Raw genomic sequence first — 115,343 nt, forward strand, 5'->3', positions numbered from 1 at the left:
TTTGGATTACCTTGTGCAAAAGAATATGGCGAATAAATAGTTCTGAACGGATTCAATTGTCCCATAAAAGGACGTTCTATACGACGCCCTACATTGATACTGAACGAATGATTCTCTGATGCTTTATACATTAAATAAGCTGTCGGAAATAATCCATCATATTTATATTTATCGTGTTGGTTTTCTTGAGGTGAAAAACCTTTAGCATCAGTATTTTCGTAACGCAAACCAACTTTTGCAGACCATTTTTCTGAAAGATCTTTTTCTACAGAAGCATACAGCGCAAAAATATTTTCATCATAATAAAATCCATTACTTTGGTTTTCATCATAAATTGGTGCACCAGAACTTGTGTTAAAGAATTGATTATCGCTATCATTACTCGTCCAACTGTAACGTCCTCCATAATTTAATTTCCACTTATTTATAGGATGTTCCATGTCGACATTCAAGCTATAATTATTTGCTTTTTGATCAGATAAACTTTTATTCCCTTGAAAAGCCGATTTATCTTCAATATTTTTTGAATCAAAAAAACGGTTTGAAGTAACACTTGTATTACTGTTATTAAAATTTACCCAGTCAAAATCAAACGTTAACTTCTTACCAATTGTGTCCATTTTATAAATCACATGATAATTTAGCGTATTGTATTTCGTGTTACTTCTTGATCCGTTTCTATCATTTAAAATATAACTTAACAATTCGTTTTTATCTAAACTATTAACTGTAGTTTTTGTTCCGCCCGATCCTTTGCGATTACCTTCATATAAGTCTATTGTAAAACCTGTTGTTAACTTATCCGAAAGTTGATAATCTAATCCTAATTTTCCTCCTATATTTCTGTTTTTTCCACTATTTTTTTCTCTTTCGGTCCAAACTTCATTTGTTTTTGTAAAATAAATATCAGATTGACCAATACCATCATACTCTCCAAAACCTCCAAAAATATTTGACACAACAGTCCATTTATTTTTACGATAATTAAACGATGCACTATTGTTCCAATATGGTTTGATATAATGTTGTAACGATGACGATAAAGTACCATTCCAAGAATCTTTTTTTCCAGATTTTAGAACAATATTCAAAATACCGCTATTCCCTGCAACTTGATATTTTGCAGGAGGATTTGTAATAATCTCTATCTTTTCGATATCATCTGCTCGAAGCGTTTTTAAATAATTAATCAATTGTTCACCTGAGATTTCTAGCAAACGATCATCAACCATTACACGCAAATTACTTTTTCCGATAATTGAAACAACATCATTATCAACTTTTACACGTGGAGCAAGTTTCAGTAAATCAATCGCATCTCCTCCTCTTGCACCTTCAGCCATATCTGCATTGAAAATAATTCGATCTACTTTTTTCTCAACAAGCTTTTTCTGACTTTTTACTACAGTTTCTTTTAAAGTAATGTTTTCAGTTTTTGGAACAATAATAACGCCTAAATCTTGGTTCTGATCAATTACTAGTTCAACAGAATGAATCAATACACCAGCTTCTTCCATTCGGAAAGTATATTTTCCGTTTGCTAATGCTACCGAAAACATTCCGTTTTCATCTGTAGAAATTTCTTCAACAATTTGATTATCTTTTAAGATAATAATATCAGTTAACGCAACTGGTTTTTGATCCGAATAATGTAGAGCTCCTTTATATTGCTGTTGTGCAAAAATAGTTGTGGTGGCAAATAAAAGTATTGGAATAAATAATTTGTTCATATTAGGTGTCATTTCTTAAATGACGCATGATTTATAAAAAAGTTACACAAAAATTAAAACTATTATCAATTTCCTTAAGATTTGAAAATTCAATCCACAAAAAAAGAGCTTTAAATAAAGCTCTTTTTTTATATTTCTTTTCTTAAACGTGCAACCGGAATATTAAGTTGTTCGCGGTATTTTGCAATTGTTCTTCGTGCAATTGGATAACCTTTTTCTTTTAGAATTTCGGTTAGTTTTTCGTCTGTCAAAGGCTTTCGCTTATCTTCTTCAGCAATTACATCTTGTAAAATACGTTTAATTTCTCTTGTCGAAACCTCTTCTCCATCTTCGTTTGTCAACGATTCTGAGAATAAATCTTTAATCAAAAACGTACCATAAGGTGTTGATACATATTTAGAATTTGCTACACGAGATACTGTCGAAATATCCATTCCAATACGATCCGAAATATCTTTCAAAATCATTGGTTTAATTTTCGTTTCATCTCCCGTTAAAAAATACTCTTTCTGAAACTTCATAATTGCTTCCATCGTATATAAAAGCGTATTACGACGTTGTTGAACTGCATCTATAAACCATTTTGCAGAATCTAGCTTTTGTTTTACAAACATAACAGCTTCTTTCTGCTCATTTGATTTATTTTCCGTTTTCTTATAAGTATCAAGCATTTCTGCAAAAGCACTTGAGATTTTCAATTCAGGTACATTTCGTCCATTTAATGATAATTCTAAATCTCCATCATTGATATTAATCGAAAAATCTGGCGTTATTTGCTCAACAATTTTACTACTACTCGAAAATGATTTTCCTGGTTTTGGATTTAATCGTTCAATTTCAGAAATTGCATCACGTAACTCATCATCATCTACATCATATTTTGCCATGATTTTAGAATAATGCTTTTTTGTAAAAGCGTCAAATGATTCTGTAATTAATTTTTCTGCTAATTCTACTGCTTCAGTTTCTACTTTACTCTCTAATTGAATCAATAAACATTCTTGCAAATTACGTGCACCTACTCCAACTGGATCCATGTGCTGAATATAATTTACCAAAAGATTCTCTACCTCATCAGGAGAAGTATAAATATTTTGAGAGAAAGCTAAATCATCTACCAAAGATTTTACATCGCGACGCATATATCCATCATCGTCAATGTTTCCTAGTATAAATTCTGCAATTTTAAACTGATCTTCAGTTAATCTATAAGTGTACAATTGTCCTGTCAAAAACTCAATAAAACTCTCTCCTTGTGCATAAGGAACAGATTTATCTTCGTCATCGTCACTATAATTGTTTGTATACGTTTTGTAATTCGGAACATCATCATCGCTCAAATAATCATCAATATTGATATCACTTGTGTCGATTACTTGTTCGTCGTTATAATCATCATTCTGATTATCCCACTCATCTTGCTCTCCTCCATAATCTTCGTCATATTCAGAAGATTGATCATCCAAGGCAGGGTTCTCTTCCATCTCTTCTTTAACACGTTGCTCGAAAGCAACAGTAGGAAGCTGAACCAACTTCATCAACTGAATTTGTTGAGGAGAAAGTTTTTGTTGTAATTTGAGATTTAATTCCTGCTTTAACATATTGTGGATTTTGGCTAAAAAAACGGATTTCTCCTAAATATACGTTATTTAAGAGAAAATCCGAGTAAATATTTTAATTAAAATTCTGCGTTATTTGGTGTTCTTGGGAAAGGAATTACGTCGCGAATGTTCCCCATTCCTGTTACAAATAAGACTAAACGCTCTAATCCTAAACCGAAACCAGAATGTGGAACAGAACCGAAACGTCTTGTGTCGCGGTACCACCATAATTCTTCTTTATCGATTCCGAATTTATCCATTTTTTCGTCTAAAACTTCTAAACGCTCTTCACGTTGAGAACCTCCGATGATTTCTCCAATTCCTGGGAATAAAACGTCCATTGCTCTTACAGTTTTACCATCTTCGTTCATACGCATGTAAAATGCTTTGATTTCTGCTGGATAATCAAATAAGATAACTGGCGTTTTGAAGTGTTTTTCAACTAAATAACGCTCGTGCTCTGATTGTAAATCAGCTCCCCAACCTTCGATTGGATATTTGAATTTACCTTTTTTATTTGGTTTAGATTCTTTTAAAATCTCAACAGCTTCAGTATAGCTTAAACGAATAAATTTATTGTTTAACACATATTCTAAACGTTCAATTAAACCTAACTCTGATCGCTCTGCTTCTGGTTTTTGTTTTTGCTCTTTGTCAAAACGTTCTGCTAAAAAGTTTAAATCATCTTTACAGTTTTCCATCGCATAAGAAATCACGTATTTCATGAAATCTTCTGCTAAATCCATGTTTTGATCCAAATTAAAAAACGCAATTTCTGGTTCAATCATCCAAAACTCTGCTAAGTGACGAGAAGTATTTGAATTTTCTGCACGGAAAGTTGGTCCGAACGTATAAATCTTTCCTAATCCCATTGCCGCAGTTTCTCCTTCTAATTGTCCCGAAACCGTTAAATTAGTTGATTTACCAAAGAAATCTTGTGTATAATCTACTTTTCCTTCTTCGTTTTTAGGTAAATTCTCTAAATCTAAATTTGTAACGTGAAACATTTCACCAGCACCTTCTGCATCAGAACCTGTAATAACAGGCGTATTGATGTAAACAAAACCGTTTTCGTTGAAGTATTTGTGAATACCGAACATTAACGAGTTACGAACGCGCATAATTGCTCCAAACATATTTGTTCTGAAACGTAAATGAGCTTGCTCACGTAAAATCTCTAAACTGTGTTGTTTTGGTTGTAAAATTGTTCCTTTCAATTCTTCTGAAGGTGCAGTTCCTAAGATTTTGATTTCTTTTGCAATGATTTCAATTTCTTGTCCAGCTCCTTCACTTTCTACCACTTCTCCTTTAATTCTTAAAGAAGCAGCTGTAGAAATTTGTTTTATAATTGACTCGTCAAAATTTTCGAAATCTACTACTACCTGAATATTATTAATTGTAGAACCGTCATTTAAAGCGATGAAACGATTACTTCTGAATGATCTTACCCATCCGTTTACAACTACTTCTTGTAATAACAAATCTTTGCCTTTTTCTAATAAGGCCTTAATTCCGTACGATTGCATAATTTTTTAATTTATCCTTACAAATTTAGTTAATATTTGAAGTTATAAAAATTATAGGCATAATTTTTGCGAATAAATTTCACCCAACCTAAAAATCCTTTACAATTTCAATGAAAATGTAAAGGATTTTTGATTTTAGTTTATTTTTTGAAGTAAAATTACTGAGGCGAATATTTCACAATATCAATCCCAACTCCATTTGGATCTTGAATTGCAAAATGTCTGTCTCCCCAAGGTTCATCACGTAATTCTATCTCTATTTTTATCTTTTTCTCTTTCAATTTTCTATAAACTTCGTCTACATCATCAACTTCAATTGTAAAATAAACTCCTTTACCATCAAATTTTGGTTGAAAAAGAGGTTGTTGACTTGCATGATTAGGAAGTAAAAAACTTAACTCGCTACTTTTATCTGGTGTATGTAACAGAAGATAAAATTCATTCTCAAAAGTAATTCCAAAATCTAATACTTCGGTGTAAAACCTTTTCGTTTCTACTAGTTTATCTGTAATAATTCCTGCATTTAATTTCATCTTAATCAATTTAAATTAATCTATCTTTTAAAGATAACATTTCATATTAAATTATGAATACACATTAATTAAAAAAGCTCTTTAATTTGATTAAATTAAAGAGCTTTTAATATGATAATCTGTATTATAAGAAATTCAAATTAACCGTTAATTTTAAGTAAAAATTATCTTGAAACTTATCTTCTGTATAAGCACCTAATCTATAGAAAGCACCTAACCCAAAAGATTTGAACAATATATTATTCACCTCAATACCTGTTTCGTGATAATAATGATTCAATGTTTTAAACTTAATATTTTGATGATCTTCTCTATCTTTCATATCGCCCAAAACTCCACGATAGACGAATTGAGGAAAAATAATTTTGTTTCCGACTTTAACGCCAGCAAAAATATGTTTTACTTGAAAAGAAACAAATCTGTCCGAGTAAAACTCTCCTGGACGCATTGTTTCAAAGTTTGTAATACCCGCAACTCCAAAATTAAATACATCGTTACGTTTAGCATTTCCTTGTCCTTCGAACAAATTCATCAAAGGCATTTTTCCATTTACCCAACCAAAATTCGCATTAAAATTTGTTTTACCAATTCGCGTATCAAAAACATCGAAGTAAGAAACATTCAAACGAATTGGATCATAATCGGTATTGAAAATATCCCAGTATTTTGTCAAAGTTGCATAAATAACAGATTTTCCGCTATTCACTGTAACTTTTCCGTAAGGTGTACGAATGAATTTATCTTTTGGAGCAAAACGAACCGCTAATTGCGTGTTGAATAAATCGTACCAACCGTTTTCGTTTAGATACAAATAATCAAACTCAGCTTTTTGCTTTTCGATATTCGCTGATAAATTAAATGTTACATTTTTGAAAATATCTTGCTCATAACCAGCAGAGTATTTTTTGTAAGAGAAATATTCGCGATTATAAATATTACTAAAAGCGCCATTCACTAAACGTGTATAATTTGATTGTAAAATAATAGGTGTTTTACCAGAAGCCGAAACATCTTGTCTATATCTAGCAAAAATTTTTCCAGAATATGGTTTATTGACAAAATAATCTCCTCCAAAACCATATTTAAATGTTTCATCTTTAAAACCGTAAGCAGAATAAGCGTTTAAAGAATATTTCTCACTCCAATTCTCGTTGGTGTTAAATGCTCCACCTAAACGGAAACCTTCATAATCATTGAAAGCTAATATTTTAGTTAAATCCAAGTCTACTTTACCTAGTGATAATTTGCCTCCAGAATTAATAATTCTTGCCAATTTAGCTTGTTGATCTAACTTATATTTACCACTTATACTATCTATCTTTTCGTACGTATTTCTGTCTCTATTAGATAATGTTGAGTCGCGATAATCTTGCATTACATTATCCCATTTTTTATCATTCATGTTCTGGAAAGAAATTTCGTCCTCGTAGCCCAAAAATTCGTTTCGTTTAAAATGATAAGGATTCTTTATATCCTTAAAAGTTGTTTCTAGATTAACCCAAATTTTTTCTTTTTTATCCTGAAATTCTTCAGAAGGTAATTTATCAATTACTTTAAAATTACCCGCTTCCATTCGATATTTTTGTTGATTCGGAATCCAAGTTCCATTATTCAACATCCAATCGGCTTCTAATTCAGCAACATAATTTGCACTCGTATTTTCGGCTTCAATTTTGACTAAAGCATGCGTTTTATCGTCTATCCAAAGTGTTCCTTTAATTTGTCGTTTATCTGTTTTGATTGAAGGAAAAAAGCTAACCAAAGCTGTTTCTCTACCATTAAAAGTAATATCTTCTTTAAAACCGTAACGATAGTGTGATAAACCTTCTCTACTTACAGGATTCACAATTCCTTTAAAAAAGAAATTAATCTGATCTTGATCAAAATTAAAAGCTATTGGTTGCATTGCCAAATACTCGTACAATGGCGAGCGCATACCCGAAATACGCGAAGATTGAACGATGTTTTTTAAACCAAAACGTTTAGATATTTTGTGATCCATTGCACGTTCTCCCAAAAACAAATGACTATTATCTAATAACTTTTTCCATTGATTATTGACAGAATCCTGGTGATTTTGGGGTTGAATGATAAACGGAATTGAATCGTTATTTACTGTACTCCAAAATTTTGTGTATGATTTAAGGAATATACTTCCTCCTTTTCTTATTGTATTATTGGATTGATTTTGTATTGCTTTAATAATAATATTACGCCCAACAGAATCATTTGTTGTAAAAGTAACCTCATCAAGACTGATGTATGAAGGCTTCATCATTACTTCTACTAATTTTTTACCATCAACTTGAATTGTTTCAGAGAAATATCCATTTTTAATTATATCAATAAAATGAATAGAATCGCTAACATCCAACTCTCCTATTTCGTCTGTTTGTCCCAGAAATTGTTTTGTATCACTGTAAATATTAGCACCTGTTAAACGAAATTCATCTTGCGCATCAAAAACTCTAACTTTTATTTGAGCAAATAAGGCAAGTGAAATACAGAAATTTAGCAGGAATAAATAATTCTTCATTTTTGGTAATTAATTATGCAAATAAATAAAAAAAGCAGCGAATCGCTGCCTTAAAAAAGTTATTTTTTCTGAAAGATTAGACTTTCATGATTTCTGCTTCTTTTTTAGTTAAAGCTTCTTCTAATTTTTTAGAAAATTTGTCTGTCAAACCTTGAACACGTGTTTCATAGTCTTTTACCATATCTTCTGAAGCTTCTTTTACGTTTTTAAGTGCTTTGTTCGCATCTTGGCGTGCATTACGAAGAGAAATTTTTGCATGTTCCATATCCGCTTTTGCCATTTTTACTAACTCTTTACGACGTTCTTCTGTTACAGGAGGAATACTAATAATAATTGTATCTCCATTGTTAGAAGGTGCAAAACCTAAATTAGCATTGATAATTGCTTTTTCGATTTCGTTGATTAAATTTCTCTCGTATGGTTGAATGCTCAATGTCATTGCATCTGGCGTATTTACATTTGCAATTTGAGTTAACGGAGATAAACTTCCGTAGTAATCAACACGTACCGAACTTAACATTGCAGGAGTAGCTTTACCTGCTCTTAATTTGTCGAATGCAACCTCTAAGTGACTTACAGTTCCTTGCATTTGCTCCTTAGCCGTTTCTAAAATGATATCTAATTCTTCCATTTCGGGATTTATTTATTTGTTACTAGAGTACCTACGTTATCTCCTAAAATTAATTTTTTCAAGTTACCTGCCGTATTCATATCAAATACAATAATAGGTAAATTATTTTCTTCACTCAAAGTAAAAGCGGTCATATCCATTACTTTTAAGTTTTTATCGTAAACTTCTTGGTAAGAAATTGTTTCGAATTTTTCTGCTGTTGAATCTTTTTCTGGATCGGCAGTATAAATTCCGTCAACACGAGTTCCTTTCAAAATAACATCAGCTTGTGTTTCAATTGCTCTCAAAACTGCTGCTGTATCTGTTGTAAAATAAGGATTTCCTGTGCCAGCACCAAAAATTACTACACGACCTTTTTCTAAATGACGCGTAGCTCTTCTTTTAATAAATGGTTCTGCAATTTGCTCCATACGAATAGCCGTTTGTAAACGTGTGTTAACACCAGCATCTTCCAAAGCTCCTTGCAATGCCATACTGTTAATCACAGTTGCTAACATTCCCATATAATCTCCTTGCACACGATCCATACCAGAAGCAACACCTTGTACACCTCTAAAAATATTACCACCTCCGATTACGATTGCCACTTCGCAACCAAGTTCTGCAACTTCTTTGATTTGTTGCGCATATTGTTTCAGCATATTTGGATCAATACCATATTGTAAATCTCCCATTAATGCTTCACCACTTAATTTAAGTAATATTCTTTTGTATTTCATTTTGTAAAAGGTTTTCTTCTGCAAATATAATTTTTCTATTCTGATTTATCCTAACGTTCGAAAATGTCTAACGCATTTTTTGTCGTAATTTCTGCAATTTCTGATGGTGTTTTACGATAAACATCAACTAATTTATCACAAACATGTGTCAAATAACTACTTTCATTACGCTTTCCACGAAACGGAACTGGTGCCAAATAAGGCGAATCTGTTTCGAGAACGATATGTTTGATATCAAAATCACCTAAAAATTGATCTATTTTACCATTTTTGAAGGTTACAACTCCACCAATTCCTAATTTCAGATTGAAATCAATTGCGCGTTGTGCATCTTCTTTTGTTCCAGAAAAGCAATGAAAAATTCCGAATAATTTTTCATCTTTCACATCCTCTAACACTTCAAAAACTTCGTTGAAAGCATCACGGCAATGAATCACAATTGGTAAATTCTTTTCTTTCGCCCATTCAATTTGCGTTTTGAAAGCATCTTGTTGTGTTTGTAGAAATTCTTTTTCCCAATATAAATCAATTCCAATTTCTCCAATCGCTTTAAATGGACGTTTATCTATCCATTCGCGCACATGAGCCAATTCGTCTTCTATTGTATCTGGATGAACCGAACACGGATGCAAACCCATCATCGCAAACATCGAATCTTGGTTCTCAGCTTCTAATGCTAACATTCTGTCCGTATAACTTTTATCAATCGCAGGCAAATAAAATCGTTCTACTCCATTTTGCTTTGCTCGTGCAATTACTTCATTTATATCATTCTCAAATTGTTCTGAATATAAATGTGTATGTGTATCAATTAACATGATTTAATTTTGATTTGAAATGCTCAATCTCTTGCTTAAAATCTACACTCGGATTTTTACGCATTACATTGTACATTTGTTCTATGGTATTCGAAATAAATTTTTGATGCGCTTCAGAATCCTCATTAAAAGGTCGATGGTTTAGCGCAATAATTAATTTTTCGATTTGTTTATTTAATTGAATAGTTTCTTCTTCAAAGTACGTTTCTGAAAATTTTTCCCAAATATAATCTACAGCCTGTTTATTTGGATGCAATAAATCATCAGCGTAAAAACGATAATCACGCAAATCGTCCATCAACAACTCGTACGACGGAAAATATGTTACATTTTCATGCTGTACAGAAACTTCGTACAAAGCACTTAACAAACGCGCTTTACTTACATTGTTTTCTACAATTCCATCTTTGATATGACGAACAGGACTTGCCGTTACAATAACTTGTGCATTCGGCGCCATTTCTTCTATAACTTTGATCGAATTTTTGATAGATTCAATAATTTCAGCTTCAGTTAACAAAACTTTCTCGAAATGTTTTTGCGGAACTTTATGACAGTTTGCTACTACAAAATCTAACTCCTTTAATTTATAAATCCACGAAGTACCCAATGTAATGAACACAACATCTGCGTCTTCAAGAAAATTGTGAGCTTCTTCTAAAGATGAATTAATCTGTTCTAAAGTTGTTGTAGCGTCTGTAGAATTGAAACTTGAATGATGATCCCAGCTAAAAAAAAGTTCGTTTAAATTAAAAATTTCTTCTGCTTGATAAAAGGTATTGGACTGAATGCGTTGCAAAGCATTTTCTATCGCAAGTGGATGAAATAGAATTCCGAATGGATTTGCTAAAACATTAAACTTAAGATTAGAAAGACGACTCGCCATTTCGTCAGCAAAACAAGATCCAAAACTGATTATTTTTTGATCATGATTTATACAAAAATCGCTTTTGCTAATATTAACTTCAGTCCTAAAAATCATTATCCTTGACGATCAATTAAAACTTCGCTTAACTCTCTTAAATGTTTTTTACGTTCTTCTGGAACATCAATTTGATCTAAGAAACTATGTGCTTTGTTTGTATACTCTCTAATTAACATTGATAATTTACGGTTTACATTCAGTTTTCTGAATAATTTTTCTACCGCATATACTTTATCTATATTATCTGTATTAGAGCTATACCAGTATAACAATTCTTCTTTTTCTTCTTCGTTTGCAGCCTCTAAAGCAGAAATATATAAAATCGTTTTCTTATTCTCAAAAATATCTCCGGCATGTTTTTTACCTAAATGTTCTAAACTTCCAAAAACATCTAAATAATCATCTTTCAATTGGTAAGCAATTCCTAAGTTAAGTCCGTATTGATACAATTTTTCAGCATCTTCTGCAGAAGCATTTCCAATTAAAGCACCTAATTTTAGAGCTGCACCTAGCAAAACACTTGTTTTTAAAGAAATCATGTAAATGTAATCCTCATAAGAAACATTCAGTTTTGTTTCATAGTTTACATCTAATTGTTGACCTTCACAAACTTCTAAAGCTGTTGTTGAGAATAATTTTGTTGCAGTTTTAAACAATTCTGGCTCTAAGTCTTCTAAAAATTGATATGCTTTGATTAACATTGCATCACCAGACAAAATCGCATCATTCAAACCATATTTTTCGTGTACAGTAGGTTTACTTCTTCTTAGAGATGCATTATCCATAATGTCATCGTGCATCAACGAGAAATTATGAAAAAACTCAATTGCTAAAGAAGGTTTTAATGCTTTTTCGATGTCTCCATCAAATAAATCTGTTCCTAATAAAGTAAGAATCGGACGAATACGTTTTCCTCCTATATTTAAAATATAATCCATTGGTTCATACAACTCGATTGGAGATTTAGAAAAAGGATTATTATCAATTGTTTGGGAAACTAATTCGTGAAATTTATCAAATGAGTACATATTATTTTTTGTAAGATTTTATATTGACACAAAGATAAGTGTTTAGAGTTAATCAAAAAATTAATCCGAGATTGATTATTACTCAATCATATTAAATACTGATAACAAAAAATGTTTAGAACAAAAATTCTAAACATTTTCCGAGAAACAATATTCTATATTATTAATTACCAAATATTTCACTAATAATTTTATAATTTCTTCTTTTCGCTTTCTGATCAAAAATATTAGACGAAACCATTATCTCGTCTACATTTGATTGAAAAATAAACTCATCAAAACTTTGCGTTAATGTATTTTTACAACCAATAAAAGACAAAGCTGTCATTCCCTTTAACATATACTTTTGCTCAGGAGAAGCTAACTCTAAATTGGTATTCTCTGGCGCTACAATTGGTTGACGTTTATCTGTAATAATATTCAGAAAACCTTGATACATCGACATAGATAAGTAATGAGCTTGTTCGTCTGTATCTGCTGCAATAATATTGACACAGGCAATTGTATAAGGTTTTTCTAAGAACTGTGAAGGCTGAAATTGAGATCGATAAATCTCTACAGCATTATGAAATTGTTGTGGCGCAAAATGTCCAGCAAACGCATAAGGCAAGCCCAACTTAGCCGCTAAGAAAGCAGAATCTGTACTTGAACCTAGAATATAAATCGGCACATTTGCTCCTTCTCCAGGAATAGCGCGTACATTACTATCGCTATTCTCTATGCTAAAATAAGTTTGTAAATTTTTAATTTCTGCTTCAAAATCATAATTCATAAAGTTTTCTCCACGACGAAGAATAGAAGCAGTTAATTGATCCGTTCCTGGCGCTCTTCCTAAGCCTAAATCAATACGATTTGGATAAAGAGCTTCTAATGTCCCAAACTGTTCTGCAACTGATAATGCCGTATGATTAGGCAACATTATTCCACCAGAACCTACCTTTATATTTTTCGTTCCTCCTGCAACATAACCTATTAATAACGATGTTGCCGCACTTGCAACATTTTGCATATTATGGTGTTCTGATAACCAATATCTTGTATAATTTAATTCGTCTACAAATTTTGCAGACTCTAATGTATTTTTAAACGTTTGATTTAGCGTTTCTCCCTCTCTCACATAAGCTAAATCAAGTACCGAATAATTTATCTTTTTTAATCTTTCCATTCAAACGTAATATTAAACTAAGTTACGAAGATTATTTTTTTCAGAAATTTTTCAATAAAAAAATCCTCTAAAAGAATTTTCAGAGGATTAGATTAAATTGAGTAATTTAACTTATAAATAGGTTTAGATAGTTCGAGAGTATAATTTGTTGTTTAGTTATAAATTAGTAATCTGTTTTTTACTATATCAAAAGTAGTTTCAATTTATAAAAAAGTACAATTTTTGGGGTGGACAAATGGGTGGACATTTCAAAAATCGATGTTAATCAATGAATTACATTTATATCATATTTTAATTGATTATAAATATTTATTTAAAAAAGAATCAATATTTCAATTTATATTTGCAAAAAAATACATGCTTAAACCATTTATTTACTTTTTTATTGGCTTAATAGTCATTCACTTCGTAACTTCATTTACTAACAAAACTTCTGAAGAAGATTTGATTAAGCTAGACTATGTTATCAACCAAAATAAAGATATAAATGATAGTGTACTTTTAAAAAAGAACTTTGAGACTTTAAGCAATAGTTCTTCTTCCTACATCCAAAAGAATTTGAATGTTATCTACTCTATTTTATTGGCTGAAGCGCATTATAAATCGATTGATAAAATAAATTCAAAATCAGATCTACTTTTTAGACACGCAAAAGAAACTACAAAAGAATTAAACAATCCAGGATTAACTATTTGGGTAAATACAAAAATTGGCTTTTATTATTACAATTTTAGCGAATATCAGAAAGCATTTCCGTATTTTATGTTTGCTTCTCGCCTTTTAGACACAAATAAACCCTCAGATATTATTCAGAAAAGTTATGTTTACAAAACAAATGCTTACTTCTTTGGTAATGTTGGTGATGTCGAAAAAAGTAAAAATTATCTAAAATCTGCTTTATCATTTACTAATAAAACGAGTAACGAATATGCAAGTATATTAAATGCAATTGGTCAAATATATTATGACAAAAAAGATTTTGATTCTGCAGAACATTATTATCTTCTTGCTCAAAAAAATGCATTAAAAAATAATGACCAATTAAGATACGCAAAGGTTTTAGGTGATTTATCATTAATCTATAATCATAGAAAAGAATATGATAAAGCGATCGATTTATTGCAAAAAGACATTGAAATTTCTGAGAAATTGAATGAAGAAAGAAACTTAATGTTTGCAAATATTAGGTTGGGTAAAATTTACTTGGATCAAGGTAAATATACTGAAGCAAAAGAGACAATTAAAAATGCTGAAAAATATGCTTCTACGAAAGAATATCTTAGAAGTTTTGAATTAGAAATAAATACATCTCTTTTACAAATTGCAATTAAAGAAAAAAATCAAGAGGAGGAATTGCGATTAAGAAGAAAAATTAATGACATTCAGAATCTTCTAAAAAACAAAAATGGTGAAGATGTTATTGATCAAATCAACTGGAATATCCAAAAAAAGAATTTTGATTATCAATTAGAGGCTCAGAAAACTAAAGCTGACAAGGCAGATTTATTGCGAAATGCACTAATTATCATTTCTATTTTATTACTCTTAATTGCCGTTTTTATTTATTTATCCTTTTCAAGAAAAATAAAAATCCAAAATTCACTTTTCGAGAACAAAGTTTTACAATTGCGCCTACAAAAATTGGAGTCTGAAAATGCGCTAAATCATACCACAAAATCATTAGACGATTATAAAATTTTCTTGACTGAAAAAAACAGACAAATTGGAGTTTTGAAACAAGAAATTGAAACAATACAACAATCTAATCAAATTTTTGGTAGTGAAAAAAACAAAGGAAAATTAAATCAATTACTTCATTCACATTTAATGACTGAGGAAAATTGGACTAATTTTAAAACAATATTTAGTTACGAACAAAAAGATTTTTGCGAATATCTGAACGCTAATTTTCCGAATTTAACAGATTCTAATCTTCGTATTATTTTTTTACAAAAACTTGGGTTGAATAATGTTGAAACATCACAAATTCTTGGAATTACAACAGACGCAGTAAAAAAAGCAAAACAACGATTGAAGAAAAAATATGAAAACTTTGATACTGTTTTTTCTGATTTTACTGATCCTGAATAGTTTATTCGATTCTTAATTTTTTTAGATTATCTCGATAATGTTCTAACAAAAGACTCTCTGTCACATAACCTACAAATTTAGTTTGTTTGGTAAGCAACATATACTCTATTTTTTTGTTCTCCATCATCTTCATTACATTTGCAGCGTTCGCAAAAACCGATGTTGAGGGCGCTTCTGTTATACAATCTAAATAGCTCTTATTTTTTGAATCATCAGAAAAAATAAATGATCTAATATTATCTAACACAATAACGCCATGTAGAGTTTGATCTTCATTAAGTACAGGTATAAAATCTTGTGTTGTTGTAGAAAATATTTCTTTAATATCCTCAATCGAATTGTAAACAGTTAACGTCTTAATATTCTTAATGTATATTGAAAACAAATCAATTTTATTGAATAGATTACGATCTTTATCCGAAGTAAAAACAATTCCTTTTTCGGCAATTGCATAGATATCCATCGAATATTTATCATAACGTTTGGAAATTGCAAAACTAATTGACGATACTAACATCAATGGAATAATTAAACCATAACCACCGGTAATTTCTGCAATTAAGAATATTGATGTTAATGGTGCGTGAAACAAACCACTTAACATTGCTGCCATGCCCACAACTGTAAAATTACCCACAGGAACATCTTTGAAACCAATTAAATTAAAAAATTTAGCCACAACATAACCTAGATAAGAACCAACAAATAATGAAGGTGCAAAATTTCCTCCATTACCTCCACTACCCAGAGTTAACCCAGTTGCAATAGCTTTGATAAGAATTGTAACTGTAACAAAAGCTAAAATAACCCATTGGTTTGTTTTAAAATCTTCTAGCAATGTATTTTTTAAAATAAATCCCGCTTCATCATTTGCTAAATATTTAATTCCTTCATATCCTTCACCAAATAAAGTCGGCACAAAAAAGATCAAAATTGCTAATGTTCCTGAACCTATTAATGCACGCCAATAGACGTTGTCAGAATATCCTCCAATTAAGTGTTCTATTCTTCTGAACATACGTGCATGATAGATAGAAACAAAACCTGCTAGCACACCAAGAATAACATAAAAAATAGTATTGTGATAATCAAATCCGAGCGCATAACGAAACGAAAGTAGCATGTTTTCTTTCAAAGTTAAATTAGCAAACAATGCTCCAGTCGCCGATGATAACAATAACGGAATAAAAGCACTTACACTCATGTCAGCTAAAACGACTTCTATCGCAAACAAAACACCTGCAATAGGTGCATTAAAAGCTGCTGAAATACCTGCTGCAACACCGCAAGCAAGCAACAATGTTCTTTCTTTGTATTTGAAACGATAATACTGAGCATAATTAGACCCAAATGCGGCACCAGTTATCGTAATTGGAGATTCAAGACCAGCAGATCCTCCCATACCAACTGTTAACGAACTTGTTAATATCTGAGCGTACATCTGCTTTTTAGGCATTATTCCAGATTTTTTTGCTACTGCAATCATAATCTGTGAGGTTCCCTTTTCTATCGATCCATCTAAGAATTTTTGGACCACGAAAACAGTCAACAAAATACCTATAATAGGTAAAATACTATTCATATACGGAAGTTTTAGAATACTTCCGATATAAATTGTAAACTCAAAAACTCTATGCGCAAAAGTTTTAAGTACAATAACTGCTAAAGCAGACGAAATAGCAACAAGTATACAAGATAAATACAGAAACTGTCTTTCTGTTAAAACTAATTTTAACAAATTCAACAAATTCTGAAAAAAATTGATTCCTCGCTTTATATATTGTAATACCTTAAATTTAGTAGATAGTTGCATTTCGCAAAGTTAATTGTCAAAACTACAATACAACAATTATACCCTAACTTTTTTTTCGTTACAATTATACTATATTTCTTAAATTTTTAACTAATTTGCATATCAATAGATTATAAATACTTATCTATTTACAAAAAAAGAATAGAATCAAAGATTTTATCCTGTAAGCTGAAAATGTACAAGATTTAAAACTTAATTTAGCAAAGAAGAAATTCTCAATCTAATTAGAAATATCGATTAAACTTATCTTATACAAATGAAACAAATTATTTTTGGAATAGTAATGTTGATTAGTTTTAACGCTTGCCAATCAACTAAAGCAACCTCAACAAAAGGTCATGACTTTAATTTTTTGGTTGGAGAATGGATCAGAACAAATGAAAAAACTGATCGAAAAACGTACGAAAGTTGGAAAAAACTAAATAATACGACCTATTTAGGATGTGGATTTACTATAAAAAATAATGATACTATTTTTCAAGAACACACAACTTTAGTGAAAGAAAATGAGAAATGGATTTTTAAAGTAAAAATGAACAAAAAAGAGACTAAAACGACTGATTTTATTCTAACCTTTTCTGATAAGAGTAGTTTTATTGTAGAAAACACTCAAAATGATTTTCCAAAAATCATTAAATATTGGAAAAATGGAACTTTATTGAACGCAGAAATTTCTAACGACGAATCGAACAAAGTTCCTTTTATTTTTGAAAAAATGAAATAACTATACTGCAGGATTTGTTAGTACAGCATAAGTAAATGCCACAACAGATAATATTATTCCTACCATAAATATTGTATAGGTAATACTTAATAGACGGTATTTTCTTTCTAACACTTTTCCTAAAAAGTACAAGTCTCGTGTCATCGAATTATACAAATAATCGCGATCTTTCATCAATTCTTCCATTGCTTCAACGTAAGCATCCAACGACATTTGATAAAAATTACCGAAAAATAAAAGATTCACTTTTTTATTTCTTACATCTTCTTCGTTAAAACTCTCGTATGTTACTTTTGGTTTTGTTGCTAAAATAGCAAACACAATAGAAACTACACTTGATAGTAGCATAACGATTGAAGGCAACAACAAATATTCATTTTTTGGACTTCCTAATTTCGGAATCAATGTAGATAAAGCTATCGATATAATAATTGCGTTAACTGATAGTAATATATTTGCCTTACTATCTGCAATATCACTTAATCTTGTATGATTATTTAACGTAACACGGAAAAGTGTATCAACGCCTCTATCTGGCTGTTGTAACTTATCATTCTTCTTTTTCTTAAGATCAAATTTATTTGGGACTTCTCCGATTACTTCAATTTCCTTAATTTTATTCTGAATTGACAAATAATTGTCTTCTTTCCCTTTTTGCCACAAATCTTTAGCCGCATCAGTATAATAATGATGAACGTTTAAGAAAAAGTTACGATTCTCTACATTCCATTCGTAATCTGTGTACTCTTTACCACAAATTTTTGCAATTTCATCACGAAGTAATTCTGCAATTTTAGAATATTCTAATTGTCCTAAATGATAATTATCGGCGTCTTTTACAATCGCCTCACCAACATTTGTCGGTATATTATGTAAAATAGTAATCAGGATATAATTTTGTACCTCTGTAATATAATTTTCATCAAAATTTTGCGCCCTAAGGTATTCTCCTGCAATATTTGCACTCTCATTTTCGTGTCCTTGCACGATTTTTGTATAACCTGTATCATGAAACCATCCAGCAATCAATAATTTTTCTTGCAGTTCTGATGAAATTTGTTCTTCTTTGCACAAAGTTTTTATAGCTTCAACAACCTTTACAGTATGCATAAAATTATGGTACGTAAAATCCAAAGAAAGATTATCTTTGAACAGATTGAAAACGTAGTTTTCTATATTTAATAACGATTGGTTCATTACAAGTTTTTAATGCTTAAATGTATGAAATTATTACCAACCCTTAACAACAAAAAGTTGAATTATCCTTTTCTGGCTTTAGTCGGTTCATGTCTTTACTTTACCTCTTGCGCTACACAGCACCCACAATATGGTAAAAATATAAAGAATGAAAAAATACAAAAAGTTGATGGAAACAAAATTCAATCCATTTATCTACTAGGCGATGCAGGAAATTTAGATGATCCTAAAAACAAGCAAAATCTTAAGATATTAAAAACAGAATTAGCAAAAGCCGATTCTGCATCTTATTTATTCTTTTTAGGAGATAACATCTACGAAAACGGAATTGTAACAGACTCTACAAAAGCTGAATATACTACAAGTAGAGAGAAACTACAATTACAAATAGATTTAGCAAAATCTTTTAAAGGAAAAACACTCTTTATTCCTGGAAATCACGATTGGAGAAATGGTATTGCTGGACTAAAAGAACAAGAAAAAATTGTAAAAAAACAACTTAATAATAAGAAGGCTTTTTTACCTAAAGATGCTTGTCCGATAGATAAAATAAATGTAAATGATAGTATCGGAATTATCGCAATTGATTCTGAATGGTATTTACAAGATTGGGATAAACATCCTCAATTAAATGAAAAATGTGACATCAAAACACGCGAAGCATTTTTTGAAGAGTTAGAATCTCAATTAAATAAATACCAAAATAGAACGACTGTCCTTACAATGCATCATCCTTTGTACTCTAACGGTACGCATGGAGGTCAATTTGATTTTAAGAAACAGTTTTATCCTTTTGGTGATGATTTTAAAATTCCTTTGCCAGTAATTGGATCTTTCCTTAATTTATTAAGAAGTACAACAGGTCTTAGCCCTCAAGACGTTAACAATTTTAAGTACAGAGAATTAGCCTCTCGAATTGCCACTTTAATAGAAAATAGAAATAATGTAATCGTTGTTTCTGGGCATGATCATAATTTACAATACATTCAGAATGAAAATGTAAAGCAAATTATTAGTGGTTCTGGATCTAAAAACGAATCTGCAAAATCTGTTGGTAAAAATGATTTTTCTTACGGAGACAAAGGTTTCGCTATTTTAGATTTATATGATAATGGCGCGTCAAAAGTTAATTTCTATGGCTACAACGAAAACGGTGCTAATCTTTTATTGTCTAAACAAGTTACAGATAAAAAGAAAGAATATTTAGCACAAGTTTACGATGATAAAAAAATGCCTAAAACAAAGGAAACTTCTGTTTATCCTTTAAATGATACAAGAAAATCTGATCCATATAAGTTTATTTTCGGAAAACATTACCGACGAACTTTTGGCCAAACTATTACTGCAAATACTGTCAACTTAGGTGAATTATATGGTGGTTTAACGCCTATTCGCATGGGAGGCGGTCACCAAACAAAAAGCTTACGTTTAACAGATAGTAAAGGACAAGAATACAATATGCGTTCGGTTAAGAAAAGTGCAACGCAATTTATTCAGCAAGTCGCTTTCAAAGATAAATATGTAGCAGATGATTTTGAGGATTCTTTCACAGAAAAATTCTTAATGGATTTTTACACAACAAATCATCCTTATTATCCTTTGGCTGTAGCAAATTTGATGAATCCGATTGGTATCATGCACTCTACTCCAAAACTTTATTATGTTCCTAAGCAAGAAGCTTTGAAAGAATATAACGAAGATTTTGGTGACGAACTTTATATGATAGAAGAACGACCAATGTCTAGTTATCAAGATGGTATTTTTGGTAAGCCAAAAGACATTGTAAGTACTGATGATATGCTTGCTGCAATCCAAAAAAACAAAGATGTTGTAGTAGACAAAGAAGCTTACATTCGTGCTCGTTTATTCGATATGTTAATTGGAGATTGGGACAGACACTCAGACCAATGGCGTTGGGGAATTTATAAAGAAGGAGACAAAACTGTTTATAAACCAATTCCACGCGATCGTGACCAAGCTTTCCCTCGTTACGATGGTCTTTTATTCAAGACTGTAATGGGTATTCCGCCACTTCGCCATATGCAAGATTTCAAAGATGATATCAAAAATGTAAAATGGTTTAACCGCGAGCCTTATCCGTTAGATTTAGCAATTCTTGAATCTTCAAATCTTGATGAATGGAAAAAACAAGCAAAATATATTCAAGATAATTTATCAGACGAATACATTAAAAAATCTTTCGAATTAATCCCACAAGAAGTTAAGCAAGATTATGATAACGAAGTCATTAAAAACTTAATCGAGCGAAAAGAAAAACTAGTAAAATTTGCAGAAGAGTATGATAAAACACTTCGCAGATTAGTTATCTTAAAAGGAACCGATGAAAATGATGAATTTATTATAACTCGTTTACCAAAAGGAAAAACGAATATAAAAATTTACTCAGGAATTGATCGTACATTAATTCTTGACGAAGATTTTGATAAAAAGGCTACAAAAGAAATTAGATTATATGGTTTAAATGGTAAGGATCAATTTAAAGTTGATGGAAAACCAAGTCAAGCTATTTTAACTCGCATTATTGGTGGAGTTGATGATGATATTTACGAAGTAAAACGTTCGTCTAAAATAAAAGTATATGATTACGCAAATGGTAGCGATGCCAAACAATCTACATTTATGACATCGACAAACTTTATGAATGATTATGAAATAAATACTTACGACTATAAACAACCTAAATATAATTTCTTTTCAATGTTACCAAACATTGGATATAACCCAGATGATGGTTTAAAAATAGGTGTATCACCAACCTATACAGTAAATGGTTTTGATCGTAAACCTTATTCGCAACGCCATAATTTACAATTAAATTACTTTTTTGCAACAGGTGGTGTTGAAGCAAAATATAAAGGTACTTTTATTAAAGCGTTAGGAAAATGGAACATGGAGCTAAACGGAATGTACACCAGCCCAACGTTTAGTACAAACTATTTCGGATTAGGTAACGAAACACTTAATAATCAAGAGCAGTTAGGAATGGACTATAATCGTGTACGTTTAGAGAGTTATAGTTTTGGTCCTTCGATTTACAAAATCATGAACAACAATGGTCGTTTAGATTTTTCTGCAATTTATAGTTACAAAAAAATCGAAGAGAATTTAGATCGTATTGTTGCCGATGTTCCTGTGAATCGCGATGTTTTTAAAGGACAACATTTTGGTGAAATCGGTGCAAAATATGTTTTCAAAAACTATGATAACGAATCTCTTCCAAAATTAGGAATGACATTTTTAGCCAATGCAAAATGGATTTCTAATTTAACTGAATTCGAACGCAATAACTTTTACACAGAGCTTAATTTAGGTTTTACACATAAAATATCTGCTAATGGTAGATTAACAGTAGCGTCTATGCTGAAAGGTAAAGCTGTTTTTGGACATTTTATGGAATTTTATCAAATGGCTAATTTAGGTGGTGATCAAGATTTACGTGGTTATCGTTTAGGTAGATTTGCAGGAGATAAAGTTTTCTTACAAACATCTGATTTAAGATTTGATGCTTTAAAATTCAAAGCAGTTGTTCCTATGCGATTAGGTATGTTTGTTGGAGCAGATTACGGACGCGTTTGGTTAAACGGCGAAGATTCTAACAAATGGCACTCTTCTATGGGAGGTGGAGTTTGGATAAACGGAGCCGAAACTATCACAGCTAGTGTTTCTTACTTTAAAGGAGAAGACCCTGGACGTATCGTTTTCGGACTAAACTTCGGATTCTAAAATAGAAAATTTCAGAATAATTTAATAATAAAAAATAAGCTTCAATTTTATGAAGCTTATTTTTTTTGAACATATTTTTTAATCGATTGCATCATGTTAATCCAAGCGTTTTCTGAATGTGAGCGTTCAAACTCGTCAACAAAATCTTTTCCTTCAATCGATAAATAAGTAAAATTACCTGAAGGTTTAAGACTAAAAATTACTTCGATTTCATGATTAGCATTTTGTTTTTTGTAATTGTATCGCAAACGTTCGTTTTCTAAGATAGAAGTAATCAAAGCCTCGTCAACAATTGTTTCTTCATTTCGTTGTGTTACAAATTGTATTGCACCTCCTACTTTCCATTCATTGCACGTCATTTTTATGTTTTCAAAACAAGCTGAAAAAGCTTGTTCATCAGTCAAAACTTTCCAAATACTATCAGCAGAACTATCTATTGATATATTCAATAAAACTACCTCATTCATTTATTCTTTGTATTTTATATAATTATTCAATCCATTTTTATAATTAATCGAAACTCTTACTGCTAACAATCCATTAATTCCTTGTAAATCATCAATTTCTAAGTACTCAATATCGTTTTTCAAATAATTAAGTTCAATTAATTTCGAGAAGTATTCTGTATATTCATCTCTCAAAACATCTTCACTGTAAATTACACAGACTTTACCTGGTTGATTAACACGTTCGTCCGTATCCTTAATAAATGCTTTACTAATTCTTTTCTTTATGATTTCGTATTTTGCATTATTGTAACCATTTACATCAAAGCGCTTTTCATCCATTTTAAACAAAATATCTAATGTAGAATTCGTGGAAAAAATAAGCGAAGCTACATCAATTTTAAGTGGCATTTTTTTACGTTCTTCTTTGTAAGCTTGCTCCAAAGCAATAGTTGCTTGTAATTGCCAAAATCTTATTTCTTTAACTTTTAGATAATTAAACTTAATATGAGGCGATATACTACGACCTACATATAAATTATAATCAATTCCATCTGTTTTAAATCGTTCGTAATAATGTGGGAAAATTTGTTGTGCCTGAACTTGAAAAGCGTCTAATTTGGATGACAAAAGTGAATTTATCATCACAATTGAATGATCAAATTTTTTGCGTTCTACATAAAACAAACCAGTTGTAGTGTCTAATTTTCTCAAGTATTTTTCGATAATACTTTTATCGTCCTCTTTGGCGTATTTAGGAATTTCTGGATGAATGTTAAGCGAGATATAATCGAATAATTCTGATTCGAAATAAATTTTATCTACATTATCAATTCTATCCAAAAAATCTTGTAAATGATTAATATTATCTAAAAATTTCTCCTTACGAGTACGATTATATAATTCGCCACAAATTTTAATTAAATATTCAATTTGATTTTGATAATCAATTCGCATACATTGATTTCGAATTGTAGAAGAATTTCTTACATCAATCTCTCCATACATCGGATATACATTCTGAAATGAAATCTGAGATTTCTGTTTTGTGTTAGAAGTTTTCAATAAATGATCTTTCGCTTTTTGACGAAACTTCCACTCTACACTCGGGTGCAACGACGTATACTCGGTTTGTATATATGCATTGATTTGATTCTCAAAATCAATTCCATATCGATAAATCGATTCTTCTAATAAAGGTGTAATTTCGGATAACAAATTCGCGTTAATACGATTAAAAACGCCTGGTTTACGAGAAGCAACTTCTAAAACACCAAGACAATCGTTTCCATTTTTCAGCGGATAAATAATTAAACTCTTTAAACCTTGTTGATGGACTATATTCAATAATTTATCGTCTGGATATTTCTCTAACATCGCATCAATATTAGAAACTACATAATAATCAGACTTACTAATTTTATTCTGAAGGTTGGTGCAAGCAATCTCATTCATTCGTACACTTGACTTTTTATTGACAATGAAACTCATGTTAACATGTTCTAGTGTACTATTCTCTAACAATTCTCTGTCCGAATTATAAGAAGAAAATCCTACTTCTAAATCGCCAATCTTGAAAATTGATTTCATTGCCGAAACAATATCATTTTTGACTGCATCAAACTGTTCACCAAAAGTGATCAATTTACTTTTCAGGTTAGACATTGCAATTTCAGTCGTATTATCAAAAAATGAAACAAGATTGAAACCTTTTGCTATATAAGATTGTGGCGGAAAATAATCTCTCCACATCATAGTATCTTCATAGCTATTTAACAAATTATCAATTTGCTCTTCTGTTAATTCATATTTTTTATCAGCTGGATAAATTTGAAAATAATCGTGATTAATATCTGTACCCAAATAAGTGATAAAACCTTCTTTATTCTCTATTTCTAACTGATTTGCAAAATTAAAATCTAAATTAACATTATAATATTTAGACAAAATGAAACAGCACGAAAATTTATATAATGTATCTTGATCTAAATTAGAAAAACTAAGCTTTAATTTAGAATGTCTGTTATCAATTAATTCTTTTAAACGATCTGTTGCAAAAATAAATTTATCCGAAAATGGAAATGTAATTGCTTTTAAATTATATTTCATCAACGGTTTCGGAATTATTTTCTCTATAATTGGATGCACTTCATTTACCAATCTTTCAAATTCTACATAAGAATCCACTCCACTTATAATTTCAGGTTTGGTTTCTTTTAAATAATCTAAAAAAACTTTAAACTCTCCAAAATTATATTCAGAATTCTCTAACTCATTGATTAATGACTCAAATGAATAAACAATTTTAATTGGTAAATTTTCGATCATATTCTCCCTCATATAGCTGTAAAAATCAAAAGACTACTTTTACAAAAGTAGTCTTTTTAAGCTGAAATCTTTTATATTATTAACGTGTAAAAATCAATGTTTCGTTTGATGAAAGGTTTTCATCAAAACGATAACCATCCACATTGTAGGCTTTTACTTCGTCTAAAGTAGTTACATTATTTTCTGCACAGTATCTTGCCATTGCTCCACGAGCATGTTTAAAATACATCATTATTTTCTTTAATTCTCCATTTTTATAATCTTGAAATTCTACATCATAAACCTGAACTTTCAGCGATTTTCTATCCAAAACTTTTGCATATTCGTTACTTGCTAAGTTTAAGATAAATTCGCCTTTTTTTAATTTCGAATTTACGAATGGAGTCAAAGTTTCTTTCCAAAATCCATATAAATTTTTAGAACCATTGACATCTAATTTCGAACCCATTTCTAAACGATACAACATTACTTTATCAGATGGACGAAGAATGCCATACAATCCCGAAAGTAAAAATGCATTTTTATTAAGATAGTTAATCGCTTCATCATTCAAAGTGGAAGCATCTAAACCTCTGTACACTTCTCCTTTAAAAGCTAATGCAGCCGGAATTGCCTTTTTAGCTGTTGGTTTTATATTCCAAACCTGATTACGTTCTACATTCATATCTGCTATATCTTTAGAAATTTTCATTAATTTTTCTAAATCTGTAGCATTCATTTCTTTCATCACATTCATAATCTCCTCAGATTGTTCAAGAAACTGCGGTGTTGTAGCTTTCCACTTAACATCAGTTTCAAGATTCATCATCTTAGCTGGAGAAAGTAATATTTTCATAAAAATTAGTCTTTAAATTATTATAAATATTCCTCAATATCACCTTTACCTTCGCGCAAAACTTCTACTCCATCTGTCATATCAACAACAGTTGAAGCTACATTGTCACCATAACCACTATCAATCACAGCATCGACTAATTTATCCCATTTCTCGTAAATTAATTCAGGATCAGTTGTATATTCTACAATTTCGTCTTCATCATAAATAGATGTAGATGCAATAGGATTACCAAGTTTTTCAACAATCATTTGCGGAACTTGATGATCTGGAACACGAATACCAACAGTTTTTTTACCCTTATAAGCTATTGGTAAATTACGCGAGGCATTCATTACAAATGTAAATGGTCCTGGTAATGCACGTTTTAAGATTTTGAACGTAGAATTATCAATCGGCAAAGTATATTGAGACAAATGACTCAGGTCGTTACAAACAATAGAAAATTGAGATTTTTCTAATTTAACTCCTTTCAATCGAGCTAATTTTTCCATTGCTTTGATATTGGTAATATCACAACCTAAACCATATACAGTATCCGAAGGATAAATAATTAAACCTCCGTTTTGTAAAATTTTCACCACTTGATCAATAGCTTTTTCTTGTGGATTTTCGGGATGAATTCTGATATACTCTGCCATAATCATTTGTTTAGTCAAAGATACGAAATTGACAACAAATCTTACGTTAAGCAAATTTTAGTTTTTGATTGACCGATTGATAAAATCAATAAAAAAGCCTTCTAAAAAAATAGAAGGCTTGAATTTTATCTCGATTCGAAAAATTATTTATTCTTTAAAATTTCGTGGAAAACAGTTTGAGCTGAGAAAATTCTGTTCGTTGCTTCATCAATAACAATAGAACGATCAGAATCTAAGACTTCATCTGAAACCACTACATTACGACGAACTGGCAAACAATGCATAAATTTTCCGTTATTTGTTAAATTCATTTTATCCATTGTCACTTCCCAATCTTTATCACCATCATTTACTTGACCATAATTTTCGTAAGAAGACCAGTTTTTTGCATAGACAAAATCAGCATCTTTCAATGCTTCATCTTGATCATAAGCAATCGTTGCTCCATCAGTAAATTTTGGATCTAATTCATATCCTTTAGGTTGAACAACTGTAAAATCTACCCAATCTACTTTAGAAAACCATTGAGCAAAAGAATTCGGTACAGCTTGTGGCAAACGACGAGGATGCGGTGCCCAAGTCATCACAACTTTCACTTTCTTTTCAAGTTTTGTCCCAGGAGTATAACCCGTTTTCTCTGCAATTGTTATCAAATCTGCAAAAGATTGTAAAGGATGTAATGTAGCACTTTCTAACGAAACTACTGGAACAGAAGATAACTCTTTCACTTTATTGAACATGATTTCGTTATAATCTTCATCACGATCTACTAATTTCGGAAAAGTACGAACTCCTAAAACATCACAATACGCACTCATTACCTGAATTGCTTCTTTGATATGTTCTTGAGAATCTCCGTTCATCACAGCACCATCAGCCATTTCCAATGTCCAAGAATCTGCTCCAGCATTCAAAACCCAAGCATTTGCCCCAAGATTATAAGCCGCTTTAATTGAACTTAGACGTGTACGTAAACTTGGATTAAAGAAAATTAAACCAATTGTTTTGTTTTTACCAACTTCTTGCTGAGCAAAAGGATTTGCTTTAATTTCTAAGGCTGTTTTTAGTAATTCGTCGATGTTTTCTACATCATAAACCGAAGTAAATTGTTTCATAATTGAGAAGAATCTTTTGTTTTTATTTGTGCTACAAAATTAGTTGAAACAATTTATAAAATAGGTTTATTCTTCAATAATTTTTCCATTAAAACAACGTCAATTCATCTTGTGGACCACGAATATCTATATCTAAATCATTGTTTAATTTTTTGATAAAATATTTAGCTAACATGGGCGATTCTAACTCTAAATTTTGATGAATAAAGAAATACAATTTCTGCAATCCTTCTGCTTTCCAAAGTTTAATTGTTTCAATCCATTCATCTAAACGTTCATAATCGGATGGAATATTTGCTCCAACAAAACGCACAAAAGCTTCATTCGAAGTCAATCGCATATGCACCATATCTCGCCTACCCGCTGTATCTACAATAATATTTGAAATGTTATGCTTTTCTAATAACGAAACTAATTGATTAAAATTTCCTTCATTCGAAAACCAATCTTCATGACGAAGTTCTACAGCTAACGGATAACCTTTCGGAAAATTTTGAATGAAATTTTCTAATTTTTCAAAATCTTTTGGCGCAAAATTTTCGTGCATTTGCAAGAAAATCATTCCTAATTTTTCTTCAAACAACGCAACTGCATCCAAATATTGATTCAATTTATCTGTCACATTTTGCAATCGACCATAATGACTAATACTTTGTGGTATTTTCGGAAAAAATTTAAAGTCTTTTGGCGTTTTATTCGCCCAAGTTTCTACATTTTCTTTACTCGGCGAACGATAATATGTCGCATTTAGCTCGATACTATTAAATTGAGTAGAATAATAACTCAATTCATCTTTTGTTTTAGGCGGATAAAAATTCTTCAAATCTGTCTTATTCCATTTCGCACAGCCTACATATACTTCGAAGTTATCTGATTTATCAGCTTTATTCAACAAATCAATCGTTTCTTTTGGCGTTTTTGGCAATGTAAAATCAACCAATTCTGGGTTTTCTACTTTTCCGAATTTCATCTTTCTAAATTTGAACGAAAATTAAGCAATTATAAGCAGTTCTCAAGATCTATTTTACGACAAAATGTCAGAAAAATTTCATTTGGAATATCTTTTGAAAATTAAAATTCTACTCAATGAGTCTACAATAACACATACTAATTATTAAAACATAAAAAATACAATAACGATGAATAAAGGAAATATTAATGTTTCGGTAGAGAATATCTTTCCATTAATTAAGAAGTTTTTATACAGCGATCACGAAATCTTTTTGCGTGAATTAATTTCGAATGCTTCTGACGCAACCCTGAAATTAAAGCATTTAACAAGTATTGGTGATGCAAAAGTAGAATACGGAAATCCAAAAATTGAGGTAAAAATCAATAAAGATGATAATACTTTACACATTATTGACCAAGGTTTGGGAATGACAGCTGATGAAGTGGAGAAATACATCAATCAAGTAGCGTTTTCTGGAGCGGAAGAATTTATCAATCAACACCAAGATGCGGACGGAATTATCGGACATTTTGGTTTAGGTTTTTATTCTGCGTTTATGGTTGCGGATAAAGTGGAAATCATTACAAAATCATATAAAGACGAGCCTGCAGTTCATTGGACATGTGATGGTTCACCTGAATTTACCTTAGAAAATTCGGATAAAACTGAGCGTGGAACTGAAATCGTTTTACACATTGCCGAAGATTCAAAAGAGTTTTTAGACGAATGGAAAATCCGTGAATTATTGAATAAATACAATAAATTCATGCCAATTCCAATCAAATTTGGAACGAAAAAAGAAACACTTCCTTTACCAGAAGGAGCTGCAGAAGATGCAAAACCTGAGGAAATCGAAGTTGATGATATTATCAATAATACAAATCCGGCTTGGACAAAAGTGCCATCTGAATTATCTGACGAAGATTATCAAAATTTCTACAGAGAATTGTATCCAATGCAATTTGAAGAACCTTTATTCCACATTCATTTAAATGTTGATTATCCATTTAATTTGACTGGAATTTTGTTCTTCCCAAAATTAGGAAACAACATCAATATTGATAAAGATCGTATTCAATTGTACCAAAATCAAGTGTTTGTAACTGACGAAGTGAAAGGAATCGTACCTGATTTCTTGATGTTATTGCGTGGTGTGATTGATTCTCCAGATATTCCGTTGAATGTTTCTCGTTCGTACTTGCAAGCTGATGGAGCTGTGAAGAAAATTTCAGCTCACATTACGAAAAAAGTGGCGGATAAAATGTCTTCATTAATGAATCAAAATCGTGAAGATTACGAGCAAAAATGGAACGATATTAAAGTTGTCATTGAATACGGAATGATTTCAGAAGATAAATTCTTCGAAAAGTCTGACAAATTTGCATTGTATCCAACAGTTGATGGTAAATATTTCACTTGGGACGAATTGAATGTTGCAATCAAAGACAATCAAACCAATAAAGACGGAAAATTAGTTATTCTTTATGCTTCTGATGTTGATGGACAAGATCAATACATTCAAATTGCGAAAGAAAAAGGTTATGAAGTAATTTTATTAGATTCTCCTATTTCTTCTCACTTGATTCAGAAGTTAGAATCTACAAAAGAAAATGTAACATTTGTTCGTGTTGATGCGGATCATATCAATAATTTGATTGAAAAAGATGAAGTTAAAATTTCTAAATTATCTGATGATGATAAAGAAAAATTGAAAACTGAAATCACAGAATCAATCAACAATAAATCATATACAATTCAATTGGAAGATTTATCTGGAACAGATGCGCCTTTCATCATTACGCAATCAGAATTTATGCGTCGAATGAAAGACATGCAAGCTTCTGGTGGAGCTGGAATGTTCGGAATGGGTAATTTCCCAGAAATGTATAATGTTGTTGTGAATGCAAACTCAGATTTAGCAACAGAGATTTTAGCTAAAGATTCGAAAGAAGAAAAAGATGCGTTGATTAACCAAGCATTAGATTTAGCAAAATTATCACAAGGTTTGTTAAAAGGTAAAGAGTTAACAAATTTTATCAATAGAAGTTTTAAGAACATTAAATAATCTCAGAACACTATATTTTAGTAGTCTTAAACTTAAAATCCAGCACATAATGTGCTGGATTTTTTATTTGTAATAGAATTATTGATGTGTTAAACTTTTAAAATTAATTTGAAATAATTTGCAAAACATGATTTTTATCATTAATTTTACATCAAGGAATTATCAATTATTCGTTCTCATCTTTAAAATAGTTAGTTGTTTTAAAACAGAACATTAAAATTAATGATTGTTTTTCCCTAAAATAACGAAATTTTTAAGCCGACAGAGAATTTCTATAATAAGGTAGAAATTAATTCAAATCATTATCAAAAATTTCGGGAAGGATTTCAAGAAATTGAAATCCTTTTTAAACAGAAGTTCTTTTAAATTGATTCTGCTCATTTAGTCATATTTACAAATATAAGTTCATTATAAACGTTCCAGTTTATTCTATATTTAATTGTGAGCAATTTTAATTTATAATTATATAACAACATTTGTCCTTAATTATGAATCTGATATAATCCCGTAAGATTATATTTATCAATACAATAAAAGAACAATTAAACAATGGTTTTACTCAAAAGAAAGAGTTTGACATTGGGAAGGATTTCAAGAGATTGAAATCCTTTTTTTGTGTTATTACCTATTATAACAAAAAAAGAGCGACAAATATGTCGCTCTTTCATTATCTATATCAGAATATTATTATTCTTGTGATACAATTTTAGCAGATAAATACTCACGGTTCATACGTGCGATGTTATCTAAAGAAATTCCTTTTGGACATTCAACTTCACAAGCTCCTGTATTTGTACAGTTACCGAAACCTTCTAAATCCATTTGCGCAACCATTTTTTGAGCACGACGAGCAGCTTCTACTTGTCCTTGTGGTAACAATGCAAATTGAGAAACTTTTGCTCCTACGAATAACATTGCAGATCCATTCTTACAAGTCGCAACACAAGCTCCACAACCAATACAAGTTGCAGCATCAAATGCTTCATCAGCATGCATTTTGTTAACAGGAATATTGTTTGCATCCACTGTTTTACCTGAAGTATTAACAGAGATATATCCACCTGCTTGCTGGATACGATCAAATGATGAACGGTCTACAATTAAATCTTTAATTACTGGAAATGCAGCAGATCTCCATGGCTCGATGTAAATCGTTTCTCCATCTTTGAACATACGCATATGTAATTGACAAGTTGTAACACCTCTATCTGGTCCGTGTGCTTCACCATTGATGAATAAAGAACACATACCACAAATACCTTCACGACAATCGTGGTCGAAAGCAACTGGCTCTTTTCCTTCTTCAATTAATTGCTCGTTTAATAAATCAAGCATTTCTAAGAAAGAAGAATCAGTAGAAACATCTTTTAAGGAATATGTTTCCATGTTTCCTTGAGCATTAGCGTTTTTTTGACGCCAAATTTTCAGCGTTATGCTGATTGTTTTTGATGATGCCATAATTCTATATGATATTTTGACATTTTGCTTGAAGATTTGTTATCAAGCAAAATGATTTTATTATTTATAACTACGAGTTTTAAGCTCGATATATTTGTAATTCAAGTCCTCTTTGTGTAACACCTCTGTATTGATGTCATCTCCTTTATATTCCCAAGCGGCAACATAAGTAAAGTTTTCATCATCACGCATTGCTTCACCTTCTTCTGTTTGGTATTCCTCACGGAAGTGACCACCACAAGATTCGTTACGATTAAGTGCATCAATAGCCATTAATTGTCCTAACTCTAAGAAGTCAGCTACACGTCCAGCTTTTTCTAACTCAGTATTCATTTCGTTAGCATCACCAGGAACTTTAACATCGCGGTAGAATTCTTCACGTAAAGCAGCAATTTCAGCAATCGCTTCTTTTAAGCCTTCAGCGTTACGAGCCATACCTACTTTATTCCACATAATGATTCCTAAACGTTTGTGGAAACTATCTACAGTTTTAGTTCCTTTATTGCTTAAGAAATGTTGAATTTGGTCTTTAACAGCTTTTTCAGCTTCATCAAATTCTGGTGTATTTGTAGGAATTTTACCTGTACGAATATCTGCTGATAAATAATCTGCAATTGTATAAGGTAATACGAAATAACCATCTGCTAAACCTTGCATTAAGGCAGAAGCTCCTAAACGGTTAGCTCCGTGATCAGAGAAGTTAGCCTCTCCAGCTACGAAACATCCAGGAATTGTTGATTGTAAGTTGTAGTCAACCCAAACACCACCCATTGTGTAGTGAATTGCAGGATAGATACGCATTGGATTCTCATATGGATTCTCATCTGTAATTTTCCAATACATTTGGAATAAGTTTCCATATTTCTCTTCAATCCATTTTTTACCTAATTTCTCGATTTGAGCATCTGATGGATTTTGATCTCCGTTTGCGAAAGCAACCTCACGACCTTTTTTCTTAATTTCGTCTGTAAAGTCTAAGTAAACTCCTTCTCCAGTTTCATTAGCTTCGATACCATAACCAGCATCACAACGCTCTTTTGCAGCACGAGATGCAACGTCACGAGGAACTAAGTTACCAAATGCAGGATAACGTCTTTCTAAGTAGTAATCTCTGTCTTCTTCTTTGATATCTACTGCTTTTTTCTTACCAGCACGGATTGCTTCAGCGTCTTCTTTCTTTTTAGGAACCCAAATACGACCAGAGTTACGTAAAGATTCAGACATTAAAGTCAATTTAGATTGATTTGTTCCGTGGATAGGAATACAAGTTGGGTGAATTTGTACATAACAAGGGTTAGCAAAATAAGCACCTTTTTTGTGAATTTTCCATGCAGAAGTTACGTTAGAACCCATTGCATTAGAAGATAAGAAATATACATTTCCGTAACCACCTGTAGCAATAACTACAGCGTGTGCAGAATGTCTTTCAATTTCACCTGTAACCAAGTTACGAGCAATAATACCACGAGCTTTACCATCTACAAGTACAATGTCTAACATTTCGTGACGATTGTACATTTGGATGTGCCCTAAGTGGATTTGCTGATTCATTGCTGAATAAGCTCCTAATAATAATTGTTGTCCTGTTTGACCTTTCGCATAGAAAGTACGAGATACTTGTACCCCACCAAAAGAACGATTATCTAATAACCCACCGTAATCACGTGCAAAAGGAACCCCTTGCATTACACATTGGTCGATAATATTACCAGAAACCTCTGCTAAACGATAAACGTTAGACTCACGAGCACGGTAATCACCACCTTTGATTGTATCGTAAAATAAACGGTAGATAGAGTCGTTATCTCCTTTATAATTTTTAGCAGCATTTATCCCCCCTTGTGCAGCAATAGAGTGTGCACGACGTGGAGAATCTTGGTAACAAAAAGCTTTTACTTTGTATCCTAACTCTGCTAAAGTAGCAGCAGCAGAACCTCCAGCTAAACCTGTACCAACAACAATAACATCAATTTTATCACGGTTATTTGGAGCCACTAAGTTTAAGTGAGCTTTGTGTTCGCTCCATTGTTTTGCGATATCCCCTTGAGGAGATTTAGAATCTAATATACTCATTTCTTGATATTATTTAATTATTTAACAAAAAAATGGTAAACAGCAATGATAATAAAACCAGCTGGGATAATAATAGAATACCATTTTCCGAAAGCAACAATTACTGGAGTGTATTTGTTGTGTCTTGCACCAATCGATTGGAATGCAGAAGCAAAACCATGTTGTAAGTGTAATGATAAAAATACAAAAGCTACAATGTAGATAACTAATCTTACGAAAGATAAAGCACCTTCTAATGTAAATACATGATTTAAGTGATCCATGAAGTAATTCCCTTGTGCAAACGCTGGGTTTGGAGCAATGTAATGTTCAGTGATTGTAGGAACCCAAAAATCATACAAGTGTAATAATAAGAAAACTAAAATTACAGATCCAGAAACTAACATGTTTCTTGACATCCAAGTAGCATTTGCAGCACCATTGTACTTTTGGTAAGCAACTGGTCCACGCGCTTTTTTGTTTTGCGCTTCTAATACAAATCCCATTACAAAATGGTATACAACACCAATTAATAAAATAGGTTGCATTAAATATTGAATAAAAGGGTTGTAACTCATGAAAGCCGAAACTTCATTGAACCCATTCGGATTAATAACAGATAATGCATTAATCACGAAATGTTGTAACAAGAACACGATCAAAAATAACGCTGAAAGCGCCATCGCGAACTTCCTACCAATCGACGATTTTAGTAATGATTCATTTGCCATAAAGCAATACGTTTAATTTTTTAGATATTTCCACAAATTTACTAAAGTCAACGCTCTATTCACAATGAATTATATCATTTCATTAACGTTTACTTATAGTTTAGAATCATTCTTAGTTAAATAAGTTAAGTAAATGTTAAATTTTAAAAAATAATTTCATTATGCACATCCATATATTTAATAAATGCTTATAATTGTAACCGAAAAGTAGAATAACTTTTCATAGGTTTAAGTTAGTTAGGTTAATCCTCTTGTAATTTTATTATAAGAGGATTTTTTTATTTTGTAACATTTTAATAATTTTCTCTACATATAGTCACAAATAAAAAGTTTGGATAGCAAAGCAAACATATTTACCGAATTAGTCGAAAAAAACCAGGGAATTATTCATAAGGTGTGTCGCATATACACAGATGATAAGGATTCTCATGACGACTTGTTTCAAGAAATTGTCTTGCAATTATGGCGTTCATACGATTCATTTAAGGGCGATTCTAAATTTAGTACTTGGATGTATCGTGTTGGCTTAAATACCGCTATAACACTTATTCGAAAAAAATCAAGATCACACGAAACAGAGTATAATGAAAATCACTTTATCAACATCAAATCTGATGAAGGCGATGAAGTGCTTGAAGAACAAATTACATTATTGTATGCTGCTATTCGTTTATTGAATGATGTTGAACGAGCATTGGTATTGCTTTTCTTAGAAGATTTGCCTTATCGTGATATTGCCGAAACTTTGGGTATTTCTGAAGTAAATGCAAGAGTGAAAATGAATCGTGTGAAAATAAAATTAAAAGAAATAATGTCTAAAATGGAACAATAATGGAGTTAGACGATTTAAAATCAATTTGGGGTTCCATAAAGGAAGAAGAAAAATTTGATCGAAATCAGATTTTTCAAATGTTAAAAAAGAAATCATCAACTACGATAAAATGGTTATTTATCTTCACTTTTTGTGAGTTTATCCTTTTTCTTGGTTACAATTTATACATCTTAATATCGGGTAAAAACTTCTTTAACACCAAAATACAAAATTTAGTTGAGCAAAGTACAATCAATAATTATGAAATTGCCTCGGTTTGCAGTATTGCTTTTACATTTGTTTTTTTGGTGATGGCTTATAGATATTTCAAAAAAATTGATCTTAACCAGTCTGTAGCAGATTTAATGAAAAATATTATCTCTTTCAGAAAATTGGTTAACCTGTTTATTCTTTTTACGGTTTTGAGTTTAATTGTTTCTTCTGCACCATTTTATTACGAATTAGGTAAATCAATTTACATTGCAAAACACGCAAACGATATCAAACCATTAACCGAAAATGCAGCTGTTTATGGCTGGGTTGCAATAATTACAGCAGTTGCTTTTATTGTAATTATTGGTACGGTATATTATGGTATTATTTATTTTTTATTCCTAAGAAAACTACAACAAAATCTGAAAGAGCTTAGAGAAATGAAATAAAAATAATACTTTTGTAATCTGAATGAAAAAATTTATCCAATATCTCATGTTAACGATTTCACTGTTTATGACGGTGTATCAATCTGCGCATATATTGGATCATGCCTTAAATAATGAGCACAAAGAGCAGAATGACAAATTCTCTAATGTACACGATCACAGCTGTACAGTTTGTCATTTTAATCAACATTTTATCGAAAATGACTCAGAAGTTGAATTATTTGTTTGGACAACATCAATTGTTCAGAAAGATAAAACTGTATTCTCAACAAATGTAAAACAATCTGTTTTACTAACACACAAATCTCTTCGAGCACCGCCCTACTCTATTTAATTTCAAAGAAAAAACACCCTTATTTTTTAACGTTATTAAATTATTGTATTTATGTCAAAAAACATAAAATGCGGTATTGTAGCTACATTATTGTGTAGTTCTACTTTTGCTCAAAATATTTTTGAAGGTCAAATTGTTGACAAAAATCAAAAACCAATTTCCTTTGCAGCTATTCAAATTGATGATGAAGAATTTCATTCAGATGCTGAAGGAAAATTTAAAATTGAAGATTTAAAGAAAGGAAATTATCTAATTCAGATTGACGAACAAGGCTACGAACCTTTTTCGCAAACAATTACCTTTGATCATAAGCAGAAATTTGTTTTTACTCTTACTTTTCATAAAGCTTATAATCTTGATGAAGTTACTGTTTTAGGACATCATCATGATTTTTCTACTGCAAATATTGAACGAGTAGATCAGTCATATATTCAAGAAAATTATGCTGGATCTCTTGCAAAATCATTGGAAAATATAGCAGGTGTTAACGCTTCTGGAATTGGATCTTCTGCTTCAAAACCAATTATTCGTGGACTTGGTTTCAATCGATTAATTGTGACAGAAAATGGAGTAAAACAAGAAGGACAACAATGGGGAGCTGACCATGGATTAGAAATTGATGCGCTTAATGTAGAAGATATTGAAGTAATTAAAGGTCCTTCGGCTTTAGAATATGGAAACGAGGCAATTGCTGGTGTTATTAAAATTAACAACAATAATTTACCAAAAAAACATACAAATTCTGGTGAGGCAAAAGCATTATATCAATCTATTAATCATAATTACGGTTTAGGATTTAATGTAAAATCTCGTGGTGACCAGTTTTTCTACAAAATAAAAGGTTCTTATTCTGATTACGCGGATTACAAAACAACAGCAGATCAGATTTATTATCTAAACAGATATTTACCAATTTATAATAAACGTGTAAAAAACACGGCTGGTAGAGATTTGAATGCAGAAGTTCAGGTTGGATATGTTGGAGAAAAATTTAGGTCAATCCTAACTCTTTCTAACGTAAATCAAAAAATGGGATTTTTCCCTGGTTCTCATGGAATTCCTTCAGTTGATCGTTTACAAGATGATGGAAACAATAGAAACATTGAATTTCCATATCAAAAAGTAAATCATTTTAAAGTGATTTCTGAAAATGAAATTCGACTAAATCCAAAAGATGTTCTAAAATTTACAACAAGTTATCAGAACAATCGAAGACAAGAGCTTAGTTCTTTTCATACACATTATGCCAATCAAGTCGCGCCAACAATAAATCCAGATTTAGAGTTGGATTTTGATCTTTCTACCTATGATTCTCAATTAAAATTTGAACATAATCATAATCAAAACTTCAAAACTGTAATTGGTGCGCAAGCTCAATTACAAGCTAATAATATTGCAGGTTACAATTATCTATTGCCAAAATATGATCGTAATATTTATAGTGGGTTTTTGATTGAAGAATTCAAAAAAGGAAATACTTGGAAAATAACTGCTGGTTTACGTTATGATTATTCCACATTTAAATCTGAAGGTTACTTTGACGAATTTTTGTACAATTATTTAATCGAAAAAGGTAATTCAGCTGGAATTGCAGATTATTATGCAACAAGAAGTAAATCAATCAATCGTAACTTCAGTAATTTAAATGGAATGATTGGTGTTACATTTCAGCCAAATGATGAGTGGGATTTTAACTTTAACGCTGGTACAAATTTCCGTTTACCAACTGCTATCGAATTGGGATCTAACGGAATACATCACGGAAGTTTTAGACACGAACGCGGTGACGAAAATCTTGATGTAGAAAAAGGAATTGCTATAGATTTCAAATCTGTTTTTCATAAAAATGATTGGGATATTTCGATTAGTCCGTATTTATATTATTTCAGTAACTATATTTTCTTGAAACCTTCGGGGCAATTTTCTATTCTTCCTCATGGTGGTCAGATTTATCAATATACACAAAGCAAAGCCTTGTTAACCGGTTTTGAATTTGAAGTTCGCAAAAAAATCAACGAAAATTTTGATGCAAATCTTGTGTACGAGTATTTGTATAACAGACAAGTAACTGAAAATAATAAGTTTGGTAATTATCTACCATTTACTCCAGCTAATAATTTGTTTGGACAAATTAATTATAAAGTCAATCAACCAATTGCATTTTTAGAAAATGTCAACTTTTTCGCTAACGGAAAATATACGTTTGAACAAAATAAAATTGCTCAAAACGAAGATATTACACCAAGTTACTTTTTAGTTGGAATTGGCGGAAAAACACAATTAAATTTCGGTCACTTTAAAGCTAATTTGAGTGTACAAGTTTCTAATTTGTTTAATAAAAATTATTACAATCACACTAGTTTTTATCGTGCTTTAAAATTGCCAGAACAAGCACGTAATATACAAGTCATGTTAGCTGTGCCATTCGGAAAAAAATAGAAATATGAAAAGAAATCAGTCATTTTTTGGACTATTCTTTTCGATTATCATTTTTTCAATACCAATTTTTAATCAACTCCATTTTACATTAATTGATCATTGCGAAACAATTAACAAACAAAATAAGGAGGTTATTCATCATAATTGTCAACATTTTACCTTTTACACGGTTTTTATTGATACGCATGATGATCCAAAAATTGAGATTGCAAATAAGATTTATTTTGACAAAGAAATCAGTTCAAAACTTGTAGAAAATCATTCAATTTCTGCAATAGAATTAAATTTTAATCGCGGCCCTCCACAAATGATGGAAAGAGAATATTGTAAAAATTTTACAAATCTCGTTGCTTAACATTTAAAATATAATTCATAAAAAAAATAGAACATGAAAAATTCAATCTTAAAATATACATTCATTACATTATCAGCTTTATTTATATCATCTTGTTCAAGTGACGATTCGACATTGGACACTACAAAACCAGAAATTAATTTGATTTCTCCTAAAGATGACGCTCATTTACATTTGGGCGATGATATTAATATCGAAGCAATTTTGAAAGATAATGTAGAATTGGGTGCTGTAAAAATTGACATTCATTTTGCTGGAGATGGGCATCATCACAAGACAGCTGATGTACAATGGGAATTTACAAAACAAGAAGCTATACCAGCTGGTAAAAAAGAACATGCTTTTAACTACAAAGTAGCTATTCCTAAAGAAGGAATTGTAGATGGGCATTATCATTTAGGTATAATCTTGATTGATAAAGCAGGAAATCAATCCGAAGCTTACATCGAAATAGATATTGTAGATCATGCTCATTAGCATTAATCAACAACTTAAAAAAAACGTCTGAAATTTCAGACGTTTTTTTTGTGTTTATTGTTAAATGAATGTTACTTTAGCATTACCGAACAGAAAATATCAAACTTACAAAATGATTGCAATAGCAGACAGTGGATCTACCAAAACAGATTGGGTAATTTTAGGAAATGATTTAAACGAAGTATTTAGAACCAGTACAATAGGATTTAATCCGTATTTTGTTACATCTCAAGATATTTGCGAAGAATTACAAAAAAATGAAGATTTTAAACCATACGTAAATAATTTTGAAAAAGTATTTTTTTATGGTGCAGGAACTTCAAATCCAGAGATGCACGAAGTCGTTAAAAAAGGCTTACAAGCTTTTTTTGGTGATGCAGAATTTGTTGTTGACCATGACTTATTAGCTGCTTGTTATGCTACTTATATGGGAAAACCAGCTATGGTTTGTATTTTAGGTACCGGATCTAATTCTTGTTATTTTGATGGTACAACAATGCGAGAAGAAACAAAATCTTTGGCTTATATTTTAGGAGATGAAGGTTCTGGAAATGACTTAGGTAAACGTGTATTACGTGCTTTTTATACAAAAAAAATGCCTCCACATCTTGCTAAAGCTTTTGATGATTATTACAAATTACCAGTTGACGAATTAAACAAAAACGTTTATCAAAATAAGTTTGCAAATGCATACTTAGCTTCTTTCAATAAATTTGTTGTAGAGCACAAAAATGATCCTTATATTCAAAAGATTATCTATGATGCAATGTCTTCTTTTATCGAATATCAAATTATGCCTTATGAAGAAGCTCGTCATTCAGAATTAAATTTTATTGGTTCTATCGCACATATTTACGAAGATGTAATACGTTCTGTTGCTGCCGAATATCACTTAACAGTTGGTCATATTATCAGAAAACCAATTGATAACGTTGTTAATTATCACAAAAATTATTTAATTAAGTAAAATGCTACAACCTAAAATTGCTGTAATATCTTACAATACACCTCATCGTAAAACACAAGATGTATTATATGGTTTAAAAGCAAAAGGTTATCATTCTATTAAAGTTTTCGCTTTACCTTTTGTACAACGCGAAAATCCATTTGTGCCAATATATCAGCATCGTCCAAGTAAAGCAATTCAAATTACACCAAGTAATTTTTGCAAAAATTTCGATTATGATTTTGACTTGACAACTACTGATACGTTAAATAATCAATTAAACGATTATAAAGCTGATTATATTATAATTGCAGGCGCAGGACTATTACCTAATGAATTGGTTGAGAATCATAAAATCATCAATACGCATCCAGGTTTTTTGCCTTTAACTCGTGGTTTAGACTCGTTAAAATGGGCGATTGTAAAAGGTGTAGAAATTGGTGTTACAACACATTTTATAGATACTGAAGCTGATGCGGGCTTGTTAATTGAGCAACAACTTATTCCAATTTTTGAAAATGATACATTTCATTCATTGGCTTATCGGCAATACGAAACAGAAATAGAGATGCTAGTCAACTCGATAGAAATCATTCCTACAATGATTGATTTCAAATCACTTTCATCAAACGAGTTTGAAGCGACTCGCAGAATGCCAAAAGCTATTGAAGAAAATTTGATGCAAGATTTTGAAAAATACAAAACAAAATTCTGTCAAGCATAACAAAAAGATCAACTTTAGTTGATCTTTTATTATTTAAATTCAACTTCATTTATATTAATTACTTCAACTAAAGTTTCTAAATAATTTATTTTGTAATCATTTATTTCAACTTTGGACTTTTCTAAAATAAACAAACCTCCTTTATCAGTCTTCACACTTTTGAATAACTCGTTTTCTTTAGCAAGAATTTTATAATAGGTATTATTAATTAAATTCTTAAAAATCAAACTTCTTCTCGATATTAACACAAAGAAGTTACTCCAAAAAAAATTCGTTACAAACCTATTGTGAGTATAATTTGAATGATAATTAATAATAGATACAATATCATCCTTATAGTTATATAGAATAAAATTTCTTTCATAAGGAATAAAAACAACTGGTAAAAATGGATGAGAAAACTCAAAATTTACATTCATCATTATTCTATTCCAACGCCCATTCACTTCATTAAAACGTTCAGTAATATCTACTCCTTCATTTGATATTTTAGGTATTAGTAACTCTCTTCCGTTGTTTGGTTCATCATAACCAACAACTTCTAATTTTAAAACTTGATCAAAAGATTCTAGTAAACTAAATGGATAGCACATAAATAAAGGTTTAATTTCAAATTTAAAACTAATATTCATTAATTCTCCTTTCTCTTCCTCTTAAGATGTAAAATTTCTTTGATTGGATTGTAAACCATAATAAAAACCATCATTACAATTCCGAAATAAAACAAAGTTCTAAAGATTTGAATATCCGCAATTAACAAAGCTTGATTATACAATTGTGCTTTCAGATTTGTTGCAGTCAAACTGATTGATTCATTCACTAAATGAGTTGTTGCTTGTTTATCAAACAAATTATTCCATTGCTCCTGAAAAAAGACTTTTGTGCGATCTAAATTTTCTGTCATATAAAACTGATGTTTGGTAGAGAAAAACAACACTGCATTTTGCATAATAGAAAAACTAATTGTTGACGACCAATAGCGCATTGCTACTGCAGCTTGCATCGTATTCATAGAAAAATTAGCATGCACAGAACCTACCATATATTGTAAAATTGGAGCAAACAACATTCCCTGCCCTATTCCCTCCATCAACAAAGGTGGAATAATTGCGTTAGGACGAGTATCCGGAACCAAAATATAACTAAACCATAACATGGTAGAAGTTAAACAGAAAAAACCTCCAAAAAAAACATATTTATATTGCGTTTGAAAACGACTAATGATATAATAAGAAAACAATGCGCCAATGTAAATTCCGGCACAATTGTAATATTGTATCTGCAAAACAAACTCCCAATTCCATTTCCAAACAACATTCATTACTTGGTAAATGTTACTCATACTCGATTTGAAAATATAAAAGGTAAAAAACAACAACATACCTACAATAACTCTTTCTGAACGAAGAATTTCGAAGTGAAAAATTGGTTTCTTAGACGTTAATTGTTGTAAAATAAATAAGCCTGAAAAGATAAGCATCGCCGCAAAAGCTATGACAATGTAAGAAGATTCGAACCAATAATACCTTTTACCATAAATCAATAAAAAAGCACCCGCAATTAATGACATCATCATCAAAAAATAACCTGCTAAATTTAGCTGATACAGAGGCTTTTTAGGATACAATCTACCATGACTAAAGAGAAAAACATAAATCATCAAACTTAGGACATGGAAAAAAATAACGGTATAAATTACCATATTGAAATTATAATTTTCGATGGCAAATTTCACTATTGAGGTTGTATATTTATCTGCCGTCATCATAAATCCATATAAAAACGTATTTCCTAACAATCGTCCATATTCACTTTTTATACGCGACATTATGAGTGGCACAATTATACAACCTTCCAAATAAGAGGTTGTTCCTTGTATCACACGTAGTAGATAAATCAATTGAGTATTTGTTGTCAATGAAATCATTAACATTAATACAATATTGAGAATGGTCATAAACAGTAAATATGATCGAATATTAAAAAACTGAAACAATCGTTCGTTAATAAAAAGACCGCAAACTATTGTTGCATAAGCCAAAGAAAAAATGAATTGTAAATCGTCTACATCAACATCAAGAAATGAAGCCGTAAACATACTATTCATATTAAAAAGAGAAAGAATCATCACGTGCGGAATCAACGCAGCAATGAGAATTGGAAGCACCAATTTTTCTGGTATCCATTTCTTAAAAATGGGATGTTGATTGTGCATTGAATTATTTCTTCAATTTTACAATCAAGTTCAAAACATTCATACGAAAGTTTGTCGAATTAAAAATATTATATTGATTTCATGATTAACTTACCTAAAAAAGTAGAAAGGAAAGCTGCCTGAGAAAAAGTAGTTGACTTAAATCTGATGTTGAATTATAAATCGTTAATAGACGATGATTCATTTTTTATCTAATAATAAACTTAAAATCAATAAAATAAAACTAGAAACTATAACAATAGAAATCTATATTTTGATTGATTTATTTTGAAGGCAAACTTAAGGTCTTATCAATAGAAACAAGTTTACTGATTGAGAATAAAATTTGTTCATTTACGCCAAGATAATTTTTTATTCTTTACAAAATTTGATTCTTCACGATAAAAAGTGATAAAAAAGAAAAGCGTATTTGATACAAATTAGATCAAATACGCCAACTAAATAAAAATAATATACTAAGATGTTTTGTAAACTCGATTTTTGATTGGCTGATACAAGACAATTCCAATTACAACCATTACACCAATTGCAAATAAAATTCTGAAAATTTCGATGTTCGAAACTAAAAGTGCTTGATTAAATAACTTTGATTTGAAAGCTGATGCTGTTAAATGCAAAGAATCATTCTGAAGATGATTTAAACTATTTTTGTTAAACAAACTCATCCATTGATCTTGAAAAATTGAATTGGTTTGATCAAGATTTTTTGTCATCAAAAATTGATGTTTGGTAGACAAATATAAAACACTATTTTGCATGATTGCAAAACCAATTGTTGTGGTCCAAAAACGAATTGCAACACCTGTTTGTGATGTACTACCCGAAAAATTAGGATGCACAGAACCTACCATATACATTACCAAAGGCGTAAATAAACTTCCTTGCGCAATGCCTTCTAACATCAGAACTGGAGCAATTGCATCAATTTGTGTATCTGGAAAAAATAAGTAACTAAACCACAACATACTAATGGACAAAAGCAAAAAACCGAAAATAAAAATAGAACGATAATCAACTTTATTTCTCAACATAAAATACGATGCAAACACACCAATAATAGAACCCGCAACGTTAAAATACTGAATTTGCAATACATATTCCCAAGGCCATTTCCAAACAACGCTCATTATTTGGTAAATATTACTCATGCTTGATCGTAGAAGATAGAAGAAAAAAAAGAGTATTACACCTAATATTACCTTCTCAGATTTAAATGCTTCAAAATGATATAATGGTCTTTTCGAAGTTCGCTGATGTAGAATAAACAATCCACTAAAAATCAATAATAAAGTAAAAGAAACAACGATATAAGAAGATTGAAACCAATCATACTTTTTACCATAAACCAAGAAAAAAGCTCCTGAAATTAATGCAATTAATAGCAAAAATACTCCACCTAAATTTAATTGATACAAAGGTTTTTTAGGAAACATTCTGTTCTCATTAAAAAAAAAGACATAAACCAACAATGCAATAACATGAAAAACCATCACAGTATAAACAATCATATTGTGGTTGTAATTCTCAATCGCGAATTTCACAATAGATGTAGTAAATTTATCACCTGTCATCATAATTCCGTACAAAAAAGAATAGGCAATCAACCGAGAGTGTTCGCTTTTGATCTTCGACATGATGATCGGAATTAGAATACAACCTTCAAACAACGAAGCTGGTCCTTGAATAATTCTCAAAATCAAAATTACTTGTGTATTTTTCGTCAAACTCATCCCAAATAATACTAAAATATTCAGCATCGTCATAAACAACAAATAGGAACGAATATTAAAAAACTGAAAAAATCTAACATTCAGAAACAATCCACAAACAATTGTTGCATAAGCAACTGAAAATAAAAACTGTAAATCATCTACTTCCAAATCCAAAAAAGAAGCTGTAAACGTACTATTCATCGTGAAAAGCGTTAACAACATCAAGTGCGGAAATAAGGTCAAAATTAGAATTGGAACAACTAATTTATCGGGAACCCATTTTTTGAATATTGAATTTGGACTTTGCATGGTTTTGTTTGTTTCTAATTTACTTTCTCTGCAGATACGCTAACATTCATTCCTGAGCGTAATCTTTCGTTATTTTTTGATTTTTTTAATATTATTTTGATCGGAAAACGTTGTTCAATTTTCACAAAGTTTCCTGTTGCATTATCGGGTTTTATTAAAGCAAATTCGGATCCTGATGCTGGCGAAAGTGATTCTACTTTACCTTCAAATACAATATTAGGAAAGGCATCTGCTTTTACTTTTATGGTTTTATCTAAATCGATTTCGCCAAGTTGAGTTTCTTTAAAATTTGCTACAATCCATTTTTCTTCCGAAACCACTTGTACCAAGGCTTGTCCTTCTTTGATTAATTGTCCAACTTGAATATTTTTTACTCCAACCCAGCCGTCATATGGTGCGATAACATAAGAATAGGAAAGAATTAGTTTTGCATTATTTAATTGGGCTTTTTTCTGCAAAATTTCCGTTCTAACGGGAGCAACTTTTGTTTGTTCTGCAGATGTACTTACATTAATAACATTTCGTTGTTGTTCTAATGCAGCTAAATTTGCTTTTGCTTGTTTGTATTTTGCTTCAACTTCTTCAAATTGTTGTACTGTTGCAGCGTCTTCGTTCACCAAATTTCTGAAACGAGTATAATCTTTCTCAGTTCGCCAAACTTCTATTTTTGCAGACTCTATTTTTGCATTAACAACATTTACATCACTTGCTTTTGTATCAACTGCTTTTTCATATGTTGCGACAGATTGCGAAGTACTTTCCAGATTTGCAGATGCAATATCTACTTGATTTTGATATTCTCTATTATCAATCACAACCAATGTATCACCTTTGTGAACATATTGATTTTCTTCAAAATTAACTTTCGTTATAAATCCTGAAACTTTACTAGACACTGGCGTAATGTATTGGCGAACTTGAGCATCATTGGTATTTACGTGCGAACTCGAAAATAAATAGAACCAACCTACAGCTCCCAATCCTATCAAAATAAATATCCACGCAATAATGGAAAGTGTTTTGTTTAATCGTTTTTCTCCTTTTGTCAACTGTTTTGTCATCGTATTATAAGTTTCCTAAAATGTATTGTAATTGATAATATTTTAATTGTTTATTGATTTGTAACGATATCAGATTAGATTGCGTTTCTAGATAAGTATTATCCGCATCAATCAACTCTGTAATCAAGCTAAGTTTATTAATGTATTTTGTTCTTACAATTCTATAATTCTCTTTTGCTTGAACAATCGCTTCTTCTGCAATTTTGATCTTTTCTATCGCATCATCTAATCGTTTATTAGCCGCAAAAACATCATGTGTTATTTGTTCTTCTCTTTCTTCTATTTCTAGTTTTGCTATCGAAATATTACGGTCCGCAATGTGCATTTTCTGCTTATTTTTATAAAAACTACTGATTGGAATAACCACATTAACACCTACCGAACCAAATCTGTACAAATGCTCTTCGGGCGGAAAAAACATAAAATTGGGATAACTCAATCCGTATTCTGCACCTGCAGAAATCTTAGGAAGTGTATTAGCTTTTGTAATTTTTCTATCCAATTGTTTCAAATTCAAATCAGTTTCAGCAATTTTTAGATTTTCACTATTTTCTATCGCTTCCAAAACCATTTCGTCAACCAAACCAATCTGATCTTCGTTCGTGAATAATTCAGAAGTATCTAAATGAACATCTTCATGAACAGCTAAAAGGGTTTTTACTTGATGCTCTACAATTGCAATTTCATTCTCTAATTCAGAAAAAGACATTTTATGATTGGATAATTGCAACTCTGCTCTCAAAACCTCATTATAAGTAACTAAGCCGTTTTGTTTAAAGATTTTAATTTGTTTAATATTAGCAGAATCTTCGTGCATTTTGTCAGTAATCAATTTTTGTTGCTCTCGTAAATGAAGCACTTGCAAATAAGCTGTAATAATTTGCATACGAAGTTCACGTTCATCTTTTCTGATTTGTAGTTTAGAGATTTCCGTTTCTAAAGCAGCTTTTTTCTCTTCATTTTTAATAATTCCACCCATATAAACTGGAATCTCAGCAGAAAGCGTAAAATCATATTTGATTCGCGGAACTTTATATTTTGTAGATGATTTAAAAAGTCCATCCTCATACTGGTTGATATTACTTAAAACATTAAATCCTGTGTGGAAATTAACATCCGGAAGTTTTTCATTTTTCAAATCTTCCTCTTTCAATTCAGCCACATTTGATTGCAAGGTTTTAATTTGTAACTTTTTATTATTTTGTAAGCCAATTTCAATTGCTTTACTCAATTTTAAATAATTGTAATTGATTTCTGTTTGTGCATAAGTCAATCCACTCAACATCAAAAACAACGTAAGCAATTGATATCTAACAAGATTAAATATCATATTTTTAATAAATTCTAAAAGTTTTATTGATTTTTTACATTGCAAAGGTAAGTGCAAAACAAAGTAAGCTAAATGATAAAATAAGAAAAAAATTTGCTCATTTAAGCCAAATTATTGAAATTTGTGAGACCAAAAAAAGGCTAAGAAATGAAACAATTCCTTTTAGATAGTATTGACAACGAGAACACAGATTTTTATATCTATCATGTTCATTTAGATACGATAGAAACAGGGCTTCATCAACACAAAAAATCTCAACTATTATATGCCGAAGGTGGAATTGTACACATTTTTGTAAACGAAAAACACTGGTATTTACCTGCAAGATGTTTTATGTGGATACCTGCGAATACCGAACATTCTATTTTGACTTATAGTAAAAAAGGAGATTTGTACAATTTCTATTTCAATGATTATGAAGGAGAAAACGAATTCTACTCAATTCCGAATATTTACTACGCAGGAGATTTATTGCGCGAAATGTTTTTGTTTACTAAAAATTGGAATGGCGAAATTGAGAGAAACAATCCAGCTAGATATGATTTAGTAAAAGCTATCAAATCTATTTTACCAGAAATGGAATCAAATAAATTACCGATTACCATTCAACACCCTTTTCCCAAAGACCAAAAACTAATCGAAATTGCTCAGTTTTTAATGACCAACATCGAAAAAAATTATACAATAGAAGAAATTGCCAAACTATTTGGTCTTAGCACACGTACACTTTCGCGCAAGTTTAAAGATAATATGGGGATGAATTACGTGCGTTTTTTACGCTCTTTGCGTATTACTAAATCGTTAGAATTAATTGCTGAAAATAAATACAATATGTACGAAATTGCCATGTTAGTTGGCTATAATTCGCTTTCGTCTTTCAGTAATATTTTCTTGAAAGTTTCTGGTATTCGACCAACAGAATTTGCACAAATGTTGCACAAGAAAAAATAGATTAATCAAAAAATTTTATATCTTCATCATTCATACTATAATTAACTTTTATTAATCACTAACATGAAAATAGTTGCTTTTGCAGGTAGTAATAGTACTACATCAATCAACAAACAATTGGTTACTTACGCTTCTTCTTTATTAGTTGAACAAGATGTCGAAATCTTAGATTTTAATGACTATTACATTCCAACATATTCTATTGATATAGAAAAAGAAGAAGGTTTTAGCGAAGATATTAATGCATTTTATGCTAAATTATTTGAGGCAGATGTACTTTTAGTTTCATTAGCAGAACACAACGCATGTATTACTGCGGCGTTTAAGAGTTATATGGATTGGTGCTCTCGTATCAATTATAAATTATTAGAAGGAAAAAAATTAGTAGTGATGAGTACTTCTCCTGGTGGATATGGAGGGAAAAATTCGTTAGAAGTTGGTTCAAGATTATTAACAAAATTGGGTGGCACAATCATTACGAACTTCTCTTTACCTAAATTCTATGAAAATTTTTCGGAAGGTAGAATCACAAATGAAGAATTGAATAAAGAATTGATTGAAAAAATGGACGAATTTCAAAAAAATATACAATAAAATCATTTCCTAACATACATCAATTAATAGAAACTATCTGTGCTCTAAATTTGTCATATAATTAGAAATTAAACTTAAAGATATATGAAAATTTTAGCGTTCGCTGGATCAAACAGCAAAAATTCAATTAACAAAGAATTATTAAATTATACAGTAAATCAATTAAACGATGCAGAAATTGATTTAGTAGACATCAACGATTTTGAGATGCCAATTTATTCAATTGATCGTCAATTAGAGAATGGTTTTCCGAAATTAGCAGAAGATTTTCACCAAAAAATCAAAGATTCAGATGGTGTTATTGTTTCTTTAGCAGAACATAACGGAAACTTTTCTGTTGCTTTAAAAAACATTTTAGACTGGGTTTCTCGTATTGAAATGGGTTATCTTAAAGATAAAAAATTATTATTATTAAGTACTTCTCCTGGATCTTATGGAGGAGGAAATGTAATGGATGTTGCAACAAAATATTTCGAAATGTTTGCAAGTGGAGAAGTTGTAGCAAGTTCTACATTTCCATTCTTTAATGATAACTTCCAGAATGGTGAAATTGTAAACGAAGAATTAAAAAATACAGTTGATGAAAAAATCAATGTATTTCAAAATACATTTGCTTCAGTAGAAGCATAATTGTAATGTATATAGGTAAATGCTCGGAAATAGTTTCCGAGCATTTTTTATTTATTCTTAATTAGTAACGAACCCGACTTTGTTTGATTATCAGCCAATTTTATAACAAACCAATAGGTGTCCGTTGGCAGTGGTTTACCTCCTATTTTACCATCCCACTTAAAATTTTCAGTTTTTGTGATGACTTTTATTTGTTTACCAAAACGATCATAAATTTCGATAACTGCATCTGAATAATTTTTCAGATAATCATTCAAATCCCATACGTCATTTATTCCGTCATTATTTGGAGAAATAAGATTAGGAATAATCTTTGTTTCTACCTCTAAAAGCTTCATACACTCCCCATTAGTAGATTTCATTTTAACAATAAATTTTCCTTCCGGAACATTAAAAAATGTGTTTGAATTTTGCCAAGAATGTATGACATCTCCTTTTAAGGTTTCTAATTGATACTGAACATTTGTATTACCTCCAGAACCAACAATTACGATAGAGTTATCTAAAGTTGTATTTACAATAACCGACGGAAATTGTACTAAAACAACCTTCGTTACAGCTTCTGATACACAATCTCCTAATTGAGTCACTAAACAATAAACACCTTCTGATTTTACTTCCAAAATTTGATGATTGCTTATCAAACTACCGTTTTCATCAAGCCACTTGTACGAATCAAATCCGTTTGGTGCATTAATAGTAATTGAAGAAAAGTCTGGGCAATAGTAATATATTGGTAAAATATCAAGTTTCGTATTCTTAGTTAAAGTAACTTTGAAATCTTCACTAACTGATCCACAACTTGCTGATTTAGTCACTTTAATCGTGTAAATCCCTTCAATCGTATTTTGCCAATTTATAGTTACTTCATTCACATTTTCAAGAATAACTCCTTTAAAATCTGGTTCAACAATTTGCCATCGATAAACAAAATTCGATCGATTATTTACATTAGCATCAACCGAATATTTTTTTATAGAATTGGAACAAACTTGTTGCTGTCCTAATAGTTTGCTCCTTTTTACAAGGAGCAAATTCACTATTAAGAAAAAATAAAAATAATATTTGACATGAAATGATTTCAATTACAAAGCTTGAATTGGAGTAATCGTTACTTGCGCACCAACTGTGATAGTCGCTGTTACATTTAAGTTGATCAAACTACATGCATTAGCTGTATTATCTGATTTAACTTCTGTTATAATCATCGTTTGATTAACTTGAGCATTCGGAACTAAAATATCAATTTTATTATTAGCAGTTATTGTTACAGTTGCAGCTACTCCATTTATAGTATACGTTACGATATTTCCGTTTGCAGCATGTATTGTGAACACAGCGTCATTTCCATAACAAACTTCAGTAACTGGATCAATAATAGGTAAAACTGGTTTATTATTAACCACTACATTCAACGTTTCAGAAACTTCTGTCGGACAAGTATTATTTTTCTTAAACACTTTCAAAACATAATTTCCAGCTGGTAAATTCCAATCAAATGTTGCTAAATTATTTGTCAAACTACCATCAGTATCCGTAATAGTTGTAACCTCTGTTATACCATCTGCTTGAAATACTTTCCAAGTATAAGTTGATGTAGAAACATCTGGCAAATTGGTACCAGTTGCATTAGTATCAGTTCTATAATTTTTTTGATCCCCTGCGCAAACGTTTTGTTGTGCAAATAGTTGAGTACCAGAAACACTCAAAAAAAGAAGTAGAAATAGCTTAAGAGTAAAATTTTGTTTCATCATTTTTAGTTTTAATGTTAATATTCTATTGGTGTTAGTTTATTTTCAACAACTTCAACTTTGTATAATAAAGATTTCAATACAGCTGTTTTTGATTTAGAGGTACTCGAGTTTTTCCATTTTAAAGTATAACTCAAATCACAATAATAGTAAGTTATTCCAGGTACTGAAGTATCAGGCGAATAGGACGTTGAAGTAGCTCCAGCAATTACATTACCATTAGTCGTATCTGGAACAGAAGCAGAAAACCATTGATATGTCACTATCGAATTATTGTCTACAGCTAAATTAACAGGCGTATTTTTACAGATTTTAAAGTTTTTGTTTTCTTCATCAATTGCAAATTTTTGATAAATAATATTACTTTGAAAGGTTGAACAACTTGGTGTTGTAACCCAATAATTAGGATTCAAAAATCTCAAAATCCATTCATTTTTAGATGTTATAGATTTTGATCCATCATAATAAGAATAAGCAGATTGTAAGTTAGTAGTTAAGTGAAAATCAGTGATATCATAATTATCATCAGATTCATCACCGGGCAAACCTGAATTTCTTGTTTCAGAAACTACTAAATCTGAGTAACTATCCCAATTTAATTGATTATTATAAGCCGTAACAAGCGTTGTACTTACAAAAATACCTTTGTGATCATCGTTCAAATCCATATTCCAACTTCCATTATTGAAAATGAAAAATTGATCGGTTAGAGCGATATTAAAAATACCATTGGTTACCTTTTCACAATTCCAAGATGGATTAAGATTATTTAAATTTAAATTTGTTAAACCTGCTGGTATTTTGATTGAAAAAACTTCTCCTTTCTCAATTGTAGAACCTATTTTTTTAGTCAATTTCAAGACGCCCTCTGTCGTTCCTAAAAAGTTATTCAATTTTCTTTGCCAACCATTATCTGTTATATAAATAATTGTATTAGGCAAAATATCTTTGAGCGTTACAAGAAAAACCTCATCAACAAACTCAGTAGAATTAGAATAATTTGTTGTACACAAAGAATTTACATTAGAGTTTACTGCGTAAACAAGAAGATCTCCTTTATCAAAATTTGTCTGAGCTGATAAAGTGAAATAAGAAATGATAAATAATAAAATAAAGAAGTAAAATTTATTCATTGAAAATCATTTATTTACAATGAATATAATTCTATTTTACAAGAAAAATATTTTATAAACGGATATAAATAATTACAAAAGATTAATAAACTATATTAAGTATTTATAAAATAAAAAAACCGAGAAAAATCTCGGTTCATAACTAATTTACATTTATTTCGTATGTGATATCAATACCACCTGCAGCCAGCATATCATGCACACTACAATATTTTTTCACTGCTAATTCGGCGGCTTTATTTGCTTTATCGATGTCTATATTTCCTTTCAAAAAGAATTTGATATGGATATCAGTAAAAATATTAGGAACCTCATCACGACGGTTACCTTCTACTTCTACTTTAATATCTTCGATATCTTGACGTTGTTTTTTTAGAATTTCGTTCAAATCAAAAACACTACAACTACCCAAAGCAACCAAAACTAATTCCATCGGACGAACACCTTTCCCTTCTCCTCCAATAGATTCTGGTCCATCTATATTCACTTTTACCGATGAACTTGGTGCAGTTGCTTCGTAATGAGAAGCCTGATTTACTCTATTTAATTCTATTTTCATTTCTTAATCTATTTAATGTATAAAATTAATCAATTTTACTGACAAAATATTTCTACAATGATGTAAAAACAATTCGATTTATCATTATTTTTAAATCCACAAAAACTTAAAAACTGATTATGAATAGTATCGTTTATTTTGAAATTCAGTCAAATGATCCTCAAAAATGCATCGAATTCTACCACAATGTTTTCGATTGGAAATTCACAAAACAAGAAGGTTTACCTCTTGAATATTATAGAATTGAAACTTCGGGTATGGAAGGCGGTATGTTTAAACGTCCTGCTGATACACCTCCTTTAAATTGTGGAACAAATGCATTTACTTGCACTTTACAAGTTGAAAATTTTGATACAACTGCAGAAAATATCCTGAAAAACGGAGGAATTGTTGCTATGCCAAAATTTGCAATTCCTGGTATGTCTTGGCAAGGTTATTTTTTGGATACTGATAACAATGTTTTCGGAATTTTTGAAGTAGATCCAAATGCAAAATAAAATAAAAGCCGCTAATAAGCGGCTTTCTATTTTGTTCAATATCTTAAAGAGAATGATATTTAAAACTTTGTTCGTTTTTAATCGTTTTCACTGATTCATAAATCAATTCGATTACATTTTTCACATCAGATTGATGAACCATCTCCACTGTTGTGTGCATATAACGCAATGGCAACGAAATCAGAGCTGAGGGAACACCTCCATTACTATAAGCAAATGCATCTGTATCTGTTCCTGTTACACGAGAACTTGCTGCACGCTGAAACGGAATATTGTTTTTTTCTGCTGCGTCAATAATTAATTCTCGTAAGTTATTCTGAACTGCTGGAGCATAATAAACAACTGGTCCGTCACCACATTTTTGTTCACCTTCTTTCGATTTTGTAATCATTGGTGTAGTTGTATCGTGCGTTACATCTGTAATGATTGCAACATTTGGCTTAATTGTTTCCGTAATCATTTCCGCACCACGCAAACCAACTTCTTCTTGTACAGCATTTACAATGTACAATCCGAAATCTAATTTATCTTTATTCTCCGCTAATTTACGCGCAACCTCAGCAATCATAAAACCTCCCATTCTATTATCTATCGCACGACAAACAAAATAACGATCATTTAATGTAAAAAATTCATCTGGATATGTAATTACACAACCTACATGAATTCCAAGTTCTAACACTTCTTCTTTCGACGTGCAACCTGTATCAATCCATATTTTATCCGGAGTTGGGGCTTCATCTTTCCCTGCTTGACGCAAATGAATTGCTGGCCATCCAAAAACTCCTTTCACAATTCCTTTTTTTGTGTGAATATTTACCACTTTAGAAGGGGCAATCATATGATCTGATCCTCCATTTCTAATCACATAAATTAATCCATCATCAGAAATATAATTTACAAACCACGAAATCTCGTCAGCATGCGCCTCAATTACAACTTTGTAAGGTGCTTCTGGATTAATAACTCCGTAAGCAGAACCGTAATTATCTGTTTTAATTTCATCTACATATGGTTTTATATAATCCATCCAAACTTTCTGTCCAGCACTCTCAAAACCAGTTGGTGAAGCAGTATTCAAGTATTTAGTTAAGAAATCTAATGATTGTTGATCAAATAAATTATTTACACTCATTTTTATATATTTTATAACAAATGTACTACTTTTAGGAACAATTTTTGAATGAAATCGGACATGAAATATCACATCTATTATATCGTCATCATTTTATTTTTATCACCTTTTCATCAACTGAAAGCGCAAATTTTTGGATTAGATTTAGGTGGAAAAAATACTACGCAAGAAATTAAAAATGACTCTATAAACCTAGATGATTTTTCATTCAATCCACTAGATACCATTCATCTTAACGAAGCCAATTCTTATGCTGTTCACCTAAAATCTGATTTAGAAAAAAAATATTATTTATGGCTAAGAAAACGTGTTCGTGATGTTTGGCCGTATGTACGCACAGCTGTCAGAGAGTATAATTATGTTTCTGATACTATCCAAACAATGGATAAAAGACGAGATCAAAAACGATTTATAAAATCTCGTCAAAAACAGCTTGCTGATCAATTTGAAAATCAACTTAAAAACATGTCAAGTTCTCGTGGACAAATCTTAACAAAACTAATCTACAAGGAAACTGACAAAACAACATACGATATTATAAAAGAATTGCGTGGTGGTGTAAATGCATTTTTATATCAAGCTGCAAGTGGAGCTTTTAATATAGACCTCAAACAAAATTTTGATCCAAAACGCACAAGAGAAGATCTTTACATTGCTGTTATTCTACAACGAGATTTTGCTGATGGTACCTTAAAACCTGTTGACGAAGATTAACTTTCTTTAACAATTTCCAATAACAATAATTTATCTCTTTTTTATTATATTTGATACAATAAAGGGAAAAATTTGGAAAAAAATATAAAACGAATTGGTGTTTTAACCTCTGGAGGTGATGCACCTGGAATGAATGCGGCCTTACGTGCCGTAGTAAGAGCATGTAAATTCTACGAAATTCAATCAGTTGGTATTCGTCAAGGCTATGAAGGTTTGATAAATAATGATATGATTGATTTAGGACCTCGTTCCGTAAAAAATATTATTAATCAAGGAGGAACAATTCTAAAAACTGCTCGTTCTCTCGAATTCAAAACGAAAGAAGGTCGCCAAAAAGCCTATAATCATCTTATACAAAATAAAATAGATGCATTAGTTGTAATTGGTGGAGATGGCTCATTTACTGGAGCAAATATTTTTCACAAAGAGTTTGGAATTCCGTTTATAGGAATTCCGGGCACTATTGACAACGATATTTTTGGAACTGATTTTACAATTGGTTACGATACTGCGCTAAATACTGTTATAGATGCTATTGATAAATTAAGAGATACTGCTACATCACATGATCGTGTATTTTTTGTGGAGGTTATGGGACGCGATGCTGGTTTCATAGCACTAAATAGTGGGATAGCTTCGGGTGCGCAAGATATTCTGATACCAGAACAGCGTGATGGTGTTGAAGATTTATGTAGCTCTTTAGAGCGATCTGAAAAATCTGGAAAAAAATCTAGTATTGTTGTAGTTGCTGAAGGCGAAAAATTAGGTGGCGTTTTTGAATTAGCAAAACAAGTTCAGTCTCGTCATCCAGAATATGATATTCGTGTAACTGTTTTGGGACATATACAACGTGGTGGTTCTCCATCTTGTCAAGATCGAGTTTTAGCAAGCCGATTAGGAATTGCTGCTGTAGAAGGTTTATTAGATGGTAAAACCAATTTAATGGCTGGTATCCGATCAAACAAAGTTGTCTTCACTCCTATCGATGAAGCGATCAAAAAGCACAACGAGATTGATACAGAATTGATCAAAGTAGCTAATATCTTAGCAATTTAAAAAATTAATATAAAGGGAAATTATATATACTATGTCAAAAATTAAAATTGGAATCAACGGATTCGGAAGAATTGGTAGCCTTGTTTTTGGGGTTGCTATTAAAAGAGATGATATCGAAATTGTAGGTATCAACGATCTTGTTGAAGTGGATTATTTAGCTTACATGCTAAAGTACGACTCAGTTCATGGAAAATTTGAAGGAGAAGTAAAAGTAGAAGATGGTCATTTAGTTGTAAATGGTCAAAAAATTAGAGTTACAGCAGAAAAAGATCCTGCAAACTTAAAATGGGATGAAATTGGTGCTGAAATTGTGATTGATGCAACAGGAATTTTCTTAACAAAAGAAACTGCTGGTAAACACATAGAAGCTGGTGCGAAGAAAGTGGTTTTAACAGGACCTTCTAAAGATGATACACCAATGTTTGTAATGGGGGTAAATCATGAAACAATTACAGCAAACGACACCATTGTTTCTAACGCATCTTGTACAACCAACTGTTTGGCTCCTTTAGCTAAAATCATTCACGAAAAATTTGGAATTGTAGAAGCTTTAATGACGACAGTTCATGCAACAACAGCTACACAAAAAACGGTAGACGGACCATCTAATAAAGACTGGAGAGGTGGTAGAAGTGCTATGATTAACATTATTCCTTCTTCAACTGGTGCTGCAAAAGCTGTTGGTAAAGTTATTCCAGAATTAAACGGAAAACTAACAGGTATGTCTTTTCGCGTGCCTACAGTAGACGTTTCTGTTGTAGACTTAACCGTTAAATTAGCAAAGGAAACAAATTACGATGAAATCAAAAAGGTAATGCGCGATGCTGCTGAAGGCGATTTAAAAGGAATTGTAGGATATACAGATGAACCTTTGGTATCAATGGATTTCCGAGGAGATACAAGAACTTGTATTTTTGATGCAGAAGCTGGTATTATGCTTAATCCAACATTCGTAAAACTAGTCGCTTGGTACGATAACGAAATTGGATACTCTAACAAAGTGGTTGATTTAGTGCAACATATCGCTAAAATATAACCTCTCGTTTTCGAGATATTAAATAAGTCTTTTCAATAAAGAAAAGACTTATTTTTTTTGCATTTATTTAGCATTTTATGGACTAATCTTTGAAATATTATAGTAGAATTAAAACAAACTACATGAAAGATAATAAATCTATTTTACAACCTAAAGAAACGACAATCCAACGATTATTAAATTTTTCTAAATCAATTTCAACTATAGAAACACAATTTCTCAAAACAAAACTCATCATCGTTTCTAATTAATAAAAGGATAGAATAAGAAAGTAACTAGTTTATTTTATTAAGAAAAATTTATACAATTTTAAGAGTTTTTATGTTAAATCTATTGTATTGCAATATACTTTGTTTATATTTGAGGTATAATTAACATAAAAACATTGCTTATAGATAAAACTTTACTTTATTAAAATCAATACTATCCAACTATGAACTATGAAGACGACTCGTTATTAATTCGTGAATACATGAATGGTAATGAAACCGCTTTAGAAAAACTTATTGATAAATACAAAAGTAGAATCTATAGTTTTATCTACTCAAAAGTGTTAGATAAAGATGTTGCTGAAGATATTTTTCAGGATACTTTTATCAAAGTAATTCTTACACTTAAAAGTGATAAATACAATGACGAGGGTAAATTTTTGCCTTGGGTTATGCGTATTGCACACAATCTTTCCATTGACTATTTTAGAGCTAATAAACGTATGCAAACAGTAAGCGAAACTGTTGGCTATAGCGAAGATTATAATATTTTTGATTTTTTAGGAAATTGTGACGAATGTTCTGAAACTAAATTGATTAAAACGCAGATTGATCATGATTTAAGGCATTTAGTTACCTTATTACCAGACGATCAAAAAGAAGTTTTAGAATTAAGAATTTTTAAAGACTTAAGCTTCAAAGAAATTGCAGAAGAAACAGATGTTAGCATTAATACTGCTTTAGGAAGAATGCGTTATGCAATTATTAATCTTAGAAAAATAATCGAATCAAGTAATATAATTTTAACAGTAGATTAAGAAATAAAATAAATTATTTAGCGTTTTAAGTAAGATTTAAATTTTTAATGAATGAATAAATTTTACTCTAAAAATCTTGAGCCAAAACAATCTACAGTTAATAAAATACTTCAGTTTTCTCAATCAATTTCAGCAATTAAATCAAATTTATTGCAAGAGAAAATTATTGTAAATATGAATTAGTATTTGTTTTGAATACAAGATAAAAGCCTAAAATGTATGTAACATTTTAGGCTTTTTTTATTTCTATTTTTTTGTCTGAAGTTTATTTTCCTACAAAAGTTGATTTAATATTCAATTCTACCATTTGCTCATCAGCAATTGCAGATGGTGCATCAATCATCACATCACGTCCTGAATTATTTTTAGGAAATGCGATATAATCACGAATAGTTTCTGATCCATCTAATATAGATACAAAACGGTCAAATCCGAAAGCTAATCCTCCGTGTGGTGGCGCTCCATATTTGAAAGCATTCATTAAGAACCCAAATTGAGCTTCTGCTTGTTCTTGTGTAAATCCTAATAACTCAAACATTCTTGCTTGAATATCTTTATCAAAAATACGGATAGATCCTCCTCCGATTTCGTTTCCGTTTAAAACCAAATCGTATGCATTTGCACGAACTTCTCCTGGATTCGTTGCAATTAACTCCATATCTTCTGGTTTTGGAGAAGTAAATGGATGGTGCATTGCGTGGTATCTTTCAGATTCTTCGTCCCATTCTAACAATGGAAAATCGACAACCCATAATGGTGCAAAAACTTCAGGATTACGTAATCCTAAACGTTCTGCAATTTCCATACGTAAAGCCGATAATTGTCCACGAACTTTGTTTGTATTACCAGACATTACTAACATTAAATCACCTGGTTTTGCGTTCATACGCTCAGCCCAAGCTGCTAAATCTTCTTGTGAATAGAATTTATCTACAGAAGATTTAAACGTTCCATCTTCGTTGTAACGTGCCCAAACCAATCCAGTCGCACCAATTTGCGGACGCTGAACCCATTCGATTAATTTATCGATGTCTTTACGTGTGTAAGAATTACATCCTTCGGCAGCAATTCCAACGATTAATTCTTGCTCATCAAAGATTTTGAAATCCTTTCCTTTTGCTAAATCTGTAATTTCACCAAATTCCATTCCGAAACGGATATCTGGCTTATCATTTCCGTAACGACGCATTGCATCAGCAAACGTCATACGAGGAAAATCTCCAAACTCTAAACCTTTGAATGTATGTAATAAATGTTTTGCTAAGCCTTCAAAAACATTCATGATATCTTCTTGCTCAACAAACGACATCTCGCAGTCAATTTGTGTAAACTCTGGTTGACGGTCTGCACGTAAATCTTCGTCACGGAAACATTTTACGATTTGGAAATATTTATCTAAACCTCCAACCATTAATAATTGCTTGAATGTTTGTGGTGATTGAGGTAAGGCATAAAATTCACCTGGATTCATACGAGATGGAACCACAAAATCACGCGCACCTTCTGGTGTAGATTTAATTAAAACAGGCGTTTCAACTTCTACAAAATCTTGTGCATCTAAATATTTACGAACTTCCTGCGCAACTTTAGAACGGAAGATTAATTTATCTTTAACTGGATTACGACGGATGTCTAAGTAACGATATTTCATGCGAATATCCTCTCCTCCATCTGTATTATCATCAATTGTGAAAGGAGGCAAAGCAGATTCGTTCAAAATTGTGATAGAATCAGCTAAAATCTCAATTTCTCCTGTTGGAATGTTAGGATTTTTTGAAGCTCTTTCGATTACCGTTCCCGAAACTTGAACCACGAATTCGCGTCCTAATTTACGAGCAGTATCAAATAATTCTTTTGAAGAACGATCTTCATCTAAGATGATTTGAGTGATTCCGTAACGGTCACGTAAATCAATCCACATCATAAAACCTTTATCGCGAAGTGTTGAAACCCACCCGCTTAAAGTTACTTTTTCATTAATGTTGGCTTGTGTAAGTTCACCACAAGTATGAGTTCTAAACATTTGTCGTCGAATTTATTGAACAAAGGTAAAGTTTTGAGCCGAAATAAAGAAGTTTACGAAAGATTTTGAATGAATAAAGTTGAAATAAAAAAGCGATTCTCTCGAATCGCTTTTTAGTTTATTTACAAGTTGTTTTATATTTTTCGATAAAGGTTTTAATTCCATCTACAGATTTTAAGTCGAAATCAGTTGCGTTTAAATTACATTTTGTGTATTCGCTAAAGTTTTTTTGCAATTTTTCATCACTATTATTTCCTAAATAAAGAGCTTTCTCTTGTGTAGGTATTTTTAAATAAAGTTTATTATTTGACGGTTCTTCTAAAATAAGATATCCATTATCTTCACTTAAAATTTTATAGAAATATGAAAAATCAGTGCTTAAGCTCATTACGTTTCCAATGGCGTTAGTCACATTTCCGATTGTTTTCAAACCAATATAACAATTTCCTGAATCTGTACAGAATTTAGCACCTGTGTTTGATTTGTATCGTGTCGATTTTTCTTTCCCTTTTTCATTTACTGCTTTTACAAAAACAGATTTTCCGTAGTTTTCTGGAATAGATTCAATATTACTTTTCTCAACTTCTTTTGTAGCGTCTTCAAAATTGATTGATAATTTTCCTGTAATTTTATTTCCTTTTTCGTCAATCAAATAACCAGGAACATCATATAAATTAGAAGAATTTGCTTTAGCTTCAGCAATATCTTTTTGATATTCTGCCTGATTATCTGCTATTTTTTTATTCTTCTCTTCTTCTCTTTTATAATAAATCTGATTCTCTAATGTATAACCTTCTTTAAGTGCTAATCCTACTAATAATTTTGCGAAATTAGGATCTATTGTAGTAAAAACACTTGATGGCTCATTAACTTGATATGTTTTACCATTTTCTAATGTAAATACCTTATTACTTACACTTCCTACTAATAAATCTGTATTTTCTACTAAAGAATATCCGTTTTGAAGTTTAACGCGACCAATTACTTTTTTACCAGCTGTTATTGTTCCAGTTTTATCAATTGTAATATTACTTTGATCAACTAGATTACGAGCTTCATTATAGAATGTATTAATCGAATCTTTTTTTGCATTAAAAACTTCAGTATAATTTACTTTTTTTGCAGAAACTAGTGATTTTACAACCTCTGAATCTATTCCATTTAATGTAATCAATTTATGTTCTCCTTTAGAAAAAGTCTCTACAACAGTTTTCTCAGGACTCATAGATCTTCCTACACCTTCGGTTACCACATCATTGGTTTCATTTGTTGCAAGATCAGTTACCGAAAACCAGTATTCATCTACACCATTAGGTAACGATTCGTAATTCCATTTAATAGAAACAATCGGTTTATTCTGTAAATCAGAAATGGTATAAACACGTTTTTTTCCGTCAACCATCGCAACTTCTTTCTTATCAAATAGGACTTTACCTTTTTTGATATCAATTTCTTGAGCAGATATATAAATAGCACCTAAAACAAATAAGCTAAATAGATTTTTTTTCATAAGTTAATAATTTTAACAAAATTAAACGCATTAAAACAAAGTATCCGATTATAAACATTTATAATCGGATACTTTTATTATTTATTTTCAGTTTAAATATTTCTCAACTTACTGTGTCTATAACCGTATGCAAAATATATTGTTAAACCAATGGCAAGCCAAATTAAGAAAATCATCCAATTTTTCAATCCTAACTGTGCCATCATATAAAAACAACATAACATACCAGCTAATGGTATAATAGAAGTACGTTTGAAAAAACAACGAATAACCATATAAACATAGATGATTAAAAATATAATCATCGGAATTTTATGTTTAAAAACATCCCATCCTTTTTCCATTTTCTTATCTTCATAAACTGGTAATTGAGCTAATGTTTTACTATATTGTTCGGGAGTTAATGTAGTTAAATAATCGTCCAAATGTTCCACTTCTGATCCTGTCAATTCATTAATCGTCGCATAAGAATCTTGTAACTCTTTTGGCGTTAACGAGCTTACAAATTTTTCAACAGGCATAGACTGTGGCTTATTTGTAAAGAAATCTACTGTATCATTTTTAAAAGTTGTCATACACAAAACAACAATCAAAGCCGTAACAATAGGCATAATGAATTTTGCATTAATAAAAGGCGTTTTAAAGTTTCCTCGTTTTGCATTAGGGTCAGCATCCATTCTAAGAACAGCAGCACAAACCAAAACAAAAGCAAACAAAGTACCTATAGAACACGCATCTACAACCAACTCTAAATCTGTAAACAAAATTGGTATCCCAACTACAAAACCTGTAAAAATAGTTGCAAACGAAGGTGTTTTAAATTTTGGATGAATCTTAGAGAATTTCTTTGGTAATAATCCATCGCGAGACATCGTCATCCAAATACGAGGTTGTCCAATCTGGAAAACAATAAAAACACTTGCCATTGCTACTACAGCAGAAAAGGCAATAATACCAGCAAGCCATTTTAAATCTTTTATTTTATCAAAAACATAAGCCAAAGGATCTCCAACATTCAATTCTGAATAATGAACCATACCTGTAATTACTAAAGCAATCAACACATATAAAATGGTACATATAATAATAGACGCAAAAATTCCACGTGGTAAATCCCGCTTCGGATCTTTACACTCTTCAGCGGTCGTACTAATTGCATCAAACCCTATATAGGCATAAAATACAGACGAAACACCTGCCAAAACACCTCCTATTCCATTCGGTGCAAAAGGATTCCAGTTATCTGGATTTACATAAAAAGCACCAACCACAATTACTAAAAGTACAACGGCTAATTTTAACACAACCATTGCATTACTCGCTTTTCTCGATTCATTAATTCCGCGATAAACCAAAGCTGTAATCAAAAAAGTAATGACTAATGCTGGAATATCTACCACTAAATTAAATCCTACAAATGGAGCTTCTTTGAATGCTAAATATTTAGGAATTTCTTGTGCATAAGGCGAATTAGCAATTCCTTCTAAAGTTTTTCCTTTCGCTAACTCATTTGTAACAAATTCAAAACCTTCTTTCGCCGTAAAATAATCCATTGTCATCCATTCTGGCATATGAATTCCCATTCCGGAGAGCAAGGTGGTGAAATAATCACTCCAGGAAATAGCTAGAACAATGTTCCCTATCGCATATTCCATAATCAAAGCCCAACCAATAACCCAAGCAAACAACTCACCAAAAGCCACATAACTATACGTATATGCGCTTCCTGAAACGGGTACTAACGACGCAAACTCGGCATATGCAAAAGCTGTAAACCCACACGCAATTGCTGTAAATATGAATAAGAAAATAACGGCTGGTCCGCCCTCAAAACTTGCTCGACCGATTGTACTAAAAATACCTGCTCCGACGATGGCTGCAATACCGAAACCTGTTAAATCTCGAACCCCCAAGGTTCTTTTCATTGTAGCTGTGTTCTTTGCAGATTCTGCTAAAATGGATTCAACAGTTTTCTTTCTGAATAATTGTGACATAATTTATTTAAAAAACGGGCAAATATAAAAAGACTAAACTCAAAACGGATTAGATTTCGCATAAATATTGGTTTTTTATGCAAAAATTCTTTTTTCTTTTGCTGGGTTAGATTAATTTTAAATTTAATTCAAAAAATTAACATGAGACAATTTTTATTTGCAATTGCTTTAGCTGCCACTTTAGTTAGTTGTGATTCGATTGAGCCAATTTCGCAAGCGAAATACGAGAAAAACCTTATTAAGTATTCGGACAAAATATCTGAAGCTGAGCTTAAAAAGAACTTGTATATTATTGCTGGAACTGAAATGGAAGGACGTAATGCGGGTTCGGAAGGCGAAATCAAGGCTGGAAATTATATTTCTAATTACTACAAAGAGTTAGGTATTTCTGGTCCAAATGGCAATTATTTTCAACTTATTCCCGCGGGAACATTCAGTAAAGTTAGTGGACAAATGCGCAATGTGATGGGATTTATCAAAGGTTCTGAAAAACCTGACGAAGTTTTGGTTATTTCTGCTCATTATGATCACGAAGGAATTAAAAACGGAAAATTATACGCTGGTGCAGACGATGATGGGTCTGGTACTGTTGGTGTTATGGAAGTTGCTCGCGTTTTTAGAGAAGCCGAAAAAAATGGTTTTCGTCCAAAACGCTCTATTTTGTTTTTACACGTTTCGGGAGAGGAAAAAGGTTTATTAGGATCTAAATACTATTCTGACCATCCTATTTTCCCTTTAGCAAATACTATTGCAAATATCAATATTGATATGATTGGTCGTGTAGATTATGAGCACAATGCTTCGACAAGAGATTTCTTGTACGTAATTGGTTCAAACATGTTATCTACAGATTTGTACAATACAGTGAAAAAAGCAAACGAAAGTCTTAAAATTAACTTAGATTATCGTTATGATGATCCGAATGATCCGAATCGTTTTTACTACCGTTCTGATCATTACAACTTTGCGAAACATAATATTCCATCAGTATTTTTCTTTAATGGTGTTCACGACGATTATCATCAACCAGGTGATACGCCAGACAAAATTGAGTATGATTTATTAAAACGTCGTACACAATTAACTTTTAATGCTGCTTGGTTATTAGCAAATGCAGAAAATAGACCTATTGTAGATAAGACTTCGACAACAAATTAATTTTTTCAGAAAAATATACATTTAAATATAAAAAGACCTTCGTTGTGAAGGTCTTTTTTGTGTTATAGATTTTTCTTTCTGACGAAGATAAAATAATTTAATCCTAGAAATACAGCAACGTAAATAAGGTTTATGTAGTCTAATCGCTCTAAAGAAACAATTTGATTCATTAAATTGCTCAAAGATTTAGGAGAGCTTGAATGTGGAATATAGTCTGCTGCTTTTTTACTACTTATAACACTACAAAGAACTGTCATAAAAAGTGAAAATCCTATTGGATAAATAAAACTGCGAAAAAATAAACTTAATGCAAATTGTACCATACTTACAGCTAAACATCCAATCCATAGTTTTAGAAAAGTATAAAAAGCAATTTCTCTAAAATCAAAATTCTGGAAACCATAATTTGGCGCTATAAATTGCAACAAATATCCACTCAATAAAAAAAGTACATAAGCCAAAATCACCGAAAAACTAACTATAAGCAAGATGTACAACGCTTTTGCAAAATAAACTTTGGAATGTGAAATAGGCAATGTAAACAGCAACTTATAATTATTGTTCTTATACTCTACATCACAACAAGAATGCACAAAAACAGCGATTAATACTGGTAATAAAAAGAAAAAAAACTGAAAAACATATCGTCCTAACAAAATAGACCACGGATTTACCTCTGTTTCTTCTATCGGTGCTTTGTAGATTAAATAGAAAAATACCATCACCACAATTAATGCAGGTAAAAATAAAATACCAAAAATCTCTTTATTTTTAGATAATTTATATTGTTCGGAAGCAAATGCTTTATAGAATGTGTTCGTCATTTTTTGGTTGAATTAGGTTAATAAATTTTTGCTCAAGATTTGCTGTTTCAGACTGAATATCATAGATTTCTATATTATTCTGAATTAGTTTCTCTATTTTTTGATGAAAATCTTTATCATGTTCAATTTCTAAATGAATGATATTATCTTCTCCTCTAACGTTTTCTAAAATTGTAGTAGCTTTCTCTGCATCGCTCACTTTTATTGCAACTTTACGGACTACATTTCCAAGCAACTCTTCTTTCTTTCCTTCGAAAATCATTTTTCCTCCTTCAATAATTCCAATATGCGTAGCAACTCGTTCCAATTCGCTCAAAATATGACTTGACAAGAAAATCGTTTTTCCTTCTTTATTCAAACTCAAAAACAATTCACGCATTTCATAAATTCCTTGTGCATCCAAACCATTTAGAGGTTCGTCCAAAATCAAAATTTCAGGATCATGAAATATCGCGATCGCAATTCCTAATCGTTGCTTCATTCCCATCGATAAATTCGAGGTTTTATAGTGTGCAGCATACAACAAATCAACCAACTCCAACACTTCACTTATTCGTTCCTCACCTTTTTTATAAATAACATCCAAATATTTCAGATTTTCATAAACCGTTAATTTTGTGTAATAACAAGGCGCCTCAATCAAATTTCCTGTCAATGAATGAATCTTAATTGCATCTTGTTTGATACTTAAACCATTCAAGAAAATATTATCATCTTTAGAATTCAATAAACCTAAAAGCAATTTTATCGTTGTCGATTTTCCTGCTCCATTTCGTCCCAAATAACCATAAATACTTCCTTTCGGAACATTAAGATTAACTTGATTTAATATTTGTTTTGATCCGAAACTAAAGTTCAAATCTTTTATTTCTATACTTTTCATTATTTGTCTTCATTTAGTGGTGTTGGTACTTGATTCACATCAATATAAAAAATCCCATCTACAAAATCGCTCCATTTCGCTTTCAAATTCATTCCTTGATCCATCACAGAAAAATATTCTGTTTTGAGAATAGATTGACTCGGAATTTGGCGAAAATCTAAAAAGAAATAAGGCTGATTGAGTTGATGAAACACATTTTCTATAGCGTATTTATTAGGCGTATTTGTAATTTGTTTCAACGGATTGTAAACTCCGTACGAAGTAAATCCTATTGAATACGATTGATTTTTATATCTTTCTTTAATATATTGCCCCAAAGGTTTGAAATCATTTGTATGATATTTTTTATAAGCATGTACATTTGCAGACCAGACAATCACTTTTTGATTTGGATAAAGAGAATCCAATTGATAAATTAAATTTTCAGCCATCAAAGAATCGCGGAATTGCATACTTTTCATTGTTCCAGGTTTATACTTCAAATTTTTCTGAATATCATTTTTAACATCATTCAGGTATCTCGCATAAATACTTGTTTCAGCAGTTTTTAGGAGTTTAGAAATTCGATATTTAATAGAATCTAATTCATTAAAAAACAATTGACGTTCTTCTTCTTTGTAACTTCTTTCAAATACTTTTTTTAATTTTAGTAAATCAAAAAAAGAAAGCTCTCGTTTAAATAGAGGATATCCATTGATATTATTCTTGTCTAAAAAATCTTTTAATAAATTTACTCTTGCTATATTATTAGTTGATTTTTTGGAAGATCTAAAACTATTATACAAACTACCTGAAAATTGTATATCAAAACCTCCCAATGTAATTGGATTGTTTGTTTTCTTCGATTGTAAATAATAGTTGTTTAACGGAAGTGTTTCCTTATTCGCCCACCAAAAATTAAACATACCCAAACCAGCAATAGAATCTTTTTCGATACCTAAAGTACCTTTTTCCATTTCATTATTCACCATCCACATATCATATTGTCCAGCTTCGTACAACACAACATTGTAGTCTAAGTTTTCGTGCAAATATTTTATTAAACGAGCTTTTGCCTTAAAAGTTTGCCCATCTTGATGAATACTTTCTCCAAGAAAAACAATGCGATTATCTTTTAAAACTGTTTTAAGAAATTCTAAATCCAGAGTGTTTTTTTCGCTCATCTCAATAGAATTTATTGGATGCTTATACTGATTTGTTTCAGCAATTATCTTTTCAGAATCATCATTAGGAACTTTCTTGAAAACAAAAACATTTAACAATACTGCATTGAGTAAAGTCAAAATTGTAAATAGTGTTAATTTCTTCATTAATTGTTAGTGTTATTTAAAATTAGTATTATTTCGTTTACATGATATATTATTTTAATAATATGATTCCGAAAACCTTAAAAAGGTTGGTTAAGAATCAAAAAAATTAAAACTTGTTTCATAAAACTATGTTGTCGTAATTCCGTAACTTTGAGGAACAATAAAAAACAAACAATGAATAACGATATTCTTAATTTGGAACCAAAAGCAATCTGGAAAAATTTTTCTGCATTGAACTCAGTTCCAAGACCTTCTAAAAAAGAAGAAAAAGTTCGTCAGTTTATCATCAAATTTGGTGAAGATTTAGGTCTACCTGTAGAAACGGACGAAGTAGGAAATGTTTTGATCAAAAAAGTGGCTTATCCTGGAATGGAAGATCGTAAAAAAGTGATGATGCAATCGCACTTGGATATGGTTTGTCAAAAAAATAATGATGTAACATTTGATTTTGATACACAAGGAATCGAAATGTTGATTGAAGATGGGAAATTTGTTACAGCAAATGGAACAACTTTAGGTGCAGATAACGGAATTGGAGTTGCTACAATTATGTCAATTTTAGAATCGAAAGATATTCCTCATCCAGCTATCGAAGCGTTTTTCACGATTGACGAAGAAACAGGAATGACTGGTGCTTTAGGTTTGAAAGCTGGATTTTTATCTGGTAAAATCCTATTGAATTTAGATACAGAAGAGGATGACGAATTAGACATTGGTTGTGCTGGTGGTGTTGATGTAACGGCTACAAAAACTTACACAGCTGAGGCTACAAACGGAACTGCTTTTACGTTAACATTAAAAGGTTTGAACGGTGGACATTCTGGAATGCAAATTCACGAAGGTTTAGGAAACTCGAACAAATTAATTGCTCGTTTATTGAATGCTGGAACTGAATTTGGTTTACAAGTTGCGCACATGGAAGGAGGTAGTTTACGCAACGCTATTCCGCGCGAATCTTGGGCTAAGATTGTGATTCCTTCTGACAAAGTGGATGCTTTCAAAGCAGCTTACGAAACTTTACGTGCAGAAATCATCGAAGAGTACGAAACGAAAGAACCTAAAATGGTGATTAGTTTAGAATCAACAGAAGCAAACTCAGCAATGTCAGCACAAGATTCTAAAGTTTTTATTCAAACAATTATGGCAGCCTTCAATGGTGTTTACAGAATGAGTCCTGATGTAGAAGGTTTAGTAGAAACGTCTAACAATGTGGCGCGCGTAGAAGTAATCGACGGAAATGTTCGTGTTTTATGTTTAACACGTTCTTCTGTAGAATCTGGTAAAGAAGCCTTAGCACAAACGTTGAAAGCTGGTTTCGAATTAGGTGGTTTTGAGGTTAAATTCTCTGGTTCTTACCCTGGTTGGAAAGCCAATACTCATTCAGAAATTTTAGAATTAATGAAAGGAATCTACATCACTCAATATGGTGAAGAACCTAAAGTTGTCGCTTGTCACGCTGGTTTAGAGTGTGGAATTATCGGAACTAATTATCCTGGTTTGGATATGATTTCTTTCGGTCCAAATATCTCTGGTGCTCACTCTCCTGACGAAAAAGTAGAAATTGCCTCTGTTCAGAAATTCTGGAATTATTTATTAGAAATTTTGAAAGAAATTCCGAACGATGGAGCTGTTGATTATAGCTGTGCAAATTCTAAAAACATATAATTATAAGTTATAAACTTAATTATAGGACCACTTTTTAAGTGGTCTTTTTTTTACAATAATAATTTTTACATAATTTTAAATTTCAAGTTAATAATTTTCATTAATTAATTGTTATTTAGATAATTATTCACAAAATTAAAAACAATTTTTAAAATATTTTTTATCAATATTCTTCCTTCCTCAAAATAAGCTTAATCATTTAATAATCTAACCTATATTTGTTTAACACGTGATTAATAATGCTTATTGAAAAAATGAATCTTATAACAAAGTACAGTAAAGTAATTGTTGCGACACTTGTTGTTCAGGCGACATTTGCGCAAACAAATCCTTCTATTGAAAATCCTTTTACGCAAAGTTTAGGAGGTTTCAATTATGGGTCAAAAAATTCACCTGACGGAAACGAATGGGAATCGCCAATGAATTTATCCTTCAACAAAGAATTACCAAAAAGTTATTTTTTCTCTTTTGAGAATCAAAATCAAGCAGTAAAACTTTTGCCAGAAAATAGTCCATATTGGATGAATTTGAACGGAACATGGAAATTCAATTGGGTAAAAAAGCCAGACGAAAGGCCAAAAAAATTTTACGAAAACAATTATGACACCTCATCTTGGGCGGACGTTCCAGTTCCGATGAGTTGGAATATTTATGGTATTCAGAAAAATGGAGATTTAAAATACGGTGTACCAATTTATGTCAATCAAAAAGTAATTTTTCAGCATGCTGTAAAAGTTGACGATTGGAAAGGTGGCGTAATGCGCGAACCAAACAAAGATTGGACAACATATATTTATAGAAACGAAGTTGGTTCGTACAAACGTACATTTGATGTTCCTAAAAATTGGGACGGACGAGATATTTACATCAATTTTGATGGTGTAGATTCGTTTTTCTATATCTGGATTAATGGTAAATATGTCGGTTTTTCTAAGAACTCGCGTAATTTAGCTTCGTTTAATATCACAGATTATTTAAACAAAAAAGGCGAAAACTCTGTTGCTGTCGAAGTGTATAGAAATTCGGATGCTTCTTTCTTAGAAGCACAAGATATGTTTAGATTACCTGGAATTTTCCGTACGGTCTCCTTAACATCAAAACCAAAAGTTCAAATTAGAGATATTGTTGCAATTCCTGAAGTTACTAATAACTACAAAGATGGTGAATTAAATATCTCTGCTGATATTAGAAATCTATCTAAAAAAGCTGCAAAAGGCTACAAAATTGCTTACACGCTTTATCAAAATAAATTATATAGCGACGAAACCGAAAAGGTTACGACAACTGAATATGTAATTAATTCTGATGCAGTTACAATTAATCCTAATTCTTCTTCAATCTATAAGCAAACGCTAAAACTGAAAAACGCAAATCTTTGGTCTGCAGAGCGTCCTTATCGTTATACATTAGTTGGAGAATTAAAAGATGCGAAAAACAAAACAGTTGAAACGATTTCGACAAATGTTGGATTTCGAAAAGTTGAAATTAAAGATACAAAAGCCGAAGATGATGAATTTGGTTTAGCTGGACGTTATTTCTACGTAAATGGAAAAACCGTAAAACTGAAAGGTGTTAACCGCCACGAAACAAATCCTGAAAAAGGAAAAGTTGTGACGCGTCAACAAATGGAGGAAGAAATAAAGTTGATGAAACGTGCAAATATCAACCATGTTCGTAATTCGCATTATCCAGATGATCCGTATTGGTACTATTTGTGCGACAAATATGGAATTTATTTGGAAGACGAAGCTAACTTAGAAAGTCATCAATATTATTATGGAGAAGCGTCTATTTCTCACCCCAAAGAGTGGAGAGATGCACACGTGGCGCGTAATGTAGAGATGGTTCATGCAACCATTAATCATCCTTCTATCGTTATTTGGTCTTTAGGAAATGAAGCTGGGCCTGGGAATAATTTTGTGGAAGCCTACAATGCTATCAAAAAAATAGATACTTCTCGTCCAGTTCAATACGAGCGCAATAATGCAATTGTGGATATGGGATCTAATCAATATCCATCTATCAACTGGGTTCGTGGTGCGGTACAAGGAAATTATAAGTTAAAATATCCTTTCCATATCTCAGAATATGCGCATGGAATGGGAAATGCAGCTGGAAACTTGATTGATTATTGGGAAGCAATGGAATCAACAAACTTCTTTATGGGAGGTGCAATTTGGGATTGGGTTGACCAAGCGATGTATTACTATGACAAAGATACGGGTGAAAAATTTTTAGCATATGGAGGAAATTTTGGTGATAAACCAAATGATGGAACATTTGTAAACAATGGTTTAGTTTTCGCAGATTTAAAGGTAAAACCTGCTTATTGGGAAGTTAAAAAAGTGTATCAAAATGTTGGTGTAAAACCTGCTAACATCTTGAATGGTGAAATTGAGATTTTCAATAAAAATTATTTTATCTCTTTAGAAGATTATACAACAGAATGGGCTTTGTACGAAGATGGAATCGAAATTGAAAGAAGTACAGCATTTATTGGTCCAAAGAAAATTATTGGTCCACGCGAAAAACAAATCGTTCGTTTACCAATTAATCAAGCAAAATTAAAACCTAGTTCAGAGTATTTTGTAAAAATTCAATTCAAGCAAAATCATGATCAATTGTGGGCGAAGAAAGATTATGTTCAAATGGAGGAACAAATTTTGGTTAAAGCTGCAGATCAATTTCCATCAATTGAAGAAGTTCAAAAATCGAATCAAGTCACTGTAACGGATAGTGAAAAAATCAAAACGATTACTGGAAATAATTTCTCTGTAAAATTTGATAATCAAATAGGAACAATTTATAGTTTAAATTATAATAACCAAACGATTATTAAAGATGGCGATGGTCCTAAATTGGACGGATATCGTGCGCCAATGGATAATGACAACTGGGCATATCAGCAATGGTTTCAAAAAGGTGTACATAATTTAAAACACAAAGTTTTGTCATCAACTTCTTATACAAGAAAAGATGGTGCAATTGTATTATCGTATGTTGTAGAATCACAAGCTCCAAACAGCGCATCGCTTTTGGGTGGAACATCAGGAAAATTCAAAATTGAAGAACACAAAGATCAACCATTTGGTGAAAATGATTTCAAATTCACGTCAAATCTAGTTTGGACAATTTATGCAGATGGTTCGATCGAATTATCATCAAGCATAACTTCAAATGACGATTCGCTTGCTTTGGCTCGTTTAGGATTTGGATTGAAATTACCAGAAAGTTTAAGTAATTATAATTATTACGGACGTGGACCAATCAATAATTATGCGGATCGTAAGACAGCACAAAACATCGAATTATATAAAAGTACGGTTAAAGATCAGTTTGTACCTTGGCCAAACCCTCAAAGTATGAGTAATAATGAGGAAATTAGATGGAGTTCTTTAACTGACAATTCTGGAAATGGAGTTGTTTTTGTAAGCAAAAATGTAATGTCGACTTCTGTTTTACCTTGGAGCGAATTAGAATTGACATTAGCATCACATCCATACAAATTACCAAAAAGTAACGGAACATATATGCATTTAGACGCTGGCGTTACAGGACTTGGTGGAAATAGTTGTGGACAAGGACCGCCATTAGAGCAAGATCGTGTAAAACCAAATGCTACGATTTTCGGTTTTATTATTCGTCCTATTCAACATAACAATTATGCAACTCAAGCCAAAGTAAAAGGAGCTGGAGATTCGCCACTTGTTATTACGCGAAATAAAACTGGTGAAGTAACAATTTTAAGCCAAAATCAAAACGCAGATTTGTACTACAAAATCGGAAATGGGAAAGAAACGAAGTATACAGAACCTTTCAAATTGAGAGATGCCAATACAATTGTAACATGGGATAAAAATAATCCAAACATCAAAGTTTCTTCAAAATTTACTAAAATAGAAACTATTCCGTTGCAAGTCGTTTTTGCGTCGAGTCAAGAAACTGGTGAAGGAGATGCGAAGAATTTGGTAGATGGAAACCCAAGCTCTATTTGGCATACAATGTACTCTGTAACTGTTGCACAATATCCGCATTGGGTAGATTTTGATGCAGGAGATTTCAAAATGATTAAAGGGTTTACTTATTTGCCTCGCCAAGATGGAGCAAATGGTAACATAAAAGATTATAGAATTCAAATCAGTTTAGATGGTAAAAACTGGAGTAATCCAATCAAAGAAGGTTCTTTCGAGAAAAACACTAAACTGCAAACAATATTGTTTGACAAACCAATTCGCGGAAGATATATTCGTTTCACAGCTTTAAGTTCTCAAAATGGACAAGATTACGCTGCTGGATCAGAATTTGGAGTTTTAGTGAACTAATAATTTATTCATAATATTTTCAAACAGAAATTCATATCATGTAAATGGTATGAATTTCTTATTTTAATGCAACTTCTTAATTTTAGGTTTCGATTTCATCACAGAAAAATACGATGCTGTAAAAGCTGATAAACTCTTATAACCTACTTTATATGCTATTTCGCTTAAAGTAAAACTCATCGTATCGATTAGTTCTACACTTTTTAAAATACGAATCAATTGCATATATTTCTGAATTGTAATTCCGGTTTCGTTCTTAAAAATTCGTTGCAGATTTCTAACTGACATTTTAGCCTTAATTGCAAGATCTTCAATATCCAAATTATTTGAATAATTTTCGCTCATATACGCGCTAACCAAAAGTAATCTGCTATCTAATAAAATAGGCAATTGCAAACTCTCGTTCTCGTTACAAAAATTTGGTAAACTACGAAGTAAAGCCTCTAAAAATAGTTGTTGTTCATCATCTTCATTCAGTATTTTATTCCATTTCTCTGCGTAAAACATCATTTCTTTTAGAACTGTAGGTGCGTTAAAAACGTGTATTTTATTATAAAACTCATCATCAAAAGTAGATTTAAACAAAATAACCATAGGGTTCACCTTTTTCGAATGTGATGTTGTAAAGTGTATTTTATTTGCAGGAATCCAAATGACATAGTTTTGAGGTACAAGAAAAATTTTCTGTTCAATATGAAAATATTGATAACCTTGCTCAACATAGTTTAATTGAAAATATTCATGAGAGTGTTCTATCTCATCATGTTTCCAATTTTTCTCATACCAAACATATGTATCAGAGCTTACTTGATTAGAATATTCACCCTTCTCTATCATAACAATGTCGTTTCAAATGTAATTTATGGCAAAGTTAATAAAAACGACAATTGTAAATTTGCAAAAGAATTAATCATACAAACATGAAAATAGAAAATAATAATAAAACTACATTTTGGCTAAGTATTGGCGTAGTTCTATTCGTTTCAATTAATTTACGTGCTCCAATCACAGCAGTAAGTCCAATTTTAGACGAAATAAAATCTGTATTACATATCAATAATTTACAAGCTAGTTTACTTACATCTATCCCTTTAATTGTTTTTGCAAGTTGCTCTATTTTAGTTAGTAAAGCTATTTCTAAATTTAATATTAGACATAGTCTTATCTTTTCAATTCTTATCCTAATTGTTGGTTTATCACTCAGAATTTATGGTAATATTGAATTATTGTATATAGGATCGTTGCTTCTTGGAATAGGAATTTGTATCGGAAATGTATTAACTCCAGCCTATATTAAAGAACTTTTTCCTAATAAAATTGGAATAATGACTGGTATTTTCTCCGTTTCGATGAGTTTAGTTGCTGCATTAGCTTCGGGTCTAAGTATTTCGATCGGGAAATGGACAGAAAGTAGATGGAAAGGTTCATTAGGCATTTGGATTATTGGAGCTCTAATTGCGCTAATTATTGTCGTTTTAGAATCTTTTTTTGGTAAAAACATTCAATCAAAAGTAGCAAAGACTCCTAAAAATATAAAATTCAATATCTTTCGCTCTTCACAAGCCTGGAATATCAGTGTTTTTATGGGGACTCAATCTTTAATTTATTATTGTCTTGTAGCCTTATTACCAACTTTATTAATAGATTTCGGAATGAGTAAAGTAGAATCAGGTTGGGTTTTCTCTATCTTACAATTAGCTATGTTACCAGCCATGTTATTCAGCCCAATGATTGCAAGTAAAATGCAGAACCCAAAAGTCATGGTAAACTTAACAACTATACTATATTGCATTGGAATAATTTTACTGATTACAACCAAAACCCAATTTATATATCTAAGTGCAATCTTGATTGGTTTTGCAGGAGGTTTAGCTTTTAGTCTTTCTATTCTTTTTTTCTCAATTCGAAGTAAAACAATCGCAGGTACCATAAAAATTTCGGGAATGGCACAATCTATTGGGTACTTAATCGCTGCATTTGGTCCACCTATTTTTGGAAAATTATATGATTTTGACTCATCTTGGTCTTATTCGCTTTATTTCTTATTATTGACTATTTGTATAATGACATATTTTGGAAGAAAAGCCTGTAAACCGAAATTTATTGAAGAAAATTAAACAAACTTATTAAGTAATTCTGAGCTATAATAATTACTTTTAATGAAGCTAATAACACAAAAAAAGTAATGAAAAACCGATTTCCGCAACGCATTGTTTCCTTAACAGAAGAAGGAACCGAAATTCTGTATAACATTAACGAACAACATCGTTTAGTAGGAATTAGTGGATTTACGTATCGTCCGCCGCAAGCTCGAAAAGAAAAACCTAAAGTTTCCACTTTTTTGGATGCAAAATTTGAAGAAATTATAGAGTTAAAGCCGGATTTGGTTGTTGGATATTCGGATTTACAAGCTGATATTGCGGCAGAATTAATCAGAAGAGGAATTAATGTTTTTATTTTTAATCATCGAACTGTTGACGAAATTTTAAATATGATTTTGCAATTTACTTCGTTGATTGGTTGCCAAGAAAAAGGACTGAAATTGGTCGAATCTTACGAGAAGAAACTCGAGGAAGTAAAACAACAAGCAGATCTCCTTCCCTATCATCCAACTGTTTTTTTTGAAGAATGGGACGAACCAATTATTTCGGGAAGTGCTTGGGTAAATGATTTGATAGAAATTGCTGGTGGAAAATTAGCTTTTCCGGAACTCAAAAATAAAGCCTTAGCAAAAGATCGTATTCTGTTAGATGAACAAGTGATCGAACGTAATCCTGAAATTATTATCGGTTCTTGGTGTGGAAAAATGTTTAAACCAGAAAAAGTAAAACAACGAATTGGTTTTGAAAATGTAAAAGCTGTACAACAAAATCAGTTATACGAAATAAAATCTGAATTGATTTTACAACCTGGTCCTGCTGCCTTAACAGATGGTTTGGATAAAATTGTGGAGATTATAAAAAGTTATACGTTTTAGGTAGTAAGTCTTAAGTAGAAAAAATAAATTATGGATGCAGATTTTTTAATTTTATATAGTAAGATAATAATATTACTACACTTTATATTTGATATTCTTCTATTAATTAGCGCATTTATTGCAAACAGAAAAAAAATAATTTTTAGTAATTATCTAATTTTCATCACCATTTCTATCCTACTATTATCAATAATAAAATTAGCTATAAAAAACTATTTTGATGTTTCAATTTATGAGCTAAATATAGTTACAACTATTCTCGAAAAACTTTTATACATAGCTTTCGGAGTTATCTTAATTCTTGGAATTTCTAAATTAAAAATCAATAAAGAGGAATAAAAAAATCCCGCTTTTCAGCGGGATTTAATTTATTGTATAATATTGACTTCTCTAACCAATGTTACACCATATTTGGCTTTCACATCTTCTATAATTCGTTCAGATAAATCATATATTTCGCGTCCAGTTGCATTGCCATAATTCACCAAAACCAAAGCTTGTTTATCATGAACTCCCGCATCACCAAAACGTTTTCCTTTCCAACCTGCGTGTTCTATCAACCAACCTGCGGCTAATTTCACACCTGAATCAGTTTTGTAATGAGAAATTTCCGGATGAAGTTTTTCTATTTCAGCAAATTCTTCATTCGAAATGACAGGATTCTTAAAGAAACTTCCTGAATTTCCTATTTGCGAAGGATCTGGTAATTTACTTTGACGAATTTTAATCACAGCTGCACTAATCTCTTGAATCGTTGGATCAAAAATTTGCTCCTTCTCCAATTCAGATTTTATCGCACCATACTCTACATGAAGTTGGTGATTTTTCTTCGTCAACTTAAATGTAACTGCAACCAAAACATATTGTCCTTTCAACTCATTTTTGAAAACAGATTCACGGTAACCAAAATGACATTCTTCATTTGTAAAAGTGCGCTCATCTCCTGTTTCCAAAACTAATGTTTGAACTTCTTCGATATAATCTTTGACTTCAACGCCATACGCACCAATATTTTGCATCGGCGCAGTACCTACATTTCCAGGAATCAACGAAAGATTTTCTAATCCTCCGAAATCATTTTGCAACGTCCATTCAACAAAATTGTGCCAATTCTCGCTTCCTTGCGCTTTAACGTACACAAAATCATCATCTTCGTTGATAATTTCGATTCCTTTCAAATTCAGTTTTAACACAACACCCGGAAAATCATCTACAAAAAGCATATTACTTCCTCCACCAATAAATAAAATCGGTAAATCTTTTTGACGACGAAAAACCAACACTTTTCGTAAATCTTGAATAGTTGCAACATCAGCAAAATATTTTGCCTTTGCCTCTATTCCAAATGTGTTATATAATTTTAATGAATAATTTTCGATGATTTCCATCTTACTTATATTTTCTACTTCTGACAGCAACTTATTGTCATATTAATTTATGACAATAAGTCAAAACTGACAAATATTTTTTATCTAATTGTTCCTGGATATTGCTCCAAAGCTTCTTTCAATAATTCGACTGAACGAACTAAATCTTCTTCTTTCAAAACATAAGCCAAACGAACTTCTTGTATTCCTGAATTTGGAGTTGAATAAAATCCTGCTCCTGGTGCTAACATAACTGTTTCTCCATTTGATGAGAACGATTCTAATAACCAAATTGCGAATTTCTCTGCACTATCAACCGGCAACTGAATCATACAATAGAAAGCTCCTTTTGGATTTGGACAAACCACACCCGGAATTTGCTGTAAACCTGCTACTAATGTATTACGACGTTTTAAATATTCTGTACGACAATCTTCAAAATAAGTACCAACATTTCTGTGGGCTAAAGTTGCAATGTATTGAGAAATTTCAACAGGACTTAAACGAGCTTGTGCATATAACATTGCAGCTTTTAAGAATTTTTCATTACGAGAAATCAAAGCGCCAGAACGAGCTCCACATAAAGAAAAACGTTTTGATTCTGAGTCAATTACAATTGCATTATCTTTTAATTCTGGGAAACTTAAAACAGATGTAAATTCTTCTTCTGTGTATAAATATTCAGCATAAACTTCATCTGCAATTAAATAAATATCGTGTTTAAGTACTAAATCTTTTAATTGCGTTAATTCTTCTTTAGAATAAACATATCCAGTTGGATTGCCTGGATTACAAATTAAAATTGCACGTGTTTTATCTGTAATTTTCTTTGCAAACTCTTCAATTGATGGTAAAGCAAAATTTTGCTCAATTCCAGAAGGTACAGGAACAATATTTACATCATTTTCGCACGTAAAACCATTATAGTTTGCGTAAAAAGGTTCTGGAATAATGATTTCATCACCTGGATTTGCAATAATTCCGAAGATAAATAATAACGCTTCCGATCCTCCTAAAGTTGCAATAAAATTTTCTGGACCAAGATCAATTCCACGATTTTTAAAATAATCTGCCAAAGCTTGACGGTAATCTAATGTACCCTCAGAATGCGTATAAGAAATAATATTCGAAGGAAATTCTTTTAATCCTTCTAATACCGCTTTTGGCGACTCTATATCAGGTTGCCCAATGTTTAAGTGATAAACTTTAGTTCCTCTTTTTTTCGCTGCATCAGCGTATGGCACCAACTTTCTGATTGGAGAAGCTGGCATATTTTGAGACTTTTGTGATAAGATTAACATTTATTGTAATTTTTTAAATTCGAATTAGATTCTTTGGTATTGTTTTTGTAAATTTATTGGTGTAAATATAAATACGTTTAATCTCAAAAAAAACTTTATTATGAGTAAATTAAATAATGCGACAAAATTATTAGCAGGTTTAGCAATCGGAACAGCAATCGGAGCAGTAGTAGGTTTATTATATGCACCAGAATCAGGAAAAGACACACGTAAAAAACTGAAAAAAGAAGCTGACAAATACAAAAAAGAGTTAGATAAATATGCGAATGATTTTTCTGATAAAGCTAAAAAAACGAAAAAAGAATTAGAAGTTAAATTAGAAGAAGTTAAAGCTAAATTAGCTGAGCAAAAAGACGAATTCGTTGCTAAAGCAAAAGAAGCTGGAAAAGATTTAAAATCAAAAGCTAATCAAACAAAAGAGGATTTAAAAGACGAGTTCCAAGAAAACGTTGGAGTTTAATTTCATTTAAAACACAATAATCCTTATAATTTATAACTAACTTTGTCTGAAATTAAATCAATTTTATGTTTAATGAACTAAAAATCTATATTAATAATAGAATAACTTTGGCTAAATACGATCTCGTAGATTCGCTGAGTAATATGTTAGCGAGCGGAATTTATGTATTAATTATAGCCGTGTTTTCTTTGTTTTTATTATTATTAGGGAGTTTAGCATTAGGATTTATTTTAGGAAGTTATTTTAACGACACAGGATTAGGTTTCCTTACAGTTACAGGAATTTATTTCTTCGTAATGGTATTGTGTATTTTATTTAGAAAGAAATTGAAATTGTTTCTTGTAAATATTACAATAGAAAACGCAATGGAAGCAATGTCTAACCAAGAAGATGACGAAGACGACGATGAAGAATAAAGAACAATTATCTGCAATAAAAAATTTGGACGATTTGCGAATGGCAAAACGTAAAATAAAATTACAAATGAAACATGCTGAGAATAAGCACGAAAACTCTTTTGTAAATAAAGCAGTTAATCTTGTGACAAATTTAAAATCTGATACAAGTTTTACATCTTCAAGAGTAGAAAATGCTTTGAATTGGGTTGGTGATAAAGCTGCAGAAAAGTATCCTATGAAAGGAGTAACGAAAGTAGTAATTGCTGGTCTAATTATGATTGCTGTTCCTATTATTACAAGTAAAATACAGGAATACATCGAAGAAAAATTATAAAATTATTTGATAAAAAAACCACTCAATATGAGTGGTTTTTTTATTTATGGTGATTTAATATTTCTCATGAAAATATTCGTTCAATAATTTAACTTTATCTTTTTTATCAACTGCTTCTTGATTACGTAATTCTACACGTCGAATTTTTCCTGAAAGTGTTTTTGGTAATGTTTCGACAAACTGAATAATTCGAGGAATTTTGTAACGCGCCAAATGGTCTTCCGTAAAACGAAAAATATCTAAAGCTAAACTATTTGAAGCCTCATGTCCAGGTGCAAGAATTACAAAAGCCTTCACCGCATTACTTCTCAACTCATGTGGACTTGCAACAACAGCAGCTTCCATAATTGCATCATGCTCTAATAACACACTTTCTACTTCAAAAGGACCAACACGGAAATCTGATGCTTTTATGACATCGTCATCACGTCCTACAAACCAAACATATCCATCTTCATCTTTGTACGCTTTATCTCCAGTGTAGTACAATCCATGCTTAAAAACCTTCGACATTTTATCTTTCTGAATCAAATAGGTTTTGAAAATACCATCAATTGTATTTTCGTCATGTATCACACAAATATTTCCTTCTTCATAATCTTGGACAATATTTCCTTCATCATCGGCAATCACGATATTATATAAAAATAGAGGTTTTCCCATCGAACCATACTTCAATTGTTGATCTGGTAAATTCGCAATCATCGCTGTTGATTCTGACTGTCCATAACCATCACGAATTAAAATTCCTGTTCCTTCTTTCCAAACATCAATAATTTCTGGATTAAGTGGTTCACCAGCAGCAACACATTGACGAAGTTTGAAATCATAATTTTTCAAATCTTCTAAAATCAAAACTCGCAGAGCTGTTGGTGGTGCACAAAAAGTTGTTACGCCCAAATCTTGAATAGTTTGTAATTGCTCTTTCGGAACAAATTTATCTGCATGATACCCTAAAATGGTTGCGCCCATATTCCAAGGAGCGAAAAAACTGCTCCAGAAAAATTTTGCCCAACCTGGTTGCGAAATATTGTAATGTAAATCTCCTGGTTTCATTCCAACCCAAGACGAAGTTGTAAAACCTCCAACAGGGTAAGTATAATGAGTATGTACAACTACTTTTGGCATTCCTGTCGTACCAGATGTAAAGAAATAGAATAAATCATCGTCAGCATTAGTATCAGCAGCCTCAGCTAGTGTAGATTCTTTCCACAACTCATTGATATTGATCCAACCTTCACGTTCACCATCAGAAATCAACTTAATTTTAATTTTCTGATCAAATTTAGCTTCAGCCTCATCAATTTTTGATGCATTTGCCTGATCTGCCAAAGCAACTTCAGGGAAAGATGATTGAAAACGAAACGCTAAATCGCGAGCGTCTAAAGTTGTTGCAGCTGGAATAATAATTAATCCGCCTTTTATAGCGACCAAATATCCAATCCATGTAATTGGTAACAATGGAACTTGCGAAAACATTTTATCTCCTCTATCAACCCCATTTTTTCTCAAAAAATTTAGAAACTGATTGTATTTATCAGACAAATCCTGAAATGTATAATCCTCTCTTTGCTCATTATACTTCCAAATCAATCCCTTTTGATTCCCAAACTTAGCTACATTGTGAGGTTCAAAAATATCCCTTACCCAATTAAACTTCTCTGGTTTAAAAATTTTAACCTCATTTAATTTTGCATAATCTTCTGATTCGATAGCTAATCGAATCGAGTTGAACAATTCTTGTACTGTCATTTACTTGTGGTTTTGAATAAATGTAGAAAAATTATTCAATTAACCACACTATTAGAAATGAAAAAAGGATGAATTTATGAAATTCATCCTTTTTACTATTTATTATTGAGAAATTATTAATCTCTACCTCTTCTTGAGTTACCTGTTCTATTACGGTCTCCACCACGGTAACCACCACGATCTCCTCCTCTAGAATCTCTAGAATCACGGTCGCGATCACCTCCACGGTATCCACCTCTATCACCTCCTCTAGAATCACGATCACCTCCTCGGTAACCACCACTTCTTTCACGATCATTATCACGACGGCTATTGAATCCTCGACTACCTCCGCCATCACGACGACGATCTCCTCCTCTTCTATCACCCCCACGACGATCACCATCACCACGTCTTGGCTCTGGTTTAGAAATTTGTACATCTAAATCTACACCATCACGCTGAGCATCTTTGAAAGATTCTAAAACTAATGATTCAAATTGTGTATCAACTTCGAAGAAAGAGAAATTACGTAAAATTTCAATTTTTCCTATTTCGATGTTACGGTTACGTGTTTGTTCATTAATTAAACCAATTAAGTTAGGAACGCGTAAGTTGTGTTTTTGACCAATATTGATAAAGAAACGAGAAAAATCACGACCTCCACGACGGTTAGACGTACGATCTGCTCTATCTCCACGATCTCCTTCAGATGTAATATCTCTAGTGTTTTTGTAATACTCTAAGAACGAATTGAACTCAACTGTCATGAAACGTTTCAATAATGTATCACGATCTAAATTTGCTAATTTTTCATTAACCGTATCCATGTAAGGTGCGATTAACTCTTCGTCAACTTCAATATTTTCGATTTTCTCGATTAAAGAAATTAAACGTTTTTCACAAATTTCAGCTCCAGTCGGAACATTTCTAGGTTCGATTTTAGAAGCAATTAATTTTTCTAAATCTCTTACTTTACGAGCTTCACGACCACCAGAAATGATGATAGATATCCCTTTGTTACCAGCACGTCCTGTACGACCTGAACGGTGAACATAAACTTCTGGATCATCTGGTAGATTAAAGTTGATAACGTGAGTTAACTCGTTTACATCAATTCCACGTGCAGCAACGTCTGTTGCAACAAGGATTTGAATGTTTTGGTTACGGAATTTCTCCATCACGTGATCACGTTGTGATTGTGATAAATCTCCATGTAATGCGTCTGCATTGTAACCATCTTGCATCAATTTATCTGCAACATCTTTCGCTTCGCGACGAGTTCTACAGAAAACGATACCATAAATATTTGGGTAATAATCAGCTAAACGTTTTAAAGCTAAGTAACGATCAGAAGAACGTACTAAGTAAACGTGATGCTCAATATTTTTTGATGCTGTATTTACTTTACTTACAGCAATCTCAACTGGATTGTGCATGTATTCTGAAGCGATACGACGAACCTCTGAAGGCATTGTAGCTGAGAATAATAAAGTTTGTTTTTCTTCTGGAGTAGTTTCTAAGATAGAATCGATTTCGTCACGGAATCCCATGTTCAACATCTCATCTGCCTCATCTAAAACTGTCCATGTGATGTCATTAATTTTTAATGCACCACGCTTAATTAAGTCCATTGTACGACCTGGTGTTCCTACAACGATTTGTGGATTATCTTTTAAACCTCTAATTTGTTTAACGATATCAGCTCCACCATAAACTGCTTGTACACGTACTCCACGCATATCTGCAGAAAAAGATTCTAATTCTTTTGCGATTTGTAAACATAATTCACGAGTAGGACACAAAATAATTGCTTGTACTGATTTTGAATTACTGTCTAATTGATTTAAAACCGGAAGCCCGAATGCTGCAGTTTTTCCTGTTCCTGTTTGCGCCAATGCAATAACATCTTGATCTGATGAAAGGATTTGAGGAATAGCTTTTTCTTGGATTGGAGATGGGTTAACGAAGCCCATTTTCTCAATTGCAGTTAGGATTTCTTCTTGAAGTCCTAATTCTTTGAATGTAATCATGTTAGATACGATACCGAGATAATGAAATTCATTTATATTCCATATCACCGGTTTTATTTTAAATTATTTAACCAACAGATATGAAAGAATAAAATTAAATGGCTGAGCAGCCTAAAAAATCCCTAAATGAATATTCTTTAACATCCGTACCTTAACTCTAAAAGGCTGTGCAAATGTAAGGATTATTTTTGAAACACACAACACACTTTCATAATCCTTACAAAACACTTTACAATTATTCATTGTATTGATAATAAATACGTTACTAACAATCTGCGATATTAACCGCTACTGCCAAACCTCCTTCAGAAGTTTCTTTGTATTTATTATTCATATCTTTTGCAGTTTCCCACATCGTATTTACTACTTTATCTAACGGAACTTTTGCATGTAAAGGATCTGTATCCAATGCTAATTCTGCTGCATTTATTGCTTTAATTGCACCCATTGTATTACGTTCGATACATGGAACTTGAACCAAACCACCAATCGGATCGCATGTTAAACCTAAGTGATGTTCCATTGCAATTTCGGCTGCCATTGTAACCTGAGCTGGAGTTCCGCCCATTAATTCGCACAAAGCTGCTGCTGCCATTGCTGATGAAACGCCAATTTCTGCTTGACAACCTCCCATTGCTGCCGAAATAGTTGCTCCTTTCTTAAAGATAGAACCTATTACACCTGCAGTTGTTAAGAATTGTTCAATTTCTTTCTGACCTGCTTTATGATTTTCAATAACCAAATAATACATCAAAACAGCAGGAATAACTCCTGCACTACCATTTGTTGGCGCAGTAACTACGCGACCTAAAGATGCATTAACCTCATTTACAGCCAAAGCAAAACAACTTACCCATTTTAGGATTTGTCTGAAATAGACTTTGGTTTTACGTATTGACGTAATCCATTCTTGTGGGTTAGAATATGGTGTTTTTCCTACCAAATTTTTATGCATATCATATGCACGACGTTTCACGTTCAATCCTCCAGGTAAAATACCTTCTGTATGACAACCAATGTACATACATTCTAGCATTGTATCCCAAATACGCATTAATTCATGATGAATTTCGTCCTCTGTTCTGATCGATTTCTCGTTCTCGAACATGATTTCAGAAATTGACTTATTCTCTTTCGAACAAAATTCTAATAATTCTGTCGATGTATTAAATAGAAAAGGGAAAGCACCTGTAACTTCTGTATTTGAAGTTTCTTCATCTTCTTTAGTAAAAAAACCACCTCCTACAGAATAAAATGTTGAAGAAAACTCCTCTTCTCCATAAACTGCAGTAAACGTTAATCCGTTTGCGTGAAATGGTAAAAATTCTCTATTGAATACAATATCAGTTTTTGGATCAAAATTTATCTTAAATTTTCCTCCAAAATTGATCGTAGTTGTCTCGTTAATTGTATTAATAATTGAAGAGATATCATCAATAGGAACATACTCTGGATCAGCACCACTTAAACCTAACATTACGGCATAATCTGTTGCATGACCTTTTCCTGTTAACGATAATGATCCATATAAGTCTACACGGACACGTGTTATTTTTTCAAAAATTGAAGCGGCTTCTAATTCTTTCAGAAAAGCTTCTGCTGCGCGCCAAGGACCTAAAGTATGAGAACTTGAAGGACCAACGCCAATTTTAAGCATATCAAATACTGAAATACAATCCATATTGTACTTTTAATTTATATTTTTTCCACACAGAACAAATATAGCCGTTAAATTCTCATATTCACTTTTATTTTGGCAATTTTTTGTTAATTTAAAAGCTCAATGACTTTAATAACCTCAATCTAAATAAGTTTTGTTCTATTATTTTAATAAAAAAAATAGGATTTGATATAATCAAATCCTATTCTAAGTTCTATATTAACTCAATAATTTACTTAAACTTATACCAATATGGATAAATAATTGCTAATCCATAACCAATGAAAACAAATAATGTAAACATGGTAAAAAGCGTTCCATCTGCCATAAATTCTGGTTGCATTGCTGATGCAATAAACAACGAGGCTACAACCATGTAAACACCGATTCTTTTATAAGAATTAACTAAAAAGATTCCTACTAAAGATACTACACCTAAAATAAGTGTTGTAATTGGATACCATTTTGGCATTTCTGGTGCATCATTGTTTAACATTTGACGAAATAAATAATCATTTGTCACTAACAATTGATACCCTCTATATAAAATACTTAAAATCAGGAAAATCATTATAAAAATCATTGATTTGAATAAAAATGATTTATTATTTGATTCATGTTTCAAATCGTTTGACTTTGTATTGTCTGACATTAAAACATCTGAATCAAAGATATCCTCTCTTTCTTTATCGTTATTTGTATTTACTTGATTTGTCATCATTTTCTAGTTTTAAAAAAGAAAATCATAGCCTTTCAAACTCAATTTCTCATATTTTTCTTCATCAAAACGATACAGCTTAGACACTTTACGATACTGTTTAGGATCTGTTGTATTACCAGTTTCAATAATTAAATTCGAATTGAAGATTTTCTTTCTAAAATTACGTTTATCTAATTCTCTGTTCAATGCTTTTTCATACAAACTTTGTAATTGCGCAATTGTAAATTCGTCTCCAAGTAAATTAAACCCTACTGGGCGACGCTTTACACGACGCTTTACACGTTCTTTCGCATATTGCACAATCTCGTTATGATCGAAAGCTAAATCCGGAATACGATCATAAGGGTACCATTCTCCTCCCTGCGATTTTACTTTTTCTATCATTTGTGGAGTTAATTTTACCAATGCGTAATAAGCAACATTAACTACACGTCCTAATGGATTACGAAACACTTTTGTAAAAGCTTTTAACTGCTCGATGTACGTTTGATGTTCATCATAAGCAATTTTTTCGATCAACAACTCGTGAATTGCTTGATCATTACTTACAGTTGGTGCAATGTATTTCCCTGGCAAAACCAAGGCATTTTTATAAGGGTCATTTAATTTTTTATAAACTAATACCTTTAGTTCTTCCCCATCAAATCCGAAAAGTACAAGACTTGAACAGAGAGCGACCTGAAAATATTTAGCTTTTTCTTCTTCAGTCATTTTGTGGATGATTAAAAAATATGGTATTTCTTAATGAAAAATAGAATGCATTAATCTATTCTTGTCATTAAAAGATTCTTCTAGAGAGATCATAGATTCTGTTCTTAAAACATCATCAATTTGATCAATTTTGTAGATTACATCTTTAGCATCAGAAGTGTCTCTTGCTCTAATTTTACAGAAAATATTATATTTACCTGAAACTACATGTACAACAGTTACGTTAGGAATTTTATACAACTCATCAATAACTTTTTGTGTTTTATTGGTTTTAGTTAACAATAAACCTACATACGCTACAAATTGGTATCCCATTTTATCGTAATCCGTAATCAAAGTAGTTCCCTTGATGATTCCCGCTTCCTCTAATTTTTTGACACGTACGTGAATTGTACCAGCAGAAACATTCATCTTTTTAGCAATTTCTGTAAACGGCATTCTTGTATTGTCAATCAAATACATCAAGATCTTCTTATCAACATCATCAATTATGTAATTCATTTTCTTTGTTTTTGACTATTATTATTATTTTAATAAAAAATCTAATTAATTTTTAGCAAAATTATAAATAATAGTCATAATCTTCAAAATATTTTTTAATGATTTATTTAATATTTTACTTTTGTTAAAATAATAGTTCAAAAAAGAAAGAACTAATCACTTTTGTTTGTTTGCGCGAGTTTATTGTCTAACCACAATAAACTCTTTTTTATTTATTTGATTTTCACTAGTCCACGACGACTTGGTTTTGGCTTAATTGTAGTTGGTTTTTGATAACTAACCTTTGTAGAATCTTTCAGATTATGACGAATAGAATCAATTCTTTTTTCTTCTTGTTTCGGAACTTTATACACCGGAATCGTATCTTTCGTATTATTACCTAAAGTTGAAATCGAATTTTTCTCTTTTTTGACACGTTGTTCTAAGCCTAAAAACTCTCTGAAGTTGTCAAAGTTTTTATTATACTGAATACCTACACCAAAACTCTGATTTAGATTACTCGACATACCTGGCTGTAATCCAAATGTAGTTGGCTTTGTAAAAGCTCGTAGCAATAAAGACCCATTATTTAATTTAGAAATATCATAAGTTAAATCAAAATTACCATCAAAGTTTTCTTGTACCGTACTACTATTAGTTACTGCAATACCATAAGAACCTCGCATACTTAATCGATTGTTAATTCGATATGAAACCGAAGTTCTAATTTTATCATTTGTATTAGATTGCGCACTACCTCCTACATATTCTAATTGCACATCTACATTATTGGCAATAGAAGATAACATACCAGCAATGGTAGAAAGTCCAATATCTGCAGCTGTACTCGTAACACCAGACTGAACTGCAGAAGCATCGCCAAACTTACCTGTCAATAAAATATAACTAAATTGTAGCATTTGTTCTTCTGTATTCGATCTAAATTTGGATTGCAACTGTGAATTAATATCTGACCCTGCATTTGGAATAGTAAGACCAAAATCGATAATAGGTTTTTTCAAGGTTTCTGAAATGTTAATCGATAAAATAGCATCATAAATCTGAGAATACCCAATTCCTAAATAATCTCCTACATTTGAAACTGATTTTTGATACTCTGCCGCAATATTAAGGGTTGCATCAAGTGGGTTTCCAGAAAACTGAACAGACGAACCTTTTTTCACTTTAAAATCTTTCGGGATTAAAGGAAATTGTCTAAACTCGTATGTTCCTCTGTCAATATTGTACACTCCTGTTAAACTCAATCCTGAATTATTCATCAAGAATCTTAAATTTTCTGCAGTACCACGAGCAGATGCTTTATCATTTGTTCTGGCATCAAATATTAAGTTAACCATTGCATTTGGATAAGCATTAATTGTTAAATCGATTGCCATTCCTTTCGGTGCTCGTGCATCCTTCGATTTATTTTTATCATCCAAATGTTGATCAGGAACAAATCGCACCAAATTATTTTCAGCCTCAATCGTCGTACTTCCTGTGTTAATTGTCAACTCAGAATTACCTACAACAGTAGCATCTCCAGCAATCTCCAATCCTTCTACCGGTCCTAACATTGATACGTCGCCTTTAGCAAATATTTTACCGTAGAATAATTCATTATCTTTCATCGAGGTATTCATCACCAATAAATTATCTGCATCAAATTGTAAGTTGAGACCCCATTTACTTAAGCTACGGAAAAGAATGGCTCCATCTACTTTACCTTTTGTATTATATGCTGTGTCTTTAAAATTAACATCATTTAGCATAATCATACCTTGACCTGTACCTTGTTTGGTTACAAATAATTCGTTTTCACCTTCAAAAAGATAATCAGTTCCAAGGAAATTAACTTTCAATCCAAGATCTTTAGCCATCAAAGTTCCGGTAATATCTGGCTGCATTACAGGTCCTTTCAACTTAACATCACCAGATAGCGTTCCTCTCATGTTAGAGAATACTGACTTCAAGAATCCTTCTAAGAAATCGACATGAAACTCATCAAAGTTAGCATCAACATCCACCTCTGGTCCTGTTGGTTTATTGATAATATTACCATAAGCAACCATAGATTGTATTTGCTCTTTCTGTAAGCTCGCATCAAAATTAAATGTTTTATCAGCTACATTATATCCACCTTCTAGGGTTAAATTTCCTAACTCGAAATCATTTAACCCCAGACTATCAATTTTAGCTTGTAAAGTAGGTTCAAGTTTTTCTTTTGTACGAACCACATCTACTTTACCATTAGCAACTCCGACAATTTTAAGGTTATTTAGCAATGTTTTCGGAATAATTTTCTCCAGATGCAAATCTTTAAAATCAGCATTGAAATTAAAGTCTTCTTTGTTTGTAAATAAACCACTTACTTTTAAGTATTGATCTTCAGATTCTAAAGAAAAATCTTCGACTTTCAATGATTTATTAATTCGATTAAAAATCATTCGATTAGAATTTGCATCATTTAAGTGATTAATTGTCCATTTTGTAGAATCAATCATCACTGTTGATGGTGAAAATCCAAAAATCAAATCATTTTTATTTTGAAGCGTGTGGAATAAATTTAGATTAAATAAAATAGGATTTTTTCGTCCAATATTAAAATCAGTCGTTAAAACTAATGTATCATTTTTCGGAACCGAATTAATATTCAGCGCATTTAATGTTACACCACTCACTTTTAAACTATCAATTCTTGCATTAAGCGTCGGAACCTCAGCAATTGTATTCAAATTTACATCAGACTGAAACAGTTGAATACCTGCATATTTTATACCTGGCGTTTGTAAATCTGCTTGCAATTGATTTTTTGAACCATCTATAAAACCTTTGATATGCGTATCAGGTTCAATCTGAATAGAAGGGTCAATATATTTTAATAAATTTTGTTGAACATAAACATCAAACGCAAAAGACTGGTTAGGAGAAACCTTTTTATAACGGAAAGATGGAACTAAATTTACCAAGGCATTGTTTACTACATTTCCTATCTCAGTGATTTTAAAACGTCCATCAAGTGTAGCTTTCATGTACTCTGGCACATCAATCGTCATTAACTTGTGTGAACCATTAATTTGCGAATTTAGTATAACATGATCAAGCTGTAATGTATCTTTTTTAGATCTGAAATAAAGATTTTTAACATCAATATTTCCATTCAAATCATCAATATTTGTTAATCTAAAATCTCCTGTAACATCACCACGGACTACGGCATTCAGATTTTTTGTTAAACCTAGAAAATCTAAATTTACATGATTTAGATTTGACTTAAAATCAAAGACATAAGGTTTTCCACTAAAATTAATTTTACCATTTAATTTCGCATTTAGATTTGGATCTTTAATATCAAAAAGTCCATCAAATTGGTAGTTTTTCACTAAACCATCAACCGTAATATTTTGATAACGTTTCCCCATCAAATCGATGTAACGTAGCGATCCATCAAGATTTAAATTAATATTTTTAAGATCAGTTCCACGTCCATCAAATCTAAATTTACCGCTTACATAACCCAAGTCTTTTGCTTGTGTTAACTGTCTTAAACTAAGATTTTTCGCATCTAACGTTCCTTTGTAAATTAATGCTTTCGGATTTTTATAATTTCTGATTTGCGCACGAATATCTGCATCACCCAAACCGGAAACCGCATAACCATTCGCCATAATTTCATTTGGATTAAGCGATAAATCACCACGATAATTTAAGTTTCCGAAACGAATTAACATATTCGGAATCTTTTTAGACACAAAACTCGGAAGCAATTTTGTAACCCTTTGATAAGATGTGTTTATCTTGACATTTTTTGTAGAAAAACGTAAAGAAGCCCCATGTAAAACATCTTGCAATTGTAAACGCGAAGCACCAACATAATTATCTTCTCCTTTTAATTCAAAATCAGAGAAAGTCAGATTATTTAGCGTTCCTTCAACTTTTCCGTATACATCAACCGAAGAATTTTTATCAAATAATGGTGTAAAATATCTAATCTCTTTGAAATTAATTTTAGAGCCTCGATCAAAGAAAACATCCCAACGAACTTTATTCTCAAAATCGGACATATCTGATGGTTCATCATAGCTCAACAGCAGATTTCCGTTCAAAACAGACGTGTCTGTACGAAGATTTAGATTCCCAACACGTATTTCTTTTTTTGAATAATGAACTTTACCTGTAAAATTCTGAACGTTATAAATTTCTTTATTTCTTGTCGCAACAAAGCAAAAATTCTCTAAATTAGCCGTGATATCCGAATCAACTAACTTAAAGTTTTTCACGGTCATATTAAGTTGTTTCGAATCAAACCAAACATTTCCAGAATTTTGGTTGACAATTGAAACTTTACCATCTTCTAAAATAAAATTCCCATCAAGTTTGAAAATCTTTTTTGGATCTTTTGGTTTATCTGAACTGAACCCATTAACAAATTTGATAAAATTAGAAATCGAATCTCCTTTATAAGTAATCACTCTAATTTCAGGCTGAGTCAATTTTACTTGGCTCAAATCAATATGATCTTTTTTAATTCCAGGCAGTAACGACCACAAATCTATCGTAGTTTCCATTTCGCTAGATTTCATAAAATCATAATTATGATCATCTTTTATGCTAACTCCATAGAAGTAAATATTCCCAAAAAAATCAATATTAACAGATTTTACATTAATTTTTGTATTGAGAGATTTGTTTAATTTTTCGAGTGCGAAATGAGCTATTTTGGTCTGAACAGCAGGAATTTGGATTGCCACAGCTATTGCTAAAACTAACGTTAAAACAAATATGATGAGTGGCAAAAAAATTCTTCCTATTCTTCTGACTATTTTCAATGGTTTAAATTTACGATATTTGCAGTGTAAAAATAGGTTATAAATTTTATTCTACAAGGAATTATGAGCGTTAAAAACTACATTTTAGCCATAGAATCCTCTTGTGACGATACTGGAGCAGCAATTATTGAAGGAAATCAAATCATTTCTAATGTTGTAGCAAGCCAAAAAATTCACGAGTTATATGGTGGCGTAGTACCAGAATTAGCTTCGAGAGCACATCAACAAAATATTGTTCCCGTCGTAGATCAAGCCCTTAAACAGGCTGATATCACAAAAGAAGAACTAAAAGCAATAGCGTATACACGTGGACCAGGTTTGATGGGATCACTTTTGGTTGGTGGAAGTTTTGCAAAGTCTTTCAGTCAATCATTAGATATCCCTTTGATTGAAGTTAACCACATGCAAGCACATATTTTGGCAAATTTTATTGAAGATGCCAACGATGAAAAACCTACCTTTCCATTTTTATGCTTAACCGTGAGTGGTGGACATACACAAATTGTTAAAATTAACAGTTATTTTGAGATGGAAATTTTAGGAGAAACGATTGATGATGCTGCTGGTGAAGCTTTTGATAAAGCTGGTAAAATTTTAAATTTACCTTATCCTGCAGGTCCAATTATCGACCAAAAATCAAAAATTGGTGATCCAACAAAATTTAAATTTGCTAAACCAAAAGTCGATGGTTTAAATTTTAGTTTTAGCGGTTTCAAAACATCAATTTTATATTTTATTCAAAAAGAAGTCAAAGCTAATCCTAACTTTATCGAAGAAAATATTGATGATTTATGCGCTTCTATTCAGCGTTCTATCGTGAATATTTTGATGGATAAAGTAAAAAAGGCAACAGAAGAAACTGGAATTAAGCAAATAGCCATTGCAGGTGGAGTTTCTGCAAATTCTGAAATTCGTCAACGCTTAAAAGACGGAGAAACTGAATTTGGTTGGAAAACTTACATTCCGAAATTTGCATACACAACAGACAACGCTGCGATGATAGCAATGGTTGGAAGTTTAAAATTTGATCACGAAATATTTACAGAAATCACAGCGAAATCTGTGGCGAAATACCATATTTAATGAAGTTATTTTTTGGAGAAATACACGATAATATTGCTATTTTAAGCGAAGAAGAAAGTCATCATTTTGCAAAAGTTTTGCGAGGAAATGAAGGTGATATTGTACATGTAACAGATGGAAAAGGAAATTTAGCTGAAGTAGAAATCAATTCAATTTCTAAAAAAGTAGTTGAAGGAAATATCATTAATTTGAAAACTGATTTTGAGAAAAAAAATTACTATTTACACCTTGCGATTGCGCCAACAAAAACAATGGAACGTTTAGAATTTTTCTTAGAAAAAGCAACAGAAATTGGAATTGATGAGATTACTTTTTTGCAGACTTTTCATTCGGAACGAAAAAACATTAAGATCGAACGAATTGAAAAAATTGTTCAATCCGCAACCAAACAATCTTTAAAAGCTTATTTACCAAAAATTAATGATTTAACGAAATTCAATGATTTTATTAAATCTGATTTTGATGGTTTTACAAAATGTATTGCACATTGTGAGGCAGATATCGAACGAACTCCTTTACGCTATGTACTTTCAGAGAATCCTCAAAAAATATTGATTATGATTGGACCTGAAGGCGATTTTTCTCGTGATGAAATCTTCGCTGCTGAAGAACATAATTTTGCAGGAATAAGTCTTGGTCATCAACGTTTTCGTACAGAAACAGCTGCGCTTCAAGCGGTTTTTGCTGTAGATTGGGATTTAAAACACTAATTAAAAATATTAAAAAGTCAATCCAAATGGATTGACTTTTTATTTTATACACTCTGAGCTTTTATAAACTCATTAATCGTTACATTTAATCGCTTTGAACGAATATTTTTCTCAAAACGAATTGGTTCTGCAGCTCTTTCTGCACAATTTTCCATTCCACAATTTTCACACGTCACAGCAACTTCACGCACAGGAATCGAAGAATCATTCATAAATTTAACTTTTCGTTGAGCAGATTTGTATAAAACACCAATTGTTACACTTCGCAAATAATTAGGGTTAAACGGATCTTTTGTCGCAGAAGATATTACATAATATTTTTGGTTATTATTAAACGGATACAACGAAATTTGAGCTGAAATTTCGTGGTGATCATCAGGTTGATTTTCCAATTCCTTCAAAACATTTAACGAAACCCAACGACGACAATAATGTTCATCCGTTTCATTTGCTTGTGGCGATTGCTGTTGATTAAGATGTAATTCTTTTGTCAATTTATAAGAATTTGAGCCAACTTTTGTAGACAATCGCAAGAAAAATAAATCACGAATATTAAAATGTTTTGGTAACAAATTCGTCATACGTTGATAAACTGTTTCAGGAGATTCGGTATATTTTCCTAAAATTTCTTGAAATTTAGATAGATCATGATGTTCAACAGCAAATAAATCTTGCATATCTTTCAATAATTTTGCTTCTGGTAACAATAATGCTCCTGCAAAATATGATGCATAGAAATTATTCAATAACTGATCAAAATTTTCAAAACTTGCCCAAGAAAATGTATACAAACGCTCCTTTAATTCAAGATAATTATAACCTAACTCTTTGGCTAAAATAAAACGTTTCTGATCTTTATCTGAAATCGAATTTATGTATAGCAAATGCTTTTCTTTGATATAAATGGAACGAAGTTTTGCCAAATCCTTTCCTCCTAATGTATTGAAATCTTCGTAAATTATCGAATAATTATATTCTTCTTTCAAGATTTCTTCCATCGCTTCATTTGTGACAGAATAATCCGAATCAACTAAATATTCTTGTAAAAAACTTTTGGCTGATTTTTCAATTTCAGGGAAATAATTATCATTTGCTTCTTGAAAAGATCGCAATGACGCCAAATAAAAACTCTCTTTAGTTAAATTATAATTATTTCCAATTTCAATCAGCGTCGAAATAAATGCATTGACCTTCATTGGCGCATTCGAAATAATCTCAATTAAATCTCTTTCTTCAATTCCAAACAATTCTAACGGAATTTCTTGCAACAAATTTGATTGTAAAATTTCTGCAACAGGAGCCAAATTTTTATCTAATTTCAACGAAACAATCTCATCATAAGGTATTTCCAATGCTTCTGCAAGCAAAACAATCTTATCAGTTTTTGGATATTTCTTTCCTTTTTCAATCTCATTGAGATAAGATTTTGAAAGCCCTGTTAATTTAGATAACTTAAACAAAGACAAATCTTTAGAAGTTCTAACTTGCTTCAATTTTAGTCCAAAAATTAGTTTAATATATTCTTCTTGCATAATTTTTTCAAAAATATTTGGTAAATCTAAACGAATTTTTATAATTTAGCGAACGTTCGCTGGAAGTAAAATTCCGCTCGAATAACCAAAACCAAAATTACAACAAAAACACAAAAAATGGATACTATTACAAGTGAATTAAAATTATCGCACAATGTGCTGGATAGTTATCCGGACATTTTGACGAAAGAAGCAATCGATTTTATTGTTGCTTTGCACAAAAATTTCAACGATAGACGTTTGGAACTTTTAGCTGAACGAAGAGAAAGACAAATCTTTTTTGATTTAGGAAATTTTCCTTCTTTTCTTTCAGAAACAAAAGAAATCAGAAATAGTGATTGGACAGCAGCTCCTATTCCAACTGATTTACAAGACAGACGAGTTGAAATAACTGGTCCAGTTGATCGTAAAATGGTTATCAACGCCTTAAATTCTGGCGCGAAAACTTTTATGGCCGATTTTGAAGATAGTAATTCTCCTACATGGGATAACAATCTTCAGGGACAACAAAATTTACGAGACGCAGTAAATGGTACAATTTCTTTAGAATCTAAAGAAAAGACGTATCAATTAAATAATAACACTGCAGTATTATTGGTAAGACCAAGAGGACTGCACCTTAATGAAAAACATGTTGTAATCAACAAGCAAGAAATATCAGGCTCACTATTTGACTTTGGTTTATATTTTTTCCATAATGCACACACGTTACTTACCAAGCAAAGTGGGCCTTATTTCTATCTTCCTAAATTAGAACATCACTCAGAAGCGCAGTGGTGGAATGATGTTTTTGTCTTTGCACAAGATTACTTAGACATTAAACAAGGAAAAATCAAAGCGACTGTTTTGATTGAAACGATTACAGCATCATTTCAATTAGATGAAATTATTTATGCATTAAAAGAACATATTGCAGGACTAAATTGTGGTCGTTGGGATTATATCTTTTCTTACATCAAAAAATTCAAAAAACATCCCAACTTTATCGTTCCAGATCGTTCGCAAGTAACGATGACTTCTCCATTTATGTCTGCATATTCGCAAGCTGTAATTCAGCGTTGTCACAAGCGAAATATACATGCAATTGGAGGAATGGCAGCTCAAATTCCGATCAAAAATGATGATGAAGCAAATAAAGCTGCATTTGATAAAGTGAAGAATGATAAACTACGCGAAGTAAAGAATGGACATGACGGAACATGGGTAGCGCATCCTGCATTAGTAGAAGTTGCCTTAAATGTTTTTAATGAATATATGCCTCAAGCCAATCAAATTTCGAATAAACGAGAAGATGTAGTGACAACAGCAGAAACTTTGTTAGAATTACCAAAAGGAACCGTAACAGAACACGGTATTAGAGACAATATAAATGTCGGAATCTTGTACATCGAAAGTTGGTTATCAGGTCGTGGCGCTGCTGCATTGTACAACTTAATGGAAGATGCTGCTACTGCTGAAATCTCTCGTACGCAAGTTTGGCAATGGTTGCATCAACAAATCAAATTAGAAGATGGATGTGAATTTAACATCGATAAATACAAAAAAATAAGAGCCGAAGAGGTTCAAAAAATAAGAGAATTAATAGGTGAAGAAAACTATACGAACGGAAAATTTGATTTAGCGATCAAGATTTTTGACGAATTGGTTCTATCTCACAAATTTACAGAATTTTTAACATTAGAAGCCTATAAGTATATCTAAAAGCACACTATAACCCAGGAAACACACAACACACATACACAACAAAACACAAAATTACAATTATGAGCAATCAAGAAAGAATTCTAAAAATTCAGCAGGATTGGGCAACTAATCCACGTTGGAAAGACGTAATTCGTCCTTATTCGGCAGAAGATGTTATTCGACTAAGAGGTTCTTTGGACATCGATTACACTTTAGCGACTTTAGGTGCTAAGAAATTATGGGATGGGCTAAACTCTAAACCGTTTATGGCTGGACTTGGCGCTTTAAACGGAAACCAAGCCATACAAGAAGTTCAGGCAGGGTTAAATGCAATTTATCTTTCGGGATGGCAAGTTGCTGCAGACGCTAATCTTTCGGCAGAAATGTATCCAGATCAATCGCTTTATCCAGCTAATTCTGTTCCGATGGTCGTTAAACGTATCAACAATGCATTGCGTCGTCGAGATGAAATACAATCTGTAACTGATCAAGGAAACATTGATTATATGGTTCCGATAGTTGCAGATGCAGAAGCTGGTTTCGGAGGAAATCTGAATGCTTACGAATTGATGAAACAAATGATAGAAGCTGGTGCTGCTGGCGTTCATTTCGAAGATCAATTATCATCAGCCAAAAAATGTGGTCATCTTGGCGGAAAAGTTTTAGTTCCGACACAAGAAGCGATTAACAAATTAGTTGCAGCTCGTTTAGCAGCAGATGTTTGTGGTGTTCCAACTCTATTAGTTGCTAGAACTGATGCAGAAGCAGCGAATTTAATCACTTCGGATATTGACGAAAGAGATCAACGTTTTATTATTGAAGGAAGTAGAACTTCTGAAGGTTTTTATAACGTAAGAAATGGTTTAGAACAAGGAATTGATCGTGCTTTAAGCTATGCACCATATGCAGATTTAATTTGGATGGAAACATCTAATCCAGATTTGGGAATGGCAAGAGAGTTTGCACAAGCCATCAGAGAAAAATACCCAAACCAAATGTTAGCTTATAATTGTTCGCCTTCATTTAATTGGGCAAAACATTTAACAGAAGCGCAAATGGAAACATTTCGCGAAGATTTAGCTGAAATGGGGTACAAATTCCAATTCATTACTTTAGCTGGTTTCCATGCGATGAATACTTCTATGTTCGAGCTATCGAGAGCATATAAAGCAAAAGGAATGGCAGGATATTCTGAATTACAAGAAAGAGAATTTGCGTTACAAGAAGAAGGGTTTGCAGCTGTAAAACACCAATCTTTTGTAGGAACACAATATTTTGATTACGTACAAAACACCGTGCAACAAGGCATTTCGTCTACTACGGCTATGGCTGAAAGTACGGAAGCCGCACAATTCTAATACATACTTTTCAATTAAAAAGGACGTACCGCAACTACGTCCTTTTTTCATTTTATTCAGTTTATTGAACAGATTTTTCAAATCGATAAAAAATCCGAAGAAATTTCTTTCTCCGGATTTAATATGGTTTAATTAATAATATAGATTTAGATTTTTGTTCAAAAAATTAGTTCCAATAACTCCATTGTATTCCATCAAAAATAGCAACTGTTTTAGATGCCATATCGTAACACATCATACCTGGATATGGATTGATTACATCTATAGTCAAATCATTAACACGAGGTAAAACAAGAGCTTTATCAGTAGATTCTAATATCAAAACCCCTTCTGCTGTAGAACTTTCAGCTCCAATAATTACTCCTTCTCCAATATCATAATCATTGTAACTAATAGGATAACCACCTCTATCCGTCAAATTAATCCATTGTCCGTTTTCGTACATTTTTACTTTTATATCACTCATATCAAATATAAAAGTTCCGTTTGCGGGATTTTGAGGTGCTTTATCGTTTGCTGGAAGAATAATTCCTCTCGAACGCCCTTCTTCAAATTGTAACAAAGACGACTCTGTTACCATTCCTGTAGGATAATTATTGTCTTCCGCAATAATCATTTGAGCATTAACATTTGTAAATAGTAAGGTAGAAAGTAATGAAGTAAATAGTATTTTATTCATCATTATTATTGATTACATGCATTATTTAAACAATCCCAATTATCTCCATTAAATAATTTGATACATTTATCTGTTTCGTCATAAGCGATCATTCCTTCAATTGGCGCTTTAATGTCAGTTTCTACATTTTTAATTCTCGAAATCACCATTCCTTTTGTATTAGAGTCTAAAACAATTGCAGCATTAGGAATTTCGGTTGGCCAATTAGGATTAATGATTGTATTAGTTGAAATTCCAACATTTGTAGTTCCAGTTGGCGTACCTAATTGTGGAGCTCTTGTACATGGGCAAACAATTTTTTTAAGTCCACTACCATAACCCGTCATATTTGTAGCACCAACTATTTTTTGAGAGGCAATAACTGTATTATTAGCTGTAGTATTCCATATAATCGAATTAAATGCAACAGGAGTTGAAGTGCTAGCTACATTACCAAAGAATCTCATTTCATACAGCTTCTTATCAGCATTAGACTTACGAGCATATAAAGTCAGCACTCCGTCATGAGAAATTTTAACTCTAATAGTAGGGTAATCTTTATCTCCAATGATTTCGTAAATTTGATTAACACCAGAACTAACACCATGTCTAGTTCCATCTAAGAATTCAATATTTTGTTTTGAACCATCACCTGTCTGAAAATCAATTTCTTCATTTGTCAAGTCCACTCCATTAATATTCAACATGAATGAATTATCTAGTTTATAAATATCAAACTGAAATCCATAATCTGTTGCAGGCATATCAAAGCTTTTTGTCGCCCCATTTTCAATAAAAAAATCAGCCCCTTTTACAGTTGTTGTACAAGGCGGAATGTTTATTTTAATTGTTTTTGGAACTGATGTTCCTGGAGAAGATACTCCATCTAACACATAGTTATCCTGAATTGTATATTCAATAGTCGCTTGCCCTTCAAAACCAAGTGTTGGAGTAAAAGTAACAAAACCATTTGCATTAGCAGTCCATGTCCCTTTAGGGTCATTAAAAGTATTTTGAATACCTGGCGTGTTAACATCTAAATCAATTGTATGCTTTTGAACTGATTGACCAGCATCATATTCCACAGCCTTAGTCGCAACATCAAGCGTAACAGGTTGATCTTTTGATTGTCCAGAAACCTCTATATTTTCACCAACTGGTAAAGTGTTTAAAGCGTTTAATGTAACAGAAATATTCACAGATTCAAAAGACGAGGTACTAGCATTAAAACCAGGAAAAAATTTAAGAGGCATTGTCGTGTTCTGTGCCTTAAATACTAATCGATTTGTCCCCCATGCTCCATCTGTATCTCTATTAATTTGATTAACATTAACACGAGGATAAGAACCTACTTGAAAATCATACTTATCAATATAAGAAGGACTATAACGACCTGTATTTGCTGCCATAGCAGTTAAAGAGTAAATAACAACTTCATAATCTCGTCCTACTATCAAACCTGTCATCGTTGTTTGTATTGCTTCCTCTCCTTGTCTTGTTCCCACATCACGAATTGTAATCCATCTTGTATGATTATTAGGTGGTACAGGAAGCGGTGCATAGCTCCAAGCTCTACCTCCACCAGATGTATCACTACCAGCAACTATATCTTTTGTGGAAATATCAGGAGTTCCTGTAATTAATGTCCAACCATTCGGGACACAAATACCACAAGGAGTGGGTTTCGTAGAATTTCCATTTGAAGCCGGAATCCCTACCTGCGCATTTAAAGTGCTAAAAAAAGCAAAGGAAAAACCTAAACTTACTAACCATTTCATTTTCATAAATTCAATCAATCATTAATTTTTAGTAGTAGTAAGTCTGAAAGATTTGCAAATTTATTCAAATACGGACAAAACGGTCTTATTATAGAAGTTATTTTTAAGTAAAGTTCTAATTTATATCCATTCTATAATTTGAAATTAATCTAAATAAAAAGTAATTAAATGAGAAATAATTTGTAATAATAAAGAGATTAAAGCTGAATTTAGTTCAGCTTCAAAACTTTAAACAACAGGAATTCTTCGATAAACATTATATGAATAATCAGGATGAGATTCTGAAACAAGTTCAGAATGACATTTAGATAAATAGAATTTTAATTACTAAACACGATTTGTCAAGCTGAATTAAGTTCAGCTTCGCATCCATAAAATGATAAGATTCTGAAGCAAGTTCAGAATGATAACTTAATGAAAGTTTTTTTAATCAACTTTCGTAATCTGAAAAGACTTACCATTCATTTCGAATGATTCTTTTTCGGACTTTCCAACTAAGATTTTAGCCAAAGGAGTTTGTGTTGATAAAACAAAAATCTTTTTATTCTCGAAAATAATTTCACCAAAACTACACGCCATACAGAAATTTCCCATCGTAGTTTCAACGTAACTTCCTAAACCAATTGTTTTGTTTTCCACAATTTTAATTTTGGAAAATATTTCTTGCTGAATCAACACTTCATTCAATTGATTTTGAATTCGAGTAATTTCCTGTTGCATCATTTCGCGCGATGTTTCGTATTTATCACCCATACTACTTTTAGTATCGTTGTTCGAGGCGCGTAAATCGTCAATCAAACCATTCAAATACGTTATTTTATCGTCGATTTGTTGTGCTATAAATTGATATAATTCTGCTTTCATTCTATTAAATTGTTTGTGGCTTATTCTTAAATTTCAACATATATACAGTTCCCAAAAGACAGATAAACGCCGAAACATAAATCACCATTGGAATACGATCCAAATAATCCTGAAAATACCAACCCGCACACAATGCGCCAAGTCCTATCCCCGCTTCCATCGCAATATACATCGTCGCCATTGCCTTTCCACGTTCATCAGGTTTACTAAAATCTATCGTCCAAGCATTTAGCGCAGGTGAAAGAATTCCGGTCGAAATTCCGTACATCAAACCACCTAAAATCAATCCTATTTTTGCATCAATCGAAGCTAAAATAACCAATGCAATAATCAATAAAACCAAGCCTAATTTTATCACCAACACACGCCCTTTTTGGTCAGATAGCTTACCTGCAAAGAAACGAACCATCATCGATGATATCGTAAATACAATAAAGAAAACGCCTTTGTTTTGAAAACCTAAATGTTCGGTCCAATCAGGAATTAACGTTAATATAGAACCATAAGCGACATACGAAAGAAACGTAATCAAAGCCGCTGGTAAAGCTTCTTTTGCAAAAATATCTTGCTTCGAAATCTTTAGTAATCCGAACGAAAATTTCTGTTTATTTTGTAAGGTTTCTTTCATATTGAATAAAATCAATATCGATAATAACGCAAAAAACGAAGACGTAAAAAACATTACATTAATCGATGAATACAACGTAATTGTGCTTCCCAATGCAGGCCCAATCGCCATTCCGATACTGAAACAAATTCCATGTAAGCCCAATGCTTCGCCCCAACGTTCGCGCGGAATAATATCTGCAATATAAGCAGCTGTTGCAGTAGGTTTGAAACCTGTCGAAAAGCCGTGTACCAATCTCAAAAATAAAAACCCAGAAACGGTTGTTAAAACTGGATATAAAATTCCGCACACAAAGCAGACAATAGAACCAACTGCCATAATAGGTACACGTCCCACTTTATCTGTTAATTTGCCACTAAATGGTCTCGAAATTCCTGCAGTTAGTGTAAACAATGCAATAATAAAACCTTTGTATTCGGCTCCGCCCATACTACTTAAATAAGCCGGAAGCTCTGGAATCATCATATTAAAACTCGCTGAAAATAACAACGAACTCATACACATTAAGATAAAATGAGGATTGTAAACGGGATCTGAATTTAGTTTTGTCTTGATGGCAGAAAACATAGCGGATTTTTTACAAAGGTAATTTATCTCCATCGAAACCTACTACACAATCCGAAAAGTATTACTTATTACAAAATCATAATTTGAGTTTATTTCATTAAAAAATTCACTTCAGTTAAGTATAAATAAATACATTCGTAAAACAATAAAACCAACCAATGAAAATCTTATTCGCATTACTCTTTTTACCTTTATTTCTTTTCGGTCAAAGCAATAATTCAGAATGTCAAATTCAATTAGATCATATAGATTTATTATTAAATGAAAAGAATCCTCTAATCAATCCTAAAATAATTGATCAAAACACTATTTCCCAAAAAAACATTACTGAAGAAGATCTTAAAAAAGAATATTATCTAGAAGGTGATGATCAAATCAAAATAGGCTCATTGTATTCTAAAAATATTTATAGAGAAAGCGATCAATTAATCTGTTTCAAAAATCTTTGGTTTCCTACATTTTCTATTTTGAAAACTAATGATGATAAATTTGTTGCTTTGATTGCTGAAAACAGAAAATTGAATGAAAGTGATTTCTTAACATTTATCGAAAACATAAAAAAGACAGCCGAATTAAAGGTTAACGAAACAAATCGTTATACCATTTTCGAATTTGATTTTAAAACTTATCAAATCAAAATAAGAAAAACTAAAAGTTCGTACAGAAGTGAATCTAGTGTAGCTGTTCCAACTCTAAACAATGAAGAAAAGAAGAAACCTTCTAAAATTGTTGATATTGAATTCTTAATCATCAATAAAACTGCAAATGAAAAGCATTTGAATTGGCTTAATAAAAATGAAGAATAGAAACCTGTCTATCAAGTATCTAATTTTGTCAATTAACATCATATACAACAATAGTATTAAGATAAAAATTTAAATAATTTTCTTGTCGAAGAAACAACAAACAAAGTGTGTGGAAATTTGTAAAATTGTAGTTTTGCAATAATGGTATTTTGAAAAAATTTTAATATGTTTGAAGTACTTCAACTTTGAGATAACACTTATTAGCACAATATGAAAAAAATTTTATTAATAATTCCTTTTATCTTATTTTCTTGTAGTAGCGAATCAAACGATATAAATCAGGAAAATTTAAAAAAAACCATAAAAAAAGAAATCTTAGATAGTATAAAAAGTACTGATTCTTTAAAAAATATTAAACATACTTTTAAACTAAAAAAAGGTAAAAGTATATTAGTTTATGATAATAATACTTGGGAATATTCTACTAAGAATACTACTCAATATAAAAAAGATAAAGTTAATAGTTCGAATTTAAAAACATCAGAAAACTATATTTCCAACAATCAAGTAAATTCTATCGCATCTAAACAAGCTACTCCTAAAAAAAATAGAAAGAAAAAGACTTCAAATTCATATAATTCTTATTCTTCAAGTACTTGCGGTTACCCTACCAAATCAGGCGGAAGCTGTAGAAGAAAAGTCAAGGGAGGTGGAACTTGTTGGCAACATGGATAAAATAAAATCAAAAAAAGCTCATACAAAGGAGCTTTCTGAGTATTATTGTATATTTTACCTATAAATAGCTTTATAATACTTTAATAGTAAAATGTTAACGGCTCATTTTTTTTTGCTTATTCCTACCACGATATAAAATAAGTAATTTATTTAAGCTTCTTATATTTGTATCATATTCATTAATTTGTAAAAACTCTACACCATTTGGGTGACAATAACTTAAGTAAAAAAAAGTACGTTTTCTAGAAATTTTGCTAATAACTTCTTCATTATAAATATCATCCCAACTATAAAAAGCTGTTGATATTGTTTTAATCCCTTTGTCATTAATTATGATTTGAGGTTCTTTATTTGTCCATTTTTTATAATTCTTGTATGCATAATACCCTCCTAAAATAGAAAAAAAAGAACCAGCAATATAACTATTATCTATTAGAAGCGAATAAATACCAATACCAAAAGACATAAACATAATCACCATCTCAGCAATTATTGTACTTTTTGAATAATAAATAATCGTTTCATTAGCAATAGTCAAATCGTCTTGAAAAACATCTTCTTGATTGAATTTAGCTAATAAAGTATTCAATTTTTCTTTGTTTTTTATAGTACGAATTTCTGTCTTATCAAAAATATTATCATTTGCCCAAATAAATTTTTCTTGAATTGCTCGCTTTTTTAGTTCATGAACATTTCTAACATTTTCAAAAGCCCAAAGTTTCCATTTAGTAATCATAATACTCCACCATAACAAAGAAAGAGTTAACGCAAGAACAAATCCTCCTATAAAAATCCAAATTGAAATAAGATTTTGACTACCAAAATAAAGCGTAGGACCAATAATCATAAACATAATTATTATAATTGGAAAATTAATCATTTTATGCCCTTTTGAAATCGCTTTATCAACTGTTACAGTTTCATTCATAATTTTTCCCTTCTTTTTCATAAGATATTCTACAATTTCTAATACATTATTTTTTTGAAAATATATTTATAATATGCATTTTACATAAAACAAACTCCAATATACACAAAATAAACCACTCCCAACACTCCACAAAAAAAGCTCCTTTTCAGGAGCTTTTTGGTTTACGCTACATTATTGATAAACTCTTTTTCGAGGATGCCGTCTACTATTTTTTCAACTTTATCGATGTTCGCTTTCAATAATTCGTTGTCTTCTATTTGTTCTATTTCATGAAACTGCACATGTTTGTTAAACTCTTGCAGTTTGGCGTAATAACGTTTTAATTCTGCTTTATTGAACAAGTTTCCGCTCTTCACATAAATCACATGTATCTTCGATTTGATGTATTGCGAAACTTGCAATATATCGCCTCTATTGCGTGATATATCTATCGAATAGAAAATAGATTTCAGGTATTCGCTTTTAGCTATTGGCTCTTTTACCAACCAATCTGTTGTTTTAGGACTTGCTGCTATCGGAATAATATTCAGCACCTTATTTGGGAACAAACATGCCATTTCCCACGCTAATCCTCCACCTAAGTCTGCACCAATAATAGCAAAAATCTCGTCTACTTCCAATTCAAATAACGTCAACCAAAACAATACCGCTACATCGCGTGCTGTAATGTGATCGCGCGGAATATAATCGTACTTTATGGTTTCGGAAACACCATTTCCAGGAATATCTATACAGATTACCGTATACTCATTAAGATCAATCGCTTTGTTTTTTCCCATGACCCCATCCCAATGATAGGTACAATCTGAATCTCCGTGTAAGGAATGGTTAATCAAAATGACTGGAGCAGTTCCTAATGGAAGCCCAAAAAGTTGAAATGTTACCGAAACATTGTTTAAGATTGTGTTGTCCTCTAAGGGCCAAACTGGGATCGTTAATTGTTGTAAACTTTGCATTGTTTTTAATTTTATATGGGTAATTGTTGTTTTCGTTCAAAAAAAATCCCCATCGAAACTCGACGGGGAAACATAAAATATATTAAAAAATAAAATCTCTTTTTAGTATACATGACTTTCCCACGTCTGGATATTCCAAACCTGTTTGCGAATCGACATCATATATAAGCACGTAAACTTCATTTTTTAATTACTTTGTTAGTCAAATGTATAAAATAATTTTCGGTATCGACATAAATTTATCTTAATTATTTGTAAAATTTTCTAAAAGTCAAAATTTTGATTATATTTGAACCGTATTTCGAATCGTAGAAAACGATACCAACCGAGAGGAGTCTCCACGGTGGTAAAACAATACGGGAGTTCATCCAAAAACAACGAAAAATCCCCTATTATCGAAATACAATAATTGTTTTATTTTAACTATTTATTGTATGTCACAAAACATTTCTGAGCTTAATTTAGCTCCTATATCAGATGAAAAATTGGTCGATTTTATCAACCAACAATTGCCTATTACGGTTCCTGCGCTAAAAGATCATATTATCGAAGAGTTCAAGAGAAGAAGTTTGGATTATCGTCATCTATACAATGTAAAAACAGATGAATTGAATATCAAACTTCCGCTTAGTTTGATTGATGGTTGCTTGTTCGAGCGTAATATTCCCAAACCACCTTTGGTAGGTAATTTCTACGCTGTAGTTCATAGATTGAGAAACTTTTTGCAACATAGCAAAGAATTGAACGGAAAACGTCTTAAAACGTTTCATTATATCTTCGATCAACTTTATTTACCTTATGAATTGATTGATATTATTTCGGAAGATGATGTCAAAAATCTAACTGAAGATGATGTATTTATTACCTTCAAAAACTCGAAACAACATTTCCCGAATGATAAGATTATCAATAAAATTCCGAAAAATAATTTATTGATTACCATCGACAAAGGAAATTATTACCGCGGTTTGGATAAAGTAATTTTGTCGCATCAAAACACGATTATCAGAGAAGAAAACTTGAATAACGTAACTGCATAACTGAAATTGCTTTCGACAAATCTCTATATTTGTTGAAAGCAATTTTATATGACGCCAGAAAAAAGAGAATTAGTAGAAGCAAGTTTTAATCGTTCGGAAACCTTAAAATTTTATAACGCATCACTTATCGAATGCGAAACGGACTATGTTTCGATCAAAATTCCGAAACAAGAAATGATGACACGTAAACATGGAATGTTTAATGGTGCTATGATTGCTTCTTTGGTTGATGTTTCATCTGGTTATGCTGCTGTTTCTCATTATGACGACGATTGCTACGTGGTAACAGTTGAGTTAAAAGTAAATTATTTGCGACCTGCTTTGGGTGATTATTTAATCTCAAAAGCCTATGTAATAAAAGGCGGAAAAAAGATAAGTACCATACGCACAGAGATTTTTGTAGTTGACGAAACAACGAACAAAGAAACGCATGCTGCTACTTCTTTGGTAACTATGATGAGAATAAAATGATGCAAAATTTTCTTACCATTGATTATTTAGAACACGGAAATGAAGTACAACAAAATGTGTTTCATCTGTTGAGCAATTATCAAATTTTAGAAAAACTTGACAGATACAAACCTATTGTCGTAGGTACAATTCCGATTGAAATCAATATTGAAAATAGTGACATTGATATTATTGGTGAAACCTCTAATTTTGAAGGAGCTAAAAATTATTTAATAGAAAATTTTTCTCATTATCTTGAATTTAAAATTAATCTACTAACAAGTAATAACGAAATTTGTTTGACATGTAATTTTAGAATTGATGCGTTTGAAATTGAGATTTATTTACAGAATAAGATTCCAACCGAGCAAAATGCCTATCGACATATACTCATTGAGGCGAAACTACTTGAAAAATTTGACGAATCATTCAAAAACAAAATCATCGAACTTAAAAAGAATGGTTACAAAACTGAACCTGCTTTTGCAAAACTTCTTGAGTTAAAAGGTAATCCATATCTCACCTTGTTAGAGTATAAAGTAGATTAAACAGTTTTCTTATAACGCGATTAATTAATTCAATTCAACTTATTATTTTCTTCTTTTTTGTTGATTTACTTTTATAAAAAATCGCAAAATGAAAATAAGAGAATTACAATTATATACAAATGATTTAGAAAAAACGAAATCATTTTATACGACTATTTTAGCTTTTGAGTTGATTGAAGAAAACGAAAATCTGTTTAGCTTACAAGTTGGTTGGACAAAATTAACTTTTGTAAAATCGGATGAAGAACATATTTATCATTTCAGTTTCTTAGTTTGTAAAAATCAATTCGAAAAGGCATTTGATTGGATACAAAATAAAACTAAAATCCTAAATACCGATGCTGATCAACAGATTGCAAACTTCGAAAATTGGAATGCACAATCTTTTTATTTCTATGATGGAGCTGGAAATCTTGCTGAGATAATTACACACAACAATTTAGCCTATGAAAATGACGCAAAATTTGATCAACATTCTATTTTAGGAATTTCTGAAATTGGTTTACCTACGTCCGATATTGAAGCTACCAATCAGTTATTAGAAGAGAAAACAACATCTAAATTCTGGAAAGGAGATTTTGAAACTTTTGGTACTAATGGCTCAGATGAAGGGAAAATATTATTACCAAACTATCTAATCAAAACAACTTGGTTTCCTACTAAAACTGCGATTAAACAACATCCATTTGAATTAGTTATTGAAAGTGAAAATCAAAAATATCAAATCAATTACTATGATAAAAAACTAAAATTCAACTAATTTTTAGACTCACTTTTACTTCAACACTTCTTTCAAAAACAATAGTGTATGTTGCCAAGCTCTATCTGCCATTACTTTATTGTAATCCGGTGATTCTGGATTGGTAAATGTATGTTTTGAATTTGCGTAAGTAATCATTTGCCAATCTGTTTTTCCTTCGTTCATTTCAATTACTAAATTCGAAATATCTTCTGGTCTTACAGATTCATCTTCAGCAGGATGTTCAATCAAAACTTTCGTTTTAAGAGGAATATTTTTTCGAGCCAAATCTTTTGCTAATCCACCATGAACAGAAACTGCACCAACAACAGGTAGTTGTGCACGAGCTGCTTCTAAAGCTCCTGTTCCACCGAAACAGTAACCAATTACAGCAATTTTACTTGGATCTGCACCAGCTTTGATTAACTCTTTCAATGCTAAATCAATTCTTTTTTGATAAGCTATATAATCAGACTTATATTTTCCTGCAATTTTAGCTGCAACGGCATTATCTGTGGGAGTATTTCCTTCACCATAAATATCTGCAACAAACGCAATATAACCTTCTTTTGCTAAATCTATTGCGGCTTGTCTTGCTTCGTTATCAGCTCCTTTCCAAGCGGGTAAAATCAAAACTCCTGGACTTTTCTTTGTTGTATTATCGGTTACTAAACCATTCAATTTTTGCGAACCATCTTTATATACAATTTGTTTTAAATTTTGTGCATTTGTCGTATTCATCATCAATATAATTAAAGCGAAACATTGTAATACATTTTTCATTTTCTAAATAATTTAGAACATTAAGATAAAAAGAACTATTTTTATAAATAACATTCAATCAAATATTTAACATAAAAGTTATGGAACTGATTACTTTAAAAACATTTGAAAGCCCGATAGAAGCACACATTCTACGCTCTAAATTAGAAAGTGAAAATATTGAAGCCTTTATTTTTGATGAACTATCTGTTGGTATTAATTTTTATTTATCAAATGCAATGGGAGGAGTAAAAGTTAAAATTAGAAAAGAAGATTCAGAAAGAGCTTTGAATGTTTTAAAAGAAATTGAAGAAAACGGGTTGTATGAAGACGATATATAAATAAAAAAGAACGACAATTTCTTGCCGTTCTTTATGAACAAAAATATATGATTTTTATTGATTAAATTGTCCAACGCAATAAGCTTGCTCCCCAAGAGAAACCTGCTCCAAAGGCTGTCAACATCAATAAATCTCCTTTCTTTAATTTTGAAGTATTTTCCCACATACAAAGTGGTATAGTAGCGGCAATTGTGTTTCCGTAATGTTCAATATTAACCAAAGTTTTTCCTTCTTCAATGTTAATCTCATTACCAACAGCATCAATAATTCGTTTGTTTGCCTGATGTGGAACTAACCAATTTACATTTTCTACAGTAAAATCATTTCGTTTCAACACATTAAGACAAGTATCACTCATTGATTGAATTGCATTCTTGAAAACAACTTTACCATCTTGTTTGATATAACGTTTTTCGTCTACCAATAATTGAGAACTTGCAGGATACAAAGATCCTCCTCCTTCAATATTTAAAAACTCTTTTCCAGTACCGTTACTCAGTAACAAAGCGTCTAAAATTCCTTCTTCGTTTGTAGGCTCTAGCCAAACAACACCAGCTCCATCTCCGAACAAAATGTTTGTAGAACGATCTTTGATATCAACATACGCACTGATTTTATCTGCACCGATAACCAAAACATTTTTGTAACGTCTGCTTTCAATCAACGAAGCTCCCATGTCCAACGCGTACAAAAATCCTGAACAAGCTGCATTCATATCAAAAGCCCAAACATTCTCTATTCCTAACTTTTCGCACACAATATTTGCCGTTGCTGGCATCAACATATCAGGTGTAGAAGTTGCGACGATTAAAGCATCAACTTGCTTTAAATCCTTATTGTAAGTTTTTACTAGGTTCTCAATTGCACTAACTGCCATGTCCGAAGTTGCTAAACCTTCGTCCAAAATACGACGCTCTTTAATACCAGTGCGTTTTACAATCCACTCATCAGAAGTTTCTGTAACCTTCTCTAAATCAGAATTTGTTCTTTTATTTTCAGGCACATAACCTCCAATTGCTGAGATTTGCGCGTATATTTTTTTTGTAAAATCTACCTCCATAAAATTCTTTTCATCTAAACTTATTTTTACGTCATAGATAAAAAAGACGCATCTAAACAAATTTATGCTACAAAGGTCGATTCATTTTAACAATTTAAGTTAGCGAAATAAACGGAATAATATGTCAAAAAGACGCATTATTATATTTTTATAAAAACCATTGATCTATATCAATTTAAGAAGCTTTGAAAACAGAAGGTGACATTGATGTATAATTTTTAAAGAACTTACTAAACACAGAAGTATCTACAAAATTGAGATCTGTCACGACATCTGACACACTATATTTAGGATTCTTCAATAATACTTTCGCTTCTAAAATAATTGCTTCAGCAATAATCTGTTTGGGTGATTTATTAAATACTTCAACAATAATTTTAGTTAAGTGTTTACGACTAATAAACATTTCATCTGCATAAAATTGTACATTCCGCTGACGTTTAAAATGTGTAGAAACCAGATACAAAAACTGTTTGGCTAATTCTTCTTTCCTAACCTCTTTTATTGTACTTTTCGCCTTAACAGCTCGATTATAGAAATCTCCCATCTCGTACATCAAGACTGAAAAATGGTGAAGTACAAGATCTTTTGCAAAAAGATTGTCATTCTTTATCGTGTACTTACTAATTTTATTCAAATTATAACGCATATCTCGCACAACTTTTTTATCTAACGAAATGATTTTAGGATATTTAGAAGAAAGGAATTCAACCAAATTGTTGGACTTCACATGAAAACCAGCTTCAATAATTAAATCTGAATCGATAAAAATTGCTTGTACCGAAAAATCATCTGAATGTTCTATAATCTCGAACAGCTGACTTGGCAAAACAATGATAATATCATCCCGCTTAATCAAAGTTGGTTCAAGATTAACTGTAATTTCACATGTTCCTTTTGTAATTAATATCAAACCAAGCGATGTAAACTTATAAGGTTTATGCTTTACAAAATAATAATTGTTCTCTGGTCCAACATCAAAAATAGCTAACCTCCTATCTGTTACTTCCTCTTTATAAGTTCTTAAGATATTATCAATCGAATAAAGTTGAATATATTCACTCATTTTTTTTAAGTCTAAAAAGCAAGTACAATGTTAATCGATTTTTTTGACAACCAAAAATATACAAGCGTCTTTTTAACCTATATAAGCGTCATTTTGTAAAAACTAGTAACCTCTTTCTAAAGAAACCACATTCAACAAACTTTTGTTGTTTTTCATCTTTTTATAGTTTTCAGCAACTTGTTGTAAAGCTGTTGTTGCATTCGTAACACTCGCAATATGAGGAGTTACATAAACATTTTCATTCGACCAAAACGGATGATTTTCTGGCAATGGCTCCTCTATAAAAACATCTAAATAAGCTTCTTTTATTTGCTTTTCTTCAATTGATATTATTAAATCCTTTTCAACTAAATGCGCTCCACGACCAACATTAATCAATACTGTATTAACTGAACATTGTGCAAAAAAATCTTTATTTAGAATTCCTTCTGTATTATCTGTCAAAGGCAAAATATTGACGATAAAATTAGTATTAGAAATCGCAGCTTTCAAGCCTTCTTTTCCAGCAAAAGATTCTACTCCATTTATATTTTTAGTCGAATTCGACCAACCTTT

At 31.4% G+C, this 115,343-nt stretch carries 100 protein-coding genes and 1 riboswitch (2 of these 101 cut by a window edge); of the genes, 41 read left to right on the forward strand and 59 right to left on the reverse strand.

Annotated features, from left to right (window positions below; genetic code table 11):
- The 11 genes from QHG34_RS06650 to QHG34_RS06700 form a co-directional block, all read right to left on the reverse strand.
- Window positions 1-1,730: the 5' portion of an outer membrane beta-barrel family protein gene (locus QHG34_RS06650; RefSeq protein ID WP_282629421.1), read on the reverse strand. It extends 655 nt beyond the left edge of the window; the window shows 1,730 of its 2,385 coding nt (coding positions 1-1,730); the start codon lies at window positions 1,728-1,730; its stop codon lies off the left edge, out of view.
- Between the two features lie 128 nt (window positions 1,731-1,858).
- Window positions 1,859-3,331: an RNA polymerase factor sigma-54 gene (rpoN, locus tag QHG34_RS06655; RefSeq protein ID WP_282629422.1), complete on the reverse strand. Its 1,473-nt coding sequence runs from the start codon at window positions 3,329-3,331 to the stop codon at window positions 1,859-1,861.
- A 77-nt stretch (window positions 3,332-3,408) separates the two neighbouring features.
- Complete coding sequence (gene asnS, locus QHG34_RS06660; protein WP_282629423.1) at window positions 3,409-4,857, reverse strand: asparagine--tRNA ligase; 1,449 nt, start codon at window positions 4,855-4,857, stop codon at window positions 3,409-3,411.
- Between the two features lie 158 nt (window positions 4,858-5,015).
- Complete coding sequence (locus QHG34_RS06665) at window positions 5,016-5,390, reverse strand: VOC family protein (protein WP_282629424.1); 375 nt, start codon at window positions 5,388-5,390, stop codon at window positions 5,016-5,018.
- A 124-nt stretch (window positions 5,391-5,514) separates the two neighbouring features.
- Complete coding sequence (locus tag QHG34_RS06670; protein ID WP_282629425.1) at window positions 5,515-7,926, reverse strand: hypothetical protein; 2,412 nt, start codon at window positions 7,924-7,926, stop codon at window positions 5,515-5,517.
- Between the two features lie 76 nt (window positions 7,927-8,002).
- Window positions 8,003-8,557: a ribosome recycling factor gene (gene frr, locus QHG34_RS06675; RefSeq protein WP_282629426.1), complete on the reverse strand. Its 555-nt coding sequence runs from the start codon at window positions 8,555-8,557 to the stop codon at window positions 8,003-8,005.
- A gap of 8 nt (window positions 8,558-8,565) precedes the next feature.
- Window positions 8,566-9,276, reverse strand: a complete 711-nt coding sequence (gene pyrH / locus QHG34_RS06680; protein ID WP_282629427.1) for a UMP kinase — start codon at window positions 9,274-9,276, stop codon at window positions 8,566-8,568.
- A gap of 50 nt (window positions 9,277-9,326) precedes the next feature.
- Entirely contained in the window at window positions 9,327-10,094 is a 768-nt protein-coding gene (locus QHG34_RS06685) for a TatD family hydrolase (RefSeq protein ID WP_282629428.1), read from the reverse strand.
- Window positions 10,084-11,076, reverse strand: a complete 993-nt coding sequence (locus tag QHG34_RS06690; protein ID WP_282629429.1) for a GSCFA domain-containing protein — start codon at window positions 11,074-11,076, stop codon at window positions 10,084-10,086. Before QHG34_RS06690 ends, QHG34_RS06685 begins: the two co-directional genes overlap by 11 nt.
- Entirely contained in the window at window positions 11,076-12,047 is a 972-nt protein-coding gene (locus QHG34_RS06695; RefSeq protein WP_282629430.1) for a polyprenyl synthetase family protein, read from the reverse strand. Before QHG34_RS06695 ends, QHG34_RS06690 begins: the two co-directional genes overlap by 1 nt.
- 163 nt (window positions 12,048-12,210) lie before the next feature.
- Window positions 12,211-13,212, reverse strand: a complete 1,002-nt coding sequence (locus tag QHG34_RS06700) for an LLM class flavin-dependent oxidoreductase (protein ID WP_282629431.1) — start codon at window positions 13,210-13,212, stop codon at window positions 12,211-12,213.
- A gap of 357 nt (window positions 13,213-13,569) precedes the next feature.
- On the opposite strand from QHG34_RS06700, the gene QHG34_RS06705 reads away from it, so the two are divergent.
- A complete protein-coding gene (locus tag QHG34_RS06705) occupies window positions 13,570-15,303 on the forward strand; it encodes a tetratricopeptide repeat protein (RefSeq protein WP_282629432.1) in 1,734 nt (577 codons plus the stop codon).
- Window position 15,304: 1 nt separating this feature from the next.
- On the opposite strand, the gene QHG34_RS06710 is transcribed toward QHG34_RS06705, so the two are convergent.
- Window positions 15,305-17,116, reverse strand: a complete 1,812-nt coding sequence (locus tag QHG34_RS06710) for a chloride channel protein (protein ID WP_282629433.1) — start codon at window positions 17,114-17,116, stop codon at window positions 15,305-15,307.
- Window positions 17,117-17,372: 256 nt separating this feature from the next.
- Here QHG34_RS06710 and QHG34_RS06715 point away from each other — a divergent pair, with 256 nt between their 5' ends.
- Window positions 17,373-17,840 carry a DUF6265 family protein gene (locus QHG34_RS06715; protein WP_282629434.1) on the forward strand — a complete coding sequence of 156 codons (468 nt, stop codon included), beginning with the start codon at window positions 17,373-17,375 and terminating at the stop codon, window positions 17,838-17,840.
- Here the strand turns inward: QHG34_RS06715 and QHG34_RS06720 are convergent, their stop codons facing one another.
- On the reverse strand, window positions 17,841-19,037 hold the full coding sequence (locus QHG34_RS06720; RefSeq protein ID WP_282629435.1) for a Pycsar system effector family protein: 1,197 nt from the start codon (window positions 19,035-19,037) through the stop codon (window positions 17,841-17,843). It abuts the gene before it with no gap.
- Between the two features lie 24 nt (window positions 19,038-19,061).
- Here QHG34_RS06720 and QHG34_RS06725 point away from each other — a divergent pair, with 24 nt between their 5' ends.
- Window positions 19,062-22,781, forward strand: coding sequence for a metallophosphoesterase (locus QHG34_RS06725; protein WP_282629436.1), 3,720 nt, complete (start codon window positions 19,062-19,064; stop codon window positions 22,779-22,781).
- Between the two features lie 56 nt (window positions 22,782-22,837).
- Here the strand turns inward: QHG34_RS06725 and QHG34_RS06730 are convergent, their stop codons facing one another.
- The 6 genes from QHG34_RS06730 to QHG34_RS06755 all read right to left on the reverse strand — a co-directional run bounded on the left by QHG34_RS06730 (window position 22,838) and on the right by QHG34_RS06755 (window position 29,116).
- Window positions 22,838-23,248 (reverse strand): SRPBCC domain-containing protein, encoded by a 411-nt coding sequence (locus QHG34_RS06730; RefSeq protein WP_282629437.1) that lies wholly within the window; start codon window positions 23,246-23,248, stop codon window positions 22,838-22,840.
- Entirely contained in the window at window positions 23,249-25,567 is a 2,319-nt protein-coding gene (locus QHG34_RS06735) for a GAF domain-containing protein (protein WP_282629438.1), read from the reverse strand. It abuts the gene before it with no gap.
- A gap of 67 nt (window positions 25,568-25,634) precedes the next feature.
- The gene (yaaA, locus tag QHG34_RS06740) at window positions 25,635-26,390 is read right to left on the reverse strand and encodes a peroxide stress protein YaaA (protein WP_282629439.1); all 756 of its coding nucleotides are present in this window, start codon (window positions 26,388-26,390) and stop codon (window positions 25,635-25,637) included.
- Between the two features lie 20 nt (window positions 26,391-26,410).
- A complete protein-coding gene (locus tag QHG34_RS06745) occupies window positions 26,411-27,031 on the reverse strand; it encodes an L-threonylcarbamoyladenylate synthase (RefSeq protein ID WP_282629440.1) in 621 nt (206 codons plus the stop codon).
- Window positions 27,032-27,174: 143 nt separating this feature from the next.
- Window positions 27,175-28,146, reverse strand: a complete 972-nt coding sequence (locus QHG34_RS06750) for an N-acetylornithine carbamoyltransferase (RefSeq protein ID WP_282629441.1) — start codon at window positions 28,144-28,146, stop codon at window positions 27,175-27,177.
- An 88-nt stretch (window positions 28,147-28,234) separates the two neighbouring features.
- Window positions 28,235-29,116 (reverse strand): DUF72 domain-containing protein, encoded by an 882-nt coding sequence (locus tag QHG34_RS06755; RefSeq protein WP_282629442.1) that lies wholly within the window; start codon window positions 29,114-29,116, stop codon window positions 28,235-28,237.
- Window positions 29,117-29,285: 169 nt separating this feature from the next.
- Between QHG34_RS06755 and htpG the strand changes: the two genes are divergently transcribed.
- Window positions 29,286-31,163: a molecular chaperone HtpG gene (gene htpG / locus QHG34_RS06760; protein ID WP_282629443.1), complete on the forward strand. Its 1,878-nt coding sequence runs from the start codon at window positions 29,286-29,288 to the stop codon at window positions 31,161-31,163.
- Window positions 31,164-31,850: 687 nt separating this feature from the next.
- On the opposite strand, the gene QHG34_RS06765 is transcribed toward htpG, so the two are convergent.
- From QHG34_RS06765 to QHG34_RS06775, 3 genes are read right to left on the reverse strand one after another with little or no spacing between them, the layout of a single operon-like run.
- Window positions 31,851-32,621: a succinate dehydrogenase/fumarate reductase iron-sulfur subunit gene (locus QHG34_RS06765; RefSeq protein ID WP_282629444.1), complete on the reverse strand. Its 771-nt coding sequence runs from the start codon at window positions 32,619-32,621 to the stop codon at window positions 31,851-31,853.
- 60 nt (window positions 32,622-32,681) lie between these two features.
- The gene (locus QHG34_RS06770; protein WP_282629445.1) at window positions 32,682-34,694 is read right to left on the reverse strand and encodes a fumarate reductase/succinate dehydrogenase flavoprotein subunit; all 2,013 of its coding nucleotides are present in this window, start codon (window positions 34,692-34,694) and stop codon (window positions 32,682-32,684) included.
- 17 nt (window positions 34,695-34,711) lie between these two features.
- Complete coding sequence (locus QHG34_RS06775) at window positions 34,712-35,404, reverse strand: succinate dehydrogenase cytochrome b subunit (protein WP_282629446.1); 693 nt, start codon at window positions 35,402-35,404, stop codon at window positions 34,712-34,714.
- A gap of 331 nt (window positions 35,405-35,735) precedes the next feature.
- Here QHG34_RS06775 and QHG34_RS06780 point away from each other — a divergent pair, with 331 nt between their 5' ends.
- The 8 genes from QHG34_RS06780 to QHG34_RS06815 all read left to right on the forward strand — a co-directional run bounded on the left by QHG34_RS06780 (window position 35,736) and on the right by QHG34_RS06815 (window position 42,152).
- Window positions 35,736-36,236 (forward strand): RNA polymerase sigma factor, encoded by a 501-nt coding sequence (locus tag QHG34_RS06780; RefSeq protein ID WP_282629447.1) that lies wholly within the window; start codon window positions 35,736-35,738, stop codon window positions 36,234-36,236.
- Window positions 36,236-36,877: a hypothetical protein gene (locus QHG34_RS06785; protein ID WP_282629448.1), complete on the forward strand. Its 642-nt coding sequence runs from the start codon at window positions 36,236-36,238 to the stop codon at window positions 36,875-36,877. The genes QHG34_RS06780 and QHG34_RS06785 overlap by 1 nt, the downstream gene beginning before the upstream one ends.
- 46 nt (window positions 36,878-36,923) lie before the next feature.
- Window positions 36,924-37,211 carry a hypothetical protein gene (locus QHG34_RS06790; protein ID WP_282629449.1) on the forward strand — a complete coding sequence of 96 codons (288 nt, stop codon included), beginning with the start codon at window positions 36,924-36,926 and terminating at the stop codon, window positions 37,209-37,211.
- A 51-nt stretch (window positions 37,212-37,262) separates the two neighbouring features.
- Window positions 37,263-39,650, forward strand: coding sequence for a TonB-dependent receptor (locus QHG34_RS06795; protein ID WP_282629450.1), 2,388 nt, complete (start codon window positions 37,263-37,265; stop codon window positions 39,648-39,650).
- A 4-nt stretch (window positions 39,651-39,654) separates the two neighbouring features.
- The gene (locus QHG34_RS06800; protein WP_282629451.1) at window positions 39,655-40,005 is read left to right on the forward strand and encodes a hypothetical protein; all 351 of its coding nucleotides are present in this window, start codon (window positions 39,655-39,657) and stop codon (window positions 40,003-40,005) included.
- A gap of 33 nt (window positions 40,006-40,038) precedes the next feature.
- The gene (locus tag QHG34_RS06805; protein ID WP_282629452.1) at window positions 40,039-40,482 is read left to right on the forward strand and encodes a DUF4625 domain-containing protein; all 444 of its coding nucleotides are present in this window, start codon (window positions 40,039-40,041) and stop codon (window positions 40,480-40,482) included.
- 112 nt (window positions 40,483-40,594) lie between these two features.
- Complete coding sequence (locus QHG34_RS06810) at window positions 40,595-41,449, forward strand: ATPase (protein WP_282629453.1); 855 nt, start codon at window positions 40,595-40,597, stop codon at window positions 41,447-41,449.
- Between the two features lies 1 nt (window position 41,450).
- Window positions 41,451-42,152, forward strand: a complete 702-nt coding sequence (locus tag QHG34_RS06815; RefSeq protein WP_282629454.1) for a formyltransferase family protein — start codon at window positions 41,451-41,453, stop codon at window positions 42,150-42,152.
- 29 nt (window positions 42,153-42,181) lie between these two features.
- Here the strand turns inward: QHG34_RS06815 and QHG34_RS06820 are convergent, their stop codons facing one another.
- The 5 genes from QHG34_RS06820 to QHG34_RS06840 form a co-directional block, all read right to left on the reverse strand.
- The gene (locus QHG34_RS06820; protein ID WP_282629455.1) at window positions 42,182-42,745 is read right to left on the reverse strand and encodes a hypothetical protein; all 564 of its coding nucleotides are present in this window, start codon (window positions 42,743-42,745) and stop codon (window positions 42,182-42,184) included.
- Window positions 42,746-42,783: 38 nt separating this feature from the next.
- A complete protein-coding gene (locus tag QHG34_RS06825) occupies window positions 42,784-44,367 on the reverse strand; it encodes an MFS transporter (RefSeq protein ID WP_282629456.1) in 1,584 nt (527 codons plus the stop codon).
- 455 nt (window positions 44,368-44,822) lie between these two features.
- Window positions 44,823-46,388: an efflux MFS transporter permease gene (locus tag QHG34_RS06830; protein ID WP_282629457.1), complete on the reverse strand. Its 1,566-nt coding sequence runs from the start codon at window positions 46,386-46,388 to the stop codon at window positions 44,823-44,825.
- Window positions 46,389-46,402: 14 nt separating this feature from the next.
- Window positions 46,403-47,449: an HlyD family secretion protein gene (locus tag QHG34_RS06835; RefSeq protein ID WP_282629458.1), complete on the reverse strand. Its 1,047-nt coding sequence runs from the start codon at window positions 47,447-47,449 to the stop codon at window positions 46,403-46,405.
- A 4-nt stretch (window positions 47,450-47,453) separates the two neighbouring features.
- Complete coding sequence (locus QHG34_RS06840) at window positions 47,454-48,779, reverse strand: TolC family protein (RefSeq protein ID WP_282629459.1); 1,326 nt, start codon at window positions 48,777-48,779, stop codon at window positions 47,454-47,456.
- Window positions 48,780-48,926: 147 nt separating this feature from the next.
- On the opposite strand from QHG34_RS06840, the gene QHG34_RS06845 reads away from it, so the two are divergent.
- The 3 genes from QHG34_RS06845 to QHG34_RS06855 all read left to right on the forward strand — a co-directional run bounded on the left by QHG34_RS06845 (window position 48,927) and on the right by QHG34_RS06855 (window position 50,954).
- Window positions 48,927-49,730 carry a helix-turn-helix domain-containing protein gene (locus tag QHG34_RS06845; RefSeq protein ID WP_282629460.1) on the forward strand — a complete coding sequence of 268 codons (804 nt, stop codon included), beginning with the start codon at window positions 48,927-48,929 and terminating at the stop codon, window positions 49,728-49,730.
- A gap of 63 nt (window positions 49,731-49,793) precedes the next feature.
- Window positions 49,794-50,324 carry an NADPH-dependent FMN reductase gene (locus tag QHG34_RS06850; protein WP_282629461.1) on the forward strand — a complete coding sequence of 177 codons (531 nt, stop codon included), beginning with the start codon at window positions 49,794-49,796 and terminating at the stop codon, window positions 50,322-50,324.
- A gap of 84 nt (window positions 50,325-50,408) precedes the next feature.
- Window positions 50,409-50,954, forward strand: coding sequence for an NADPH-dependent FMN reductase (locus QHG34_RS06855; RefSeq protein ID WP_282629463.1), 546 nt, complete (start codon window positions 50,409-50,411; stop codon window positions 50,952-50,954).
- A 47-nt stretch (window positions 50,955-51,001) separates the two neighbouring features.
- Here QHG34_RS06855 and QHG34_RS06860 read toward each other — a convergent pair whose 3' ends face one another.
- The 4 genes from QHG34_RS06860 to QHG34_RS06875 form a co-directional block, all read right to left on the reverse strand.
- Complete coding sequence (locus tag QHG34_RS06860; RefSeq protein ID WP_282629464.1) at window positions 51,002-51,994, reverse strand: T9SS type B sorting domain-containing protein; 993 nt, start codon at window positions 51,992-51,994, stop codon at window positions 51,002-51,004.
- Window positions 51,995-52,039: 45 nt separating this feature from the next.
- The gene (locus QHG34_RS06865; protein ID WP_282629465.1) at window positions 52,040-52,705 is read right to left on the reverse strand and encodes a hypothetical protein; all 666 of its coding nucleotides are present in this window, start codon (window positions 52,703-52,705) and stop codon (window positions 52,040-52,042) included.
- Window positions 52,706-52,722: 17 nt separating this feature from the next.
- Entirely contained in the window at window positions 52,723-53,838 is a 1,116-nt protein-coding gene (locus tag QHG34_RS06870; RefSeq protein ID WP_282629466.1) for a hypothetical protein, read from the reverse strand.
- Window positions 53,839-53,980: 142 nt separating this feature from the next.
- On the reverse strand, window positions 53,981-54,397 hold the full coding sequence (locus QHG34_RS06875; protein WP_282629467.1) for an OsmC family protein: 417 nt from the start codon (window positions 54,395-54,397) through the stop codon (window positions 53,981-53,983).
- Between the two features lie 119 nt (window positions 54,398-54,516).
- Here QHG34_RS06875 and QHG34_RS06880 point away from each other — a divergent pair, with 119 nt between their 5' ends.
- Entirely contained in the window at window positions 54,517-54,894 is a 378-nt protein-coding gene (locus QHG34_RS06880; protein ID WP_282629468.1) for a VOC family protein, read from the forward strand.
- Between the two features lie 43 nt (window positions 54,895-54,937).
- Here the strand turns inward: QHG34_RS06880 and QHG34_RS06885 are convergent, their stop codons facing one another.
- Complete coding sequence (locus tag QHG34_RS06885; protein WP_282629469.1) at window positions 54,938-56,029, reverse strand: M42 family metallopeptidase; 1,092 nt, start codon at window positions 56,027-56,029, stop codon at window positions 54,938-54,940.
- A gap of 60 nt (window positions 56,030-56,089) precedes the next feature.
- Here QHG34_RS06885 and QHG34_RS06890 point away from each other — a divergent pair, with 60 nt between their 5' ends.
- The 5 genes from QHG34_RS06890 to QHG34_RS06910 all read left to right on the forward strand — a co-directional run bounded on the left by QHG34_RS06890 (window position 56,090) and on the right by QHG34_RS06910 (window position 60,045).
- Window positions 56,090-56,743, forward strand: coding sequence for a DUF4294 domain-containing protein (locus QHG34_RS06890; RefSeq protein ID WP_282629470.1), 654 nt, complete (start codon window positions 56,090-56,092; stop codon window positions 56,741-56,743).
- Window positions 56,744-56,815: 72 nt separating this feature from the next.
- Window positions 56,816-57,799 (forward strand): 6-phosphofructokinase, encoded by a 984-nt coding sequence (gene pfkA, locus QHG34_RS06895; RefSeq protein ID WP_282629471.1) that lies wholly within the window; start codon window positions 56,816-56,818, stop codon window positions 57,797-57,799.
- A 31-nt stretch (window positions 57,800-57,830) separates the two neighbouring features.
- Window positions 57,831-58,835 carry a type I glyceraldehyde-3-phosphate dehydrogenase gene (gene gap / locus QHG34_RS06900; RefSeq protein WP_282629473.1) on the forward strand — a complete coding sequence of 335 codons (1,005 nt, stop codon included), beginning with the start codon at window positions 57,831-57,833 and terminating at the stop codon, window positions 58,833-58,835.
- 433 nt (window positions 58,836-59,268) lie between these two features.
- Window positions 59,269-59,862, forward strand: coding sequence for an RNA polymerase sigma factor (locus QHG34_RS06905; RefSeq protein WP_282629474.1), 594 nt, complete (start codon window positions 59,269-59,271; stop codon window positions 59,860-59,862).
- Window positions 59,863-59,913: 51 nt separating this feature from the next.
- Entirely contained in the window at window positions 59,914-60,045 is a 132-nt protein-coding gene (locus QHG34_RS06910; RefSeq protein WP_282629475.1) for a hypothetical protein, read from the forward strand.
- 82 nt (window positions 60,046-60,127) lie between these two features.
- On the opposite strand, the gene aspS is transcribed toward QHG34_RS06910, so the two are convergent.
- The 3 genes from aspS to QHG34_RS06925 all read right to left on the reverse strand — a co-directional run bounded on the left by aspS (window position 60,128) and on the right by QHG34_RS06925 (window position 65,389).
- On the reverse strand, window positions 60,128-61,885 hold the full coding sequence (gene aspS, locus QHG34_RS06915; protein WP_282629476.1) for an aspartate--tRNA ligase: 1,758 nt from the start codon (window positions 61,883-61,885) through the stop codon (window positions 60,128-60,130).
- Window positions 61,886-62,003: 118 nt separating this feature from the next.
- On the reverse strand, window positions 62,004-63,395 hold the full coding sequence (locus QHG34_RS06920) for a hypothetical protein (protein ID WP_282629477.1): 1,392 nt from the start codon (window positions 63,393-63,395) through the stop codon (window positions 62,004-62,006).
- Window positions 63,396-63,487: 92 nt separating this feature from the next.
- Window positions 63,488-65,389 carry an amino acid permease gene (locus tag QHG34_RS06925; protein WP_282629478.1) on the reverse strand — a complete coding sequence of 634 codons (1,902 nt, stop codon included), beginning with the start codon at window positions 65,387-65,389 and terminating at the stop codon, window positions 63,488-63,490.
- A gap of 141 nt (window positions 65,390-65,530) precedes the next feature.
- On the opposite strand from QHG34_RS06925, the gene QHG34_RS06930 reads away from it, so the two are divergent.
- Window positions 65,531-66,547: a M28 family metallopeptidase gene (locus QHG34_RS06930; RefSeq protein ID WP_282629479.1), complete on the forward strand. Its 1,017-nt coding sequence runs from the start codon at window positions 65,531-65,533 to the stop codon at window positions 66,545-66,547.
- 62 nt (window positions 66,548-66,609) lie between these two features.
- Here the strand turns inward: QHG34_RS06930 and QHG34_RS06935 are convergent, their stop codons facing one another.
- Genes QHG34_RS06935 through QHG34_RS06945 form a run of 3 tightly spaced genes read right to left on the reverse strand, consistent with a single transcriptional unit; the run spans window position 66,610 to window position 69,564 of the window.
- Entirely contained in the window at window positions 66,610-67,371 is a 762-nt protein-coding gene (locus tag QHG34_RS06935) for an ABC transporter permease (protein WP_282629480.1), read from the reverse strand.
- On the reverse strand, window positions 67,352-68,254 hold the full coding sequence (locus QHG34_RS06940) for an ABC transporter ATP-binding protein (protein WP_282629481.1): 903 nt from the start codon (window positions 68,252-68,254) through the stop codon (window positions 67,352-67,354). Before QHG34_RS06940 ends, QHG34_RS06935 begins: the two co-directional genes overlap by 20 nt.
- Window positions 68,254-69,564 (reverse strand): erythromycin esterase family protein, encoded by a 1,311-nt coding sequence (locus QHG34_RS06945; RefSeq protein WP_282629482.1) that lies wholly within the window; start codon window positions 69,562-69,564, stop codon window positions 68,254-68,256. Before QHG34_RS06945 ends, QHG34_RS06940 begins: the two co-directional genes overlap by 1 nt.
- Window positions 69,565-69,738: 174 nt before the next feature.
- On the opposite strand from QHG34_RS06945, the gene QHG34_RS06950 reads away from it, so the two are divergent.
- Together QHG34_RS06950 and QHG34_RS06955 are read left to right on the forward strand one after the other, a co-directional pair.
- Window positions 69,739-71,229, forward strand: a complete 1,491-nt coding sequence (locus tag QHG34_RS06950; protein ID WP_282629483.1) for an aminoacyl-histidine dipeptidase — start codon at window positions 69,739-69,741, stop codon at window positions 71,227-71,229.
- 254 nt (window positions 71,230-71,483) lie between these two features.
- Entirely contained in the window at window positions 71,484-75,551 is a 4,068-nt protein-coding gene (locus QHG34_RS06955; protein WP_282629484.1) for a glycoside hydrolase family 2 TIM barrel-domain containing protein, read from the forward strand.
- Between the two features lie 63 nt (window positions 75,552-75,614).
- On the opposite strand, the gene QHG34_RS06960 is transcribed toward QHG34_RS06955, so the two are convergent.
- Complete coding sequence (locus QHG34_RS06960) at window positions 75,615-76,388, reverse strand: AraC family transcriptional regulator (protein ID WP_282629485.1); 774 nt, start codon at window positions 76,386-76,388, stop codon at window positions 75,615-75,617.
- A gap of 83 nt (window positions 76,389-76,471) precedes the next feature.
- Here QHG34_RS06960 and QHG34_RS06965 point away from each other — a divergent pair, with 83 nt between their 5' ends.
- The 3 genes from QHG34_RS06965 (at window position 76,472) to QHG34_RS06975 (ending at window position 78,867) form a co-directional block, all read left to right on the forward strand.
- On the forward strand, window positions 76,472-77,668 hold the full coding sequence (locus QHG34_RS06965) for a CynX/NimT family MFS transporter (RefSeq protein WP_282629486.1): 1,197 nt from the start codon (window positions 76,472-76,474) through the stop codon (window positions 77,666-77,668).
- 68 nt (window positions 77,669-77,736) lie between these two features.
- Window positions 77,737-78,528, forward strand: a complete 792-nt coding sequence (locus QHG34_RS06970; RefSeq protein ID WP_282629487.1) for a cobalamin-binding protein — start codon at window positions 77,737-77,739, stop codon at window positions 78,526-78,528.
- Between the two features lie 30 nt (window positions 78,529-78,558).
- Window positions 78,559-78,867: a hypothetical protein gene (locus tag QHG34_RS06975; protein WP_282629488.1), complete on the forward strand. Its 309-nt coding sequence runs from the start codon at window positions 78,559-78,561 to the stop codon at window positions 78,865-78,867.
- Between the two features lie 29 nt (window positions 78,868-78,896).
- Here QHG34_RS06975 and murB read toward each other — a convergent pair whose 3' ends face one another.
- Window positions 78,897-79,925, reverse strand: coding sequence for a UDP-N-acetylmuramate dehydrogenase (murB, locus tag QHG34_RS06980; RefSeq protein WP_407080904.1), 1,029 nt, complete (start codon window positions 79,923-79,925; stop codon window positions 78,897-78,899).
- A 71-nt stretch (window positions 79,926-79,996) separates the two neighbouring features.
- The gene (locus QHG34_RS06985) at window positions 79,997-81,196 is read right to left on the reverse strand and encodes a pyridoxal phosphate-dependent aminotransferase (protein WP_282629489.1); all 1,200 of its coding nucleotides are present in this window, start codon (window positions 81,194-81,196) and stop codon (window positions 79,997-79,999) included.
- Between the two features lie 100 nt (window positions 81,197-81,296).
- On the opposite strand from QHG34_RS06985, the gene QHG34_RS06990 reads away from it, so the two are divergent.
- The 3 genes from QHG34_RS06990 (at window position 81,297) to QHG34_RS07000 (ending at window position 82,388) form a co-directional block, all read left to right on the forward strand.
- A complete protein-coding gene (locus tag QHG34_RS06990; protein WP_282629490.1) occupies window positions 81,297-81,656 on the forward strand; it encodes a YtxH domain-containing protein in 360 nt (119 codons plus the stop codon).
- A gap of 65 nt (window positions 81,657-81,721) precedes the next feature.
- Complete coding sequence (locus QHG34_RS06995) at window positions 81,722-82,072, forward strand: phage holin family protein (RefSeq protein WP_282629491.1); 351 nt, start codon at window positions 81,722-81,724, stop codon at window positions 82,070-82,072.
- A complete protein-coding gene (locus tag QHG34_RS07000) occupies window positions 82,047-82,388 on the forward strand; it encodes a hypothetical protein (protein ID WP_282629492.1) in 342 nt (113 codons plus the stop codon). The genes QHG34_RS06995 and QHG34_RS07000 overlap by 26 nt, the downstream gene beginning before the upstream one ends.
- 54 nt (window positions 82,389-82,442) lie before the next feature.
- Here the strand turns inward: QHG34_RS07000 and QHG34_RS07005 are convergent, their stop codons facing one another.
- The 7 genes from QHG34_RS07005 to QHG34_RS07035 form a co-directional block, all read right to left on the reverse strand.
- A complete protein-coding gene (locus QHG34_RS07005) occupies window positions 82,443-84,140 on the reverse strand; it encodes an AMP-binding protein (protein ID WP_282629493.1) in 1,698 nt (565 codons plus the stop codon).
- A 116-nt stretch (window positions 84,141-84,256) separates the two neighbouring features.
- Window positions 84,257-86,200: a DEAD/DEAH box helicase gene (locus QHG34_RS07010; protein ID WP_282629494.1), complete on the reverse strand. Its 1,944-nt coding sequence runs from the start codon at window positions 86,198-86,200 to the stop codon at window positions 84,257-84,259.
- Between the two features lie 217 nt (window positions 86,201-86,417).
- Window positions 86,418-87,833: an L-serine ammonia-lyase gene (locus QHG34_RS07015; RefSeq protein ID WP_282629495.1), complete on the reverse strand. Its 1,416-nt coding sequence runs from the start codon at window positions 87,831-87,833 to the stop codon at window positions 86,418-86,420.
- 211 nt (window positions 87,834-88,044) lie between these two features.
- Window positions 88,045-88,533, reverse strand: coding sequence for a hypothetical protein (locus QHG34_RS07020; RefSeq protein ID WP_282629496.1), 489 nt, complete (start codon window positions 88,531-88,533; stop codon window positions 88,045-88,047).
- A 9-nt stretch (window positions 88,534-88,542) separates the two neighbouring features.
- Window positions 88,543-89,244, reverse strand: coding sequence for an NUDIX hydrolase (locus tag QHG34_RS07025; RefSeq protein WP_282629497.1), 702 nt, complete (start codon window positions 89,242-89,244; stop codon window positions 88,543-88,545).
- Between the two features lie 30 nt (window positions 89,245-89,274).
- Window positions 89,275-89,745 (reverse strand): Lrp/AsnC family transcriptional regulator, encoded by a 471-nt coding sequence (locus QHG34_RS07030; protein WP_038336320.1) that lies wholly within the window; start codon window positions 89,743-89,745, stop codon window positions 89,275-89,277.
- A 212-nt stretch (window positions 89,746-89,957) separates the two neighbouring features.
- Entirely contained in the window at window positions 89,958-94,553 is a 4,596-nt protein-coding gene (locus QHG34_RS07035; protein ID WP_282629498.1) for a translocation/assembly module TamB domain-containing protein, read from the reverse strand.
- A 63-nt stretch (window positions 94,554-94,616) separates the two neighbouring features.
- Here QHG34_RS07035 and tsaD point away from each other — a divergent pair, with 63 nt between their 5' ends.
- Complete coding sequence (tsaD, locus tag QHG34_RS07040; protein ID WP_282629499.1) at window positions 94,617-95,636, forward strand: tRNA (adenosine(37)-N6)-threonylcarbamoyltransferase complex transferase subunit TsaD; 1,020 nt, start codon at window positions 94,617-94,619, stop codon at window positions 95,634-95,636.
- Window positions 95,636-96,346, forward strand: coding sequence for an RsmE family RNA methyltransferase (locus QHG34_RS07045; protein ID WP_282629500.1), 711 nt, complete (start codon window positions 95,636-95,638; stop codon window positions 96,344-96,346). Before tsaD ends, QHG34_RS07045 begins: the two co-directional genes overlap by 1 nt.
- Before the next feature lie 44 nt (window positions 96,347-96,390).
- On the opposite strand, the gene QHG34_RS07050 is transcribed toward QHG34_RS07045, so the two are convergent.
- Window positions 96,391-97,878, reverse strand: coding sequence for a helix-turn-helix domain-containing protein (locus tag QHG34_RS07050; protein WP_282629501.1), 1,488 nt, complete (start codon window positions 97,876-97,878; stop codon window positions 96,391-96,393).
- Window positions 97,879-97,995: 117 nt separating this feature from the next.
- Here QHG34_RS07050 and aceB point away from each other — a divergent pair, with 117 nt between their 5' ends.
- Window positions 97,996-99,579, forward strand: a complete 1,584-nt coding sequence (gene aceB, locus QHG34_RS07055) for a malate synthase A (RefSeq protein WP_282629502.1) — start codon at window positions 97,996-97,998, stop codon at window positions 99,577-99,579.
- A 62-nt stretch (window positions 99,580-99,641) separates the two neighbouring features.
- A complete protein-coding gene (gene aceA / locus QHG34_RS07060; protein ID WP_407080903.1) occupies window positions 99,642-100,919 on the forward strand; it encodes an isocitrate lyase in 1,278 nt (425 codons plus the stop codon).
- Window positions 100,920-101,085: 166 nt separating this feature from the next.
- On the opposite strand, the gene QHG34_RS07065 is transcribed toward aceA, so the two are convergent.
- The 4 genes from QHG34_RS07065 to QHG34_RS07080 form a co-directional block, all read right to left on the reverse strand.
- Window positions 101,086-101,598: a hypothetical protein gene (locus QHG34_RS07065; protein ID WP_282629503.1), complete on the reverse strand. Its 513-nt coding sequence runs from the start codon at window positions 101,596-101,598 to the stop codon at window positions 101,086-101,088.
- A 5-nt stretch (window positions 101,599-101,603) separates the two neighbouring features.
- Complete coding sequence (locus tag QHG34_RS07070) at window positions 101,604-103,355, reverse strand: Ig-like domain-containing protein (RefSeq protein WP_282629504.1); 1,752 nt, start codon at window positions 103,353-103,355, stop codon at window positions 101,604-101,606.
- A 426-nt stretch (window positions 103,356-103,781) separates the two neighbouring features.
- Window positions 103,782-104,219, reverse strand: coding sequence for a hypothetical protein (locus QHG34_RS07075; protein WP_282629505.1), 438 nt, complete (start codon window positions 104,217-104,219; stop codon window positions 103,782-103,784).
- A gap of 4 nt (window positions 104,220-104,223) precedes the next feature.
- Window positions 104,224-105,414, reverse strand: a complete 1,191-nt coding sequence (locus QHG34_RS07080) for an MFS transporter (RefSeq protein WP_282629506.1) — start codon at window positions 105,412-105,414, stop codon at window positions 104,224-104,226.
- A gap of 158 nt (window positions 105,415-105,572) precedes the next feature.
- Between QHG34_RS07080 and QHG34_RS07085 the strand changes: the two genes are divergently transcribed.
- Window positions 105,573-106,220, forward strand: a complete 648-nt coding sequence (locus QHG34_RS07085) for a hypothetical protein (protein WP_282629507.1) — start codon at window positions 105,573-105,575, stop codon at window positions 106,218-106,220.
- A 210-nt stretch (window positions 106,221-106,430) separates the two neighbouring features.
- Window positions 106,431-106,895: a hypothetical protein gene (locus QHG34_RS07090; RefSeq protein WP_282629508.1), complete on the forward strand. Its 465-nt coding sequence runs from the start codon at window positions 106,431-106,433 to the stop codon at window positions 106,893-106,895.
- 94 nt (window positions 106,896-106,989) lie between these two features.
- Here QHG34_RS07090 and QHG34_RS07095 read toward each other — a convergent pair whose 3' ends face one another.
- Window positions 106,990-107,823 carry a hypothetical protein gene (locus tag QHG34_RS07095; protein ID WP_282629509.1) on the reverse strand — a complete coding sequence of 278 codons (834 nt, stop codon included), beginning with the start codon at window positions 107,821-107,823 and terminating at the stop codon, window positions 106,990-106,992.
- 164 nt (window positions 107,824-107,987) lie between these two features.
- Complete coding sequence (locus tag QHG34_RS07100) at window positions 107,988-108,782, reverse strand: alpha/beta fold hydrolase (RefSeq protein ID WP_282629510.1); 795 nt, start codon at window positions 108,780-108,782, stop codon at window positions 107,988-107,990.
- Between the two features lie 291 nt (window positions 108,783-109,073).
- A riboswitch (SAM-I-IV-variant riboswitch) is annotated at window positions 109,074-109,168 on the forward strand.
- A 48-nt stretch (window positions 109,169-109,216) separates the two neighbouring features.
- Here QHG34_RS07100 and QHG34_RS07105 point away from each other — a divergent pair.
- The 4 genes from QHG34_RS07105 to QHG34_RS07120 all read left to right on the forward strand — a co-directional run bounded on the left by QHG34_RS07105 (window position 109,217) and on the right by QHG34_RS07120 (window position 111,580).
- The gene (locus QHG34_RS07105; protein WP_282629511.1) at window positions 109,217-109,822 is read left to right on the forward strand and encodes a hypothetical protein; all 606 of its coding nucleotides are present in this window, start codon (window positions 109,217-109,219) and stop codon (window positions 109,820-109,822) included.
- A 48-nt stretch (window positions 109,823-109,870) separates the two neighbouring features.
- A complete protein-coding gene (locus QHG34_RS07110; RefSeq protein ID WP_282629512.1) occupies window positions 109,871-110,293 on the forward strand; it encodes a PaaI family thioesterase in 423 nt (140 codons plus the stop codon).
- Window positions 110,293-110,820 (forward strand): DUF4269 domain-containing protein, encoded by a 528-nt coding sequence (locus tag QHG34_RS07115; RefSeq protein WP_282629513.1) that lies wholly within the window; start codon window positions 110,293-110,295, stop codon window positions 110,818-110,820. Before QHG34_RS07110 ends, QHG34_RS07115 begins: the two co-directional genes overlap by 1 nt.
- An 88-nt stretch (window positions 110,821-110,908) precedes the next feature.
- Window positions 110,909-111,580, forward strand: a complete 672-nt coding sequence (locus QHG34_RS07120; protein WP_282629514.1) for a VOC family protein — start codon at window positions 110,909-110,911, stop codon at window positions 111,578-111,580.
- A 15-nt stretch (window positions 111,581-111,595) separates the two neighbouring features.
- Here the strand turns inward: QHG34_RS07120 and QHG34_RS07125 are convergent, their stop codons facing one another.
- A complete protein-coding gene (locus QHG34_RS07125; RefSeq protein WP_282629515.1) occupies window positions 111,596-112,342 on the reverse strand; it encodes a dienelactone hydrolase family protein in 747 nt (248 codons plus the stop codon).
- Between the two features lie 80 nt (window positions 112,343-112,422).
- Here QHG34_RS07125 and QHG34_RS07130 point away from each other — a divergent pair, with 80 nt between their 5' ends.
- Complete coding sequence (locus QHG34_RS07130) at window positions 112,423-112,662, forward strand: putative signal transducing protein (RefSeq protein ID WP_282629516.1); 240 nt, start codon at window positions 112,423-112,425, stop codon at window positions 112,660-112,662.
- A 61-nt stretch (window positions 112,663-112,723) separates the two neighbouring features.
- On the opposite strand, the gene QHG34_RS07135 is transcribed toward QHG34_RS07130, so the two are convergent.
- From QHG34_RS07135 to QHG34_RS07145, 3 genes are all read right to left on the reverse strand, one after another.
- Entirely contained in the window at window positions 112,724-113,722 is a 999-nt protein-coding gene (locus QHG34_RS07135) for a beta-ketoacyl-ACP synthase III (protein WP_282629517.1), read from the reverse strand.
- A gap of 175 nt (window positions 113,723-113,897) precedes the next feature.
- Window positions 113,898-114,788, reverse strand: a complete 891-nt coding sequence (locus QHG34_RS07140; protein WP_282629518.1) for a helix-turn-helix domain-containing protein — start codon at window positions 114,786-114,788, stop codon at window positions 113,898-113,900.
- Window positions 114,789-114,890: 102 nt separating this feature from the next.
- Window positions 114,891-115,343, reverse strand: the end of a protein-coding gene (locus QHG34_RS07145) for a 2-hydroxyacid dehydrogenase (protein WP_282629519.1). It continues 474 nt past the right edge of the window; 453 of the gene's 927 nt are visible here — the last part of the coding sequence; its start codon lies off the right edge, out of view; the stop codon is at window positions 114,891-114,893.

Origin of the sequence: Empedobacter sedimenti, assembly GCF_030005555.1 — a bacterium.
GTDB classification, from domain to species: domain Bacteria; phylum Bacteroidota; class Bacteroidia; order Flavobacteriales; family Weeksellaceae; genus Empedobacter; species Empedobacter sedimenti.

Coding starts and splice junctions, on each gene's coding strand:
- QHG34_RS06720 (WP_282629435.1), bottom strand. CDS start 19,037: ATGAACCAATCGTTATTAAATATAGAAAACTACGTTTTCAATCTGTTC.
- QHG34_RS06705 (WP_282629432.1), top strand. CDS start 13,570: ATGCTTAAACCATTTATTTACTTTTTTATTGGCTTAATAGTCATTCAC.
- QHG34_RS06710 (WP_282629433.1), bottom strand. CDS start 17,116: ATGCAACTATCTACTAAATTTAAGGTATTACAATATATAAAGCGAGGA.
- tsaD (WP_282629499.1), top strand. CDS start 94,617: ATGAGCGTTAAAAACTACATTTTAGCCATAGAATCCTCTTGTGACGAT.
- QHG34_RS07135 (WP_282629517.1), bottom strand. CDS start 113,722: ATGGAGGTAGATTTTACAAAAAAAATATACGCGCAAATCTCAGCAATT.
- QHG34_RS06855 (WP_282629463.1), top strand. CDS start 50,409: ATGAAAATTTTAGCGTTCGCTGGATCAAACAGCAAAAATTCAATTAAC.
- QHG34_RS06690 (WP_282629429.1), bottom strand. CDS start 11,076: ATGATTTTTAGGACTGAAGTTAATATTAGCAAAAGCGATTTTTGTATA.
- QHG34_RS06685 (WP_282629428.1), bottom strand. CDS start 10,094: ATGTTAATTGATACACATACACATTTATATTCAGAACAATTTGAGAAT.
- aceB (WP_282629502.1), top strand. CDS start 97,996: ATGGATACTATTACAAGTGAATTAAAATTATCGCACAATGTGCTGGAT.
- QHG34_RS06955 (WP_282629484.1), top strand. CDS start 71,484: ATGAATCTTATAACAAAGTACAGTAAAGTAATTGTTGCGACACTTGTT.
- QHG34_RS07080 (WP_282629506.1), bottom strand. CDS start 105,414: ATGTTTTCTGCCATCAAGACAAAACTAAATTCAGATCCCGTTTACAAT.
- QHG34_RS06875 (WP_282629467.1), bottom strand. CDS start 54,397: ATGAAAATAGAATTAAATAGAGTAAATCAGGCTTCTCATTACGAAGCA.
- QHG34_RS07065 (WP_282629503.1), bottom strand. CDS start 101,598: ATGAATAAAATACTATTTACTTCATTACTTTCTACCTTACTATTTACA.
- QHG34_RS06890 (WP_282629470.1), top strand. CDS start 56,090: ATGAAATATCACATCTATTATATCGTCATCATTTTATTTTTATCACCT.
- QHG34_RS07140 (WP_282629518.1), bottom strand. CDS start 114,788: ATGAGTGAATATATTCAACTTTATTCGATTGATAATATCTTAAGAACT.
- QHG34_RS06995 (WP_282629491.1), top strand. CDS start 81,722: ATGTTTAATGAACTAAAAATCTATATTAATAATAGAATAACTTTGGCT.
- QHG34_RS07025 (WP_282629497.1), bottom strand. CDS start 89,244: ATGACTGAAGAAGAAAAAGCTAAATATTTTCAGGTCGCTCTCTGTTCA.
- QHG34_RS07070 (WP_282629504.1), bottom strand. CDS start 103,355: ATGAAATGGTTAGTAAGTTTAGGTTTTTCCTTTGCTTTTTTTAGCACT.
- aspS (WP_282629476.1), bottom strand. CDS start 61,885: ATGTTTAGAACTCATACTTGTGGTGAACTTACACAAGCCAACATTAAT.
- QHG34_RS07000 (WP_282629492.1), top strand. CDS start 82,047: ATGACGAAGACGACGATGAAGAATAAAGAACAATTATCTGCAATAAAA.
- QHG34_RS06665 (WP_282629424.1), bottom strand. CDS start 5,390: ATGAAATTAAATGCAGGAATTATTACAGATAAACTAGTAGAAACGAAA.
- QHG34_RS06670 (WP_282629425.1), bottom strand. CDS start 7,926: ATGAAGAATTATTTATTCCTGCTAAATTTCTGTATTTCACTTGCCTTA.
- QHG34_RS06990 (WP_282629490.1), top strand. CDS start 81,297: ATGAGTAAATTAAATAATGCGACAAAATTATTAGCAGGTTTAGCAATC.
- QHG34_RS06810 (WP_282629453.1), top strand. CDS start 40,595: ATGATTGCAATAGCAGACAGTGGATCTACCAAAACAGATTGGGTAATT.
- QHG34_RS06970 (WP_282629487.1), top strand. CDS start 77,737: ATGAAAAACCGATTTCCGCAACGCATTGTTTCCTTAACAGAAGAAGGA.
- QHG34_RS06925 (WP_282629478.1), bottom strand. CDS start 65,389: ATGTCACAATTATTCAGAAAGAAAACTGTTGAATCCATTTTAGCAGAA.
- frr (WP_282629426.1), bottom strand. CDS start 8,557: ATGGAAGAATTAGATATCATTTTAGAAACGGCTAAGGAGCAAATGCAA.
- gap (WP_282629473.1), top strand. CDS start 57,831: ATGTCAAAAATTAAAATTGGAATCAACGGATTCGGAAGAATTGGTAGC.
- QHG34_RS06800 (WP_282629451.1), top strand. CDS start 39,655: ATGAAAAGAAATCAGTCATTTTTTGGACTATTCTTTTCGATTATCATT.
- QHG34_RS07050 (WP_282629501.1), bottom strand. CDS start 97,878: ATGCAAGAAGAATATATTAAACTAATTTTTGGACTAAAATTGAAGCAA.
- QHG34_RS06835 (WP_282629458.1), bottom strand. CDS start 47,449: ATGACAAAACAGTTGACAAAAGGAGAAAAACGATTAAACAAAACACTT.
- QHG34_RS06975 (WP_282629488.1), top strand. CDS start 78,559: ATGGATGCAGATTTTTTAATTTTATATAGTAAGATAATAATATTACTA.
- QHG34_RS07130 (WP_282629516.1), top strand. CDS start 112,423: ATGGAACTGATTACTTTAAAAACATTTGAAAGCCCGATAGAAGCACAC.
- QHG34_RS07075 (WP_282629505.1), bottom strand. CDS start 104,219: ATGAAAGCAGAATTATATCAATTTATAGCACAACAAATCGACGATAAA.
- QHG34_RS07085 (WP_282629507.1), top strand. CDS start 105,573: ATGAAAATCTTATTCGCATTACTCTTTTTACCTTTATTTCTTTTCGGT.
- QHG34_RS06785 (WP_282629448.1), top strand. CDS start 36,236: ATGGAGTTAGACGATTTAAAATCAATTTGGGGTTCCATAAAGGAAGAA.
- QHG34_RS06840 (WP_282629459.1), bottom strand. CDS start 48,779: ATGATATTTAATCTTGTTAGATATCAATTGCTTACGTTGTTTTTGATG.
- QHG34_RS06765 (WP_282629444.1), bottom strand. CDS start 32,621: ATGGCATCATCAAAAACAATCAGCATAACGCTGAAAATTTGGCGTCAA.
- QHG34_RS07100 (WP_282629510.1), bottom strand. CDS start 108,782: ATGCAAAGTTTACAACAATTAACGATCCCAGTTTGGCCCTTAGAGGAC.
- QHG34_RS07120 (WP_282629514.1), top strand. CDS start 110,909: ATGAAAATAAGAGAATTACAATTATATACAAATGATTTAGAAAAAACG.
- QHG34_RS06880 (WP_282629468.1), top strand. CDS start 54,517: ATGAATAGTATCGTTTATTTTGAAATTCAGTCAAATGATCCTCAAAAA.
- QHG34_RS06945 (WP_282629482.1), bottom strand. CDS start 69,564: ATGAAGAAATTAACACTATTTACAATTTTGACTTTACTCAATGCAGTA.
- QHG34_RS06795 (WP_282629450.1), top strand. CDS start 37,263: ATGTCAAAAAACATAAAATGCGGTATTGTAGCTACATTATTGTGTAGT.
- QHG34_RS06725 (WP_282629436.1), top strand. CDS start 19,062: ATGAAATTATTACCAACCCTTAACAACAAAAAGTTGAATTATCCTTTT.
- QHG34_RS07030 (WP_038336320.1), bottom strand. CDS start 89,745: ATGAATTACATAATTGATGATGTTGATAAGAAGATCTTGATGTATTTG.
- QHG34_RS06730 (WP_282629437.1), bottom strand. CDS start 23,248: ATGAATGAGGTAGTTTTATTGAATATATCAATAGATAGTTCTGCTGAT.
- QHG34_RS06940 (WP_282629481.1), bottom strand. CDS start 68,254: ATGAAAAGTATAGAAATAAAAGATTTGAACTTTAGTTTCGGATCAAAA.
- QHG34_RS07090 (WP_282629508.1), top strand. CDS start 106,431: ATGAAAAAAATTTTATTAATAATTCCTTTTATCTTATTTTCTTGTAGT.
- QHG34_RS06715 (WP_282629434.1), top strand. CDS start 17,373: ATGAAACAAATTATTTTTGGAATAGTAATGTTGATTAGTTTTAACGCT.
- QHG34_RS07105 (WP_282629511.1), top strand. CDS start 109,217: ATGTCACAAAACATTTCTGAGCTTAATTTAGCTCCTATATCAGATGAA.
- QHG34_RS06985 (WP_282629489.1), bottom strand. CDS start 81,196: ATGTTAATCTTATCACAAAAGTCTCAAAATATGCCAGCTTCTCCAATC.
- QHG34_RS06930 (WP_282629479.1), top strand. CDS start 65,531: ATGAGACAATTTTTATTTGCAATTGCTTTAGCTGCCACTTTAGTTAGT.
- rpoN (WP_282629422.1), bottom strand. CDS start 3,331: ATGTTAAAGCAGGAATTAAATCTCAAATTACAACAAAAACTTTCTCCT.
- QHG34_RS06910 (WP_282629475.1), top strand. CDS start 59,914: ATGAATAAATTTTACTCTAAAAATCTTGAGCCAAAACAATCTACAGTT.
- QHG34_RS06960 (WP_282629485.1), bottom strand. CDS start 76,388: ATGATAGAGAAGGGTGAATATTCTAATCAAGTAAGCTCTGATACATAT.
- QHG34_RS06965 (WP_282629486.1), top strand. CDS start 76,472: ATGAAAATAGAAAATAATAATAAAACTACATTTTGGCTAAGTATTGGC.
- QHG34_RS06820 (WP_282629455.1), bottom strand. CDS start 42,745: ATGTGCTATCCATTTAGTTTACTAGAATCTTTTGATCAAGTTTTAAAA.
- yaaA (WP_282629439.1), bottom strand. CDS start 26,390: ATGAAAATATTACTTTCTCCAGCTAAGATGATGAATCTTGAAACTGAT.
- QHG34_RS07125 (WP_282629515.1), bottom strand. CDS start 112,342: ATGAAAAATGTATTACAATGTTTCGCTTTAATTATATTGATGATGAAT.
- QHG34_RS06935 (WP_282629480.1), bottom strand. CDS start 67,371: ATGACGAACACATTCTATAAAGCATTTGCTTCCGAACAATATAAATTA.
- QHG34_RS06825 (WP_282629456.1), bottom strand. CDS start 44,367: ATGCACAATCAACATCCCATTTTTAAGAAATGGATACCAGAAAAATTG.
- QHG34_RS07115 (WP_282629513.1), top strand. CDS start 110,293: ATGCAAAATTTTCTTACCATTGATTATTTAGAACACGGAAATGAAGTA.
- QHG34_RS07005 (WP_282629493.1), bottom strand. CDS start 84,140: ATGACAGTACAAGAATTGTTCAACTCGATTCGATTAGCTATCGAATCA.
- QHG34_RS06865 (WP_282629465.1), bottom strand. CDS start 52,705: ATGAAACAAAATTTTACTCTTAAGCTATTTCTACTTCTTTTTTTGAGT.
- QHG34_RS06830 (WP_282629457.1), bottom strand. CDS start 46,388: ATGCAAAGTCCAAATTCAATATTCAAAAAATGGGTTCCCGATAAATTA.
- QHG34_RS07020 (WP_282629496.1), bottom strand. CDS start 88,533: ATGATGACAAATCAAGTAAATACAAATAACGATAAAGAAAGAGAGGAT.
- QHG34_RS07015 (WP_282629495.1), bottom strand. CDS start 87,833: ATGGATTGTATTTCAGTATTTGATATGCTTAAAATTGGCGTTGGTCCT.
- htpG (WP_282629443.1), top strand. CDS start 29,286: ATGAATAAAGGAAATATTAATGTTTCGGTAGAGAATATCTTTCCATTA.
- QHG34_RS06755 (WP_282629442.1), bottom strand. CDS start 29,116: ATGAAATTCGGAAAAGTAGAAAACCCAGAATTGGTTGATTTTACATTG.
- QHG34_RS06790 (WP_282629449.1), top strand. CDS start 36,924: ATGTTAACGATTTCACTGTTTATGACGGTGTATCAATCTGCGCATATA.
- QHG34_RS06885 (WP_282629469.1), bottom strand. CDS start 56,029: ATGAGTGTAAATAATTTATTTGATCAACAATCATTAGATTTCTTAACT.
- QHG34_RS06920 (WP_282629477.1), bottom strand. CDS start 63,395: ATGAAAAAAAATCTATTTAGCTTATTTGTTTTAGGTGCTATTTATATA.
- aceA (WP_407080903.1), top strand. CDS start 99,642: ATGAGCAATCAAGAAAGAATTCTAAAAATTCAGCAGGATTGGGCAACT.
- QHG34_RS06850 (WP_282629461.1), top strand. CDS start 49,794: ATGAAAATAGTTGCTTTTGCAGGTAGTAATAGTACTACATCAATCAAC.
- QHG34_RS06695 (WP_282629430.1), bottom strand. CDS start 12,047: ATGTACTCATTTGATAAATTTCACGAATTAGTTTCCCAAACAATTGAT.
- QHG34_RS07045 (WP_282629500.1), top strand. CDS start 95,636: ATGAAGTTATTTTTTGGAGAAATACACGATAATATTGCTATTTTAAGC.
- QHG34_RS06870 (WP_282629466.1), bottom strand. CDS start 53,838: ATGAATAAATTTTACTTCTTTATTTTATTATTTATCATTTCTTATTTC.
- QHG34_RS06905 (WP_282629474.1), top strand. CDS start 59,269: ATGAACTATGAAGACGACTCGTTATTAATTCGTGAATACATGAATGGT.
- QHG34_RS07095 (WP_282629509.1), bottom strand. CDS start 107,823: ATGAATGAAACTGTAACAGTTGATAAAGCGATTTCAAAAGGGCATAAA.
- QHG34_RS06775 (WP_282629446.1), bottom strand. CDS start 35,404: ATGGCAAATGAATCATTACTAAAATCGTCGATTGGTAGGAAGTTCGCG.
- QHG34_RS07110 (WP_282629512.1), top strand. CDS start 109,871: ATGACGCCAGAAAAAAGAGAATTAGTAGAAGCAAGTTTTAATCGTTCG.
- QHG34_RS06735 (WP_282629438.1), bottom strand. CDS start 25,567: ATGAGGGAGAATATGATCGAAAATTTACCAATTAAAATTGTTTATTCA.
- QHG34_RS06950 (WP_282629483.1), top strand. CDS start 69,739: ATGAATAACGATATTCTTAATTTGGAACCAAAAGCAATCTGGAAAAAT.
- QHG34_RS06745 (WP_282629440.1), bottom strand. CDS start 27,031: ATGGCAGAGTATATCAGAATTCATCCCGAAAATCCACAAGAAAAAGCT.
- asnS (WP_282629423.1), bottom strand. CDS start 4,857: ATGCAATCGTACGGAATTAAGGCCTTATTAGAAAAAGGCAAAGATTTG.
- QHG34_RS06815 (WP_282629454.1), top strand. CDS start 41,451: ATGCTACAACCTAAAATTGCTGTAATATCTTACAATACACCTCATCGT.
- pyrH (WP_282629427.1), bottom strand. CDS start 9,276: ATGAAATACAAAAGAATATTACTTAAATTAAGTGGTGAAGCATTAATG.
- QHG34_RS06750 (WP_282629441.1), bottom strand. CDS start 28,146: ATGAAACAATTTACTTCGGTTTATGATGTAGAAAACATCGACGAATTA.
- QHG34_RS06805 (WP_282629452.1), top strand. CDS start 40,039: ATGAAAAATTCAATCTTAAAATATACATTCATTACATTATCAGCTTTA.
- QHG34_RS06770 (WP_282629445.1), bottom strand. CDS start 34,694: ATGAGTATATTAGATTCTAAATCTCCTCAAGGGGATATCGCAAAACAA.
- QHG34_RS06700 (WP_282629431.1), bottom strand. CDS start 13,212: ATGGAAAGATTAAAAAAGATAAATTATTCGGTACTTGATTTAGCTTAT.
- QHG34_RS06845 (WP_282629460.1), top strand. CDS start 48,927: ATGAAACAATTCCTTTTAGATAGTATTGACAACGAGAACACAGATTTT.